The sequence below is a fragment of the uncultured Duncaniella sp. genome (assembly GCF_910577345.1).
Lineage (GTDB): Bacteria > Bacteroidota > Bacteroidia > Bacteroidales > Muribaculaceae > Duncaniella.
In genome coordinates, this window is record NZ_CAJTMT010000009.1 from 1 (window position 1) to 109911 (window position 109911).

At 49.8% G+C, this 109911-nt stretch carries 100 protein-coding genes and 2 tRNA genes; 68 read left to right on the forward strand and 34 right to left on the reverse strand.

Translation table 11 applies throughout. From position 1 onward, the window contains the following. Positions 1–263: 263 nt before the first annotated feature. Both QZ310_RS05530 and QZ310_RS05535 read right to left on the reverse strand, forming a co-directional pair. Positions 264–494, reverse strand: coding sequence for a hypothetical protein (locus QZ310_RS05530; RefSeq protein ID WP_297071240.1), 231 nt, complete (start codon positions 492–494; stop codon positions 264–266). Positions 495–639: 145 nt separating this feature from the next. Then, positions 640–1968 (reverse strand): glycoside hydrolase family 88 protein, encoded by a 1329-nt coding sequence (locus QZ310_RS05535; RefSeq protein WP_297071242.1) that lies wholly within the window; start codon positions 1966–1968, stop codon positions 640–642. A gap of 198 nt (positions 1969–2166) precedes the next feature. Between QZ310_RS05535 and xyl3A the strand changes: the two genes are divergently transcribed. Beyond that, complete coding sequence (gene xyl3A / locus QZ310_RS05540) at positions 2167–4734, forward strand: xylan 1,4-beta-xylosidase (RefSeq protein WP_297071244.1); 2568 nt, start codon at positions 2167–2169, stop codon at positions 4732–4734. Between the two features lie 147 nt (positions 4735–4881). Here xyl3A and QZ310_RS05545 read toward each other — a convergent pair whose 3' ends face one another. Beyond that, positions 4882–5634: an exodeoxyribonuclease III gene (locus QZ310_RS05545; RefSeq protein ID WP_297071247.1), complete on the reverse strand. Its 753-nt coding sequence runs from the start codon at positions 5632–5634 to the stop codon at positions 4882–4884. 236 nt (positions 5635–5870) lie between these two features. Between QZ310_RS05545 and QZ310_RS05550 the strand changes: the two genes are divergently transcribed. The 5 genes from QZ310_RS05550 (at position 5871) to QZ310_RS05570 (ending at position 11866) form a co-directional block, all read left to right on the forward strand. Then, the gene (locus QZ310_RS05550) at positions 5871–6527 is read left to right on the forward strand and encodes an ABC transporter ATP-binding protein (RefSeq protein ID WP_297071436.1); all 657 of its coding nucleotides are present in this window, start codon (positions 5871–5873) and stop codon (positions 6525–6527) included. Positions 6528–6659: 132 nt separating this feature from the next. Then, complete coding sequence (locus QZ310_RS05555) at positions 6660–7886, forward strand: ABC transporter permease (RefSeq protein ID WP_297071248.1); 1227 nt, start codon at positions 6660–6662, stop codon at positions 7884–7886. 40 nt (positions 7887–7926) lie between these two features. Beyond that, positions 7927–9171: an ABC transporter permease gene (locus QZ310_RS05560; protein WP_297071250.1), complete on the forward strand. Its 1245-nt coding sequence runs from the start codon at positions 7927–7929 to the stop codon at positions 9169–9171. Positions 9172–9427: 256 nt separating this feature from the next. Further along, positions 9428–10528: an efflux RND transporter periplasmic adaptor subunit gene (locus tag QZ310_RS05565; RefSeq protein ID WP_297071252.1), complete on the forward strand. Its 1101-nt coding sequence runs from the start codon at positions 9428–9430 to the stop codon at positions 10526–10528. Positions 10529–10570: 42 nt separating this feature from the next. After that, positions 10571–11866, forward strand: a complete 1296-nt coding sequence (locus QZ310_RS05570) for a TolC family protein (protein WP_297071254.1) — start codon at positions 10571–10573, stop codon at positions 11864–11866. A 178-nt stretch (positions 11867–12044) separates the two neighbouring features. Here the strand turns inward: QZ310_RS05570 and QZ310_RS05575 are convergent, their stop codons facing one another. Next, positions 12045–12737 (reverse strand): SIMPL domain-containing protein, encoded by a 693-nt coding sequence (locus tag QZ310_RS05575; RefSeq protein ID WP_297071256.1) that lies wholly within the window; start codon positions 12735–12737, stop codon positions 12045–12047. Between the two features lie 223 nt (positions 12738–12960). On the opposite strand from QZ310_RS05575, the gene mutS reads away from it, so the two are divergent. Continuing rightward, entirely contained in the window at positions 12961–15579 is a 2619-nt protein-coding gene (gene mutS / locus QZ310_RS05580) for a DNA mismatch repair protein MutS (RefSeq protein WP_297071258.1), read from the forward strand. Positions 15580–16094: 515 nt separating this feature from the next. Here the strand turns inward: mutS and QZ310_RS05585 are convergent. Next, complete coding sequence (locus QZ310_RS05585) at positions 16095–16535, reverse strand: hypothetical protein (RefSeq protein WP_297071260.1); 441 nt, start codon at positions 16533–16535, stop codon at positions 16095–16097. A gap of 316 nt (positions 16536–16851) precedes the next feature. On the opposite strand from QZ310_RS05585, the gene QZ310_RS05590 reads away from it, so the two are divergent. From QZ310_RS05590 to QZ310_RS05830, 49 genes are all read left to right on the forward strand, one after another. After that, positions 16852–17400, forward strand: a complete 549-nt coding sequence (locus QZ310_RS05590; RefSeq protein ID WP_297071262.1) for a helix-turn-helix transcriptional regulator — start codon at positions 16852–16854, stop codon at positions 17398–17400. 1 nt (position 17401) lies between these two features. Beyond that, a complete protein-coding gene (locus QZ310_RS05595; RefSeq protein ID WP_297071264.1) occupies positions 17402–17629 on the forward strand; it encodes a hypothetical protein in 228 nt (75 codons plus the stop codon). Next, positions 17622–20810, forward strand: a complete 3189-nt coding sequence (gene dnaG / locus QZ310_RS05600) for a DNA primase (protein ID WP_297071267.1) — start codon at positions 17622–17624, stop codon at positions 20808–20810. The genes QZ310_RS05595 and dnaG overlap by 8 nt, the downstream gene beginning before the upstream one ends. A 32-nt stretch (positions 20811–20842) precedes the next feature. Continuing rightward, entirely contained in the window at positions 20843–21364 is a 522-nt protein-coding gene (locus QZ310_RS05605) for a phage antirepressor N-terminal domain-containing protein (RefSeq protein ID WP_297071268.1), read from the forward strand. A gap of 13 nt (positions 21365–21377) precedes the next feature. Continuing rightward, positions 21378–21845 (forward strand): YopX family protein, encoded by a 468-nt coding sequence (locus tag QZ310_RS05610; RefSeq protein ID WP_297071270.1) that lies wholly within the window; start codon positions 21378–21380, stop codon positions 21843–21845. Between the two features lie 124 nt (positions 21846–21969). Next, a complete protein-coding gene (locus QZ310_RS05615; RefSeq protein WP_297071272.1) occupies positions 21970–22200 on the forward strand; it encodes a hypothetical protein in 231 nt (76 codons plus the stop codon). After that, on the forward strand, positions 22197–22370 hold the full coding sequence (locus tag QZ310_RS05620; RefSeq protein ID WP_297071274.1) for a hypothetical protein: 174 nt from the start codon (positions 22197–22199) through the stop codon (positions 22368–22370). The genes QZ310_RS05615 and QZ310_RS05620 overlap by 4 nt, the downstream gene beginning before the upstream one ends. A 312-nt stretch (positions 22371–22682) precedes the next feature. After that, the gene (locus tag QZ310_RS05625; RefSeq protein ID WP_297071276.1) at positions 22683–23270 is read left to right on the forward strand and encodes a phage antirepressor N-terminal domain-containing protein; all 588 of its coding nucleotides are present in this window, start codon (positions 22683–22685) and stop codon (positions 23268–23270) included. A 106-nt stretch (positions 23271–23376) separates the two neighbouring features. Next, complete coding sequence (locus QZ310_RS05630; RefSeq protein ID WP_297071278.1) at positions 23377–23529, forward strand: hypothetical protein; 153 nt, start codon at positions 23377–23379, stop codon at positions 23527–23529. Between the two features lie 54 nt (positions 23530–23583). Continuing rightward, entirely contained in the window at positions 23584–23838 is a 255-nt protein-coding gene (locus QZ310_RS05635; RefSeq protein ID WP_297071280.1) for a DUF5053 domain-containing protein, read from the forward strand. 155 nt (positions 23839–23993) lie between these two features. Beyond that, entirely contained in the window at positions 23994–24905 is a 912-nt protein-coding gene (locus tag QZ310_RS05640) for a BRCT domain-containing protein (RefSeq protein WP_297071282.1), read from the forward strand. Between the two features lie 3 nt (positions 24906–24908). Continuing rightward, the gene (locus QZ310_RS05645) at positions 24909–25397 is read left to right on the forward strand and encodes a hypothetical protein (RefSeq protein WP_297071285.1); all 489 of its coding nucleotides are present in this window, start codon (positions 24909–24911) and stop codon (positions 25395–25397) included. A 262-nt stretch (positions 25398–25659) separates the two neighbouring features. Next, positions 25660–25848, forward strand: coding sequence for a hypothetical protein (locus tag QZ310_RS05650; RefSeq protein ID WP_297071287.1), 189 nt, complete (start codon positions 25660–25662; stop codon positions 25846–25848). Then, the gene (locus QZ310_RS05655) at positions 25845–26087 is read left to right on the forward strand and encodes a hypothetical protein (RefSeq protein WP_297071288.1); all 243 of its coding nucleotides are present in this window, start codon (positions 25845–25847) and stop codon (positions 26085–26087) included. Before QZ310_RS05650 ends, QZ310_RS05655 begins: the two co-directional genes overlap by 4 nt. Continuing rightward, positions 26084–26410, forward strand: a complete 327-nt coding sequence (locus tag QZ310_RS05660; protein ID WP_297071290.1) for a hypothetical protein — start codon at positions 26084–26086, stop codon at positions 26408–26410. The genes QZ310_RS05655 and QZ310_RS05660 overlap by 4 nt, the downstream gene beginning before the upstream one ends. Before the next feature lie 449 nt (positions 26411–26859). After that, positions 26860–27333 carry a hypothetical protein gene (locus tag QZ310_RS05665; protein WP_297071292.1) on the forward strand — a complete coding sequence of 158 codons (474 nt, stop codon included), beginning with the start codon at positions 26860–26862 and terminating at the stop codon, positions 27331–27333. Positions 27334–27433: 100 nt separating this feature from the next. Next, on the forward strand, positions 27434–27850 hold the full coding sequence (locus tag QZ310_RS05670) for a hypothetical protein (RefSeq protein ID WP_297071293.1): 417 nt from the start codon (positions 27434–27436) through the stop codon (positions 27848–27850). A gap of 222 nt (positions 27851–28072) precedes the next feature. Beyond that, on the forward strand, positions 28073–29131 hold the full coding sequence (locus QZ310_RS05675; protein WP_297071295.1) for a Clp protease ClpP: 1059 nt from the start codon (positions 28073–28075) through the stop codon (positions 29129–29131). Then, on the forward strand, positions 29131–30138 hold the full coding sequence (locus QZ310_RS05680) for a hypothetical protein (protein ID WP_297071297.1): 1008 nt from the start codon (positions 29131–29133) through the stop codon (positions 30136–30138). The genes QZ310_RS05675 and QZ310_RS05680 overlap by 1 nt, the downstream gene beginning before the upstream one ends. 26 nt (positions 30139–30164) lie before the next feature. Beyond that, positions 30165–30776 carry a hypothetical protein gene (locus tag QZ310_RS05685; RefSeq protein WP_297071299.1) on the forward strand — a complete coding sequence of 204 codons (612 nt, stop codon included), beginning with the start codon at positions 30165–30167 and terminating at the stop codon, positions 30774–30776. 80 nt (positions 30777–30856) lie between these two features. Beyond that, positions 30857–31750, forward strand: coding sequence for a hypothetical protein (locus QZ310_RS05690; protein ID WP_297071302.1), 894 nt, complete (start codon positions 30857–30859; stop codon positions 31748–31750). A gap of 1 nt (position 31751) precedes the next feature. Beyond that, entirely contained in the window at positions 31752–32255 is a 504-nt protein-coding gene (locus tag QZ310_RS05695; RefSeq protein ID WP_297071303.1) for a C4-dicarboxylate ABC transporter, read from the forward strand. Continuing rightward, complete coding sequence (locus tag QZ310_RS05700) at positions 32248–32511, forward strand: hypothetical protein (protein ID WP_297071305.1); 264 nt, start codon at positions 32248–32250, stop codon at positions 32509–32511. The genes QZ310_RS05695 and QZ310_RS05700 overlap by 8 nt, the downstream gene beginning before the upstream one ends. 5 nt (positions 32512–32516) lie before the next feature. Continuing rightward, entirely contained in the window at positions 32517–33137 is a 621-nt protein-coding gene (locus tag QZ310_RS05705; RefSeq protein ID WP_297071308.1) for a hypothetical protein, read from the forward strand. Then, entirely contained in the window at positions 33094–34746 is a 1653-nt protein-coding gene (locus tag QZ310_RS05710) for a hypothetical protein (protein WP_297071310.1), read from the forward strand. Before QZ310_RS05705 ends, QZ310_RS05710 begins: the two co-directional genes overlap by 44 nt. A 347-nt stretch (positions 34747–35093) precedes the next feature. After that, entirely contained in the window at positions 35094–35600 is a 507-nt protein-coding gene (locus QZ310_RS05715; protein WP_297071312.1) for a hypothetical protein, read from the forward strand. A gap of 17 nt (positions 35601–35617) precedes the next feature. Then, a complete protein-coding gene (locus QZ310_RS05720) occupies positions 35618–36067 on the forward strand; it encodes a JAB domain-containing protein (protein ID WP_297071314.1) in 450 nt (149 codons plus the stop codon). Positions 36068–36512: 445 nt separating this feature from the next. Then, positions 36513–37553 carry a hypothetical protein gene (locus QZ310_RS05725; RefSeq protein ID WP_297071316.1) on the forward strand — a complete coding sequence of 347 codons (1041 nt, stop codon included), beginning with the start codon at positions 36513–36515 and terminating at the stop codon, positions 37551–37553. After that, positions 37546–37791, forward strand: coding sequence for a maintenance system killer protein (locus QZ310_RS05730; protein ID WP_297071318.1), 246 nt, complete (start codon positions 37546–37548; stop codon positions 37789–37791). Before QZ310_RS05725 ends, QZ310_RS05730 begins: the two co-directional genes overlap by 8 nt. Further along, the gene (locus QZ310_RS05735) at positions 37775–39181 is read left to right on the forward strand and encodes a hypothetical protein (RefSeq protein WP_297071319.1); all 1407 of its coding nucleotides are present in this window, start codon (positions 37775–37777) and stop codon (positions 39179–39181) included. The genes QZ310_RS05730 and QZ310_RS05735 overlap by 17 nt, the downstream gene beginning before the upstream one ends. 7 nt (positions 39182–39188) lie before the next feature. After that, entirely contained in the window at positions 39189–40031 is an 843-nt protein-coding gene (locus tag QZ310_RS05740) for a DUF6712 family protein (protein ID WP_297071321.1), read from the forward strand. Beyond that, positions 39991–40764, forward strand: a complete 774-nt coding sequence (locus QZ310_RS05745; RefSeq protein ID WP_297071324.1) for a hypothetical protein — start codon at positions 39991–39993, stop codon at positions 40762–40764. The genes QZ310_RS05740 and QZ310_RS05745 overlap by 41 nt, the downstream gene beginning before the upstream one ends. A gap of 1 nt (position 40765) precedes the next feature. After that, complete coding sequence (locus tag QZ310_RS05750; protein WP_297071326.1) at positions 40766–41269, forward strand: hypothetical protein; 504 nt, start codon at positions 40766–40768, stop codon at positions 41267–41269. After that, a complete protein-coding gene (locus tag QZ310_RS05755; RefSeq protein ID WP_297071328.1) occupies positions 41257–41745 on the forward strand; it encodes a hypothetical protein in 489 nt (162 codons plus the stop codon). The genes QZ310_RS05750 and QZ310_RS05755 overlap by 13 nt, the downstream gene beginning before the upstream one ends. Before the next feature lie 57 nt (positions 41746–41802). After that, on the forward strand, positions 41803–44385 hold the full coding sequence (locus tag QZ310_RS05760) for a hypothetical protein (RefSeq protein WP_297071331.1): 2583 nt from the start codon (positions 41803–41805) through the stop codon (positions 44383–44385). A gap of 12 nt (positions 44386–44397) precedes the next feature. Continuing rightward, positions 44398–44928, forward strand: coding sequence for a hypothetical protein (locus QZ310_RS05765; protein WP_297071332.1), 531 nt, complete (start codon positions 44398–44400; stop codon positions 44926–44928). Between the two features lie 4 nt (positions 44929–44932). Beyond that, positions 44933–45133 (forward strand): hypothetical protein, encoded by a 201-nt coding sequence (locus tag QZ310_RS05770; RefSeq protein ID WP_297071334.1) that lies wholly within the window; start codon positions 44933–44935, stop codon positions 45131–45133. Between the two features lie 17 nt (positions 45134–45150). Beyond that, positions 45151–45429, forward strand: coding sequence for a hypothetical protein (locus QZ310_RS05775; RefSeq protein WP_297071336.1), 279 nt, complete (start codon positions 45151–45153; stop codon positions 45427–45429). Positions 45430–45443: 14 nt separating this feature from the next. After that, the gene (locus QZ310_RS05780; protein WP_297071338.1) at positions 45444–48560 is read left to right on the forward strand and encodes a hypothetical protein; all 3117 of its coding nucleotides are present in this window, start codon (positions 45444–45446) and stop codon (positions 48558–48560) included. Between the two features lie 142 nt (positions 48561–48702). Beyond that, on the forward strand, positions 48703–51324 hold the full coding sequence (locus QZ310_RS05785) for an Ig-like domain-containing protein (RefSeq protein ID WP_297071340.1): 2622 nt from the start codon (positions 48703–48705) through the stop codon (positions 51322–51324). 337 nt (positions 51325–51661) lie between these two features. Next, entirely contained in the window at positions 51662–52228 is a 567-nt protein-coding gene (locus QZ310_RS05790; protein ID WP_297071342.1) for a DUF4376 domain-containing protein, read from the forward strand. Further along, entirely contained in the window at positions 52225–52506 is a 282-nt protein-coding gene (locus tag QZ310_RS05795) for a hypothetical protein (RefSeq protein ID WP_297071344.1), read from the forward strand. Before QZ310_RS05790 ends, QZ310_RS05795 begins: the two co-directional genes overlap by 4 nt. 105 nt (positions 52507–52611) lie before the next feature. Then, entirely contained in the window at positions 52612–52899 is a 288-nt protein-coding gene (locus tag QZ310_RS05800; RefSeq protein WP_297071346.1) for a hypothetical protein, read from the forward strand. After that, positions 52896–53351, forward strand: a complete 456-nt coding sequence (locus QZ310_RS05805; protein ID WP_297071348.1) for a D-Ala-D-Ala carboxypeptidase family metallohydrolase — start codon at positions 52896–52898, stop codon at positions 53349–53351. Before QZ310_RS05800 ends, QZ310_RS05805 begins: the two co-directional genes overlap by 4 nt. After that, a complete protein-coding gene (locus QZ310_RS05810; RefSeq protein WP_297071350.1) occupies positions 53348–53872 on the forward strand; it encodes a hypothetical protein in 525 nt (174 codons plus the stop codon). Before QZ310_RS05805 ends, QZ310_RS05810 begins: the two co-directional genes overlap by 4 nt. A 112-nt stretch (positions 53873–53984) precedes the next feature. Continuing rightward, positions 53985–58163 carry a phage tail tape measure protein gene (locus QZ310_RS05815; RefSeq protein ID WP_297071352.1) on the forward strand — a complete coding sequence of 1393 codons (4179 nt, stop codon included), beginning with the start codon at positions 53985–53987 and terminating at the stop codon, positions 58161–58163. 70 nt (positions 58164–58233) lie between these two features. After that, complete coding sequence (locus QZ310_RS05820) at positions 58234–60339, forward strand: hypothetical protein (protein WP_297071354.1); 2106 nt, start codon at positions 58234–58236, stop codon at positions 60337–60339. A 297-nt stretch (positions 60340–60636) separates the two neighbouring features. Continuing rightward, on the forward strand, positions 60637–60825 hold the full coding sequence (locus QZ310_RS05825; protein WP_297071356.1) for a hypothetical protein: 189 nt from the start codon (positions 60637–60639) through the stop codon (positions 60823–60825). A 59-nt stretch (positions 60826–60884) separates the two neighbouring features. Next, on the forward strand, positions 60885–61100 hold the full coding sequence (locus tag QZ310_RS05830; protein ID WP_297071358.1) for a hypothetical protein: 216 nt from the start codon (positions 60885–60887) through the stop codon (positions 61098–61100). Between the two features lie 80 nt (positions 61101–61180). On the opposite strand, the gene QZ310_RS05835 is transcribed toward QZ310_RS05830, so the two are convergent. The 4 genes from QZ310_RS05835 to QZ310_RS05850 form a co-directional block, all read right to left on the reverse strand. Continuing rightward, positions 61181–61804 carry a tyrosine-type recombinase/integrase gene (locus QZ310_RS05835; RefSeq protein WP_297071360.1) on the reverse strand — a complete coding sequence of 208 codons (624 nt, stop codon included), beginning with the start codon at positions 61802–61804 and terminating at the stop codon, positions 61181–61183. A gap of 675 nt (positions 61805–62479) precedes the next feature. Beyond that, positions 62480–62566 (reverse strand) — tRNA-Ser (locus QZ310_RS05840). Between the two features lie 144 nt (positions 62567–62710). Further along, complete coding sequence (locus QZ310_RS05845) at positions 62711–63571, reverse strand: hypothetical protein (RefSeq protein WP_297071362.1); 861 nt, start codon at positions 63569–63571, stop codon at positions 62711–62713. A 278-nt stretch (positions 63572–63849) separates the two neighbouring features. Continuing rightward, a complete protein-coding gene (locus QZ310_RS05850; protein ID WP_297071364.1) occupies positions 63850–64800 on the reverse strand; it encodes a glutaminase in 951 nt (316 codons plus the stop codon). A gap of 268 nt (positions 64801–65068) precedes the next feature. On the opposite strand from QZ310_RS05850, the gene QZ310_RS05855 reads away from it, so the two are divergent. Then, positions 65069–65518: a PepSY-like domain-containing protein gene (locus QZ310_RS05855; RefSeq protein ID WP_297071366.1), complete on the forward strand. Its 450-nt coding sequence runs from the start codon at positions 65069–65071 to the stop codon at positions 65516–65518. Positions 65519–65672: 154 nt separating this feature from the next. On the opposite strand, the gene QZ310_RS05860 is transcribed toward QZ310_RS05855, so the two are convergent. Together QZ310_RS05860 and QZ310_RS05865 are read right to left on the reverse strand one after the other, a co-directional pair. Next, positions 65673–67052: a sodium-dependent transporter gene (locus QZ310_RS05860; RefSeq protein WP_297071368.1), complete on the reverse strand. Its 1380-nt coding sequence runs from the start codon at positions 67050–67052 to the stop codon at positions 65673–65675. Positions 67053–67304: 252 nt separating this feature from the next. After that, positions 67305–68006, reverse strand: coding sequence for a Crp/Fnr family transcriptional regulator (locus QZ310_RS05865; RefSeq protein WP_297071370.1), 702 nt, complete (start codon positions 68004–68006; stop codon positions 67305–67307). Positions 68007–68375: 369 nt separating this feature from the next. Here QZ310_RS05865 and QZ310_RS05870 point away from each other — a divergent pair, with 369 nt between their 5' ends. Then, positions 68376–69452: an IS110 family transposase gene (locus tag QZ310_RS05870; RefSeq protein ID WP_297071372.1), complete on the forward strand. Its 1077-nt coding sequence runs from the start codon at positions 68376–68378 to the stop codon at positions 69450–69452. 564 nt (positions 69453–70016) lie between these two features. Here the strand turns inward: QZ310_RS05870 and QZ310_RS05875 are convergent. The 3 genes from QZ310_RS05875 to QZ310_RS05885 form a co-directional block, all read right to left on the reverse strand. Then, on the reverse strand, positions 70017–70382 hold the full coding sequence (locus tag QZ310_RS05875; RefSeq protein WP_297071374.1) for a PAS domain-containing protein: 366 nt from the start codon (positions 70380–70382) through the stop codon (positions 70017–70019). Positions 70383–70485: 103 nt separating this feature from the next. Next, positions 70486–71961: a retropepsin-like aspartic protease gene (locus QZ310_RS05880; protein ID WP_297071376.1), complete on the reverse strand. Its 1476-nt coding sequence runs from the start codon at positions 71959–71961 to the stop codon at positions 70486–70488. Further along, the gene (locus QZ310_RS05885) at positions 71958–72650 is read right to left on the reverse strand and encodes an Abi family protein (RefSeq protein ID WP_297071378.1); all 693 of its coding nucleotides are present in this window, start codon (positions 72648–72650) and stop codon (positions 71958–71960) included. The genes QZ310_RS05880 and QZ310_RS05885 overlap by 4 nt, the downstream gene beginning before the upstream one ends. A 469-nt stretch (positions 72651–73119) precedes the next feature. On the opposite strand from QZ310_RS05885, the gene alaS reads away from it, so the two are divergent. Next, a complete protein-coding gene (gene alaS / locus QZ310_RS05890) occupies positions 73120–75741 on the forward strand; it encodes an alanine--tRNA ligase (protein WP_297071381.1) in 2622 nt (873 codons plus the stop codon). A 604-nt stretch (positions 75742–76345) separates the two neighbouring features. On the opposite strand, the gene QZ310_RS05895 is transcribed toward alaS, so the two are convergent. The 20 genes from QZ310_RS05895 to QZ310_RS05990 all read right to left on the reverse strand — a co-directional run bounded on the left by QZ310_RS05895 (position 76346) and on the right by QZ310_RS05990 (position 100490). Further along, positions 76346–77194: a hypothetical protein gene (locus QZ310_RS05895; RefSeq protein WP_297071383.1), complete on the reverse strand. Its 849-nt coding sequence runs from the start codon at positions 77192–77194 to the stop codon at positions 76346–76348. Between the two features lie 14 nt (positions 77195–77208). Continuing rightward, a complete protein-coding gene (locus QZ310_RS05900) occupies positions 77209–77907 on the reverse strand; it encodes a hypothetical protein (protein WP_297071385.1) in 699 nt (232 codons plus the stop codon). A gap of 550 nt (positions 77908–78457) precedes the next feature. Further along, a complete protein-coding gene (locus QZ310_RS05905) occupies positions 78458–79678 on the reverse strand; it encodes an ABC transporter permease (RefSeq protein ID WP_297071387.1) in 1221 nt (406 codons plus the stop codon). Between the two features lie 2 nt (positions 79679–79680). Further along, positions 79681–80427: an ABC transporter ATP-binding protein gene (locus QZ310_RS05910; protein WP_297071389.1), complete on the reverse strand. Its 747-nt coding sequence runs from the start codon at positions 80425–80427 to the stop codon at positions 79681–79683. A gap of 6 nt (positions 80428–80433) precedes the next feature. Next, positions 80434–81612 (reverse strand): efflux RND transporter periplasmic adaptor subunit, encoded by a 1179-nt coding sequence (locus tag QZ310_RS05915; RefSeq protein WP_297071391.1) that lies wholly within the window; start codon positions 81610–81612, stop codon positions 80434–80436. Positions 81613–81745: 133 nt separating this feature from the next. Further along, positions 81746–83062 (reverse strand): TolC family protein, encoded by a 1317-nt coding sequence (locus QZ310_RS05920; RefSeq protein ID WP_297071393.1) that lies wholly within the window; start codon positions 83060–83062, stop codon positions 81746–81748. A 306-nt stretch (positions 83063–83368) separates the two neighbouring features. After that, complete coding sequence (locus QZ310_RS05925) at positions 83369–86200, reverse strand: TonB-dependent receptor (protein ID WP_297071395.1); 2832 nt, start codon at positions 86198–86200, stop codon at positions 83369–83371. A gap of 232 nt (positions 86201–86432) precedes the next feature. Beyond that, positions 86433–86873 (reverse strand): 50S ribosomal protein L9, encoded by a 441-nt coding sequence (gene rplI / locus QZ310_RS05930; protein WP_297071397.1) that lies wholly within the window; start codon positions 86871–86873, stop codon positions 86433–86435. A gap of 21 nt (positions 86874–86894) precedes the next feature. Further along, the gene (gene rpsR / locus QZ310_RS05935) at positions 86895–87164 is read right to left on the reverse strand and encodes a 30S ribosomal protein S18 (protein ID WP_172480316.1); all 270 of its coding nucleotides are present in this window, start codon (positions 87162–87164) and stop codon (positions 86895–86897) included. Further along, positions 87165–87533: a 30S ribosomal protein S6 gene (gene rpsF / locus QZ310_RS05940; RefSeq protein ID WP_297071399.1), complete on the reverse strand. Its 369-nt coding sequence runs from the start codon at positions 87531–87533 to the stop codon at positions 87165–87167. A 650-nt stretch (positions 87534–88183) separates the two neighbouring features. Further along, the gene (locus QZ310_RS05945) at positions 88184–88822 is read right to left on the reverse strand and encodes a response regulator transcription factor (protein ID WP_297071401.1); all 639 of its coding nucleotides are present in this window, start codon (positions 88820–88822) and stop codon (positions 88184–88186) included. 86 nt (positions 88823–88908) lie between these two features. Continuing rightward, positions 88909–90705: a tetratricopeptide repeat-containing sensor histidine kinase gene (locus QZ310_RS05950; protein ID WP_297071403.1), complete on the reverse strand. Its 1797-nt coding sequence runs from the start codon at positions 90703–90705 to the stop codon at positions 88909–88911. Positions 90706–90837: 132 nt separating this feature from the next. Then, positions 90838–93249, reverse strand: a complete 2412-nt coding sequence (locus QZ310_RS05955) for a TonB-dependent receptor (RefSeq protein ID WP_297071405.1) — start codon at positions 93247–93249, stop codon at positions 90838–90840. A gap of 78 nt (positions 93250–93327) precedes the next feature. Beyond that, on the reverse strand, positions 93328–93636 hold the full coding sequence (locus QZ310_RS05960) for a hypothetical protein (RefSeq protein WP_297071407.1): 309 nt from the start codon (positions 93634–93636) through the stop codon (positions 93328–93330). Positions 93637–93744: 108 nt separating this feature from the next. Further along, positions 93745–94530, reverse strand: coding sequence for a DUF4296 domain-containing protein (locus QZ310_RS05965; protein ID WP_297071408.1), 786 nt, complete (start codon positions 94528–94530; stop codon positions 93745–93747). A 64-nt stretch (positions 94531–94594) separates the two neighbouring features. After that, the gene (locus QZ310_RS05970) at positions 94595–95224 is read right to left on the reverse strand and encodes a lipoprotein signal peptidase (RefSeq protein ID WP_297071410.1); all 630 of its coding nucleotides are present in this window, start codon (positions 95222–95224) and stop codon (positions 94595–94597) included. Between the two features lie 66 nt (positions 95225–95290). Next, on the reverse strand, positions 95291–95674 hold the full coding sequence (locus QZ310_RS05975) for a TraR/DksA family transcriptional regulator (RefSeq protein WP_297071412.1): 384 nt from the start codon (positions 95672–95674) through the stop codon (positions 95291–95293). 44 nt (positions 95675–95718) lie between these two features. Then, positions 95719–99162 (reverse strand): isoleucine--tRNA ligase, encoded by a 3444-nt coding sequence (gene ileS, locus QZ310_RS05980; protein WP_297071414.1) that lies wholly within the window; start codon positions 99160–99162, stop codon positions 95719–95721. 224 nt (positions 99163–99386) lie between these two features. Beyond that, the gene (locus QZ310_RS05985) at positions 99387–100007 is read right to left on the reverse strand and encodes a nitroreductase family protein (RefSeq protein ID WP_297071416.1); all 621 of its coding nucleotides are present in this window, start codon (positions 100005–100007) and stop codon (positions 99387–99389) included. A 60-nt stretch (positions 100008–100067) separates the two neighbouring features. Further along, entirely contained in the window at positions 100068–100490 is a 423-nt protein-coding gene (locus QZ310_RS05990; RefSeq protein ID WP_297071418.1) for a TIGR04076 family protein, read from the reverse strand. A gap of 125 nt (positions 100491–100615) precedes the next feature. On the opposite strand from QZ310_RS05990, the gene QZ310_RS05995 reads away from it, so the two are divergent. The 9 genes from QZ310_RS05995 to QZ310_RS06035 all read left to right on the forward strand — a co-directional run bounded on the left by QZ310_RS05995 (position 100616) and on the right by QZ310_RS06035 (position 109860). After that, positions 100616–100688, forward strand: a tRNA-Gly gene (locus tag QZ310_RS05995). A gap of 557 nt (positions 100689–101245) precedes the next feature. Further along, positions 101246–101638, forward strand: a complete 393-nt coding sequence (locus tag QZ310_RS06000; protein WP_297071420.1) for a hypothetical protein — start codon at positions 101246–101248, stop codon at positions 101636–101638. 17 nt (positions 101639–101655) lie between these two features. Continuing rightward, entirely contained in the window at positions 101656–102873 is a 1218-nt protein-coding gene (locus QZ310_RS06005; protein WP_297071422.1) for a hypothetical protein, read from the forward strand. Between the two features lie 14 nt (positions 102874–102887). Next, positions 102888–103748, forward strand: a complete 861-nt coding sequence (locus QZ310_RS06010; protein WP_297071424.1) for a hypothetical protein — start codon at positions 102888–102890, stop codon at positions 103746–103748. Positions 103749–103994: 246 nt separating this feature from the next. Next, positions 103995–105254, forward strand: a complete 1260-nt coding sequence (locus QZ310_RS06015) for a hypothetical protein (RefSeq protein WP_297071426.1) — start codon at positions 103995–103997, stop codon at positions 105252–105254. A gap of 110 nt (positions 105255–105364) precedes the next feature. Next, on the forward strand, positions 105365–105670 hold the full coding sequence (locus tag QZ310_RS06020) for a nucleotidyltransferase domain-containing protein (protein ID WP_297071428.1): 306 nt from the start codon (positions 105365–105367) through the stop codon (positions 105668–105670). Continuing rightward, complete coding sequence (locus QZ310_RS06025; protein ID WP_297071430.1) at positions 105663–106019, forward strand: HepT-like ribonuclease domain-containing protein; 357 nt, start codon at positions 105663–105665, stop codon at positions 106017–106019. The genes QZ310_RS06020 and QZ310_RS06025 overlap by 8 nt, the downstream gene beginning before the upstream one ends. A gap of 260 nt (positions 106020–106279) precedes the next feature. Continuing rightward, positions 106280–107629, forward strand: a complete 1350-nt coding sequence (locus QZ310_RS06030) for a sodium-dependent transporter (protein ID WP_297071432.1) — start codon at positions 106280–106282, stop codon at positions 107627–107629. A 170-nt stretch (positions 107630–107799) separates the two neighbouring features. Further along, positions 107800–109860 (forward strand): alpha amylase C-terminal domain-containing protein, encoded by a 2061-nt coding sequence (locus QZ310_RS06035; RefSeq protein ID WP_297071434.1) that lies wholly within the window; start codon positions 107800–107802, stop codon positions 109858–109860. The last annotated feature ends 51 nt before the right edge of the window (positions 109861–109911 follow it).

Sequence of the window (109911 nt, forward strand, 5' to 3'; positions counted from 1 at the left end):
CCCTGCACATCTCCGCTACGCTCCGATGTACAGGGTTACGCAGAAATCGGTGTCCTGCGGACACCCGTATCTGCCCTCCGGACTCCATATCCGAAACAAGCTACATGCATGAAGTTCACCCCACCAGTTCCCGAAACTCAACCATACTACCGAAACTCTGTGTCATCCTGCAGTTGGAAGTCAAGTATGGGATATAAAAAACCGTTGCCCGCGGTCGGGGACCGGGGCAACGGGGGTTTAGGTTTGTAAGATGATTGAAAGTATCAGGCGTAGTTCTTATTCGCGGGAAACCGACCGGGAGGATGGCTTTGGCTTGAAAGCCGACCAGGGTGGGCTTGGAAATCATTATGCAGGCCGACCGGGAGGATGACTCCGATTTGAAAGCTGACCGGAGATGGCCTGACAATTATGACAAGCTCACCGGAAATACCTCCGATTTGGAAGCTGCTCGTGATGGCTTTGATTTTAAAGCCTACATCCGATTTGGAAGCCATTTTGGTAGTGGCGGGTTTCCGTTTGAAAGTTGTCCCTTATGTTAGGCAGGGGGTCACTAAGACAGTACTTTCAACGCTTACTATTAATGAACTGATTTTAACTTTCCATAGAAAGTCAAATCAGTTCGGTTAGCAGAGTTTGGGATTATTTCTTTTTAGAGAATTTCTTCGCAGCGTTCTTTCTTGCCTTCTTGAAAGAATCGACATTGTAGCCGAGGTCTTCCATTTCGAGCGAAGCCCAGATGAACGGACCGACACCCTTGGCGTCATTGTCGCGGATGGGTTCGCTGAGATAGTAGGCGTATGAGCCGTCGCGACGCTTGTTTTCCTTCACCTTGGGAGCAGCTTTGAGCACTGCATCGCTGATGCCCGGGCCGAGGCCTGCGACAACGCAGCAGTCGGTGAGCGAGATGGTGCCGTCGGAATCCTCGCGGATGAAGTTCTCGATGATACCCTCGTAGGCTTTCTTGCCGGCCTCAAGATATTTGGGGTCCTTCACCCAACCCTTGCGGGCAGCCTTGAGGAGTGAGTAGGCGAACATTGACGAGCAAGTCGATTCGAGATAGTTGCCTTCACCTTCGGGGGAGTCCATCACCTGATACCATACACCTGTCTTGGGATCCTGCCACTTGATGATGTTGTCGAAAGTGCGGGTTAGAAGGTCGATGACCTCACCGCGACGCTCATAGTCCTCGGGGAGGACGTCGAGAAGCTCGACGAGAGCCATTGTGTACCAACCCTCGGCGCGGCCCCAGCAGTGCTGAGAAAGACCGGTCTCGTTGTCGCTCCAGAACATCTCGCGGCTCTCATCCCATGCGTGGCGGTTAAGGCCGGTCTTGGGATCGTAGGTGCGGTCGTAGGTGCTCTTCACCTGGTCTACGGCATCGTCGTAGATGGGTTTGGCAAGTTCGGGAGTGTAGATGGTCGAAGCGGTGAGCACACGGTAGGGGAGACCCATGAAGATACCGTCGAGCCACACCTGATAGGCGTAGATGGCCTTGTGCCAGTAGACACCTTCCTTTGTGCGGGGCTGCTCTTCGAGCTGACGCATGAGGGTGTTCATGGCCTTGAGGTTCTTGTTTTCGGGGAAGTGCTGATACATGCGGGTCACGAAGTGGCCTGTGCGCACGTTGTCGAGATTATAGTCGAGGAGCTTATAGCCACGGATGACACCGTCGGGCGAAATCATGGTGTCGGTGTACTGGATGCAATAGTCCTTGATGTCGTCACCGCCGTAGCGCAGATAGGTGTCGAGCATTGATTCAAGCTCGATGCCCATCACATAGCTCCATTTAGGACGGTTGGAGAAGTCGAGCATGTAACTCTGGGGGACGCGCTGCATTTCGGAGCGTGTCAGCCACTCGGAGTAATGCTTGGGAGTTTCGTTGGCTTTTTTTGCGGGGGCTGCTGAGGCGAAGACCGAGCCGAAAGTGGCCAACAGTACGCCTGCGAGCATTAGCTTTAATTTTTTCATTTTCCGGTTTAAGGTATGAGATGTTTGATTGATTTAGATTCGGATGAAATGATATTGTATCTAAGATAGCACAAAAGTACTAATAAAACTCGTAACTGCCAAATTTGCTTTTGTCTAAGGATTTGGTTTTTCGATTTTTTAAAGTTATCTTTGCATATAAGTAACGTAGTCAAACATCATTATCACTCTATAAAATCCATGAAACTTAAGCATTTTTTTGCGGCTGCGCTCCTTGCGGGATTGCCCGTGACAATGTCTGCGCAACTGCTTCCCTATCAGAACCCTTCACTGTCGGCCGAGGAACGCGCCGAGGACCTCTGCAAGCGCCTCACGCTTGAAGAGAAAACCAAGCTGATGATGAACTCATCGCCGGCCATCGAGCGTCTGGGCATTCCGGCATTCGACTGGTGGAGCGAGGCTCTTCACGGAGTGGGCCGCAACGGTCTCGCGACAGTGTTCCCTTCTTGTATTGGCATGGCCGCATCCTTTGACGACGACCTTATAGAAGAGGTGTTCACAGCCGTCAGCGACGAAGCCCGTGCGAAGAATACCCTCGCCCGTAAGGAAGGCAAAGTCGGAAAATACAAATGCCTGTCATTCTGGACTCCTAACATCAACGTATTCCGTGACCCCCGCTGGGGACGCGGTCAGGAGACCTACGGCGAGGATCCCTATATGAACGGACGCATGGGTCTGCGCGTGGTGAAGGGTCTGCAGGGCGACGGAACCGACAAATATTACAAACTCCACGCATGTGCCAAGCACTATGCAGTCCACAGCGGTCCGGAGAAGACCCGTCACCGTTTCGACATCGAGAATCTTCCCGCTCGTGAGCTTTGGGAAACCTATCTTCCCGCGTTCAAGATGCTGGTGCAGGATGGCAACGTTCAGCAGGTCATGTGTGCCTATCAGCGCTTTGAAGGCTCCCCCTGCTGCGGCTCCGACAAACTTCTCAACTCCATCCTCCGCTACAAGTGGGGCTTCGACGGCCTCGTCGTCAGCGACTGCGGTGCTATCGGTGACTTCTATCGTCCCGGCCGTCACGAAGTGTCGAAGGATGCAGAGGCAGCTTCGGCATTGGGTGTGCTCAGCGGAACTGATGTCGAGTGTGGTAGCGTCTACAAGAATCTTCCGGCAGCCGTGAAGCGCGGCGACATCAAGGAGTCGGATCTCGACGTGAGCGTGAAGCGCCTCCTCAAAGGCCGTTTCGAGCTCGGCGATTTCGACCCTGACTCGCTCGTCTCGTGGACCTCTATCCCGATGAGCGTTGTCAGTTCTAAGGAGCATCGCGACCTTGCCCGCAAGATGGGACGCGAACAGATGGTGCTTCTGAAAAACAACGGTATCCTTCCCCTCTCGTCCGATGCGAAGAATATCATGGTTATGGGCCCCAACGCTGCTGACTCCACAATGATGTGGGGTATCTACTACGGTCAGCCCGGCCACACTGTCACTGCCCTCGAAGGTCTCAATGCCCGCACCGGTCGCAAGCTCCCTTATAGCCGCGCCTGTGCCGTCACTCAGATGACCGACAGAGAGAGCGTGTTTGGCAGCCTCACTGATTCCAAAGGCCGTCAGGGCATGGAAGCCGCCTACTGGAACAATACAACTATGGAGGGCAAACCCGTCGTGGAGACCATCTACACCGCCCCCATTCAGCTTGACAACGGTGGCAACACCGTCTTCGCCCCCGGTGTGAACCTCACCAACTTCACCACAAGCATCAAGGGTAGCTATGTTGCCGACCGTGACGAGACACTCAATATGGTCTACAATAACGACGACGGTCTGCGCATCATCATCAACGGCGACACCGTCCACAACCGTTGGAAGACCGATCCGCTTGGTTTCCGCGAACGCGAATTCAAGGTGAAGAAGGGTCAGAAGTATGACATTCAGGTGGACTACATGCAGCTTGAGGACGATGCGACCCTCAACTTCGACATCCTCCGCACCCGCGAGGTAACTCCCGCCGATGCTGTCGCACAGGCCAAGGATGCTGAGGTGGTGATTTTTGTCGGCGGTATCTCGCCTGCCTACGAACGCGAGGAGGCCAAGGTCCGCGAACCGGGATTTGACGACGGTGACCGCACCTCTATCGAGCTTCCCGCTCCTCAGCGCGAAATCATCCGCGCGCTCCACGAAGCCGGAAAGAAGATTGTGTTGGTGAACTGCAGCGGTAGCGCCGTGGCTCTCACTCCCGAAAATGAAATCTGCGATGCCATTCTTCAGGCATGGTATCCCGGTGAGCAGGGCGGTCATGCCATAGCCGACGTGCTTTTCGGCGATTACAACCCCTCGGGCAAGCTCCCCGTCACCTTCTACAAGGATGACTCGCAGCTCCCCGGTTTTGACGATTACCTGATGGCAGGACGCACATACCGCTACATGAAGCAGGAGCCCCTCTATCAGTTCGGCCACGGTCTGAGCTACACCACTTTCGACATCTCCAAGCCGACCTACAAGAACGACAAGGTGAAGGTCCGTGTGAAGAACACCGGCAAGCGTGAAGGAACTGAAATCGTGCAGGTCTACATGCGTCGTCCCGCCGATACAGCCGGTCCCAACAAGACCCTGCGCGGCTATGCCCGCGTCGATCTTGCTCCCGGCGAAAGCAAGGATGTGGAGATTGATTTCCCCCGCAATCTCTTCGAGAACTGGGATGAGGCCGCTCAGGAAATGCGTGTCGTTCCCGGTGAATATGAACTCATGGTAGGCTCATCGAGCGCCGCCAAAGACCTCAAGACCATCAAGGTTAAAATCTGAAAAAATTTTTTCAGCTTAGGTACATAAATTCATAAATAACAAAAATAACAGACTTTTCCATCTGATTAATGATGATAGGAAAGTCTGTTATTTTTGTTATTTATGAATTTATGTACCTACTATCTTTTGATTAGCAAAAAAAGTGGGTTATTTCAGGTAGAGTTCGACCGGGCAGTGGTCGGAGCCGAGGATGTCGGCACGGATATTGGCATCCGCAAGGCGCGGAGCGAGGCGCGAGCTGATGAGGAAGTAGTCGATACGCCACCCGACGTTCTTCTCCCTTGCTCTCGCACGGTAGCTCCACCATGTGTAAGCCTCCTCCAGATCGGGATGGATGGCACGGAAAGTATCGATGAAGCCCTGTTCGAGGAGCTTCGAGAACTCACCGCGCTCCTCGTCGGTGAAACCGGCGTTGCGCGTGTTGGTCTTTGGATTCTTCAGGTCTATTTCCTTGTGGGCCACATTCATGTCGCCGCAGATGATGACAGGTTTCACGGCATCGAGCTTCGCGATGTAGTCGCGGAAAGCCTCCTCCCACACCATGCGGTAGGGGAGACGGGCAAGCTCACCCTGCGAGTTGGGAGTGTAGACGGTCACGAGGAAATAGTCGTCCATCTCGAGGGTGATGACGCGCCCCTCGTGGTCATGTTCATCGACCCCGATGCCGTAGGTCACATTGAGGGGTTCATGGCGGGTATAGATGGCGGTGCCGGAATAACCTTTGCGGTCAGCGAGGTTCCAGTAGGACTTATAGCCCTCGAATTCGAGTTCAAGCGCTCCGGGGCTGAGTTTGGTTTCCTGCAGGCAGAAGAAATCTGCGTCGAGCGACGCGAATATGTCGTTGAAGCCTTTGCCGCATACCGCGCGCAGGCCATTGACATTCCAGGATATAAATTTCATGATGGTTGGATCAAATTTAACATTAGTTATGATATGAGCCGTTAAGTCATTGTCCGACAAAGTGTTCATGCCGACAATCAGGCTGATTTTCGTTACAAAGATAAGGATTTATAAGATTTTTTCCTGCAAATGTGTAACTATTTTAGACGGCTTGCGTCTAATTGAGTGTAAACCGTTTCCACCAATCCCCTTGACAAGGTATTGAAAATCAATCACGACATCAAGATTCAACTATGATAATAAGCCTGAAAGATATTAACAAATCCTACCCCGGCGCAGTGCCTCTGCATGTACTTAAGGACGTCAACCTCTCCATCGACAAAGGTGAGCTTGTCTCCATCATGGGAGCTTCCGGCTCCGGCAAATCCACCCTGCTCAACATCCTCGGCATCCTTGACAATTATGATTCGGGAGAATACTATCTCGACGGTGTACTCATCAAGGATCTCAGCGAGAACAAGGCTGCCGACCTGCGCAACTATATGATAGGTTTCGTGTTCCAGTCGTTCAATCTCATTAACTACAAGAACGCGCTTGAAAACGTCGCCCTGCCGCTGTTCTATCGCGGAGTGTCGCGCCGACAGCGCAACAAGCTTGCAATGGAGCAACTCGAACGCATGGGCATGGCTGACCGTGCCACCCATCTTCCGAGCGAACTTTCAGGCGGACAGAAGCAGCGTGTGGCCATTGCCCGCGCTCTTATCACCAACCCCTCGATTATCCTCGCCGACGAACCGACAGGTGCGCTCGACTCGAAGACGTCGAAGGAGGTTATGCAGGTGTTCCGCGACCTGAATGCGGATGGAATGACCATTGTTATTGTCACACACGATCCTGGTGTTGGCGAGCAGACCAACCGCATCATCCGCATCGTTGACGGAAGAATAGTGTAGTAAAAATGGCTTGAGGCCATTTTTACAAGGATTAAGTAGTAAGGATAAAGTATTAAGTGTGCTTAAGTATTAAGTTTAAGTATTAAGTACTAAGTAATAAGGATAAAGTATTAAGTAAAGTGGCAAGGAGATATGTTTGATCTTGCAAGTGAAATAATGGCTACTCTGCGCAACAATAAGTTGCGCACGGCGCTGACGGGCTTTGCTGTGTCGTGGGGAATATTCCTGCTCATAGTGCTCCTGAGCGTTTCGCGCGGGCTTGTCAACGGCATGGAATCCATGTTCGGACAGCGCGACACTGAAACGGTGTCGATCCGCGGTGGCTACGCGCAGAAAGCCTATAAGGGATTAAAGGAAAACCGCCGCGTGCAGCTTAGGGATGGCGACCTCGCGGTGCTTGAATCGCAGAATGCGAACGTCCTGTCGGAGGTAATCGCCCAGATTTCCAATGATACAGCCAAAGTGACAAGTTCCAAGGACTATCTGACCGACGGCTACCGTGGTGTCTATCCATCGGAGGTGAGAAACAGTGGCCTTGACATGACGAAGGGCCGTTTCATCAACCAGAACGACATCAATCAGCGCCGCCGCGTCGTGGTGGTCAACGAGGAATCAGCAAAGACGCTTTTCGGCGACAAAGAGCCGGTCGGGCAGTTGGTGAAGATAAGTGACCTGTCGTTTACAGTCGTGGGCACCTACAAGCAGGAGTGGCGCAGGGATGTATATATTCCATACTCCACCGCCCGCGCTATGAGCGGTGGGTCGGACAAGGTCAACAATATCACCGTCAAACTCAGCGGTGTCAAGACTCTTGAAGAGAGCGAGAACGCGGAAAAAGGATTCCGCTCGACACTCGGCCGCCAGCACACTTTCGCCGAGGACGACAACGGTTCGCTCTGGATATGGAACCGATTCTCGGACTATCTGACCACCTCGACGGCGATGGGAGCGATAGGAATGGCCGTGTGGATAATCGGTCTGCTGACCATGCTCTCGGGTATTGTCGGTGTGAGCAACATCATGTTTGTCTCTGTCCGCGAACGCACCCATGAAATCGGTGTCCGTCGCGCCATCGGAGCAAAACCACGCAGCATCCTGCGTCAGATTATACTTGAAAGCGTTGCCATCACCACTCTGTTCGGCTATGTCGGCATTGTCCTCGGTATGCTCGTTTCGGAAGGTATCGGAATGCTTGTTGCAGCCGGAGGTGAGCGCTCACCGCTGAAGGACCCGACGGTAGACATCGCAATAGCCATCCAGGTGACAGTCGTGCTCATAATCGCAGGAGCTTTCGCCGGACTCTTCCCTGCGATGAAATCACTGAAAATCAAACCTGTCGAAGCCCTCCGAGATGAATAACAGGCGAGGTTCCTCTCCACTCAATCACGTTTTATGAACAATGAAAAATCCTATATTTGACATAGAAAACTGGCGCGAGATAGGCACCACGCTTGCCCAGAACAAGACACGCACGTTCATGACGGCGTTCGGCATCTTCTGGGGTACGGCCATCCTCGCCATGCTCATGGGTGGTTCGAAAGGACTGAAAAGCTTCATGAGCCGAAACTTCGAGGGCTTCGCGACAAATGTGGCGATTGTCTTTCCCGGACGCACCACAAAGCCATACGCAGGTTTCAACAAGGGAATGTCGCTCGAACTCAACCTTCAGGACATCATCAATATCCGCCGTGCCGTGCCGGAAATAGAATCATCATCGGCTGTCAACAATCTCTGGGCCAATGCGCTCTACGGACAGAACAGCACCAATGCGATGCTGACGGGCGTCGAGAGCGACTATGACAAGATTTTCGTCCCCAAAATCTATGAGGGACGATTCATAAACGAGGCTGACAACACACGTTCGCGAAAAGTATGCGTCGTTGGCAAGAAGGCGGCGGATGAACTTTTCGGCAAGGAGTCGGGAATAGGTAAGGAAATATCGCTCAACGGCATATATTATAAAGTTGTCGGCATTGCCGGACAGACTTCGGAAATCCGTATGGGTGCGGAGCTCGACGAGTCGATTATCATCCCCTACAATTCCATGCGCGCCAACTACAACCTTGGCACGAAGGTCGGGATGTTCATGATGACGTTCAAGAGCGGTTATGCACCGGGTGATTATGAAAAGACCGTCCGACGGCTCATTGCGCGCAATCATCCCGTCGCGCCGGACGATGAAGGGGCGATGTATTACTTCGACGTGTCGGAACAGTTCAAGATGGTCGACAATGTGTTTCTCGGCATAACGCTGCTTGCCCTCGTGGTCGGTGCCGGAACGCTTCTGTCAGGTATCATCGGCGTTGGCAATATCATGTGGATCATAGTGCGTGAGCGCACACATGAGATTGGTATCCGCCGTGCGATCGGAGCGAAACCGCGCGACATCATCATTCAGATTCTCTCGGAGAGTATGGTGCTGACGACCATAGCCGGTGTTGCGGGAATCTGTTTCGCCATCATCCTGCTTGCGGGTGCCGAACATATCTTCGCGGACGACCGCGGAGTGATTGCCTTCCAGCTTTCGTTCATGCAAGCAGTCTATATACTCGTGACTTTCCTCGTACTCGGAACTGCGGCGGGACTTATCCCTGCCATAAAGGCTATGAGAATCAAGCCTATTGAGGCGTTAAGCCAGAAATAAAGTATAGAGGTTAAAGTATAGAGTATAGAGGTTATTAAAGTATAGAGGTTGAAGTATAGAGTATAGAGAGCTATTGCTTTGACGACTTTAATGACTCCGATGTCTCTGATGACTTTAATGACTTTGATGATTTTAATGACTGTTTAAGAGCTGATTAAAGGCTTTGGTTTTTGAAGGAAGAGAGTCAATTATATAAAAAGAACTATTAACAAGAACTATTCATAAAAAATAATAATCATAATCATATCAGAAAGCAATGAAGAAGTTTTTGCGGATTTTTATGTGGTGTTTGATCGCCGCAATATTTATCGGTACTTTCGTGTATCTTTTCGTGAAGTCGCAGCCTGACAAGGAGATGTTTGAATTTGTCAGTCCGACCACGGGGACTATTGAGCGCAATACCGTGCTGACAGGTAAAATCGAGCCGCGCGACGAGATTGAGATCAAGCCGCAGGTGTCGGGTATCATCTCCGAAATCAATGTAGAGGAGGGCGATATGGTGCAGACCGGCGACATCATTGCCAAAATCAAGGTTGTTCCCGATGAGGGTCAGCTTTCATCGGCTCTCTCGCGCGTCAATACCGCAAAAATCAGCCTTGAAGACGCACGGGTGAAGCATGAACGCAATCAACTGCTCTATGACAAGAAGGTGATAAGCCGCGAGGATTTTGAGAATACAGCCACCGCACTCGCTCAGGCCAAGGCAGAGCTGAACGCTGCCGAGGATGCCTATTCAATCGTGAAGGAAGGTGTATCGAAGACAAATGCCAAGGAGAGTAACACTCTCGTGCGCGCAACAATCACAGGTCTTGTGCTCGACGTGCCCGTGAAGGTCGGTAGCTCCGTAATCCAGGCCAATACGATGAACGACGGAACCACCATCGCCACCGTAGCCGACATGAACAACCTCATCTTCGAGGGTAAGGTTGACGAGACCGAAGTGGGTCTGCTCTCAGTCGGTCAGCCGATGGAAATTTCAATCGGAGCGCTTCCCGACCTAAAACTCGATGCTGTCATCGAGCTTATCGCACCGAAGGGTGTGGAGACCAACGGCGCCAACACCTTTGAAATCAAAGCTGCAATCAATGTGCCGGAAGGTCAGCATCTGCGCGCGGGCTACAGCGCGAACGCATCAGTGAGCCTCAGCAGGGCAGAGGATGTGTTGACCATCCCCGAAAGCGTCATCGAATGGGTGGGCGACAGCACCTTCGTCTATGTCATGACCGACAGTCTGCCCGAACAGAAATTCGAGCGCACAGTGATTACGACAGGTACATCAGACGGTATCAACATTCAGGTCAACAGCGGTATCGACAAGGAGGTCAAACTCCGTGGCGCAGCCGTCAAGAACAAATAGGCCGACTGACAGCCGACACCATTCACAAAACGACTACAGAAGATGAAACGCATCATATTTTCAATCATTGTCATGGCCGGAATGAGCCATGCAGCCGGTGCAGAGGCGTGGAGCCTCGACAGTTGCGTGAACTATGCTCTCGACCACAATCTCAACATCAAGGCTGCGGAAGTCAACCAATTGCAGAGCGAACTGTCGGTGACGGAGGCCAAGGATGCATTCCTCCCCAATCTCTCGGCAGGAGCCGGGCAGAACTGGGATTTCGGACGCGGTCTGACCTCGGCCAACACATACGCCAACCGCAACACTTCAATGTTCTCATGGAACGCGCAGATGTCGCTTCCGATTTTCCAGGGGCTGCGCAACATCCGTCAGCTCAAATACTCGAAATCCAATCTGAGCATGACCGAACTGCAGACGGAAGCCTCGCGCGATGAGGTGAGACTGAGCGTCATCACCTCCTATCTCCAGGTGCTTTTCAACAAGGAGATGCTTGAGGTGAGCCGCGAACAACTGCGCCTGTCCAATGTGCAGCTCGACCGTCAGCGCATCCTCCTCGAAGGTGGCAAGGTGCCGGAAGTGGATGTCATTCAAGCCGAATCGCAGGTTGCACAGAACGAGGTGCAGGTCGTAAACTCGGAAAACGACCTCCAGACTTCGCTCATCGAATTGGCCAAGGCGCTCGAACTCGATGACATCGATGGATTCGACGTGCAGCCCATCGACGACGAAGCAATGGCCCTGCTCAACGCCGAGGAGGTCTATAATAATGCACTTGCCAACTATCCCGCCATCCGTGCCGCCCGTCAGGGCGTCAAGGTTGCCGACGATGCCATGACCCTTGCGAAAAGCGGCTATCTTCCCCGACTCAGTTTCAGCGCAGGTCTCGGCAGCAGCTACTATACTGTTTCAGGGGATGAGGGAAAATCGTTCGGTTCCCAGATGCGCGACAACTTCTCGAAAAGTCTCGGGTTCTCGCTGCAAGTTCCAATCTTCGATGCGTTCTCAACGCGCAATCAGGTCCGTCAGGCCAAGGCAAGGAAGCTTTCCGCACAGATTCAGGTTGCCCAGCAGGAAAGCGAGCTTCACCGCTCCATCCGTCTGGCCTATCAGCAGGCTCTCGGGGCAGAGAAGAAGTATGAGGCAGGAAAGATTGCCGTTAATGCTTCGAAAGCTGCGCTCGATGCAATGACCGAGAAGTACACCTACGGCAAGGCCAACGCGACCGAATGGGAACAGACACGCTCGGACTATATCACCACTCTCGCCCAGCAGGTACAGGCCAAGTATGAACTCATCCTGCGCAACAGAGTCCTCCGCTTCTACAATCGAAAATAGCCTTTGCCGGAAAGTTTTTTCGGGAAGGGTACAAAAGGACATAAGGCCAGAAGGGACATAAGTTTTATTTAAGAGAGAAATTAAATCAAATATAATTCACTCTCCAAAAATAAAACTTATGTCCCTTCTGGCCTTATGTCCTTTTGTGCCTTTCTCTGCTATAGTTTATTCAGGAAAATTAGTCTTCGAGATAGTAGACGATTGTGGAGACGACACGGACTTTCTTGATGAAGGGGGTTGAGGAGTCGCTGTCCTCAATCGAGAACTGACCCTGTGATGCTGTCTTGATTTTTCCGACACGGCTCTCGCTGTCGGCGGCAAACTGGTCGGCTGCGGCACGGGCATTCTTTGTAGCCTCCGCTATCATCTCAGGTTTGATGGAGTTCAGACCTGTGAACTGATAGTTGATGTAGGAATTCGAGAATGCGATACCCTCTTTCAGCAGTTCGGACTGACGGTTGAGAAGCTCGCGCACCTTCTGAACTTTCTTGGTGGTCACTGTGACGGTGCAGTTGATTGAATAGTTATAGGCAAAGGAATCCGAGCGGTAGCGGTTCGATGTGGCATCGTAGGTGTCCGGCGGATTCACTGAGATTTCATCTGAGCTTATGCCGTTGGATGTCAGGAATTTTACAATGATGTCGTTGTTGGCGCTGACCTTATTGTAGATTGTCTGGAGGTCGTTGCCCGCAAGAGAGTAGGTGATGGGCCATGTGACGAGATCGGCGGGAACCTCACGTTCGGCCAGACCGCGTACGGTCACTTCACGGTCACGGAAAGCGATGTTGTCGATACCGGCCTTGAGTAGAAAGCCGAGAATCACAATGCCGACGGCTATCAGCCCGGCAGAAATGACGGTTGAAGATTTCATAATGGATGGTTTTGTAGGTTAGTTAACGGTGAAACGGTGGATGTATTTCTTATTCACTCCCGTCCGTCTGATGCAAAGAACAGGCAATGAATGGAGCGGCATATCATCATTGATAGAAAACAAAATTAGGTATAATTGTTTAATTATGTCTACGAACGGGTTATCTTTTTTCGATGAAAGTTTATAAATTTGTACTCCCAAAACAAAAATCACAGACACTCGCATGGCAAAAAAGATAGTTGAGACACCGCTGATGAAGCAGTATATGGCAATGAAGGAGAAACATCCCGACGCAGTTCTCCTTTTCCGGGTGGGCGACTTCTACGAAACTTTCTCTGAGGATGCGATCGCGGCATCCGAGATTCTCGGAATCACGCTGACACGCCGTGCCAACGGTTCGGCTCAGTTTGTCGAACTCGCAGGCTTCCCCCATCACGCCCTCGACACCTATCTGCCAAAGCTCGTGAGGGCCGGAAAACGTGTGGCCATCTGCGAACAACTCGAGGACCCAAAGACAACCAAAAAGCTCGTCAAGCGCGGAATCACCGAACTGGTGACTCCCGGTGTATCCATCAATGATACCCTCCTCAACAATCGCGAAAACAACTTCCTTGCCGCGCTGAATTTTACCAAACACAATGTCGGAGTGGCATTCCTCGACATCTCCACCGGCGAATTTCTCGCCGCCGAAGGTTCCACCGACTATATCGAGAAGCTCCTCGCAAACTTCGCCCCGAAGGAGGTGCTCGTCGAGCGCGGAAAAAAGAAACTCATAGAGGAGAGTTTTGCCGAGCACTATCTTGCTTTCGAACTTGACGACTGGGTGTTTACCGACGACGCAGCAATGGACCGTCTGCTCAAACAGTTCGAGACCAACTCGCTGAAAGGTTTCGGAATCCACGCCATGCCCGCTGCGGTTGTGGCTGCAGGTGCCATCCTCCACTATCTCGACATCACCCAGCACACACAGATTTCACATATCACCTCCATTGCCCGCGTCGAGGAGGAAAAGGCTGTCAGGCTCGACCGCTTCACTGTCCGCAACCTCGAACTGGTGAACACTATGAGCGAGGATGGCAAGAGCCTGCTCGATGTCATCGACCGCACGGTCAGCCCGATGGGTGCGCGTCTGCTGCGCCGGTGGGTGCTGTTCCCGCTCAAGGATGCGAGGGAAATCAACCGCCGCCTCGACATCGTTGAATATTTCTTCCGTCAACCCGAAGAGCGCGAGGCGCTTAAGGATGCGTTGAGCCAGATAGGTGACCTCGAACGCCTCATTGCCAAGGTGTCGGCCGGACGCGTCAATCCTCGCGAACTCGTCCAGCTCCGCCATGCGCTCTCGATGATTGAGCCCATTCGTAAAATCTGCGTCGACTCGGCCCAACCGGCCCTCGCAGCCATTGGCGAACAGCTCAACCCTTGCACCGGTATAGCCGAGCGCATCGGGCGTGAAATCCTCCCCGACCCTCCGACGGCGCTCAACCGTGGGCCGGTCATCAACGACGGTGTGGATGCCGAACTTGACGAACTGCGGGAGATTGCATATAAAGGAAAGGATTATCTGCTGAAACTTCAGCAGCGTGAGAGCGCACTGACGGGCATACCGTCGCTCAAAGTGGCCTATAACAATGTGTTTGGCTACTACATAGAGGTGACCAATACCCATCGCGACAAGGTCCCGGCGGAGTGGATACGCAAGCAGACCCTTGTCAACGCCGAGCGCTATATAACTCAGGAGCTTAAGGAATATGAGGAAAAAATCCTCGGCGCGCAGGACAGGATTGCCATCATAGAGCAGCGCATCTACTCGGCACTCGTCCATGACCTATGCGCCTATATCCCCGCCATACTCCTTGATGCCCAGATGATAGCACGGCTCGACGTGTTCAGTTCCTTCACCCGCGTGGCGCTTGAGAACCGCTACAACCGCCCTGTCGTGGACGATTCGCTCGAACTCTCCATCGTCGAGGGTCGCCATCCGGTCATAGAAAAGGAACTCCCTGCAGGCGAGCCATATATCACCAACACTGTGAATCTTGCCAACAACGGTACACAAATCATGATGATAACCGGTCCGAACATGTCGGGTAAGTCGGCACTCTTGCGCCAGACGGCTCTCAATGTGCTGCTTGCACAGATTGGCTCGTTTGTCGCCGCTGAGAGCGCACACATCGGTGTTGTCGACAAGATTTTCACCCGCGTAGGCGCAAGCGACAATATCTCGCTCGGCGAATCCACATTCATGGTTGAGATGAACGAAGCGGCTTCAATCCTCAACAATATGAGCGAACGTTCGCTCATCCTCTTCGACGAGCTTGGCCGTGGCACATCGACCTACGACGGTATCTCTATCGCATGGGCCATCGTCGAGCATATCCACGAGCATGGTTCAGCCCATCCGAAGACATTGTTTGCCACTCATTACCACGAGCTTAACGAGATGGAGAAGAGTTTCAGCCGCGTGGTGAATTTCAATGTATCCGTGCGTGAAATCGACGGTAAGGTTGTATTTCTCCGCAAACTCGCGCGCGGTGGAAGCGAACACAGTTTCGGTATCCATGTTGCGAAGCTCGCCGGTATGCCGCAGTCGATTGTGAAACGTGCCGATGAGGTTCTCGCACATCTTGAAAAAGTGAACCGCGACAGTGACGACAAGGTGGCCAAGAACCTCGCGGGAGTCGCCGACGGTGCAGAGGGGGTACAGCTCTCTTTCTTCCAGCTCGATGACCCTGTTCTCGCTCAGCTCCGCGATGAGATCCTCGACATCGACATCAACAACCTCACCCCCATGGCCGCCCTCAACAAACTCCACGATATCAAAACCATCCTGACGGGAAGGTAGGGGAAGCCAGCCGGAATCATAATTACTGTGCATTAAAGTATCAGAGAAAGGTACAAAAAGACAGAAGATCAGAAGCTACAAAAGATTAATTTCAAGTAAATTATGGCACAAGCTGTAATTACTGTGCATTAAATATCAGAGAAAGGTACAAAAAGACAGAAGGTCAGAAGATACAAAAGATTAATATCAAAAACATCATCATTAATCCATTCAAATCTTTAAGACAAGGAAGGCTGCCATTATGGCAGCCTTTTTTTATAACCGATTTTTACTGTAAATTTTTCCAAAAGCTTGTCGTCAGTTTGCAGTGCCAAAATTAACTTTTGTCTCTCCTTACCGATGTCTTACTTTTGTCTGATACTAAAAATTAAAAGCCTCATAATTGTCTGATTATGAGGCTTTTAATTTGGATTTTGCGGAAAGACAGGGAGATTTTTTCTAAATTTACGCTCTCCAAATCGTTATCCTGCAACCTCTTTCATTTGTTATTTTTATTGGGTTTGTCTGAAATTTGTCTAAATTTCTGGAGATCTATCAAAGTCCTGTTTTTGATTGGATATTTGATTTTTTAACATAATTATCAGATCATTTTGAAGTGCTATCCGCTCATCTTTTTCTTTTAACAGGGCTTCTAAATTTCTAATCTGCTTCTCTTTTTCTTTTATAAGCGCATCTTGATTATTGCCATCTTTTGACGGCTGACCAATATTCAGATGGCTCACCTTATTTCCGGATCCACCAACTATGACTCCATGATTTGACACCTCTCTTTCAAAGAATGTATCAATAGAAACGCCAAAAAAATCAGCTATCTTTTCAAGTTTTGATACTCTGATGTCGGCTTCAAGAACAGGTGCAAGTGCTCCGTTATGACTCTTTGTTATCTCATCAAGGAAATCTTTTTTCTTCGTTCCGGAAGCTTCTAATAACTCTATGACTTTCTGTGGATTAAACATAATATAACATTATTTAACTAAGGAATATCTTAGATATTTCCTAATTTTTATCTTAGATTTCTAAGTTATTCCTTACATTTGTAGTCTAAAATTAATCTATTTTTAGGTTTAGACCAAATTTATTAATGAGATTTTAGGCTTATGATTACTATTGACTATTACAATTCCCTCTCTAACGACGAGAGACGATATTTGAGAGATGAGATTTTGAAAGAAACTGGGATTTCGTACTCTGGTTTTTATGTAAAATGAAAAGCCAACAGGTTTAAAATTCTGGAACGAAGGAAAATTCAAGAAATCATCTCACGTTTTGAACATGCTCGAAAAGACGGAATTCTATAATTGTCCGGACGGGAGCATCAATGTGAAGCCATACGACAAACCAATGTTTGTCTATGATCAAAGCTGCCGTAAGGTCACGGAGGAGATGCTAATACTAATCCGTGACCTTTACCCGGGAGCTTTCACAGCTCTGTCCGAACTTTACTCCAGGAGTGAAAGGAATCGGGAGTTTTTCGAGTTCCGGATTGTGCATAGGTTCATCAGATGTAATTTCGGTGAATATGATGCATTGTCATACGACATCAATGGTGTCGGGGAATTCAACTTCGAGGATGTCAGATGTCCAATGCGTGGTGAATGCCTTTTTGAAGGGGAGATATGTAAACCGGTCCTTCAGACTCGTCTTTCGGCGAGGGAGCAGGAGGTGGCCGAGCTTCTATCCGAAGGCTTGTGTCCGGCTGAGATAGGGGAGGAGCTTCAGATCTCTATCATGACGGTCCGGAATCATATACAGCACATCAAGGCAAGACTGCATCTGAAGAACACTTCCCAGATTGTAGCACGGTTTAAAAAACAAGTATGACATGAGAAAAAGACATACCATTCGGGAATGGGAAGAGGCAATCGCCGGCCGTTCCGATATTAAGTTTGAAAATATACGTCTTGTCGAGGGCTTTGTATGGGATGTGAGTGGAACTATCATATTGCCGGATGGCCGTGAGAAAATTGCTTACTGGCTTGAATCCGGGAAATGCTTTTCGTCTCTTAGGGGATGTGTTGGTTTCGACATAAAATTCAAAGCCGATGATTAGCGAACGCGACAAGGAAAGGCTTCTTGATGCATGTAGCATCGAGGAAGTAGTCGGAAAATTCGTGGAGCTTCGCAAGGATGGTTCGCGCCTTAAGGGTTGTTGTCCTTTCCACAATGAAAGGACTCCATCCTTTGTCGTGACTCCTTCCCGGAACATGTTCTATTGCTTCGGCTGTCATGAGGGTGGGGATGCCATCACCTTTGTCCGCAAGCAACTCAACATGTCATATTCAGAGGCAGTCAGATGGCTTGCCAAGGAATATCACATCGAGATTGAGGACACCGACCGTAAGGAGAGTCCGGAGGAGCAGAAACTTGCAATGGAGAAAGAATCCATGTATGCTGCAAATCATGCTGCCATGGAGTTCTTCGCTTCGCGCATCATGGCCGATGACGACCGTGCGCGCTTCGCTCTCGACTATGCCCGTAAGCGGTGGGGTGCGCGTTTTGTAGAAATGGAACGTATCGGGTTTGCTCCCGGTAGCCGTGAGCTCGCCAAGTATCTTGATGAAAGAGGTTATTCCAAGGAGATACTTGTCAAAACCGGACTTCTGCGTGAAAAGGATGGCCGGTGCTATGATGGTTTCTATAACCGCGTCACCATTCCTATTCGGGACAGGTCCGGCAATGTCATCGGCTTTACTGCCCGTGTCCTTGATGACTCCAAACCTAAGTACATCAATTCATGCGAAAGCCCTGTATATGTCAAGAACAGTTCCATTTTTGGAATCCATAACGCTGCCCGGCAGGGTGCAAAGGAAGAATTGTTCTATCTTGTGGAGGGTGCACCGGATGTCATGCGCTTGCAGTCTCTTGAGGTCAACAATACTGTTGCTCCTCTCGGATCTGCTTGGACTGATAACCAGTTCAAGATACTGCACAGATACAATCCACGCCTGTGCTTCATTCCGGACATGGATCCGCCAAAAGGCGAACCATACGGAAGCGGTATCGCATCCGTCATCAAGAATGGACTTGCTGCCATCGAAGCCGGATTTGCTGTCACGGTGAAGGAGATTCCGGTTTCGGATCCTGATGAGAAATCTGACCCTGACAGTTATTTCCGCTCTCGCTCCATGCTCGATGAGATAACGGAGGAAGACTTCATTCTCTGGTATGCTTCAAAGCTTTCAATTGGTAAGGCTACTACAGCTGAGCGGGCGGAGGTCGTGAAAACTATTTCAGTCCTTCTTGCCCGCATCGACGATAAGCTGAGGATTGAGATGTATGTCAAGCAACTGAGCAAGACCCTGAATATTCCTGCCAACATTCTTAAGAATGTCATCAATGAAAAGGTGGCGGAGAATGTTACTGGTAAATCCAGGCAGCCGGGCTCAAAGATGCTTGACCGTGAGTTCTATCAACGTTACGGCTTTGAGGTCAGAGGCAATCAGTATTGGGCCATGTCAAAGGATGGTGATGACCGCGAATGGTCGAACTTCGTCATGGAACCGCTTTTCCATATTCAGGATCAGATGAACCCGAAGCGTCTCTATAAGCTGACAAATATCCGTGGCTATGAAAAGATCATGGAGTTCCGTATCGATGAGCTTGTGTCGATTCAGAGCTTCAGATGCAAGACGGAGGGTGCCGGCAACTTTATTTGGAAAGTTGGAGCTGCGGAGCTGAACCGTCTGAAGGAGTTCCTTTATGAGAATACGGAGACCGCCACGGAGATTACTCAGCTCGGATGGCAGAAAAAAGGCTTCTTCGCTTTTGGCAATGGTGTCCAGTTCGAGGGTCAGTGGTATCCCGTGGACGAATACGGAATCGTACGTCTTGGCGATGTCGGCAATTTCTACCTTCCGGCTGCTTCAAGAATCTTTCAGGATCAGAGAGACCTGTTTCAGTTCGAAAGACGTTTTGTCCACACCAACTTTTCAAGTGTCACTCTGCGAAAGTATTCTGATAAGCTCATCGAGGTGTTCGGTGACAACGGTAAGATTGGTATATGTTTCTTTTTGGCCACTCTCTTCAAGGATGTAGTGACTTCTATAACCAAGAATTTTCCTCTGCTGAATCTGTTCGGGCCTAAAGGATCCGGTAAATCGGAGCTTGGCCACTCGCTCATGTCGTTCTTCATCATCAAGAATGAGCCACCCAATATATCCACTTCGACGGAGGCTGCCTTGGGCGATGTTATAGCCCAGTGCTCGAATGCCCTTGTCCACCTTGATGAGTACAAGAACTCCATCGAGCTTCAGCGACGCGAGATCCTTAAGGGTCTCTATGACGGGGTTGGCCGTACTCGCATGAATATGGACCGCGACAAGAAGCGTCAGACCACGGCGGTTGACTGCGGAATCATTCTGTCGGGTCAGGAGATGCCGACAATCGACATCGCAATCTTCTCCCGTCTGCTGTTCTGTACGTTCAATAAATCGGAATTCTCTCCTGAGGCTAAACGCCGTTTCGACGAACTTAAGCAGATGCGTGATGCCGGTTGCTCCCATCTTGTATTGCAGTTGCTCAAACATCGCAAGAGGTTTGAGGCGGAGTTCCCATCCTACTATAAGATGGCACTGACAGATGTCCTCGACGGTCTTGCCGGAGCTCCCGTTGAAGACCGTATCCTTCGCAATTGGGTGATACCTTTGTCAGCTTTCAGGACTCTTCAGCCGGTCATAGATGTCAGCTTCGATTATGCCGACATGCTTTCAATCTGTATAGCTGCAATCAAGCGTCAGGATTCGGAATGCAAGTCGACGAACGAGATTTCGGCCTTCTGGCAGGCGGTCGACTTCCTCCATCAGAACGGGGAGATATTTTTCGGGTCCGACTACCGTATCAAGTATGAGAAATCTTTCTCCGGACGCGGTTTGGCCGACAAGATCGTGTGGCCTGTGGCGCGACCTGTGCTTTATCTGTCGACAAAGCGCGTGATGATGCTCTATAAGAAAAATGGTAAGGCGGTCGGCGACACCACCCTCCCGGTCGAATCTCTCAGATTCTATCTGGAGAACTCCAAGGAATACCTTGGGTTTAAAAATGCAGTCCGCTTTCAGAACTATTCAAACCCTCGAGAGGCTACCGTTCCTGTGCCATCAGGTCCGGGTGTTACCGGTGTCCGGCAGACATCGCGCGTCGACTGGGCGCTTGCCTTCGACTATCTTGCCTTGAAGGAGGCTTACAATATTAACCTCGAAGTCGATGTCACAGCCGAAGACGAGGCGGAAGAATAAGATACTAACTTACTAATTACAATAATTGGATCATGAACAAGGAATTATTTATCTCGACAGTGAACGGCATTGATATTTATGCCGTGAAAGATGACAAATCAAATTTTTATGTGCCTGTCAAACCGATTTGCACTGCTATTGGAGTGGATGCTGAAGGACAGCGTCAACGAATCGAACGCCATTACATTTTAAGTTCAACTGCCTTTACCTTAAAGGTAGTTGCTGCCGATGGAAAAGTCCGGGAAATGCTTTGCCTTCCTTTGGAATATATCTATGGATGGCTGTTCACGATAGATGCAAATATGGTGACTGAATCCAAAAGAGAACAGGTTGCCGATTTTCAACGTGAGTGTTATGATGCCCTCTATCAGCATTTCACCGGTTCCCTACGCGAACAGATTGAATCCAATGAGGAGGAGATTGTTGCTCTAAGAGCGGTTAACGAGGCTATCGTAAATGAGAAGGAGGCTAAAGCACGTCGACGCAGTGCCGAGGAGCATCTTGCACGGATAAGAGCGCAGAGGCTTGACAGTCACCCAAAATTGAAATTATAATATATGCTGAAAGATGAATAGACCATTTAAATTTAGAGGCAAAGACATCCATACCGGTGAGTGGCTATATGGTGATTTGGTACACTCTTCGGATGGCAGACGTACTGCCATATTGGTGAATGACCGTGACAGTTATGATGAATGTGAGGTGCAGCCCCGATCCGTTGGGCAGTTCACCGGCCATAAAGACTGCAATGGACATGAGATCTATGAGGATGATATTGTCTTCATCCTTGTCCGTTCGCACTTGGCTTGCATTCATTGGGACCATGTGTTTTCAAACTTCATTATTGATTGGGGCAGTGCTTGCACCTCACTCTCCATCGCTATGGCTGGTAATCTCACAATAGTGGGGAATGAACATGATATGCAGGAGGAGAAACCACGCGCTCGCTTATCGTTATCAGACTGGATTGAGTCATTATCGAGTATGGAGACGGCAAACCGGCTTGCAATTCTTAAAAATAGCAACCAATCCTGAATATCTCAAAGAAAAGATTCTCTCATTATTATATTCCCGAATGGATTGACTACGCATCCGCGCTCTCAGCCGGAATCGAGGCTGCATTAAAGCTAATTGAAACTAACAAAACAAAAGATAAGCAATGAAAAAGAAAATAACAATACGAGTTACATGCACCTATGATGTATGGCTTGAACGTGAAGTGCCTGAGGAAGTCTACAAACAACTTGACGACCTCTGCGAAAACCATAGTGGCGAAATCAGCGATGGCGAGTTGCATCATCCCGAGGCGTTGGATTGGCTCGGCAGCAACATCTCTGAAAGAGATGCCTTGAATTGCCAATACACAATAGACGAAATGGAAGAAATATGAACCCTATCATCAATCCCGCGACACTGAGCGAGGAGCAGAGAGAAGCTATCAGAACGAAATATGCCGAAGTCAAGGAAATATCCCTTGTGCTTGGCAATAGTGAAATATTTGCCGGAGATGAAGCCGTTTTTGAATGGCTTTTCGGCGAAGAGTTTTTCAAGAATATATGAAACAAGTCAACGAAATATTTGACAAACTTTTCGAAATCACAAGTAAATTATCTTTTTAAATTAGTATATATGATGAAATTTATCCAATGCGGTCCGACCGGTTCTGATGCGACCGCTCCTTACGATGTTATTCTCGATAGTCCCTATACTGTCAAAGACCTCGTCTGTGAAATTTTGGCTAAGCATGAATGGGGAGAAATACGCTTCCCTGGTTACACGTTTAAATACCGAGGTAGCTCCTGCGATGCCATGCCTCCGGATCTATTACAGCTGCAAATCCGTGAAGTAAAGGCCTCCGGAGGATATGGAAATATGAATTACTATATTAAGACAAGTGTAAAGGCCACTGTCCTTCCTATAATCGACCCCTCGACATTGAGCAACGAACAGAAGGAAAAAAGAACAGCTTTGAATCACATTACAACAATCAATGGCGTTGAAATTTTCGCCGAAGTCACATCTGACGGTAATATTTTCGTACCGATTAAACCTATTTGCTCTGCGCTCGGAATAGACTACAAGCGCCAACGAGACAAAATATATGAGGATGATATCCTATCTTCAGTTGGGGGCTTGAGGTCCGACGGCAAGCAGTATGAAATGTATTGCCTTCCCCTTGAATATATCTTTGTATGGTTGTCTACCGTCAATCTAAAAAACGTTGCCGAGAGTGCCAGAGAAATAGTGAAAAACTATCGTAGGGAATGTGACGAGGCCCTTTACAATTACTTCTCCCGTTCTCTCAACCGGCAAATCAAGGAGAATGAGGCTGAGCTTGAACTGCTGCAGAAAATCAACTCCGCCATCGCTGACGAGAAGGATGCCAGGATCCGGCGCAAGAAGGCCGAGGAGGCCCTTGACAAATTGCGGTCCGAACGCCTCAACCCGCAGCAACCCTAATTTAAAACTATTAAAATACGAATTTTCGTAATCTTTTTATCCTGTAAATTTGTTTAATACGAAAATTCGTAGTACATTTGTGATGTCAAATTAAACAAGCAACACAATGAGAAAACGAAAAGAAAAAATCAAACTTTCAGAGAAAGAGGAGGAGCTGATCAGAGCCATCCGCAACTATCGGAAGAGCTTCCCAAACGGTTATCCGCAGTTGCTCTACTACATTCAGCAAATCGTCGACGAACTCACCGACCTACCTTGAACCCCATTAACCTCCCTCTCCATGAGGGGGAGGGCTTCAAATAAAAACAACGATATGGAAACAGTCATTCAGCAGAAAACAATCATCTCGGACGTGAAACAGAAAATGTCCGACATACTCATTGCCATCTCATGGCGTGAGATCGCAAGAACCTATTTCGGCAAGTCGAGTTCGTGGCTGTATCACAAGCTCGACGGTATCGACGGCAACGGTGGCGCCGGAGGCTTTACTCCGGAAGAGGCCAAGCAGCTCAAAGGCGCGCTCTGTGATCTGTCTGACCGCATACGTCGCGCAGCCGATTCAATCTGACATTAGCCTTGTTTAATTTGACACTGTCCGTCAAGGCCGGACAACCCGCCCACGGCTCTCAGCTGTGGGCTTTTTTCATTCATTAGTGTTGCGAATGTGGAAGTTTGAAGGTATATTTGCAGTATTAATTTTAGTCTAAATTTTAAACTGGATATATGAAACCAACCTTTCTTCTTTTCCATGCTGAGAGTGTGAATGAAAATCGTGACTCAGTTTGTCATCTTATTTTAGTGCCGGTGGTTGAAGGCAATCGTCAGGAACCAATCGAATTTTTCTTTGATCCTAAAGCACCTTTCTTATTTGTAATGTCGGGCATTTCGGAAAATAAAGTCCTTTCTTTCCCGACATTTGATACTGAATGGCCGAAAGTTCAGGATATATTGAATAAGTACGATACTATCCTTTCATCGGCCGATGGTAATAGCGCACGAACGCTATGGAATACACTTAATAGACTCGACATTAAGTTTGATAAATTTGAATATTGTAATGCAAAATCAATCTTGAGACGTGCATGGGACGAAGTGTCTTACAGTTTTGATTTCCTTAATTTCAAACATTATAAAGACACTATCCTTGATTCAGAACCTGTCGAAATCGCAATACGATGGAGTGATTTGGTGGTAAAAGCCCTCTCAGAAAGTGACCAATCGGATATTAAGACCTATGCTGCGGAAAATAGGATTAAATTCGGTTCTCTTTCAAATGAAGAGTTCGTTGTATCAAAATGTATGAAAACACGGTATGACAAAACTTTTGACGCATCAAGTATTAATGTCATCGAGGATGTCAACAATCCTTTCTGTGGAAAGACCGTGGTATTTACCGGGAAGCTGCAACGTATGCCTCGCAATACTGCAAGGGGCATGGTTGTAGAGGTCGGTGGACTTGCTCCGGACAGATTGACTCAGGAAACGAATTATCTTGTAGTCGGTGATCAGGATCTGAGAGTCGTGGGTGAATCCGGATTGAGTGGCAAGATGAAGAAAGCTGCTCAGTACAAGGAAAAAGGATGCGATATTGAAATTATAAATGAACGTGATTTCTTTGAAATGTTTAATGACTAAATTATGATAAATTTTCTAATGAAAAAGTATTTTCTTCCTATCGTCATTTCATTTGTAGTTTTGCTGACAGGCTGTCGACCCATACAAATTGTCTCACTCCCTGAATACCAAGAAGACATCTTTTACATCGATCTGCATCAGATAGCACAAGAATCTGGATTAGAGTTATACACTAATGAGGTTGTAGCATTTGATTACATACTTTTGGGTGAGATTTATTCATCTGCTCGAAGTGGTTATTCTGTGATTTCCGACAAACAAACTGATGTGAAGCCTACTGGTGGTATTGATACAGATGACATATATTATTATCCCGGGGTTAAAATTAAATACGCCAAAACTTACGGAGAATATCATTCAACTTCTGCATACCAGACCGCAATAGCATTAACAAAAAAAGCTAAGGAAGTGGGAGCTAATTGTATTATCGGATTTTCTGTACAAGAGAAAAATGGGACTTATGTTGCCAGTGGTACAGCTGTGAAAAAATAAAAATTAGACTTCTTGCAAAAATTATTTGGTAATATCACCGCTTTGTATTAGTTTTGCAGTGCTAAACCACATGGTCGTTTGCCGACTCCTATGAGCCAAGGTTAGAGGCTCGAAGATATTCGGGCATTTTTTATGTCCATACTATAGCCATACGGCTGCCATATCCAAACATTTACTTAGCTCATTGGAGCAACGTTCATGTGGTTTAGCGACGGGATATGACAGCCGTTTTCTCTGTCTATAAGCTAAACCACATGAACGTATGAAAAAGAACAAACAAACTGGCCGAGTGGCCTCTGAAAAAGTACGCGGTATCCTCACGGAACTCGCCGACGCAATCTGCAATGCACAGGACAAGGTCATCCTCGGCCTTTCCGGCAACACCTTTGAAATCCACCTCGAGGGCGGAACAATCAATATCTCCGTCGACATGAAAGGAGGTCAGGCATGAACGAAACTATTAAAGCTTTTTGGGAGCAACATACAAACCATTTGTCCAAGACTCTCAAAATTGCAAGAAGGTCTCACAAATCTCCATACGTTTACCGTGTTTGGCTCAATTCAAAGCTGGAAATTATAGGTCAAGAGCCTGTATGGGGATATGGAACACAAATCTCAACCATCAAATCTGCAGACGCCATTATTGCAGAGAGGCTTGCCACTCAAAACCGGAAAGGAGGTGAGAAATGAAACCTTCAACCGCTGATGAGAACAAAGCCATGACCTACGAAGAGAAGATTCAGGCGGTCATCAATGACCCGGTAAATTGCGGTCTATCTCCGATGGCCCCGGTGCTGGCTATGTTCCTCATGGACTACCGTCCGATTATACCACCTGTGGATGTCGATACGAATATGACGTCTCAGGAGATCGCCATGGAACTTGAGGCAAACGTAATACTTGAACGGAACGAAATCACCAAGGTAATGCTCTTCCTTGGTTACAGACTGCATTTCAGTACTGTCCAGGTAAACGATTGGTCGATGCGCAGGATCCCTTATACTGAGTCATAGCGACAATCCACATATCTATTCCAAAAGAAGGAGGCAGCCATGTTTTTTCATCGGTTGTCTTCTTTTTTTTAAAAACAAAAAGCGAAAAAAGTCAAGCTATATTTCATTCTACATTGTCTACATTTTCTACATTGCAATATATCAGTATTTTAGCTTGTAGAACGCTGTTTACATCATTCTACATTTGTATACATTTGTGGATTTTCCCGGAATGCATTCTACAAATTATACATTTTCAGGGGTAAAAATAGGATTCTTTCTACATTTGTAGATTTTATATTTTATTGGTTAATAAATAGTTATCTTCTTTGTTGGATTTGTAGACAATGTAGAACGGAAAATATACATTCCTACTTTTTAAATATCTAATTTTTAAATTAGGTAAATCGAGGTAATTTCTTGGCTATTTTGCGGATTCTTTGTAATTTTACAGCCTCAATCAATTAACTATGAGCCGTTTTGTTATTTATATCAATCTACCGAAATATCTGTCGCAGTTCATCCGGCATCATCTCGGCTGTCCTGTGGCCTTTCCGCAGTCATCCAATGAAAATGCCATCATCCGTGCTTTCCTTCAGAAACTGCCGACCGGAGCTGTGCCTGATGTCATGGCCGATGGTGCTACGCCCATAGTTATTCCTGACTCTGTCTCGAAGCCTCCGGAACAGTTCAATTATATAGGTTCCCGTGGCAAGCGGGCAGTGCAGGAGGCAGTGAAGGATCTGTTTCTCCGTTCGCTTTGGTCCGACATCTCACCGCTCCGTGATTCTCCCGTCGGCCTCAACTCTCTCATCGCTGCCTGGTGTGAGGGGCACGGCATAGAGATCGACCAGATTGAAACGGTCCGGCAATGTTACTACCGTATGCGAAAGAATTACCGGGCAAAGGGGATAAATCTCAAAAAAAGTTCACGGAAAAGTTAGCTACAATCGCGTCACTTTTCAGGAAATGCGCACAACCTCGCACAACTCCGCACAACTTCACACAACTCTGCACAAACTCGCACAACTCCACACAAGATAGATGAAACAGCTCTTACGCAATATAGTCAAGGTGTCATACATTGATGCCAGGATTCTTCAGGACATTACCGTCATTCCCGGTATGGGCATTTTCCTTGGGGATGATTTCAATTTTATTCCCTTGAAGCTCGTAGGTCTTGGGGGGTGCGAGATCTCATCGGTCACCGAAGACCGTGTCCCGGTGTTCACTTCGGTACTCACATGCCTCCTGTCGGAGGACTTTGACCCTGCGAACCGTCCTCTTGCTTTCCTCATGACTACTTTGCAGGGTGAGCGCTTCCTGCTCGGCACATCCGAACCTCCCTTTCCGATCGTGACCTCCGTCAGCTCACTTCCGGCTAAGATGTCGGAGCCTTCCGGCTACCGTCTGACTGCCCAATGGTCATCAACCCTCGGACTGCTCAGGATCCTTGATTAGTTTCTGCCATAATTTTGTAATCCGTAGATTTTTCATGTTATCAAACCTATAATCGGTATAAGTTAAGGTTTAAAAATACCAGTTTGATTAGAGGAGGCCACTGTCCGGGAGGATGGTGGCTTTTTTTGCCTTTTATGCCCGGTTCTGATGTCCGGAGGTCATTTCCCGCGTCTTTTTATCCTCGGTAATGCCTCGGTAATTTCGCGGTAAATTATTGATTTTATGAATTATCAGCTTACCATTGATGACTATATAGGGCGCTGGTGTTACTCGAAACAGTATGTCCGCAACATCCTTTCCTCTTATAAGGGAAAGCATGTCGATGTAAAGATTACATCCCTTGGGGGAGACCTCGACCATGGACTGGACATCCGTCAGCAGTTTATCGACCATGGAGATGTCACCGTCTATCTTTCCGGTTTCGTCGCTTCGTCCGCAACAGTGGTCGCTATGGGAGCCAAGCGTGTGGTAATGAGCAAATATGCCATGTTCCTTGTGCATAAATGCTCGAATTTCATTGACGCATGGGGCTCTTACAATGCTGACCAGATGCAGAAGCTCATTGATGACCTTACGGCCAACAAGAAGGAAAACGACAAGATCGATGTGGTGCTTGCCAACATGTATGCAAACCGCTGTGGCAAGAAGGTTTCGGAAATCCTTGACATTCTGAAGGCCGGACGCTGGCTCTCTGCTCAGGAGGCCAAGGAACTCGGCTTCATTGATGAGATTTCTGAAACGGACGGGGGAACAAAGATCAATTTCACTCCGGAGCTGAAGACGAAGTTCAATGCCATCGGGCTTCCCACCCTTGGCCTCGAACCCGAAGCTGTGGATGACCACCATGCTCCTGAACCAGAAAAGGAGTCATCAGGACTTTTGTCCCGTATAGTCAATTCGATTTTCGGTGATACGGAAAAGTCACCGGCTGAAGACAACCAATCAGATTCCAAACAAATGAAGAAAACAAACCACTCTTTCAAAGCGCTCTGCTCTTTTCTTGCACTGGAGACAATCACTCCGGACAATGACGGGGATGTCACCCTTACCGCAGAGCAGATGGAGCGTGTCAGCAACCGCATCGCAGAGCTTGAATCCTCTGTTGGCGAGAAAGATGACACCATCAAGAAGCGTGACGAAAAGATCTCGGATCTTACAGCCCAGGTGGAAGCCCTCAAGAAGGCTCCCGGCGACGAGACAAATGACATCGAGGATGAGACCGGCGACAAAACCGACTTCTCTGCCTCGGCAGTGTTCAACGATTTAAAAGCTATTCTCTGATGCCTCAGGAAAACATCACCCCCGGAGCCAAGACAATTGTCACTCCCCAGGAGCTTGCCACCTCGGCTGCTAAGTTCCGCACGGAACTTCTCAAGATGCCCATGCTTGCCCTCGGTCCGGCATTGCGCTTCTTCTCCATCCGTACGGGTATTCGCTACGGTGAGACTGTCGGACAGCTTTCAGGAGATATGGAAATCGGCCCCCATGATCCTTACCGTGTCGACAATGAAGACATCGGCATCGCAGGCCGTACGCTTTACACCCATTTCGGTAGTGCCGTGAAGCGTTTTGACCCGAACACAGTCTATCAGACCATCTATGGATCCTCAATCACAAAGGGAGAGGGCCTGAAAAATGTCCCCATCGTATTGCAGATCCTTTCCTTTCTTGCTGCGAAGATTGGCAAATCCTTTGCCAAACACCTTTTCGATGCAAAGGTTAACGATAAGGGTAAAAGGACAGTCGACCTTTTCGACGGTATCGACACTATCACCGCCAAGGAGATCACTGATGGAAACATCTCCGTTGCAAATGGCAACCTCTTTGAGTTTACCGATGCCATCGATTCGACAAATGCCGTCGATCTGCTCGTGGCGTTCTGCCGTGCAGCTTCAGATGAACTCCTCGAATGTGAGGATGGCGGTGACTCTAAGGGTTCCGGTCTCAATCTCTTTGTTCCCCGCAGCATCGTCTATGCTTATCGCGATGACTACAAGGCTACAACAGGTCATTCACCCATCTATGACAAGTTCAATCAGACTGTCATCGAGGGCTTCGACAACATCCGCCTCGTTCCCTTTGCCGGTAAGGCGAAGTCGCCGTTCATCCAGCTCTCAACCAAACAGAACATGCTTATCGGTACCGACCAGATGGGCGGTGTCGAGAACATCACAGTCGAGAAGCATCATGAGTTCCTCCTTTCCTTCATTGCTACAATGTTCTTCGGTACCAACTATGAGAGCATCAGTCCCGAACGTCTCCTTGTCGGTAAGCTCGCCACCGCATAATGTCCAATCTCTTAAAATGATTAATCATGTTACCTAATTCAGATTGTACCGCTGCGGATCTCTATGAGAGCCTCAAGCATTGCAAAGGACAGAACTCCCTTCCGGGCATCCGCCCTAAGGTGCTGGGCATTCCCAAAACGCATATTGTGTCATTCCCGAAACTCCCTGATCTTGATGCGAAGGACGCGACGATGTCCTCTATAGCCACCTACGACGGTGACTTCGTGCTCGCGGCGGATAAGAAATTCCTTTTCATGGACATTCTTTCTTCATCCTCCAACGTCAAGTCGGATCCGCAGGGTGAGGGGGCTTCAAAGTCGTACCTTATCACGGCTGTCCTCTTCCATCCATCCACTGGTCCCGAAGTGACCGGCTTCTCCCGTATGGTCATCAATGACGACTTCATCTGGCTTGTGCAGCAGCGCGATGGCCGATGGCGTGTAGTGGGCAATGAGATGATGGAGACTGACACTCAGCCCGCACAGGATTCAGGTCAGGCCGTGACAGATTCATCTGGAACCACATTCACCGCGACTGTGTCGGATGTCTGTCCCGCTCCGTTCTATACCGGCAAGGTGCTGACAGAGAAAGGTGTCTACAACTGTGCCACAAATACTCTTGAAGCTGCTGAACCTTGATCTTTTCTGCTTTCATGATTTAATTCCCGGCGCAACCGCAATGCAGACTGCTTGCGCGTTGCGCCTTTTTTACTCGCATTATGAATAAATTAGACCCTGCTTTAACCCGAAAAATCCAGGAGTGGCTGAACACTCCCGCTCCGGAGCGTGACATCATGGCCGGTGCGACATTATATCTTCAGCTCTCACGGAACCGCGCCCTCTACAACTCTGTGATAAGCAAGCCTCAGAAGTACATGCCTAAACTGGAGTATGAGCTGCGTAAATTCCTCCGTATCCGTCTCGACAAGATGGCCGTTGCGGACATCGTGCGTCTTGAGTCCGAGGTCATGCCGAAGGCTGCAGAGACAGTCGAACAGTTGCATCCCATTTCAACAGACGATGAACTGCCTGAAGCGACAGTGGCCCGTGGTCGTCGTTTCGACCATGACTCCCTTCCGGATGGAATCAAGGAGCTGTGGGACTCCAATGCTGAACGTTATCGCCGTATTGTCCTCCTGTTCAATGAGCTTAAGGGCATGTCGGAAATGGCTCCCTGTGACCGTTATGAGAAATTACGTATTTTGGAGGAACTTGACCGGACCTATCGCTCCAATCTTGCCCGTTACGATGCTTATGTCGTTGCGCCGGCATCTGAACCGGAATCGTTGGAGCCGGCTTCCGTCCCTGATTCCGCTCTCCCGGTAGAAGACGTGGCCGACGATGTTCCTGCCGAAGAAGCTGACACCGATGCTCCCACTGGTGAAGCGACTGAATCCGCTCCGGCTGTCGACATCGCCCGGAAGATCGGAGCTGCACGGAAAACGGTATCAGCCACAAAAAAGACTCTTGTGGCCTTGGATCCGGCTGATGAGAAGTCTGCAGTGTTACGCTCCAAGATTCAGGATGCAGTTGATACGGTCCGTGCCCTCGGAGGTGGCTTCTCTCCGGCACAGGAGGCGGAGCTGTCGCAACTCGGTATCGTCATGAACTGATATGGCAAAATCCAATGCAACGGCCGGTCTGGTGGGTTTGGAAAAATGTCCGGTGCAGCCGTATTTCTCTAACAGCATTCAGCTTGCCGGAATCATTGAATGGATTCTCGGTCAGACCGGCCCCGCTGACGTGATGATCTCGACCTTTTCTACTTCTGAAGAGTTCCTCCGGCATCTGGTCCGGCTCCGGAAATCGGGGAAGGTCAGAAGCTGCTCACTTTTCTGCGATCTCCGCGCTGCGCGCAAGACTGCCTCACTGTATCATTTCATCAGGGGAGTATTCGACAGCGTGGCGCTCTGCCAGAATCATTCCAAGATCGTGCTTGTCTTCAACGACACCTTCAATGTCGCTGTCGTGACTTCTCAGAATCAGACCCGTGGCGACCGTTATGAGGCCGGAATCATCACGACAGATTCTTTTACGTTTTATAACCTCCGGCTCGGCTTTGACAGTCTCGCCGAAAACTCTTTGCCTGTAGATGTGCTTCTCAAAGGAAATGATTGATAAGATTGCCGAATATGCTGCGGATCTTACTCCGGTTTCGGAGATGGCTGCTCTCCTTGACATCGGGGAGGATGAGTTAAGGCTGGCTCTTTCGGACTCTTCTTCCGATGTCCGGCGCGCATATCTCAAGGCAAAGGCTCAGACGGCCCACATGCTGCGCCGTCAGGAGATAGAGTTTGCCCGGGTCGGTTCACCTTTGGCCGTTCAGCTCACTGGGACTTATCTCCGTGAAATGACTGCCGACGAAGATTTTTGACATTTATGCCATTACCTGCCATAATCGATATAGCTGAGACTCATCTTTTTTCAGATCGTAACAAGATGGAGGCTGCCGGACTTCCGGAAGCTTCCATCTCGCATCTTCTGAGGCTTAGGGACGTTTATAATTACTGGATCTCTTTCCCGAACAAGAAGGACAGGGACATCGTAGCCTTACTGCGTTCACGCTACAGTCTGGGTGATTCACAGGCACGCAATGACCTTAAGCTCGTCAAGGTTCTCCTTGGTAATCTTGAACGTACCACGAAAGATTACCACCGACACCGGTTCCTGACCGTCATCAACCGTGCCATTGAGCTTGCAGAGCTTCAGAATAATCCTGAAGCTATGATCAAGGCTGCTGACAAATATGCGAAATATATGCAGCTCGACAAGGAGGATGAACGTATCAATGTTCTTGATAAGCTTGTTCCGCTTAAGCTTGTGTTTACCGATAATCCTGAGGTCATCGGTATCAAGCGTGTTCCCAATGCCCGTGAGAAGGTAAGGGCGATGAAGGATAAGTATTGGACCGAAGAGACTGTCGATGTCGAATTCGAGGACATCGATGCAAATATGGATGAACTGTTCAGACCTTTGCCACACCATGGAGATGCAGGATAAGGAAGTCTATCTTAACGACGTGCAGTGGGACCTGATGACCGTGGTCCAGGCGCGTCTGACTATTCTCGTTGCCGGACGTGCCTTCGGCAAGGGTATGGTCCACGCACTCTGGAACCGGCGCAATTTTGAGCGTATGCCCGGATCTATCACGGGTATTGTTTCCGCGAATGGTAAGCGCGCCCTTACGAACACTCTGCCGTCAATGCTTGTCCACTGGGAGAACTGGGGACTTAAGCGCAATATCCATTGGAGTATCGGTATCAAACCTCCGAAGGCATGGGGATGGAAAGAACCCATCTTCCCGGTGCAGAACTATGAGAATGTCCTCGCTTTCTGCAATGGTTCCGTCGGATATATAATCTCTCAGGACCGTTCAGGTACATCGAACTCGCAATCCTACGATGCTCTCGATGTCGACGAGGCTAAATTTATCGACTTCGAGCAGTTCAAGGATGAGACCCTTCCTGCCCTCCGTGGCAATCGTCAGCATTTCGGTAAGCATTTCTTTCATCATTCCATGCTCATATCGTCCGATATGCCTGTCACAAAAAAAGGCTCCTGGTTCCTTGACTATGATAAGAAATGCGACCCTGAGGTCATCGAGCTTATACGCGGACTGGTCTATGAGATCAATGCAATCAATAAAAAGGTCAGGGAACTTCGAGCCAAAGGTATCAATCCTCCGCCATATCTGCGTGACCATTACAAGAGTCTTAACCGCGACCTGTGCCGTCTCCGTCATGTGGCCGTAGATTACCGTGAGGTATCCACGATTGACAATCTTGTCGTGCTCGGTGAGGCTTTCATCCGGCAGCTAAAGCGCGATCTTCCCCCTCTGACCTTTCAGACCTCGGTACTGTGCAAGCGCATAGGCATCGCCCGCGACGGTTTCTATTCCTCGATGACGGAGGCTCACAAGTATTCGGCTACAAACTTCTCTCACCTCGATAATTGTGAGTACGATTTCGATAAGCTGAAGGATCAGTCGTCGCTCATGGATGCTGACGTTGACCCGAAGAAGCCTATCTGTGTGGCCTTTGACTACAATGCAAATATCAACTGGCTTGTGGCCGGTCAGCCAAGAGGTCGGAAACTGTTTGTCCTTAAATCCTTCTTTGTGAAGTATGAGCGTAAGCTGAAGGAGCTCGTGGGTGATTTCTGCAAGTATTACCGTTATCATGCCAACAAACGTGTGGTGTTCTATTTCGACAATACCGCCAAACAGGGCGCGTATGCCGTAGACGATACAACATTCATGAATGTCATCCACAATGCTTTCCGCGCTAACGGTTGGATGGTGACTTTGGTTGACATCGGTCCTGCGATGAACCAGATGGTGAAGCATCTCCTTATCAACCGTATGTTCGCCGGTCAGGCAAAGCTCATGCCAATGATAAACCGTGAGAACAACGAGGATCTTCTGATTTCAATTCAGACCGCCGGGGTCTACAATGGTAAGAAGGACAAGCGAGGCGAGAAGCTTGGCGAGACTGAGGAGAACCTGCTTGAGAACAGAACTGACGGTTCCGATGCTTTTGATACACTCTGTATCGGCTGTGAGAATCATCCACGCTCGACATCTATTGTTTCGGTAACATCGTCATTCTGATGTTATGCCCCTGATTCGGCAGGGAGAGGTGTATGTTATTTAGTCTTATCTGAATTGCTGCTTTCGGTTGGGAGAACTGAGGAAAATGGATGTTGTCATCGTATGCCGTTGTCCGGCTTTTGAATCTTGTTCCCGCCTTCGTCCTTTTACGCCGCAAAGTTAATGCCATTCCCCCTTGCGCCAAGGATATACGCAGTCCGCCGCCAAAAACTCCAGCCCTTACGGGTAGTTTTTTGGCGGCGGATCCTTGTCTCCGGACGTGTGAATGGCACTTTCCGGGCAGTGTAAAAGGTAACTCAAACGCGAAAACAAGATTGAAAAGTCAAACAACTTTAACTTATACGATTATGACAACTTCTATTTTTTCATCCTCAGTTCTCCCAACCGAAAGCAGCAATTCAGAATTTGTAAAAGGTTCTCACCGCTCTTCCAATCTTGATAAGTCTTATATGTCGGATTTTGACGATGATTGCTCTCTGGTGAATGAAATTGACCATCGTTATTCTGTCGAGGGCTATGATATGCCTGATTATGACAATGACCGTGAGATTGAGGAGTATTTACACGAACTGGCCATCACCGATGAACTTAATGAATATTACGCTTACATTGACGCGATGGCTGCGCTTGAACCTAAGAAATGTGCTGAAGTGGATAAGGCCGAGGAAGTAATATTTCCTCGCATCCGCAAAAGAGATGCGCGTTTCTACACTAAGCCGATACAGAGCGGGAACGCATCTCATTGGCTCGTGATTGATTCCAAGGACTATTCTTTTGAGGCTCTTGAACTGACCGAACGCGATGCGCTGAACCTCGCGACATCTCTTAACAACCGTATGACATCCGTTTATTAATCTTAGTGTATCTCTTTATGAAATCTTATAATATTCCTATCGTTAAAATGATTTATGTTTCCGATAACTATGACATGCCACAACTTAAATGTTCCAAGGATGCTTTTAAGGCTTTCCGCAATAGTTATGATGATGGAGAAATAGGAATGCAGGAATTTTTTAAAGTCGCCTATCTCAATAGGGCTAATAAACTGATTGGCATTCATACGGTTTCAATAGGTGGCACGGCTTCGACCGTGGTCGACATTAAAATATTGTTAAGTGGCGCTCTGACCGCCAAGGCAGAATCCATCATGCTTTGCCACAACCATCCATCGGGTAATAGGAGACCAAGTTGCATGGATGATAATTTGACTAAGAAGATTGTCAGTGCAGCCGCTCTGTTTGAAATGAAAGTGTTGGACCACATAATAATTACTCCTGACCCAAAAGCCTATTATAGCTATGCGGATGAAGGTAAAATTTAATTGATACATGGTAATCTGACCGTGGGAGGTGGTAATTACTGCCTCCTTTTTGTGTTGGGAATTTTGGATATTTTGACCAAAAAAGTTTGTTTATTGGTCAAAATGTCCACTACATATTCCGCTGGTAATTACTTGCATCCGAGCGGTTTTGCGTAGGGCAGTGGGGGCTGAGCTTCGTCAGACCCGCTTGAAAAGCGGGATTTCGCGCGCCTAAAACCCTATTTGTTAAGGGTTTTAGGCGCGGATGAGTGGGATTTCTTTGGAAATCCCTGTCGGCACCTCAATCCCGGCCATGCGATGTGCCTGGCCGTGAGCCTTTTCGGTGCCGACAGGACAGGGGCTTTCGCCCACAGCGGTAATGTTTTTTTCTTGGACATGGCCTTTGGCCTTGTCTTTTTATTCAATGTCTGTTGACTCTACCTTTGCTGCATAATCACAACGTGCAATGGCAGTCACAGTACTCACTTCGATACACCCTCAAATGTTCACTTCGGAACTGTGCGAGTTTGCTTTCAGGGCAGACCGTACGGAAACCGGATTCCGTCTATTGGATTCCGCCGGAACTGTGCTGCTCGATACGCTGTATTATCCTGCTCTCGATGGCACTGTTACGGTCTATGGTCTGAACCGAATCCTTGACGATGTGATAGGAGATGACGGCCCGGTTGATTTCAGCATCGAGATAGATTCAGAACCGGTGGCCGGATTCAAGGCTTTCAGGTGCCGTGTCGCTGTGGAGTTTTCCGCTGATTCATTTCTTGCAAACCGGTTCATGACATCCGTGACTGGTGAACGTGATACTGCTGTCGGCCGTCATGAGTGCCTGTCTGTCTATAATCCTGAAGCCTTACCGTTGACAGTGACGGCTTCATATCTGTCTTACGACGGGGCGGTTGTCTCCAAGGAGTTTGATGGCCTGATTCCTGCCGATGGTTCCAAGGAAATTCATTATTACAATGTTTCTCCAATCAGGTTCAATGACTTCGCGGTGGGAGAGCTTATCGGGTTCGTCGTTCACTGCGGATCCCGATGTCAACGTTACCGTGTACTGATGGACCCTCCGCAGCATGACCCTGCTATAATATTCCGCAATGCTTTCAACTGCTGGGAGACAATCTTCCTTTGTGGTGAGAAGGAAACGGATGTAGCTTTCACTCGTTCGTCCGCCATGGTCAACGGCCGTTTCCTTAATTATGACCTTGACGAAGTAATCACCTACAAGGCTTCCACAGGCCCGATGCGCCATGGAAGTGACCGTCTCGCCCGCGACCTTGCCCGTTCATCGGCCGTGTTCCTGCTTCGTTCTGACGGTACTCCGGGGGAACGACTGACCATAACCGATTGTGATGTGAAAACTGATAATGCGGATGACACCATCCCGTCATTCTCTTTCACATACCGTAAGGCTTCACTTGTCTCGACAGATTTTGTATCGCCTGAGCCTTATAGAATTTTTGACAATACATTCGACCTGACCTATGAATAGACCTGCAAAATGTATCCATTGGCGTGATGCCATAGCCCTCCTTGAATCCGGAATACCGGTTGACCTTAAGGTCTGGAAACTCAGCACCGGTGACATCATCGTTTACAAAGGAGTCATCTGCACCGGCGGACACTGGCGTAAAGGAACCCACCGAATCTTCATTCCATCAAGCAGACTGCCGAGGGAATTTAGGGATATAACACTTTTTGAGATAAACGGACATGAAATCATCAGATGACAACCGGGGGGCACAGACCCCTTTCTATGCCGGCGGTGAAATCTTCACCGTCTCTGTTCCTGAGGCTAATGCTCTTGCGGAGGTCTCTGATTCATCCATCGTTTTTGACGAGGATGGATCGGCTATTGACTCAAAACCGGTTCCGGGTTACGAGGGATTGAAGTACATTCCGTTCGGTTCCTCTGATACACTCCCTTTCGATTTGATAAGGAACATCGGATCCGACGAGGTACTTTCTCAGAACCTCTTTTTCAATATCCTTACGGCGTATGGTTCCGGCTTACGTTATGTTGATCCGGCGACAAAGGAACCCTCCTCGGACCGTGACATCAGGAGCTTCATGCTGCATAATTCCATGAATGAGTTTTTCTTGGAGCAATGCACGGATATGAAGTTTTATTTCTTTGCCGTGGCAGTAATTATCCTCGATCGTGCCGGTAAAAAGATTGTACAGGTCCGTCATAAGGACGCATGTTACTGCCGTTTTGAAAAGGCAGACCGCAAGGGACGCATCAACCATGTTTTCTATGCCAACTGGCGAAAGGCCGGGTCGCTGTCCCGTAAGGAGGTAGAGGTTATCACGCTCCTTAATGAAAAGGATCCGCTCGGACATCTGGAGGTCCTGTTGGGTAAGGCACCCGGAGTCGACGGGGTGACACGAGAGCGTACCACTGACCGTAAGTTCGCCATAGTCATGCGCTTTCCTACCCCTGGGCAACGTTATTATCCAACCCCTTACTATACCTCACTGTTCCGTGGTGATTGGTTTGATATAAAGCGTCTCATCGGCAAAGGCAAAAAGGCCAAGATACGCAATCATGCTTCTGTCCGCTATCAGGTTGAGATTCATCGTGACTACTGGTCATCACTCGTTGAGGAGCGTGGGCTGGTGGATCCTGAGGACATCAAGGCTATGCAGGTCGAAGAAAAACGCAAGATACGTGATTTTGTAACCGGTGTCGAGAACAGCGGTAAGGTATGGATCACCGGCTATTATATCGACAGCTACGGAAAGGAGCAGCGCATGGTCCGTATCAATGTGGTTGATTCCGGAAAGGAGGGAGGTGATTGGTCTGAGGATATTCAGGAAGCTGCCAACACTGTCTGCTATGGTACCAACATCCATCCTAATCTTGTGGGGGCTACGCCGGGCAAGTCGCAGTCAAATAACAGCGGTTCCGACAAACGTGAGCTCTTCACTCTCAAGCAGAGCCTCGAGACCGCATTCCATGACATGCTGCTCAAAGTGCATGAGGTGATAATCCATTTTAACGGATGGCAGGACAAGGTTGTTCCTCAGGTGCCGATTGTCCTGCTAACAACTCTTGATAAGAACACTGACGCGAAGAAGGTTCTTCCCGATGGCTCTTCGTCTGATCCAAACTCCTGATTCAATTATGACAATTACTCAAGAAATTTTTGAACATTTCTGTCCGGTGGCCCTCAATCCGGGAAATGGAATATTTACTGCGGTCGCCAATGCCTTATCATTGCGCATGGAGTTTGTCAGAACTGTGCTTGGTCCGGAACTCCTTGACCGGGTCAATGAGTCCGGCTTCTCCCCTCTGCTCACCCCTCTTGATGATTTCGAAGAGCTTTGCCGTGCTGTCGCCCGCTATGTCTGTGTCTCGGCCTTCAATGATTCTGTTCCGCAGCTTGACCTCGTGCTTACCGATACCGGCTTCGGTATCGTGAGCAATGGTAATGTAGCTCCGGCAAGTTTTGACCGTGTTCAGCGTCTTCTTTCCTCCTTGAAACGTGAGATGGATGATGTTTTCGATGATATTCTTTCATCTGCCCGTACTGCCGGAGGATGGTCAGACTCCGAGTATGCACGGCCGTGGTTCAAGTCTATTTTCTGGCGTGGGCGTGATGCAAGGCTATTCGGTGATCCGATGGCCACAAGAAGCGCCCTCGATTCTCTGGCTCCTGTCATTTCTTCCGCAGAGGTACGGCTGAAGGAGCTTGTGTCTCCGGAATTCTTTCAGGAACTGTGTGCATATTGCCGTAATGGAGTCTTTTCACCGGTCATGCAACAGGTGCTTTCATTTGCCAGAAATTATGTCGTCTCTTTGGTCAAGGATGATGGCTCCGTCTCTGTCCACAAACGGATGTTGCTTGGTTTCCTTGAAAAATATCCGGAGGAATTCAACACTTATATAAGTTCATCCGCTTTCCGCGCCAATCATTTCAAACCGTATGAAAACAGAAAAGAAGACCCGTGTTTCTTTTTCGGATAAAATCCTTTCAATTGAGCTCCCGAAGTCTTGGCCGGAGCTTACACAGGAGGAACTGCGAGGAATATATGATCTGAAAGCGGAAGTCGAGCCGGATCATTTCATTTTCCGCTCGTTCTGCCTGTTGTCCGGCTGCCGGGTTATCCGTCATACCAGAGACGGATTCCTGTGTGCTTTTCCTGTCGATGGTTCCGGTGACGTGCCCTGTATGGTGAGGCCTATGGAGCTTGTCGAGCTTCTTGACCCCCTGAATTTTCTCTTGTCTCCGGGAGATGTGGCTGTCAGGCTCGATTCAATGCGTGGCTGTAGTGCCGTTGATGCTCAGCTCCATGGAGTGAGTTTCGGTGACTACATAACATTGGAGAACTTATATCAGGGGTTCATCGCGTCCCGGTCTGATGCTTCTCTCGTGGCTATGGCACGGAAGCTTTATCCCGGAATTCAGGTGGATGTCCTCTCTGTGGCCGAGCAGTTGAACATTCTCAACTGGTTTGTTCAGTTGAAGACTGTTTTCTCCTCTGCTTTCCCTCATTTCTTCCGTCCTGTCAAGGATGGTGACGGCAATGGTCCGATGTCGCCACTTGAAGTGATGAATAATGAAATCCGGATTTTGACCGGTGGGGATGTGACAAAGGAAAAGGTAGTTCTTGCCATAGACTGTTGGCGCGCTCTTACGGAACTTGATTTCAAGGCCAAGGAGGCAACCGAAATGAAGAAACGCATGAATAAGAAGTGACATGGATGCTAAGAATTATTTTGACTCGGAAGCCTATTTCTCCACTCTGTGCAATTCCAATAAATTTTCGGTGAAGCACGGTTTCCGTTTCTGTACATGCAGTGGTATCGAGCAGCTTCAGGGACCCTTGCAGAGTTTCAGGACCACAAACGCTTTCTTTTGTCTTGATGACACCAATGACGGTTCACTGTTTCAGGGAAAGAGCGGGGGATGGTTCAAGAAAAGGACTTTCACGGTTTTTCTCCTCCATCGTTACGACATGAAAAGGGAGCAGGACAGGATCATGGTCCTTCATCGGTGTCGTGAACTTTTCAGACAGCTCTGCACACGTCTGCTTATTGATTCAGATGACCTCGAAAATGAGATGGTCTATCTTCATACTGAAAACATTCTTTCCCGTGAGCTCGGACGGTATTTTCTCAACGGATGCACCGGACTTTACTTCATGATTGATGTGAGCGAACCGGTGGATCTTACTTATAATGAATCGGAATGGCAGAGCTGAGAGATGTCGACAGGTATGTCGATGAATGGACACGCACACAGTTGCTTATATGGAAAGAAAAGATTGAACGCCTGAAGGTGGTCCGTTCCGGACGTCTCCATCAGTCGTTCTCCGATAGCATTTCCGATTCAGCAGCCGGAAAGACCATCACTATGAAGTTTGCCAGATACGGCATATATCAGGCCCTCGGTGTAGGTCGCGGTTACTCTCATGACAATGGCGGGGATCTCCGGATTCTTGACAAGTCATATCGTGAGGCCCATGGCCTCGATAAGCCGAGATGGGCCGGTCCCATACCTCCTTTGTATGATTCCTACATGACTTCCGGTAAACCCCGTAAGAAACGCGATTGGTATTCCAAGAAACTTTATATGTCCACGATGGCCATGGTAGAGGATCTTGCGCGCATAACAGGTGATGAAGGCGTGAGGATTATCTGTGAAGCCCTGTCCGATACCCGCAATGCCCTGCGCTGATTGTCTTTTTTCACTGTCTCCGGCGATTCTATTTTTGCATTGCTTTAATTTCTTTCCATGCCAGATATTAAGAATCTATTACAACAGGCCACCGTTATCCGTGACGAGAAGAAGATAATGGCCAACACGGCTAACCGTGTGGGTTCTCTTCTTGTCGACATCGTGAAGGCCCTTGACCTTCCCGGTGAGTACCTCTCCCGCCTGAAAGACGACACCGCCGAGGGGTTGATTACCTTCCTTAAGGGCTTGGTTGCCGAGGGGCTTGCGAAGCTCGACGGGGGCGCGACTTTCGGTGAATTTATCAAGGGCTTTTCGGGGTCTTCCATCGATAGCGGAGGGAACGCCGAGGTTGAGAGCATGGTGTCGAGGTCGTACCTTAAGGTGATGGAGGTGATATATAACCGCCTCAATACCATCGAGGGGCGGACGGCATTCGCCGATTCTGGGACGATAGAGGTTGTGGAGCCCCTGTCGGAGACCCGCGCAGTGCTTTACATGAGGAAGCGTTGGGATGGTGATATGACTCCTTTCCAGCCCGGAGACATAGTATATGGTTATGTAAATAACCTTGATGCCACGGATGGACCTTCGGCATACGAGGTGTGGGCATGGATCGAACGCGTCGACCATGCGGCCAATACGCTCATCATCTCATATTATCCCGACAACGAGGTCCCTTCAGGTATCAATCACAGGATGGGTTCCGGTATGGTCATCGCACGTCGTGGCAACAATGTAGAGGCCTCCCGGGAGACGTATATCAATCCGGACTACAGTGCGGTGGTGATACGGGATGCCGACGGTTTCCGTAATGTGAGGCAGGATTCGTTCTACATATCCTGTGAGGATGGCAATATTGTCGGCCTTACAGGAGTCAACAGGCCTATCCTTGATCGCGGCAACTACGGTACAGTGCTGGGGCGCTTGCCGGACGGTCTTCTGGATCCGGTGACCTCGGAGCTTGTGAACCGTTACCAGCCGTATCTCTTTGCGCGGGGCATAGTGGTGCAGGACCTCATACGGATTGACTACCATGGTACCGTCAGGCGTGAGGCCAACTACAGGGGCGCATGGGTCAGGGAGGTCGCCATGAATCCTGATACCTGCTACCGCAGTACCAAGACTTCTTATGACACCGTGACATGGGACGGATCCTTGTGGCAGTGCCTGTATGACGGTACGTCCGACGAACCGGGAACAACAGGTGCATGGTTGAGGATGACCGGCGATGCGGGTACAGAGATATGGACGCTCATGCCTTCCGCCTCTACTGTGACGCTGCATGAGGACGGGACGGCCACTCCGGAAAGCCTCATGTGTGTTGCCGTCCGTCACGATGCGGGAGGGGATGCCGTCTTCACTGACAGCTACGGGCTTTGGGAAGAGGGGATGAAACTCTACTACTCTCCGGACGGGAAGGATTTCACGGACGGCAGCGGTCAGGGTGGAGACAGTACCGGAGGAAATTACGGGAGTCTTCCGGACTACGGAAACCTGCGTGAGTTCGTGACCGGGAGCGCGGAGCCAATCGAGACAGAGGATGGTGAGCCAATCGAGACGGAGGACGGAACCGTGGATACCGTGCTTACTGTGGGTGGGGATAATATCGACACCTCGACGCTCGGCAATAAGGTTGTGTTCTATCTGGTGCGCGACAGTGACAGGACGGTAGTCGCCCATGCTGTTGTCGGTGTGGTAAGGGACGGTCCGCGCGGTGAGGCCGGAATTGCAGGGCAGATGGTCTATCCAGCGGGGGTGTATGACAGGGAGTCGCTGTATATCTCGACTGACGGGACGACCCCTGTGGTGGAGTACGGCGGCAGCTACTATGTACTGCGCCGGGGGTGGACCTACCGTGGGACTGACATGCCTAAAGATCGCCAGACTCCGGCGGGGGACGTGGCCTATGCGACTGAGGATTATCCGCAGCGCTGGGAGCGGTTCGACAGCTTCAAGGCGGTCTTTGCTGATGTCCTCATGGCTAATTTCGGAAAGCTCGGGAGTGCCGTTTTCTTCGGGGACTGGATGTTCTCTCAGCAGGGTACCCTCATACTTGAGGACGGCAGCAGACAGGGTGGCAGTACTGAGTACAGGCATTTCGCGGACGGGAGCTTCGAACCGAACTTCTCTGTGAATCTCCGCACAGGAGAGATAAGGGCCATGTCGGGTATCTTCTCCGGCTATCTCAAGACCGAGTTCAAGCGTCTGGATCTTTCCGATGTTGAGACTGTAGAGCCGAAAGTGGCAGGCAGTAACCGCGCCTACAGGATCCGCAAGGATGTCACACTCATGTCCTACGGCTATGCCGGGACTACAGAAATAGTGCTGCCGAAGGATATATCCTATGCCGGAACGAGGGTCACGATATGTGACTATTCGAACTACTCGCGCAATTCCGGCAGTACCCTTGTACTGTCGGAGGGCCGTGGGATACAGGGTGTGGGCCGCGAGCTGCTGCCGGACCAGGATGTCCTGTACAGAGGGGCGCAGGGAATATCTTTTACAAACGGGGTTGCTGAATTTGTCGGCGTGAGCGAGGATTTCAGCGGTGACTGGTCCGGAGAAGGGGAGCCGGAGTGTGTATGGTTCCTTGTCAATGTGTCCGGTTCCTCAAAAAACGCCCATAATCCTATCAGTTAAAATTTTTCAAACATGAAAATATCAGAACTTGACCCGATTTCCCGGCTGCACAGCGCAATGCTCATTCCCGTGTCAATTGCCGGAAAGACCGTAAATATAAGCTTAGGTCAGGTAGAGGCTTATCTGCCACCTCCACTTGTAAGATTCCTCGGTATACGCGGGGCTACGGCAAATGTGACATACGCATCCGGAGCTTCGCCTCTTGCCACAGAGGCCATCTATGATAGTGTGACCGACCGGTTTTATGCCCTTGCCGAGACTTCTCCGGAAGGAGCATCAGTCTACTATGAAGACTGGGAAGGATATGCGGATTTCTATACTGAGGAAGGTGCAATCCGGGATGACCGTCTGTATCTTTGCGATGACGGGCTTTATGAGTGGAAGGACGGGGAGCTTTCAGCTGTTGGCCCCGGTATCTCTGTGCTCAGGCATCTTTCGCTCCTTACCCCGGTCCGCTGCGAGGACGAGGATGACCTGAAAGCGAAGGTCGCCTCGGGTGATTATGCCGTCGGGCAGCAGTTCTACATACCTGAGGAGGACTGATGCTATGGCCATATATTCCGGCAATACAAAACATTCGGTCCGGGCGGTGCTCGCTGCCTCCGGACTCATCCGCGTGGCCTCGCTCTGGATCATGACAGCTTCCGGCAAGGCTGTGCAGCTCTATTCGGCTGTCCGGGCCTGTTACGCGGCCATACGCTGGCGGTATGAGAAGCCGTGGACATATAAGGATAAATGGAAATATTAACCTCAAAAACATAATTCATGAATATTGGAACTGACAAATTCGCGCACACAGGCATCTCAGCGATGCTGGTGGCCATGTTATCGGTCATCCTCGTAATCCAGGATGCGGCCCCTTCGTGGGACTATCTCCTGTTCTCGTTCATCGTGGCGGTCGTGGTGTTCATCTTCGGGCTGTTCAAGGAGTACGTCATCGATGACAAGCCTGACAGGGGCGACATCATAGCCGATGCCATCGGTTGCCTCGCCATCCCGCTTGCCGTGCTCGCAGGCACCCTCTTCTCAATATTGTCACACTGAACACACGTTGACAGATGGCAGAGTTCGACAATTTCATACAGAGCGAAATCAAAGACTTCGGCGAAGACTGGCGCGAGCATAACGGCGCGGAGGTGCAGAAGTTCATAGAGCGGTTGCTCTCGGACTTCAAGGCGAAGATCGAGGCTCACGGGGGCAATAAGGTGGGGTGCATAGAGCAGTATCCGGGCGAGGACGGGCAGATATACATCCGCGTGTTCGCCGACGATGAATCCAAGGAAAAGTGGGAGGCGGACCCTACGGCCAACGCCAAGCTCCTGTTAGGACAGATCAGCTTCAAGGTGAGCGATGCCGGAGGCGACGAGTACACGCTTGCCACGCGCATAACCCGCCTTCCGGTATCTCCGGCGGTGAAGGGTTCGGCCAATGAGCTAACCTTCTCCTACAACTCCTACTATGGCGGAGACCCTACCAATCTCGATACCGAGAACGGCATGGCCACCGTTAGCGTCAACGGAACGGAGATCGCGGCTCTGGGCCTCACGCTCCGTCCCGGCAACGACTATACCCTTGACCTCGGCCCCTACCTCAATGCCGAGCAGAACAGCGTCACGCTTACCGTGGCCAACGCCCACGGCAAGCGAAGGACCTTCAGTATGACGGTACAGACTGTGGAACTGAGCATCGGTTTTGGCGGAAGCTTCGACGAGACAGTTCTAAGGGCTTCCGATTGGGAACTCCCTGTGCTCTGCAACGGCGTGGAGGCGCAGGTGCATCTGGCCATCGACGGCACGGAGCGGGCGACTGCATCGGTCCATAACTCCTCGGTGACGTTCCGCGTCGACAGCGACGGGGCGCTCAACGCCGGGGCGCACACCCTTGAGGTGTATGCTGAGAACGCGGCCTTCGGTCTGCGCACCCCCACTATCACCGCAGCCTTCATCAAAGGCGGTCTCTACGTTCCTACAATCTGCATAGGCAAGGACGCTGATACCGAGGCGAAGCTATACGCCACGGCTTCCGTCCCTTACTTCTTCCATTACCCCACGGCCACGACAGGCACGGAGGTTAGGATAACAGCCCGTATACTCGGTGCAGATGGAGGGGTGCTACGCAGCGGCATAAGCCAGACAGTGTTCATGCCGAAGGATGGCGAGAGCGGATTGCAGACGCTGCATATCGCACTCAGCGAGGCTTCCTATCTCCAAAGCGGCAACATACGCGTGGAGCTGACATGCGGCACCGCCACGGCCACGCACCCCATACGCATCACTGACCCCGGTGTCAACCTCTCTCCGGCTGCTGAATGTAAGATTCATCTTGCGGCTGCCGGACGCAGCAATGCGGATTCCGACGCTCAGAACTGGAGCAGCGAATACCAGGGACAGACGACTTGCACTGTGGAGCGGTCGGCGAACTTCCGTCTGTCCGGAGGCGCGGGCTTCACGGGAAGTTCCTTCCTGATACCCGCGGGACGTAAAATAACCCTACTTGGTTCACTGCCATTCTCACGTGACTTCGGGGCCAACGCCGCTGATGTTGGCAACCGCACAGGCAAGACAATCGAATTTGAATTTGCCACGCGCAACTGCACGGACTCCTCAGCCAAGGTTATCGAATGCCTCAACGGCGCGACAGGCTTCACCATCAACGCCGACGGCATGGAGCTGCACACCACTGCGGGAAGCGTCCGCACGATATGGGACGACGAGACCCGTCTGCGCGTGGGCATAGTGATCGAGGGTACTACCCGCCACTGCGTCAACAAGACAGTGAGCGGGCAGACCGAGCTGGACGCCAATATAGCGTACATATACGTCAACGGTGTGCCGGTGCGCATCATGGACTATCAGCGTGCCTCCTGGAAGCAGGGCGCACCGCAGGATATAGTGATAGGCTCGGACGAGTGCGATGTGGAGCTGTACTCGGTGCGCGTCTACGACAAGGCCCTCTCCACGGCGCAGATGATAGGCAACTACGCCTATGACACCCCGGACGCCGACGAGAAGATAGCCATCGCCCGGCGCAACGACATACTCAACTCCTATGGTGAGGTCGACTTCGCTAAGGTGCGTGAGGCCCTGCCGGACACTCCCTACAAGATTTGGGAAATTGCCACCATGCCCACCGGAAAGAAGGACTGGCAGAAGGCGTCGACGGAGTTCGTTAACCCGGGGTGGAACCCCTCGGAGGACAATCTGGCCAACGCATCGTTCGTATGCACGGACCATGACATAGCCCTCGACGGTACATCGTCCCTGAGTTATCCGGATCCATACAAGAACTGGGCTAACAAATACGGAAAGGGACGGTGGAGCGTCACCGTAGGCGACAAGCTTATTACCATAACCGGATATTCCATCACGGACGGCATCGACGGGGAGGAGACGGAGTTTGTCGACAAAGTTAACTTCGCATCCTCGGAAGGCATCTTCAACATCCTCGCGGCCAATGCCTATCAGCACATACTATTAGGCGTGGCCAATTCCTACCCTTCTATACTCACGCCCATGCAGGCCTCCCAACAGTCGGTAGGCGACATTACCTACCGCCAGAGCCTGTCGGGTTATCCGGAAGTAGGATGGCTACGCGAGTACACCAACGGCGTGCCGACGGTGCGCTTCCTCTCGGTCTACAACTTCGTCAACAACAAGTACAGCGGAAGCCCCTACGGGGCCACCGTGGCCAACGGCACGGAAATGTGGGAGGTGGAGGACAACATCAACTTCTTTATGGAGAACTGCCTCGAAGGTGAATGGAAGGACGGGGCGTGGTCGGACCTGCTATCCACGCTCTACTATGCCCGCTACCCGAAGGAAACGGATGGAGCAGACACCGGCAAAGCCTCCAATGCCGAGGGTGTGGCCGCCGCCAACTCACAGAGCCGCCACCTGCGCGCCTTCCATAACTTCATACAGGGGTGTAACCCCGCCGTGGCTGACCGCTACAGGGCGAAGAACGGCGAGTACCGTCCCCTTGACACCCCGGTAACATACGGCTCGGTGCGCTACACGCATGACACCCCGGACTACCGCGTGGCCCGCTTCCGCGCCGAGGGTGAACAGTGGCTCGACAAGGCAAGCGCGATGTTTTACTTCCTTTTCTTCGACGCCTTCATAGGCAAGGATTCATTTGACAAGAATATGACCATAACTCTGACTAAAGAAGTATGATTGAGTATAGAGGTTAAAGTATAGAGTATAGATAATGGTTTTGAGTTGTAAGTTTTCAGTTTTTAGAGGCTGACAACTATCAACTCAAAACTGACAACTTACAACTCAAAACTCACAACAGACAACTAAAAAACTGACCAATATGGCTTACAACAATACACTGCCGAATGACGGCTTTATAGCGAGGTTCTTTCAGCGCGACTCCGATACGCTTGCCGGATGGGACAATGTGGGCGTGCTGATGTACAAGATATTCCATGAATGGGGCGACTCCTACGATCCCGCCTCCGGACAGACCGGGCGCATACTCGGCGAGAAGTACGATGCGGCCACTGACTCCTTTGTTCCTGACTGCACCGTGGGTGAGCCTGTGTACAACGGGCGCCTCTCGGGCCTGTGGGAGTGCGTGAGCCGTGCCTGGGGCAGCGACCTCGGGGCCATGTGGCGCGCCATGCGTGCCGCCGGTCTCAACTTCGATTATGTGTGGGGGCTGTATCAGAAGTTCCGCACGCAGTGGTGCGAGGCCCTGTATGCGGCGGACGCGATGGGCTACGCCAACACCGGGCGCTTCGACATGGCCTACGGCGACAAGAGCGAGGCCATGCGCCACATACTCAAAGCTCGCTTCCGCTACCTCGATTCCAAGTACGGGGCCGACACGTCGACACCGTTTGTGATGTCGCTCTCCGGTGCTGGAAAGGGTGTGGCACTGCGCTACTACTGCCCGCTGTACGGTTCGCTCAACTGGGGATCGGCGGCGGCATCGGAGCCACAGCGAGCCATTACCCCGGGCGAGGCTGTATACTTCCCGAGTCCGGGCGTGACGTTCAACGACACCACATTCACCCTCTACAACGCCGACCTGATCACGGAGATAAGCACCTATGCCGAGCAGCCCGACGGCTCGAAGGTGGAGGGTGGATTGCAGGACGTGGCCACCACACTCTATATCCGTACAGGCGAGAACAATCTGCGCCGTCTCAAATCGCTCGTGTTGGACTATTCGGACCGTGCGGCAAACACGTCGCTCGGAAGCAATGTGCTGACTATAGCGAAGAACTCTGTAGCCATGCGCCGTTTCACGGTGCGCAACTGTCCCAACGTCACGGGCGATGCGGAATTCATATCGCAGGTGATTGCAGAGATTGATCTGCGCGGTACGGGGGTCGGCAAGGTTACGGTGCCGGATACGGACACACTCACGGCCATACGCATCAGCAAGCCCCGCGAGCTGCGTTACGAGAACCTCGGAGGACTTGCCGAGCTGACCGTGGAGGACACTTCGGTGTTAACAGCTATGGTGCTGAAAGGCTGCCCCAAGCTGAACTACCGCGGACTGCTGAAGACCGCTCTTGTCGGTGATACCCTTCAGTTGGTGGAACTCGACAATGTGAACTTCACTGACTTCACCGCACGGCAGGTGGAGAAGCTTGCCGACATGGGCGCGAAGCTCACGGGAGCGATAGCCCTTCCGGCATCGGAAAGGATGACGTTCGCCCTCAAGCAGAAATGCCTCAAAGCATGGGGCAACATCGACTCGCCCGATAACCCTCTGCATATAAGCTACAGCAAGGTCACGGTGGACTACGTGCGCATAGCCGGAGCCGGGTACTTGTCCGAGCCGGGCAAGACTTATCGGCTGACGGTTATCTCCGACAACCCCAACGCCAATGACTTCACCTCGATAGAATGGGAGATGGAGGCCAACCCCTACGCCACTATCGACACGGCCACGGGAGTGGTGACGCTCACGTCGGTAGGCACGGAGGAGGCCTCACCTACGGCACAGGTGACAGTGAGGGTGCATCGCACGGACGGCTCTGTACTCGAGAGAAGCACCACGGTAGGATTCTACGCCCGCACGCCGAGGATAGGTGACTACGTCTATGCCGACGGCACAATCAGCAATATCCGCGACGAGAGCAGGACTGTAGTGGCTATATTCTGGCGCGAGCAAACATACAATGGCCGCAAGTACCGCTTCGGTTTCGCCCCTAAAGCGATAAGCGGGAATGTGGCATGGGGCGCGGAAAGACAGTTGAGCGCTATTCCAACATCTGACGTGGACATGACCGACATTCAGGGCATTCCAAACTGTGCGTTTAATGCAGCAGCTCCCGCAGCTGACAAGCTCGTGGACGAGAATCAGTCTGACGGATGGATGGTGTATGCCGAGACTGCATTGCTGCGCAATGGCATGTGTGTGGCCGACACCGATGCGCAAAGCTACAACGAGGGTGACATCATCCCTCTTGGTATGCGCGAGACGTGGAAGATCATCAAGACCCGCAACGAGGTCCTGCGACACGACACCGTGCAGCTCCCACAACCGGTGTCCCACGACGGCACCAGCGAACTCGATGACCTCAAGGCCCTGATAACTGCTGCCGATACGACACCGGGCAATGCTTACCGCTACTACTATCCCGCAGCCTCATACGCATACGCCTACGAGCCTACGGGACTGAAGGAAGGTGAAGTGCTCGCCGACTGCTTCAAGGCGCACAGATGGTTCCTGCCTACTCCGGGAGATATGCAGATGATGCTCTATTCGTTGCTCGAGAAGGACGCTGACGCATACGTCTCGGCGGTGGCTAACGGTGACATCGCTTTGTCAGGATACGCACACACTACCGGAGAACATAGTGGCGCAGGCGCTTGCTATAAAGTCAACACAACTAATAGAAAAATCTATGATGCTCAGTACAATAATTATTTCAAATCAAATGTTAACACATCGTCTTATGTAATGGTGGTATTCTAAAATTCCACCATTACATACACATGGGTACTTCCTTGGCTTGTTACATTTTTGGTATGTTTGAATGTTTCATAAGAATAAGAGATATATCTCCCGGAAGTGGAGACTCGATAGCAAACGGACGCATTACTATGCTCTCCGGATATGGGTTAGAATACGACTAATGGCAAAACACTGATTACAGTTCCAAATCGGCTATAGAAAGCCTTCGTGTTTGCCTCATAAGAATTTGAAACAACGGCTCGATCTACCAAACCGACCTTATAACAGATAGCACCATATTCTCCGGACATACTCAAATTTAAGCCAATTATTAACTACCATAATCTGTTTAAAATCAATGAAAACAACAGCAAAGCAAACAGGCGTATACTACGGAATGTATGTCTACGCCATCGAGGCCGATAACGGTCAGCGTGTAGAGCTGCCCCCTTCGGTTGAACCGACCATCGAGGGACTTGCCGGACTGCTCGACAGCGACAAGGAATGGGGAACGGATGCTGACCGCGCAATCGTGGAAACCCACCTCACGGCACTCATGCGCGAGGCGAAGCTGAAGGAAATTGAAGCATACGACTCCAGTCTGGCTGTCAACTCGTTCAGCCTCGACGGCATGGACGTATGGCTCGACTTCGAGCTGAGGAGCAAGCTACGCTCCCGTTTGCCGGTGGAAGAGGCTGCTGGGCGCGACACCACTACGCTATGGCTCGGTACTCATTCCTTCACTCTGCCCGTGAAGCTCGCCTCTGCATTGCTCGCAAGGATTGAACTTTATGCGGCGGACTGCTTCGACGTTACCTCCGCCCATAAAGCCGCGGTGGAGGCTCTTGACACCCGCGAGGCCATCGAGGCATACGATCACACTACCGGTTATCCCGAACGGCTCACCGTAAGCACGCAGCAATGAGCCGGGGTTGCGGATGTGAGCGCGGTGTGCTGAGATACATAAAGCCTCCATACGCGCGATTGTTCTATCCGGCATGTTGCATCCACGATGATGATTATGACCGTGGAGGCGACAATGAAACAAGGAAAACTGCTGACCGCCGTCTATTCCGCAACTGCATGAAGATAGCCACCGGCTTGCAGTTCTCACCATGGAAATCCACATGGCTGACGCTCATCGCACTGCTATACTACGTCTCGGTAAGGATCTTTGGCCGGTTCTATTTCCATGCCGTCTGACGGACAACATGGAAAGCCCCCGCGCATCGCTGCACGAGGGTCCTGAATCTAAGCTTTGAATTTGCAACGCAAAATTAGTAATAACCAATCAGAACAGCAAAAGAAATGAAACATTTGAAAGAGGAATTCGACAAGCTGACCATTAAGGATGTGCTTGTCTATTCGCTGGCCATCGTCAGCATCGTGGCGGCGTTCGTGCTTCTGTTCCTCGGACTGTTCATCCCTCCCGAAGGTGAAATCCATGATTCAGTCCTCACGGCCTACGGACTCACATTGCTGTTTGTCGGGTCGTTGCTCGGCATATCAATGCGCATCGAGAGCGAACTCAACAAATTCAAATCATCCATCACAGAGCGTGTCGACGCTCTCACAAGAAAGGAGGCAACCGCATGAAGTATTTCACCATCACTGAGCTTTGCAAGAGCGCAAGGGCTCAGGAACTGAAGATTGACAACACCCCGACACCGGGCATCCGGCAGAACCTTGAACGTCTCGTGGCCAACATCCTCGACCCTCTGAGGGAGGCGTGGGGCGGACCGATTGACACGTCGTCGGGCTACCGCTGTCCCAAGCTCAATGCTGTCACCCCGAACGCCTCGAAGACATCGCAGCATGTCACCGGTCAGGCAGCGGACATCCGTATCTTCAAACGTGACGCCAACGGACATTATATCCTCGACAAGAAAGGCAACGGCATCGTCGACGTGGCAGCCAACCGCAGACTCTTCCAGAAGATTCAGGAAATGGGCCTTCCCTTCGACCAGCTCATCGACGAAAGTAACTTCTCGTGGGTGCATGTGAGCTATGACCCGAACCGCATGAGACGGCAGATTCTGAAATTATGACGACACGGAACAACACTCCAATCATCGGCGCAGTCGGGTGGCTGCTCAGCTGCGCCCTCCTGATGCTCATGGCGCTTGTGGCGGTTTCCTGCTCCGCGCAGAAGGACCTCCACGAGACGGCCACCTCGCAGACGCAGGAGGTCGACACCTCGCTCATCGACGAGCGCTCCGACAGGCAGATGGACCGTTGGTGGTGGATGACAGCCACTGGCGACTCACTGCGTGTGAGCTTCCGTGCCGACAGCATCGTGAAGCCCGACGGCACTGTCATCCACAATCCGTCAGCCGGAACCACTGTCTCATCCCCGCAGCTCACCGCCTCCGGAGGCGAACAGTCCACCGCGACCGACAGTCTCCACGCCGAGACATCCCGCTTCATGCAGGCCTCCGACTCCACAGCCATGACCGACAAGCGCGAGTCCGTAGCCGTCACCAAACCACCCGATTATTGGGGATGGCTGACAGTCGGTCTTGTCCTCGCATCAGCAATACTCCTTTGGCTGAAATACCGGAAGGGATAAGCATAGTTAATTATATTAGTTAGAAAAGAAGCAGCCCGATCCGCGACGGACCGGGCTGTCTTTTTTGGGGTGGTGCCGGAGGGGTAATTTCGCAACTTAAAGAGTTTTACCTATGACAAAGGAAGAAGCAGAAGTTACCCTAAAGGTCAATTCGGAACAAGCAAGAAAGGAATTTGAGGCGCTTGAAAATAAAGCGACTCAATTGCGTGCAAAATTTGCTGATGCCTACCGTAAAGGAGACACCAGAGGTATCAAGGAGATTAACGATGAACTCAACAAGGTCAATCGTGAGATGAACCGTATGCGCCTGAATGCTGCAAACATCCGGGCAGCCATGAAACGGCTTGATGAAGCTACTCCAAAAGAGATTCAGAGTACCATTAAGCTCATTAATCAGGAGTTGGGTTCCGGACGCATCAAACGAGGGAGTAAGGAGTGGCAGTACTACACCAATCAGCTTAAATTGGCTCATGCGGAGTTGAAGAAGGTTCAAGCGGAAATGCGTGAGACGGAAGGATTTTTCTCTCGAGCTAACCGCAGGGTCAACGACTGGGCCACTTCTATCGCTGCCGGAGCTGCAGCCTTCGCCGGAGTGACGTTGGCCGGAAAGGCTGCTGTCCAGACTTATGCCGACATGGAGGCCGAAGAGGCCAACGTCAGGAAATACACCGGCATGACTCAGGAAGAGGTCGCAAGTCTGAATGAGGAATTCAAGAAGATGGATACCCGAACCGCCCGAGCGGAACTAAACCGGTTGGCGCAGGAAGCTGGCCGTCTCGGCAAGACTTCAAAGGAAGATGTCCTCGGTTTTGTCAAGGCTTCCAATCAGATAAACGTTGCCCTTGATGAACTCGGTGATGGTGCGACCCTCGAACTCTCAAAGCTTACAAGTATTTTTGGCGATGAGAAGCGATTGGGAACGGAAAAGGCTCTCCTTTCGGTTGGTTCTGTAATCAATGAGCTTTCACAGAACTGCACTGCCGGAGCTTCATATCTCGTGGATTACTCGCAGCGCATGGCCGGTGTAGGCGCTCAGGCCCATCTGACCATACCGCAGATCATGAGCTATGCTGCCGTCCTCGATTCGCAGGGTCAGAATGTGGAGGCTGCAGCAACCGCCATGTCGCAGCTTATAATGAAAATGTATCAGGATCCGGCTAAGATTGCCAAAGCTGCCGGAATGGATGTTAAAGAGTTCTCGGAAATTCTGAAAAAGGATGCCAACGAGGCCCTTCTCACATTACTCAAGACTCTCGGATCGTATGGTGGTATTGAGAAACTCGCTTCAATTTTTGATGAGATGGGAACAGATGGGGCGCGGGCTTCCGCTGCCATCGCTGCGCTTGCCGGTAATGTAGACATGCTCGTGTGGGAACAGGGCGAGGCAAACAAAGCATTCCGGGAAGCTACTTCCGTCACCAAGGAATATGAAGTCCAGAATACTACCGTACAGGCAAAGCTCGATAAGTCTCGTAAGAAGTTTACAGAAATGGCCGTGACTCTCGGTGAAAAGCTGTTGCCGGCAATGACCTACAGCATCTCCGGAACATCAATGCTCATGCAGGTGATGAATGTGCTGGTCAGCTTCTTTGCTTCACATGCCAAGACCATCGGTATTCTCACCGTTGCAATGGGATCATATTGGGTTGCTCTCAAAGCTGCTGCCGCATGGCAGACCATATATAATACCGCTGTGGCTGCAGGTCTTTCAGTTGAAAAAGGATTTTATGCCTCACAATGTCTGTTGAGTGCCGGAATGGCGCTTCTGACCGGAAATACCACTAAAGCGGCCACCGCATGGAAATTGTTCAATACCGCAATAAAGGCAAGTCCCATAGGGCTTGCTGTCAGCGCTATTGCGACAGGCATTACAGTTCTGTCCTCCTGGATCTATAAGAATAGGGAAGCTGCTGAAGAGGAACGCCGCATTGCCTCCGAACGTAAGAAGCGGATGGAGGATTTCAAAAAGGGGCTTACTTCTGTCGGTGCTGCAGCTGCTGAAAATGCCACCAAACAGACTCAGAAGTTAAAGGCCCTCTATGATGCAGCCACCAATGAATATAAGGCCACGAAGAAACGAGAGGAGGCTGCCAAAGCCCTACAGGCCACATTCCCTAACACATTCAGTAATCTCTCCTTGGAGAAAATCATGACCGGAGAGGCTGCCGATGAATACCTCCGTCTTGCCAAAAATATCAAGGAAGTGGCCAAGGCGGAAGCTGCCCGTGACAAGATCCAGTCTAATTATAAGACACAGCTTGATCTGGAGATGGAAAATGAGGACCTCGCTGACTCCCTGCAGGAAAAAGAACGGCAGATGGACGTTCTTGAAAAAAGGATTTCCGGACTCAGATCTGCGGCTAAGGGAAGCTATGGAAAATCTGCTGAACTTAAAGCAGCTAAGGCGACCCATGCTGAATTACTTTCTGAAATATCGGAAATTGATGAGCGTATGGCCGAGAATAAGGATAAGATGAAACTGGTCGACAAGGCTAATGACAAACTTCAGAAGATAGTCGACAAGGCCGTCAAGCCTATCGAAGCCCCCGAAAAGCCTCAGGAATTCGCTGACTTTAAAGGTGAATCCGAACGTGAGCGCAAAGCCCGCGAGAAGGCTGAACGTGAACGGAAGAAGCGTGAACGTGAGGAGACTGCCGAGGAAAAGCGTCTGCTTAAGGAGCATCTGGAGACCGTGAGTACTGCCAGGCATAAGGAAGATGCTCTCAATCTCGCATCCTATACCTCAGGACAAAAGAATTATCTTGAATATACCGAGGCAAAGGCTGTCATCGAGGAGAAATACATTGCCGATTCCCTGAAGGTCCTTGAAGAGCATGGCAAGAAGGATTCTGAAAAGTATGCCAAATTGCTCGAGCAACGCGAGAAGCTTCAGAAGGAGTCATCTGACCGTGTGCGCAAGGCTTCGCTTTTCGATGTCGAGCAGGATCATAAGGGTAATGAGGATAAGATTGTCTCCGATTTCTATGACCCGAACGGCACACTGTTTCAGAATCAGAAGGCCCTCAATCAGCGCCTTCTCGATGAAGATGTCCGTTATCTGACAGCCAAACGCGACCTCTATTCCGAGGGTTCCGACGAATGGATAAAGCTCAATGCCCATATCGAGGATCGCGTTGCCCGGGACAAGCTCGATAAGCAGCGCGAGATGGCGGAAGGTCTTCTCCGATATTCGAAAGAATATCAGGAAATGGATAGGAAATCTCGTGAGGAGGCTGAAATAAAACTTCTGGATAAACTGAAAGAAATGGGGCTAATTTCGGAAATGGCCTATCAGATTGCATTAAGATCTATACGCGAAAAATTCCGTAGTGAAGAAATAGATGCTCGACAGAAGGAGATTGATGATCGTCATGATGTTATCGAGAATGAATTCAATGAGGTCAGAGAAATCATGGCCGGAAGTATGGATCCGTTTGGTAATGCATTGGTCGAGATGGCCATCAGTTGGGCGAAACTTATGGACGATATGAAAAATGAAGGTGAGGGAATGTGGAATTCATTTGGGGATTTTGCAGCTCATACGCTTTCCCTTACCGGAGCCTTGATTTCACAGTACTCGAGCTATGTCGATGCTGAAAGAGATGTTGAGCTTGCTAAGATAGAAAAACGCTATGACAAAGAGATTGAGGCTGCTGGAAACAATACCAAAAAGAAGGAACAACTTGAGAAAGAGAAGGAGCAGAAGATTGCCAAAACAAAAAAGCAATACGCATCCAGGGCTATGAAGTTGGAAATTTCTCAAGCCTTGGCTCAGACTGCAGTCAATGCAATCCTCGGTTATCAAGCTGGCTTAGAGTTCCCATTTCCGGCCAATACTGTTATGCCTCATGTTCTTGCCGGACTCGCTGTGGCGCAGGGTATGATTCAGGTAGCCACCATCCGAAAGCAGCATCAGGCCGAAGCTGCGGGTTATTATTCCGGCGGTTTTACCAAACGTGACCCCGACAACCGTAAGGAGGTGGGTGTGGTCCATGCCAATGAGTTTGTGGCCAACCATAAGGCCGTGGCCAATCCTGCTCTCTCTCCAATCCTCGGTCTCATCGATCATGCGCAGCGCACCAACACCGTCGGTTCCATCACGGCCGACGATGTCAGCAATGCCCTCGGCAAAACCACGGGGGTGAGCGCGAGGGGGGGGAACCGGCCCCGGCTGTCCGCGACAAGGCCATTGCCGAATCCATCGCGGCTCTCTCGGTCGTGTCGGCCGAAAACCGTGCTGTCATCGAGAAGCTTTCCCGTCAGATCGAGGATGGAATCTATACCTCTATGATAATGGACGGTGAGCAAGGCTTCCACCGCAAGTATGTCAAATATCAGAAACTCCTTAACAACCCCAAACGATGATTCAGATTTTTCTCGACGGCCTTCAGGCTGCGGTTCCGGATAAGACCTCAATCAAGTTCACCACGGAGAATCCGTATTTCACCAAGACTTCGTCCTATACCTACGAGATTGAACTGCCGTTGTCAATCAGTGCCAACCGGATGATTTTCGGATGGATCGACCGTCTCGATGTCGACATCTCCACACGCACCATGAGCGCCCGGCTTGTCGTCGACAACCGCACCATCCTTGTCGGTACGGCTCACGTCACTTCGGTTTCGAATACCTCCGTCAAGGTTCAGTTGCTCGGTAGTGAGGCGTCCTACAATTACGGCAACAAAATGGCCGAGACATACATCGACGAGCTTGATCTCGGCGACTGGTTGACCACGACCTTCCCGGATCTGTATCCTGAAGGGACTCGGTTTTCCGGTACGACCGCGCCTATCCTTGCCATCGAGCGGTTCGGACTCGGGAACCGTCCCGGTATTTCCGGAACCGGCTCTTCTTCACCGGATCTTTCGTTGTCTTATCCAATGGGTGCGCAGCCTTGGGTTGCTTTCCCGGTTGTGAATTCCACTGCCGACATCAAGTGTAACGACTTCGCTTTCTATGAGCAGACCGAAGGACGGAGGGATTTCATTATGAAGCTCCGTTCATATTCCGGCACCCGTGAGGCCTCAGGCCGACCCAATGATGACAGTCCTGTAGATTCCTTCGCCGTACAGCCTTATATATGGTTCATGGCCGAGAAGATTGCAGAGGCCACAGGTTTTACTCTCAGCCATGATGACAATTATCTTTTCAAGAACCCTTTTTTCAAAAGAATTTTCATTGCCAATGCCAACAATTGCATCGAGTGCAACAAGTGTCTGCCTCACTGGTCTGTCAATGAATGGTGGACGGAGATAGAGAACACTTTCGGTGTTGTCATGACCGTGGACTATGCCGACATGTCGATGAAGCTGATGAGCCGTAAGGAATATTATATCGACATGGACAGGGAGCGCCGTTTCACATTTGTCAACCGTGTCCTCGATGAATATTCCGTGGAGGTTGACGATGATACGCAAAGCGACATATCAGTTTCCAATGTCGGGTTCTCTGATTTTGAGTATGGTCGGGAGGATCTTTTGTCGGAATTTATCATTAATAATGCCAAATTTTCGGACGGTCATCCTGATGTTTCTTCTTTGCTTGATGCCATAAATGTTGAGTCAAGTGACAGGAAAGAACGCTACCGGGCCACAGTGTTCAGGTGTGATGACGGGAGACAGTTCATTTACTCTCTCGATTGTGGGGCCGATTCGGCCGATCGTCTGGAGAAAGCAGACTCCGGCAGCGGGCTTCCTGATACCAATGGCGGGCGTTTTGAATTCTCGACCGCTTCCGGAAAGGGTGAGGGACTGGCCGAAGTCAACATGTTCCGGCCACGCATTGCTCGTGATGAAAGCGAGGATCTTGATGTGCAGCTCCGTTTTGTCCCGGCGCGCACGGTGTTTGTCGATGCAGACCTTTATCTCAAGTATTCCCGTCATCCCGGAGCTGTAGAGAAGGACACCCCGGTAGCATCCTTTCAGGTCACGGCTATAGAGAGGCCTGATCGTGGAGATATGGAATGGTATAAGGACAAGGCCGGAGATGAAATTGACATCGAGGCTGTCATTGCCGGAAACGAGGACGAACAGTCGGACAGCGAGTCATCAACGGATCTGATCTATATTGCCATTGACAATCCTGAGTTTGATTCGCATGATGTAAATGTCAAGATAGGTGAATCTGAGACCCTGCAACAGAAATTCACCTATCCGCGCGCTATCATCCGTGAAAGGACAATGGGGCTGATAGGTGATGGTGTCAAGGTGACCGACCCCGGTGTCAGCCTCTCGCTTATTCCCATCGAGGGGCAGACGAATCTCGCAAGTGAGACATTGACCGGATCCGTGAGCATCGACACTCTCAACCGCTACTGCATAAAGTTCATAGCCGATGCAATCCCGGATGTCGGCTCGGTGTTCAATATCCGCAACCGTCTCTTCGTCTGCGAAAAAATCGAGGCCGACATCACTGTTGCCGGCCTCGGTAGAATGTTGACAGGGTATTTCTATAAAATCACGTTGTAAAAGCGGATGTGATGATGTATCTTTGCATGAAACTATAACATCTATGTATTATTTTTTTGCACAATCCAAAAACTTGTCGTAAGTTTGCAGTGCTAAAATCTACGAACGACTTAAGTTCCCGTGAGCCTCGGATAAGGCTCGGACATTCTATTCGGGCATTTTTTATGCCCATACATACACACAGCCATACGGCTGTCATATCCAGTACATACTTGGCTCATCGGAGCGTTGTTTGTAGGTTTTAGCGAACGGGATATGACAGCCGTTTTTCTGTCTAAACGCTAAAACCTACAAACGATGAAAAAGAACAGACAGACAGGCCGAGTGGCCTCTGAGAAAGTACGCGGTATCCTCGCGGAACTCGCCGATGCAATCTGCAATGCACAGGACAAGGTCGTCCTCGGCCTTTCCGGCAACACCTTCGAAATCCATCTCGAGGGCGGAACAATCAATATCTCCATCGACATGAAAGGAGGTGCAGCATGACTTACGAAGAAAAGCTCCAAGCCGTGATCGAAGACCCCGTAAAATGTGGCCTTTCACCAATGGCCCCTGTACTGGCCATGTTCCTCATGGACTACCGTCCGATTGTGCCACCTGTCGATGTCGATACGAATATGACATCTCAGGAGATCGCCATGGAACTTGAGGCAAACGTAATACTTGAACGTAACGAAATCACCAAAGTAATGCTCTTCCTTGGTTACAAACTGCATTTCAGTACTGTTCAGGTAAACGATTGGTCGATGCGCCGAATCTAAAGATAACTACCAAAATAGATCACATTTTTTTTACATTTTTATATTGGCAGCTCCGTCGTGATGACGGAGCTGCTTCCGTTTTATAGCTCTCCCTTGAAGTGCTTTGTCTCATCATGGACCGGGAGGTCTCGTCCCTGAAGATATTTGTTGGTAGTGGAAATGTCGGTGTGTCGGGCCTGGTCTCTCGCGATGACAATGCCCATTGCGTTCGCGAGGTCACGGATTCCGGAATCCTTCAGGGAGTAGAACTGGTATTCATCTCCCCAACGGAGCGCCTTGCGCACCTTCAGCCATTGCCTTCGGAATATCTCTCCGCTTGCCTTTGTCCGGCAAGTCCTCATTTTGTCTCCGAAAATGTAACAGTCGCCGTCATGGCTGAAAAGGTCGAGGTCGATCATCATGCGCGCGAGCTCGTCGTTAAGTCCTACCTTGCCGTCGCGCTTGTTCTTGCTGACGGCTGCCGGGATGAAGACACTCTGTTCCTTCAGGTTCACATCGCGGATGCGCACGTTGCTCAGTTCCTCCGGACGTATCATAGTGTAATACTCCATCATGCAGGCGAGGAAGAACAGTGGATTCTTCTCACGCAGATAGCGGGACAACTGGCGGAGCATCTGAGGGGTGAGGGGCTGACGCTTCTTGGCATCCTCCGGAACTTTTTTAATTTTTTCTATTGGATTAGTAGACAGGTAGTCCCTCTCCATAAAAAAAGCGACTAATGCTGAACACCATCCGCGGTAGTTGTTTCTGGTACGACCACCGACTTCTCGGTCTAAATACAACCAATCGAGAAAATCCGAAAAGAAAGAACTGTTAAACTGATACACATAACGTGGTGGTAATATCTGCAAGGCAATATACTCCCGCAGGACATTCAATTTTGAACGATAGTTTTGTCGAGTTTTTAACTTAGGGAATTTATCGATTGATACTTCATATTTATTTAAAGCTTCTTCAACTGAAGTATATCCTCTGTTGTCATCGACATTGACCCATGGCGACCATCCACAACGGAGCTGCTTTGTCAGAGCTTCGATGAGTTCTGCAGCCCGTTTGCGCCGGTCTGTAACCTTTTTGATTGAATCGAGATGATATTTCTTCCGTCTCATTGTCCCCGTCGCGGGGTCAAAGGATGTGAAATCTACATACCATGTTTTTGTGGTGTGGAGTTTTGGATAGGTGAAGCTCAATACTTCACTCTTTGGTGAAAAGTTTTTTCGTGCCGGGCACATTTTTTTTAACATTCTTTGGCAGTTGAAAGAATGTTGCGGTGAATAAATTAACTTTTGTCTCTCCTTACCGATGTCTTACTTTTGTCTGACACCAAAAATTAAAAACCTCCTAATCATTTGATTATGAGGTTTTTAATTTGGATTTTGCGGAAAGACAGGGATTCGAACCCTGGGTTCCCGTAAGGGAACAACGGTTTTCGAGACCGCCCCGATCGACCACTCCGGCATCTTTCCTTTTAGTCGTTATTTTGTTGATTTTTGTTTTCAACGGTGCAAAGGTAGGAAAAATTTTTGAATCATGGCCTACAATCTTCCAAAAAATCTTTACCTCCCGCGCTGAAAACGACTGAAAACCGAAAGCTATAAATGATTCAATCCTCAAAACGGCAATTTTTTTCTTGGAAAAGCATCTATGAAGGACCCCGGTGTGGCATTGTAGATGCTGCATCCACGCGCCTTGGCGTATGCCGCAAGCTGATGGTAGGATTTGAATGCAAGATGGAAACTGAGAAGAATGTCGTGGAGGCGCACGTCGCGATACACCGAGGCAACCCTCTTCTTCTCCTCGGCATTGTCCTTGTAGAAATGTGGCTGGATGCTCACCACCTCATTGTCCTCTGTGACGCTGAGTGTCGTCAGCCAGCCGTGGTCCGCTCCTGTGAGATAGATTTCCTTGAATCCGGCCCTCATGGCGGTCATGATTGCAGGGACAAGCACATTGCGGGGGCGGGGCATTGCAAGTCCGTGGTCATAGAGCATTTTTTCAAGTCCCTCGAAGCCCTCGGCCCCGACGAAATTAAATGTCTCGACCTTGATGTCAGGATTGCTTATGCCAAGACTCGCCGCGCTGTGGCCAACGGGGACATAGAGCGTCATCGGCCACGCGGTTTCCGAGTTCAGGCGTGAGAACAAGCGCTCCACATTTGGGTCGGATTTCCTCCCCTCGAAAAAATGCGGATCGGCCATGAGATAGAAATCCGGCCGAAGTCGGGTGAATTCCTCGGCATTGGCTGCGAAATTCAGAGCCATGGTGACGCTTCCGGCCAATTCATGCAGGTCGGACTTTATCACCTCGCCAAGCGAAGGACCATTGCCCATGATGATCAGCGGTTTCCCTTCAGCGGCAGCCTTTGCTTTACCGATGGAGCAGGGGCGCGATTGGAGGGCGACTTTTATGAGGCTTTTGGCCGATGCTCCGAGCCGCGAGCCGAAATCCGATAGACGGTCTGATGCTTTCATGTCGCAAATTTACGCTTTTCCCACCCATTGCGCAAATTTCCTGCCTGATGATGCTTCCGCTTAAAACAAACGACGACAAAAAAACGAGACCCTCGGCTTCCCGCAGATGGGGATGCCGACGGCCTCGTCGCTAAATGTGTGTCGAGGATTCCTTGCCATGTCCTCACGAGGACTGTATAAAGGAGACTTCCTCAATGTGTGTGATTCAATGCATTAGCGGATAATGTATCGTTGAGCCGGTTGGAAAAGACCGGACGTAGTGTCAAAATTCCTTTCTGTTATTTTTCAAGTTCGATTCTTGCGCTACCGAAAGCATTCAGGTCGAGCTTGTCAGCGATTTCCTTGATGGCACGCGCGGCCTTCATAGGAACACCGGCTTCGTTAAGCTCGGGAGAGAATGCGGCGATTGAGCCGAATCCCGGAATGACGGTGATGAAGCCACCTCCGAAGCCCGACATGGCAGGCACACCGGTGATGATCATCCATGCCTTACCGACATGTTTCGGGCCCTTGGCAGCCATCATGGCACAGATGGTTGCCGAAAGTGAACCGTCAAACGCTACGGCGTTTGTTGCAGGGTTAACACCGTCGGCTGCGATTGTCGCACCCATCTCGGCAAGCTGTTCTGTGGTCACGAGCATCGAGCGCAAACGGTTGTAAAGATTGATTGACAAGGCTGCATCGTCGTAAAGTTCATAGCCTGTCTCGGCAAATGAATTCACAAGATTCTTCTCCTCAACCTTCTTCTGGGTTGCTTCATAGAGGCTGTCGTCAAGCACGGGCGACGAACCCATAAGTTCTATCATGAGGTTGGAGAGGATTTCCATCTTGCCGTCGAAGTCACCGACAGGTTCAACAAGACTTGCTGCGCGGACACCCTTGGCGTGCATACCTTTGACGCGCTGCTGGGGCTCTTCGGGTTTTGTGCCGCAACCGCAGCCACAACCCTTGTGGCCGAGACCCATCTTGCTGACGAGATCCTGGGCCTTCATCTGGGTAAGCAACTGTATGGCTATAGGCAGACGGGAGATTGCACCCATCGCAAACTGAGCCTGGGTATGGCCGACGTCAAACTTCGTTCCGTCTGTCAGGCGGACCGATATGCCGAACATACCTTGGTTCATATCAGCGACTTTCTTGCTGGGTGCGCCTCCGGTATCATTCTTGTGGTTATCGTAAGCTTCTTGAACGGTTGATTTTAAATCTGTAAGTTTGATTTTTCTATCCATAATACTTATTATTTTTTATGGAGCCTGTGTCATTCAATCTTGACATAAACCCATGTTGTTTATTATTAGATTCAGTGTTATAACCCATTTCCGTTCGTTCATGTTGGCTGATTTATGAAAGCTTAGCCTTATTTATCACTTATTAGTGGCGCATATCTCCGGGACGGTCAGAAATGTTATTCCGGCTGCAAATCAACTTTTTCGGGCTAAAAAATGTTTTTAATTCTAAACGAACACAAATTCCAAACCTTTTTCACTTTCTATTTTTATGAAGCGTCACGAAAAACTCATCCTGATTCCTCTCCTGTTCTTTCTAATGATTGTCGGAGCGTGTTCCAACAGCGTATGGGACGAAGTCCCCTCGGCGATTACTTCGTTTATCGAGCAGTATTATCCCGGCAGTGGTGTGAAGTCATATTCACAGAATTCCGACGGCTATAAAGTGAAAATAACCAATGGCGCTTCCCTCGCATTTGACACCGAATATTCATGGACATTCATTGACGGTAACGGTGTCCGCCTCCCGGAAGTCCTTGTCTACAATCAGCTTCCTCCTGCGCTCTACAACTATCTTCAAGGCATCGAGCAGCAGGCCGATGTCTATGCGATGAACCGCGACGCCACATACTATAAACTCACCATGCACGATACCATCATCGTCTACGAAATCGCCACCGGCAAAATCTCTTATCCCGATGGCAAAACCGTCTCTGAGTGACCCAGCCAGCACAGCTATTCCTTAAAATAAATTCCCCTCCAAGAATTGATAAATAAAGTCAGAGTCCCATTTTGCTGTTGTTTGCAAAATGGGACTCTGACTTTATTAGATTAGATTTATTAGCCCTATTGGGCCTATTTGTCTTATCAGCCCTTTAAATAAACTGCCCGACCAGCACCAATGCTATCAGCCCGGGAGCAACCCACTTCACAATAAAGGCAATCACCCCGAAAGTATGCGAGGTCAGCGTTCCGTGATTGGTCAGCTCATTGCGGAAAAATTTCCTCGGAGCCACCCAGCCCATATAGATACAGAGCAGGATACCACCGACCGGCAGCATGATGTTGGTAGCCACAGTGTCGAGGAAATCGAAAATCGTCAAACCGAATATCTTGAAATCGCTCCATGCCCCGACTGAAAGCGAACAGATGGAACTCAGGATGAAAAGCGGAGCTACGACAGTGCAGACAGCCCGCTTTCTCGACATCTTGAAATGGCACTCCATGAATGCCACTGAAACCTCAGCAAGCGAGATGGTCGAAGTGAATGCCGCGACTGAAAGCAGCAGGAAGAAGAGCGACGACCAGAAAAGCGTTCCGCCCATCTGCGCGAAAATCTCGGGCAGGGTGATGAACACGAGCGCCGAACCGGCCAGATTGTGGTCGGCAAGTCCGAAGGTCATCACGGCGGGGAAGATGATAAGGCCCATCAATATCGCTGTCCCAAGGTCGAGGAGGGAGACGGTGACCGCCGTGCGTGTGAGCTTTGTGTCGGCGGGATAGTAACTTGAATATGTCACAAGGATACCCATCGCGAGGCTGAGCGAGAAAAATGCCTGTCCGAGAGCGTTGACGACAGTCTTGGGTGTGAGCGCCGAGAAATCCGGATTGAGGAAGAAAGCCACACCCTCGGCTGCCTTCGGTAGAGTCAGCGACACTCCGCAGAATATCAGCAGAAGCACGAAAAGTATGGGCATCATTATGTTTGACATCTTCTCGATTCCTTTCTGCACGCCCTTCAACAATACGAACAGGTTGGCGGCTATCATGATGAAAGTCATGATGAGAGGGCGGTAGGTTCCTGCGACGTAGGAATTCATCTTTGCGCTGAACAGTTGCTCCTCTCCCTCTATAGTCCCGAGGGTCGCACCACCCTCCGGTGCGTAAAGGTTTCCGGTGATTGACTGCACGAGGTATTCGAGAGTCCAACCGGAGACGACCATATAGAACGACAGAATCAGATATGAGGCAAGTATGGCAAGAGCGCCGACCATCCACCATCCTTTTTTGTCGGGGGTGACATTGCGGAAGGCTCCTGTGGCATCCGAATTGCCTCCGCGTCCAAGCGAGAACTCAGCCGTCATTACGGGAATGCCGAGGAGAAACACGCAGGCTATGTAGATAAGGAGGAAGACAGCGCCGCCGTTGGCCTGCGTCTCCGCAGGAAAGCGCCAGATATTGCCAAGTCCGACAGCCGACCCTACAGTGGCTGCGATAAGACCGATTTTAGAACCGAATTTTACTTTTTGTGACATTTATAATCTCGTTTTTATCTATTGCAATTGTTTGTATTTTATCTTTCTATAATCTCTTGTTGCAGGGCTCTAATCAACGAAACCGCAGCAGCCCGAAAGCCCTGCAGTTTCATCGTATTTAATTAACATTACCAACATTTTTCCTTGTAGGGACGCGCTGTAGCGCGTATGCCGGATGAACCTTGATTGAAATGTCATTATGACATGGCTATACAAAATCTCATTGCAGACATGCCAAATGACCCCATACTATCAGCCGAACTTTGAAATCTTCCTCAACATCGGTTCGTTGAGAATCTTGATCTTTCGTCCGTCGACAACCAGTATCTTCTCGCTGCCGAAATTCGAAAGTGTGCGGATGGCGTTGGAGGTAGTCATGTTGGACAGATTGGCAAGATCCTCGCGCGCCATGTAGATTTTGAGTGTCATGTTGTCGTCCTCCTCATATCCATAGTTGTCGCGGAGCACCAAGAGCGCCTCTGCCAGACGGGCGCGGATATGCTTCTGAGTGAGGTTGACAATCTTAGTGTCGGAGTTGCCGAGGTTATGCGAAAGCTCGTGGATGAAGAACATTGCAAGGCGGTTGTTCTTGCTTATCATCTCTTCAACAAGGCTCATAGGAAGAGTTCCGAGTACGGATTCTTCAAGAGTAGCCGCGCTCGAAACATAACGTTCGCCTGCAAAATATGCTCTATAGCCGAAATACTGTCCAGGATTGACAAGACGGAGAATCTGGACGCGACCGCCCACACCGTCCTTATACTTTTTTACCTTGCCGTCGATGAGCGCCCAGAGATACTCAGGCTCGTCACCTTCAGCGTAGATTATCTTGTTTTTCTTATAGTGGTGTATGGTAAAATTATCAATCAACTGGCGCTTCTCCTCGTTGGTGAGAAGCTTCCAGATTTCCGTGAGTTCTTCGGTAAGGATTTTATCTATTGTACTTTTTATCATAACCTGTGCCGTGCAACTATGTTATATAGCACGCAAATTTACCAACTTAAATTGACAACAGCCTCATAATCGGGTTAAAAAATCTTAATGTCTGTTTTTTGTTTCTTTTTTATGGCAAACTGCTTAATCCAACCTCCAAAAACTGGCAATTTGCTTCACGCTTGATTGAAGGGTACAGGAGGTCATATTGCGGGGAAGGGCACAGGGTACAGGAGGTCATATTGCGGGGAAGGGCACAGTTCCTATGTTTGCAATGAAAACGCAAACGTAGGAACTTTTTTAATGATCCATATGGATAAAAGAAAAAGCATAAGCCTATAGTTTGTATATTTGAAAACATGTAAGTAAAAACTATAAGAACTTATGCCGATGCAAAGTAACAAAATTTCTTTTAAAGGCGAAAATGTCTATGTTGGTATTGACGTGCACCTGAAGCAATGGCACGTCTGCGTACGCAGTAGTTTCCTTAGCCCGAAGCCATTTTCACAGCCACCGTCCGCACGTTTACTTCATGCGTATCTGACCCGTATGTTCCCTGATGCCGTCTACCACTCTGCCTACGAGGTTGGATTCAGCGGTTTCTCGGCCCATTTCGAATTGCTCGACTGCGGAATCAATAACATTGTGTTCAATCCAGCAGACATCTGTGACAGCCAGAAGGAACGGGCCCGCAAGAGTGACGCTGTCGACTGCACGAAAATCTGTCGTAATCTCCAGCAGGGAACGTTGCGTGCAATCCATATCCCTGCGCGGGATGCGCTTGATGACCGCGCACTCTTACGTGGACGTAAGATGCTCGTAAAGGAACGGGCCAGGACGAAACAACGCATCAAGTCCCTGCTCTATCTGCAAGGTGTGGCCTATCCCGAGGATTTCGCGGACAACCGCTCGCATTGGAGCCGCAGGTTCATCATGTGGCTCGAGGGTGTATTTGAAGAGCCGGACAGCGGTTGCGCCACCCAAATGGCAATTTTACTCCGCAATCTACGTTTCATAAATGTAGAGCTGCTCAGTCTTGACCGTCAGATTGCCGGATTGATAAGACGGAAGCATTCAAGGACTGACACCCTTCTCCGCTCCATCCCTGGCATCGGGGCACTCACCTCGGCCAAACTCGCGTTGATAATAGGAGACATCAACAGATTTGACACCACCGATTCCCTTGCCGGATATGTCGGACTTGTCCCCGACATACGCTCATCGGCAGACAAGGAGACTGTCCTTGGCATCACTTTCAGGGGACACCGCGTCCTCCGGTCGGCTCTTATTGAGTCATCATGGCGCGCCATCGCACTGGATCCGGCACTTGGAAAGGCCTTTTCCGATTACCGCCAACGCGGAATGCACCCCAACAAGGCCATTGTCCGAATCGCGCGCAAGCTCGTCAACAGAATATATCACGTCCTTAAAAAAGGAGTCCAATATGAACCCGGAGTGGTCAGATAAAACCACTTGTCCGACATACTTGAAAATTTTCACCGCCTTGTCCTTATTGCAGCCATAGGTCTGCTTCCTCACAGAATGCGGTAAACAACTCTGTCTGCTGAACCAGCAATTTGCGGCACGACCGCTTATAGAAGTATGTCGGACAAGTTTTTTCTTCCTGATCGCTGCCTGTCTGAAGGCAGACAAGTCAGGATAACGGACGCGGAAACACCGCGTCTGTATGGTCTTGTGCGCAAAAAAAGTTACCGATGGCTGAAAACTTGGGAGCTGCGCGCCCCCAAACCCCGCGATGTGTTTTTCATATTTCTTCTATCCAGCATGATACGCTGGAAAGCATCTGCTTGTCTGCAAGTGTTAAATTTGTTAATTCTCTTGCATTGCAACATAGAAGAAGGACATAGGGTCAGAAGAAACAAAAGGTTTTTATAAGTGTGATTTTTTATATCGAACTCACGTTAAATATTAACTATCATGTCTACGGCACTAAGATAGAAAAATCTTTTGTTTCTTCTGACCCTATGTCCTTCTGAGCCCTTCCATCAATGCTCTTTCCGGAATTATAATTCAGTTTGACTCTTTGTCGCGGTCGTAGTGGGGCATGTCGGCGGGGATGACCATCGAGATTTCCACCAGACCGGCTATCTCGCCATCGCTGTTGCGCCACGGGGTCTGATAAATCATCTTTCGCTGACCGTTTTTTGTTATTGTGTAGACATTCGGTTCGCCTGTCGCAAGCATCCGGTGCATGATTGACTGTGACCGCTCGTTGTGACACGGAAACAGGTTGCGACCGCGCATGTCGCCGTGTTTGGCAAAGGTTGCGAGAGCCTTTTCGTTCATATAAAGCACCGTGCCCTCCTTGTCGCAGACGGTCACCGCGCAATTCATTCCAAAAGCCCAGTCGGGCACTGCATTCATGATATTTTCCATCGTAATAAAACTTTATTGGCAAAATTACATCAAAATGGCCATCCCTGCAAAAAAGCATGTTAAAGCAAATATCCTAATTTTATCAGTCAGAATAGAGGCTAATTTACAGATCAGGGTTCATTGGTGCATTTGGATTTATCATCCCTCTTGCGACTCCGACACCTATAATGCCAATAGCTTGCCATAAATTAAGACTTTTCTCTTTTGAAAACTTAAAATCAGGGATATTGTATTTAGTCGGGAACACTAATGATGAATTAATGGCAGATTTCGTAGTTAAAACAAAGTCTACAAGGTTAAATCTTACTTTTTGATAAAGCATTAACGTCTTGATGCCTATATTGCATTCATAGTCCCCAATCATCACATCTGTGCCTAATTTTACGGTTAGTTCGGGAGGAAAAACCATGTGTCCACCGATGCAAACAGGCATACCCGGCACTTTATAACACTCTGTGACAATCACCCCGGCAATGCCGGCTTCTCTAATAGAATCCAAGGTCGCATGTGATTTGATATAGTCTGCATTTGCGCTATAAAAGTCATTATTTAGTGAGCCATAGGAAGCATCCCCACTATCAATGCACATTAGTAAGTCCGTATTCAACACTGTACCTTTTGTAAGTAAATTCATGGTGGGAGAGAAGCACAGATTTGATGGACGGTCAGTTCGTTTTGGCGCGGCAGTAGGAACGGTGATATGGCGCTTGAAAAAATCTATAGTAAGGTCTTTTAAATGAAGCATCAGTTCGCTGCCGACAACGATATTGAAGCATTCAATGTATTGATCTGCCTCTTTATTGTCGGACGAAAGCGAAATAACAGTGAACGGGACATCCCTGACGATGATATTTCCGATTTTCAGTTCTTTTGCTATTGCGATATATCCCTCACGTCTGTCCACACCTATGACAGTTATGGTCGCACTATCCAATGGAATAAGATTTAATCTTTTGGCCATTTCAATTGAAATCATATTTGATCCGGCTCCTGTGTCAAAAGTTATATCCGCTTCCTCTCCATTGATATAACTTTGTGTCAAATGCATTAATACAGAGCCTTTCTCTGTAGGGCCGACCGGAACGATCGTGAATGGAATTATAGCTTCCTTGCCATCCGGGAATTCGATTTGATATGGTTTATAGGCTGACAAGGCGGAATAACGATTTGCGGTTGTTGTCAGTCTGTTAATTGTCACAGAATCTAAATATTGTCTGGTCTGAGAAACTATGTCATTAATCATGGATGCTGCTTCGGCATTGCGTCCTTCTCTGCTTAAATCCATTCCATACATGTAAATTGAGGAAGCCAAATTGCTTATATCAAGAGAATATGTACTAAGCAATTCCTGAAATGCAGGAATTGAAATATCAGTGCGATTTAGGCGGTTTCCAAGTAAACATCTGGAAAAAACTTCAAGGAAAGGATCTATGGAGTCTTTGGGTGTAGTCCTATACATTGAATCAAGAGCGAACCAATCAGATTCGTTCATTGCTTTGCCAATCTTTTCATCAATTGTTTGGGCCGAAAATTTTAATCCTGCCACAAACATGATACATATTATAACGTATTTTTTCATTTCAAACGCTCTATTTTATCTTTTGCATGGTTAAATTGTACAAGGTTGAATAAGCAGTCTGTTGCATCAATACCCATCCATATTAAAAGCATTTCTATTTTAGAGTAAATCCATTGGATATAATCAGTTGTAATTTCAGATTTACCTGTTGGGAAACAGACTGGTTCATGATGCGCTATCCGGTTTCTGAGAGAATTGATATGGTCCAATTCGTTGAAAATTGTGGTGTTGTTATATTGGATTAGCCTTGTTGAAGTTGGTTTGTTTGGAAAAACACGCAGGAGTATACGACCGGATGCGCGGTACTGTGGACTTGAAAACATGTATTTCCAGATTCCAAATTCCATTTTGGCAAGGAGATGTCCGTGGGTATAGATGCGTTTGTTTATCAATTTATTATAGGCATAACGGATGATTTGGGCGTGGTCACGACATTGTGGAACATCAAAGAACCCGTTGGGTGATACTGCATCCCTTAACCAATCAGAACCATAGGATGAAATCATTATTTTGTCGATAGCATTACGGAGGGCAATCTCAAAAGCTCCCACAATAGCGAACATTTCCACTGACACGCGGATGTTGGCACGATAGAGATTAAGAGCCTTTACTTGATCTCCATCACACGCATCGAGGTAACGTTGTAGCCTCTCGGGTGATACTATATTTTGAAAATTAATGAAATTCAAGATTTTAAATAACTTTGTTATCCTAAGATTTGTTTTATTATGAAAATAGCACTACCTTTGTAGTGTTGATCCCCGGTAGCCCCTGTATATCAAGCTATCGGGTTTTGTTTTTATATGGCAAAAATAATGTATTTTTCTGATATATTGACTCATAGTGTTCGGATTTTTACGGGATATTAATGCTGATTTCTGAAAAATGGCCATATAGGTTTGATGCCGGGTAATTATGTTGTCGGATAGCTTGGTGTGTTGGATGATATGGGAATATGTCATTGGCGGATTAATATTTTTTCAAAATTTGATTATTGCCTCACTGTCGTGTGATTTCGGGTGATTTTGGAAACGTTTTGTCCGTAAAAATGACTATCTTTGCAAATTATTTTACGAAACGTCAAATCAGTAACTGATCAATCGTCAAATCAACAACTGACCAATCATCAAGTCAACAATTAAAAGTACTACATAAATTATGCTGACAGCCAAGGAAATACGCGAATCTTTCAAAGAGTTTTTCCGCACCAAGGGACACCATATCGTCCCCTCAGCCCCCATGGTAATCAAGGATGACCCCACACTGATGTTTACCAACGCGGGCATGAACCAGTTTAAAGACATCATCTTAGGTAACAAAGCCGCGAAGTATCAGCGCGTGGCCGACTCGCAGAAGTGTCTGCGCGTGTCGGGCAAGCACAACGACCTTGAGGAAGTGGGTATGGACACATACCACCACACCATGTTCGAGATGCTCGGCAACTGGTCGTTTGGCGACTATTTCAAGCAGGAAGCCATCGACTGGGCATGGGAATATCTCGTGGATGTGCTCAAACTCGATCCCAAGCGCCTCTATGCCACAGTGTTTGAGGGCGCTCCCGACGAAGGTCTGAGCCGCGACGACGAGGCTGCATCATACTGGGAAAAGCATCTTCCCGCCTCACATATCATCAACGGCAACAAGCACGACAATTTCTGGGAAATGGGCGATACAGGTCCCTGCGGTCCCTGCTCGGAAATCCACATCGACCTCCGCAGCGATGAGGAGCGTGAGAAGATCGACGGCGCAAGCCTCGTCAACAAGGACAATCCCCTTGTGATTGAAATCTGGAACCTTGTGTTCATGCAGTTCAACCGCAAGGCCGACGGTTCACTCGAACCCCTGCCCGCAAAGGTTATTGACACCGGCATGGGCTTCGAACGTCTCTGCATGGCTCTTCAGGGCAAGAAGTCGAACTATGACACAGACGTGTTCACTCCGCTTATCGGCCGCATTTCCGAACTTTCCGGTAAGGAATACGGCAAGGATGGCAAGGTTGACATTGCAATGCGAGTTATCGCCGACCATGTCCGCACAATCTCGTTCTCGATTGCCGACAGCCAGCTTCCCGGCAATGCCAAGGCCGGCTACGTCATCCGCCGAATCCTCCGTCGTGCCGTCCGCTACGCCTACACCTTCCTCGACCAGAAGCAGGCGTTCATGTATAAGCTCGTCAACACTCTCATAGACTCGATGGGTGAGGCCTATCCCGAAATCGCAGCTCAGCGCGAGCTGATTATGAAGGTTATCAAGGAAGAGGAAGATTCATTCCTCCGTACTCTCGACAAGGGTATCGCTATTCTCGACGAGGCCATCAAGAATGCGCGCAAGCAGGGCAAGAATGAGATTTCGGGTAAGGAAGCATTCGTGCTTTACGACACCTACGGTTTCCCCCTCGACCTCACCGAGCTTATCCTCAAGGAAAACGGCATGACTCTCGACAAGAAGGAATTTGATGTCGAGATGGAAGCCCAGAAGACCCGTGCGCGCAATGCTGCCGCTGTTGAGGCTACCGACTGGGTGACTGTTGGCGAGGGTGAGACAGAGTTTGTCGGCTACGACAAGACCTCTTGCCCCACACGCATCCTCCGCTACCGCAAGGTGACACAGAAAAACAAGGAATTCTATCAGATTGTACTCTCCGCTACTCCTTTCTATGCAGAGATGGGTGGTCAGGTCGGCGACAGCGGCTGGCTGATTGACGGCGAGGAGAAAATCGAAATCTATGATACCAAGCGTGAGAACGGTCAGGCCGTCCATCTGAGCAAGAAGCTCCCCTCGAATGTAGAGGCAGAGTTCATCGCCGGCATCAATGAGGCCAACCGTCGTGCGACAGAGTGTAACCACACCGCAACCCACCTTCTCCATGCCGCGCTCCGCGAAGTGCTCGGCACACACGTTGAGCAGAAGGGTTCGTATGTTTCTCCCGGAATGCTCCGTTTCGACTTCTCTCACTTCCAGAAGGTGACGCCCGAGGAGCTTCGCAAGGTTGAGCATATCGCCAACGCAAATGTCCGCAAGGCTATTCCTCTCGACGAGCATCGTGCAATGCCCATAGCCGAGGCTATGGAGATGGGTGCTATGGCACTCTTCGGCGAGAAGTATGGCGAGGAAGTGCGTGTTGTGAAATACGGTGATTCTGTCGAGCTTTGCGGTGGTACGCATGTTCCCAACACAGGTAATATCGGAACCATCCGCATCATCTCCGAGTCGAGCATCGCTGCAGGTATCCGCCGTATTGAGGCTGTGACAGCCGGTGTGGCCGAAAATATGGTCGATCAGCTCACGGACGACATGCGCAGTGTTGCCGAACTTCTTCACAATGCTCCCGATGTGCTCCAGGCCCTCCGCAAATCAGTCGAGGAGAATGCCGAGCTTCGCAAGCAGGCCGAGGAATATATGCAGGAACGCATCCGCAACATCGCCAAGGAGTGTGTCGAGAAGGGTGACACCACCAACGGCATCAAGTTCACATCGCTAACCGGTGTGCGTGTTCCCGATGTTGTGAAGGGTGTGGCTTTCGCCATCCGTCAGCTCTCGCCTGAGAAGACTGCATTTGTCGCTGCAACAGTCGACATGTCGGGCAAGCCCCTCCTCACTGTCGCATTGACTGACGACCTTGTCAAAGAAGGTTTCAACGCTTCCACAATCGTCCGCGAGGCAGCCAAGGCCATCAAGGGTGGCGGTGGTGGTCAGCCCGGTTTCGCCCAGGCAGGCGGTAAGGACAAGGACGGCATAGCAACCGCATTCCAGTCACTCCGCGACGCAATCAGAAAGTAAAAATACCTTCCATCTTTTCTAAATAGGATTATACCGTTGAATATCAGTGGTATAATCCTATTTTTTGTGCTAAACTTGTACTTAATGGGTAAATCGGCACAAACGAAAAGAGGTGATTTAGCGATATTTCACATCAGTTTGTAATATTTATTTCGATTCGTTTTCTCCTAAATGCAGCCATATTCAATGGCTGAAATTAAAGAAAAATTTGGCAATGCCGGATGATACCATCATGTAGTTCTTGCATTTCTGCACTTTTTATTCTTTGACAGAATTAGAATTATCCATTTCCATTATTGGTACTTTGGCACAATCAACGCCAACCATCTGCCTAGGTCGCTCTTTGTTTAACATCAAGCCGTAATGATGACAATATTAACGGCAACAATGATTGTCGTCATTGTTGCCGTTAATATTGTTTTTCTTGTTGGATGAAGTTGATAGTAGTGCAGTTTCATCCGTGCGGTGGCAGAACATAAATTACGCCATTCGGAAATTACTTAGTTTAGCTCAGTAGGGAATTTCTGAGTTGCATTGACAAGTCCTGAAAATATCTTGAATGAGCCAAATGCTAACTTTTGGAAATACGATTATCAATTCACGATTATTCAACTGATTCAGAATCTTCAATTATGGCATTTCTATGATAGCCGTGGCGAATATAGGGATCAACAAAGATTAATTCTTTGTACCATTCACCTTCAGTGTTTTTCTTGTTCTGCATTCGAAAGAACCCTCTCACAGGAATGTCATTGTCGTTGATTATTTTCTTAAACCATTTCGAATCCATTACTATGACTTCTTGCCCAGTTTGATTTACAACTTTCTTCTTCTCAACATATTCAAGAGGCGTTCCGTCAATAGCGGTGGATGTTCCTTGCGGAATAATCATGGTTTCAACCTTCACATATTTCTTAACCGCTAAATAAACGGCAATGAAACGAAGACGAACACCAATCTCGTCTATACGATTTTGAATTGTGCCAGCTAATAAATTGTCATCATAGAGAACCGAGTCAGTCATCAATAGTTTTGGCTGACCATCCACAAATTCATATCCGGCTGAGAAATGAAACATACTATGCCCATTTTGCTCATTGAAGAACCAAATGTTTAGCTGATTATCTCCAAATCCATATACTAAGGTTTCGTTATTGTTAATTATTAGAATCCCGCATTCATCAGTTTCACTGAACTCCTTAAACAGACTTGGCATAATTTTTTCGAAAGCAGGCGCACTTTTCTCCATCACTCTTTTGAATGATGGCATTACCAACTCAGGCAATCCCCAATTCTGTCTTAATGTCCGTATATCTTTCAGATGTTTCAGTTCATCATTTAAGATTTCGTAATTCATTGGATTTCGAGGAGCCGCAAATGTTAACCCATCTTGAAACCCAGGCGTATCAGGATTTAGCAACCAAGTAATTATTGGACGCTTTTTGATTATCATGATTTTAGTGAGTCTTAATAGATTTCATCTTGAACTTTCTCAATCATATCTGAAATATCATTAGATGATGATATGGCTGTCATAACCTTTTTTATTGCCTCATAGTCATCTTTTGAAAATGCAGACCTCTCATTAAAGTCAGTATCACAAAAGAAAACATATTCGCCAAAAAGGTTAACTGTCCCCGCTCCATTAAGGCTTTTGAATTTGTGATAAACTTTCCATCCATCAAAATCACCTATCCTTAATAAAGCCTCGGCCTCCAGATAAGACTGCCTACTCTTTATCTTTGAAAATTGATTTTGGATTCGTTCTTTAGTCTTATCCAAAAGCCGTTGATTGTTATCTCGTTCTTCCTTAGCCCTGCGATATTCGCCTTTGCTATACGCTGACGAGTACCCACTTGGAGACCATATCTCCATTGAACTTTCTGCTCTATCAATCTTATCCGCATACTCCTGAGCCGATTGAAAGAGTTTAAGCATATCCAATGTGAGGTCAATGGCTTCCTTGTCTGATGCCAATGAAACAAATGAGCTATCTACTTTCGTCTGTAATGGTTCATAGCTATCAAAATGATACAGTACGCCTTTCAGATAATTTGCAGCCATTTCTTGAGCTTTTTCTTCTTTAGTAGGACTACATGCTGACAGCGTTAGCAACGATAGTGCAACGGTAATTAGTGATCTAAGATTTGTTTTTGATATTAGCATGGCGTTGGTTATTCTGTATGCAATTCCAAGTTACAGATACTTATAAACCACGAAGCGTGGAACTGCAATGCCACGTCTAAGAATGGAGGCCCTGAGAAAGCCTGTGAGCAGATGTAACAATAGCAGCCCACGCCGTAGCGTGAGAACCACTATGCCACTCTTGCTCTATGAAAGTTTCTCAGGTTTCCATTCTCAAGAGATAAGCATAACGCTTCTTATTTTCAAAATTGTCATGGACAGAGTTGCCTCTATCCGATCGCAAAGTTAGATAAAATCCTTGATACCAACAAATAGAAATCGCACTACTGGTTGCTGGATTGGATATAGTCGGGCAAAAAAAGAAAGTCCATGCCAAGCGACATGGACTTTTCTCTTTTCCTAAGCGTTTTATTACATTGTGAAGCTAATAGAGCTGAGGCTGTCAACCGCTACTTCCTTTTGGCGGTCAAGCACATGGAAAATGCTGATATCTCTATGTCCCTTCTGGGCTTATGTCCTTATGTACCCTTCTCAGGACTGGGCTATGGCTTTCCCTGAAAAGAGGTAGGGTTTATTCGTAGCGGATTGCTTCGATGGGGTCGAGGTTGGATGCTTTCATCGCGGGTACCCATCCGAAGAAGATGCCGGTGACGGTGCAGACAGCAAAACTGAGGATGATGGAGGTTGCGAGGATGGATGTTGGCCAACCGGCAAGGACGGTGACAAGCCATGTGGCTCCGCAGCCTACAATCACTCCAATCAATCCTCCGGTCACTGAAATAATGATGGCCTCGATGAGGAACTGGAGGAGGATGTCGATGCCGCGTGCGCCGATACTCATGCGCAGACCGATTTCACGGGTGCGTTCGGTGACGGAGACATACATCATGTTCATGATGCCGATACCACCGACAAGAAGCGAGATGAAGGCGATGCAGGTGAGGAGGACTGTCATCATGTCGGATGTAGAGTTCATCATCTCGCTCAGTTCCTGCTGCGAACGGATGCTGAAATTGTCTTCCTCGTCTCCGGTCAGGCGGTGGTTGGAGCGGAGCAGGTCGGTGATTTCCTCCGTGGCTTCAGGTGTCAGTTCCTCGGAGAGAGCCGAGGCGTAGATCTGACCGAGGTAGTCAACCGCGAGGATGCGTTTCATCACAGTTGTGTAGGGAGCTATGACGACATCGTCCTGGTCCATGCCCATAGAGTTGGTGCCTTTGCTTTTCAGAACACCTATTATTGTAAAGGGTATCTTGCCGAAACGGACCACCTTGCCTATCGGGTTCTCACCGTTTGGAAAGAGGTTGTCGACAACAGTCTTGCCAACAACGCAGACTTTCGCGGCCGATTTGATGTCGGCTTCGGTGAACATCTCGCCATCCTCGACGGAGAGTTTGCGTATGTCGAGATATTCGGGCGTCACACCGTAGATGCTCGACGGCCAGTTGTTGTTGCCGACCACGAGCTGTCCGGAACTTGAAACGACCGGGCTGACAGCCGAGAGATAGGCGGTGCGGTCGCGCAGGGCTTCATAGTCGGCCACTTTGAGGGTCTGCATGTCGTCGGAACTCTGGCGGACACCTCCACGCTGCATGTTGCCGGGATGAATCATTATCATGTTGGAACCCATCTCTGAAATCTGGGCCTTGATGCTGTCTTTGGAGCCTTGGCCGATGGCGAGCATACAGATGACGGCAGCGATACCGATGATGATACCGAGCATTGTCAGCACGGCCCTCAGTTTGTTGCGGTTGAGGGCGCGAAGGGCTATTTTGAGCAGGTTGAAGAAATTCATTGTCAATCGTCGTTTACTGGGAGTGAGTCGAGCATCTCCTGGGCGGAAGCGGGCGCTTCATTGTAGGTGTCGGAGATGATTTTGCCGTCGCGGAGCACGATGTTGCGCGACGAGTAGGCCGACAGTTCGGGGTTGTGGGTTACGAATATGATTGTGCGTCCGCGTGCGTAGAGTTCCTGAAAGAGGACAAGCACGCTGAATGATGTGCGCGTGTCGAGGTTACCTGTTGCTTCGTCGGCAAGGATGATGACGGGATCGTTGACGAGCGCGCGGGCTATTGCCACACGTTGCTGCTGTCCGCCGCTCATCTGGTTGCTCTTATGGTTGAGGCGGTCGCCGAGGCCGACGGCAATGAGAGCCTTGACCGCACGTTCGTGGCGCTCCTTGGCCGAGACGCTTGAATTGTAGAGCAGTGGAAGTTCAACGTTCTCGATGGCCGAGGTCTTGGGCAGAAGATTGTAGTTCTGGAACACGAATCCAATCTTGCGGTTGCGCAGACGCGCACGGTCGTTCTTGCTCATGTCGCGGACACTCACTCCGTCGAGGATATAGTCGCCGGAAGTCGGGGTGTCGAGACAGCCGAGTGTGTTGAGGAGGGTGGATTTGCCGGAACCGGATGTGCCCATGATGGTGACGAATTCCCCTTCACGGATTGTGAAGGAGACACCGCGCAGAGCATGGACGACCTCACCGCCGACCTTGAAGTTGCGCCGGAGGTCGCGAACCTGAATGATTTCACGTTTTTCCATGGCGCTTTACTTTTTACCCGGACGTTTGGGTTGGAATGGACTTTGTCCGGCCTGTGAAGAATTGTCCTCTTCCGGAGTTTCTACAGAATATTCGACTGCCACTTTCGTTCCGGCATTGATTCCGGAGACAACGCTGTAGTTCACGCCGTCTGATGCGCCGACAGTGATGAAGACCGGGGTAAGGGTATTGTCCTTGACAACCCACACGCGCTTCTTGTCGGGGTCGGAGGGGTCGTTGTAAGCCTGAGTGGACGCTCCTCCCTGAATGGCCGGGAGATTTTTGGCGTCGGGATAGTCGTGGGGGATGAAGCGTGTAGCCTTGGCGGGGACAAGTGTCACGTCGGTCTCGTTGAGCATGTAGATGGTGAGGTTGGCTGTCAGACCGGGTATGAGTTTGTGTTCCTCGTTGTCGGCTGAGACAAGAACCTCGTAAGTGACGACGTTGCTCTCGGTAGTCGGGCTGATGCGCTTCTGGGTGACGGTTCCGTGGAAGACTTCATCTGGATAGGCATCAACTGTGAAGGTGACATTCTGACCCTCTTTCACACGGCCTATGTCTGCTTCGTCAACGTTGGCTACCACGCGCATGTGGTCAAGGTCGGCAATGGTGAAGAGATTGGCTACCGTCATGTTGGAAACGACTGTCTGACCGACTTCTATATCGCGCGATACGACTACGCCGTCAATCGGCGAGTAGATTTCGGCATAGTTGAGGTTTTTGGCTGCTTTCACGCGGTCGGCCACAGATTTTTCGTAGGTAGTTTTCGCGACTTCGTAGTCACGGCGTGTAGTGTCAAACTCATAGTCGGAGATGAGTTTCTTTTCATGAAGGGCTTTGTCGCGCTCGTAGTTTGTGCGGGCGTAGTCGTAGCTCGCCTTTGCGCTGTTGACGTTTGCTTCGGCTGAGGTGAGTTCGCTCTGGAGGAGAACCTTGTCGATTTCAGCAATCAGTTCGCCTTTCTTGACTTCGGAATTGAAGTCTACGAGGATTTTGTCGATGATACCGGTGACCTGTGTACCGACATCAACGGATGTTACGGATTCGAGAGTGCCGGTTGCGGTCACTGTCTCACTGATTGAGCCTTTTGTGACTTCTTCTGTCACGAGGTGGATGGAGTCCGGTTTGCTGCATGAGGCGGCTGCGAGAAGCATGACCGCTGCCGGAAGAAGGAAGAATTTATGCATTTGGGTTGGGGATTTTTTTATCAGAGTTATCAGAGGGAATCAGAGTAATCAAAGTTATCAGAGTAATCAGAATGAATCAGGGCAATCAGAGTTGTCGCAATTTTTGCATTTGCAATAGCTATTGCTGTCGCTGTCAGAGTGTGACTGTGCCGGTGCGTAGGAATTCGACCATTTTGCGGGCGAGGACAGCCATGTATTTGGCTTGGATGAGTTCGCGCTGGGCTTCGACGAGGGCAGAGTGGCTCTGGAGAAGTTCGGTGGGTTCGACATAGCCGACTTTGAACTTTTCATTTGCAAGCTCGTCGCTGAGCTGTGCGGATTTGAGGCTCTGGAGTCCTGCTGTGTAGCGCATACGGGATGACTCCATGTCGATATACCAGCTTTCGAGTGTCTGTGCCACTTCGATGCGCCTCGATTCAAGGTCGAGCTGGCTTGAAAGCTTGTTGACTTTCGCCTGGGCCACGGCGGTCTTTGTTGTCTTGCGGTCAAAAATAGGGACAGAGACGGTGAGGCCTATGTTTTCGTTGAATCCCTGTTTCATCTGGGTTCCCCAATTGCCGGAGGAGTTGGTGTAGTAGCCTGTCCCGACTCCTGCACCGAGACTGAGCTGCGGATAGCCTGATGAACGGGCTGCCTTGATGTCTTCGTCGGCCATTTGGGTTGAAAGCTCGTTGTAGCGCATGAGTGCGTCGGTATTGAGTGCAAGCTGATAGCTCTCGTCTTTCGGCGGAAGATCGGCGAGGACATCATTTTCTGTAAAATTGTATGGCAGGATGTCGATGTCGCTGTCGATACCGAGTTCGAGAAGGTTTTTGAGCTGCAGACGGGCTGAGTTGAGCTGCGCGGTTGCCGAGACCACATTGTAGCGGTCCTGTTCGGCCTGGGTTTCGAGCTGCTGGTAGTCTACAAGCGAGATTTTGCCGGATTCCATCATCTGCTTTGCGCGTTCGGCCTGAGCACGGCTCACCTCGGCAAGTTGCGAGTTGATTGAGATGGTTTCCTTGCAGTAGAGGATGTTGATGTAGGTTGAGAGAAGCTCGGTGCGGATGTTGCGCATGACATTGTCGGTAGCGTAGCGCGAACGCTCCACGTCAGTCTTGTTGCGGCGGATGTCACTCTCGCGTTTGCCTCCGTCCCAGACGGTCCATGAGGCGTTGAGATTGTAGGAACTTGTGTAGGCATTGCTGCTTCCGTTTGACCACGGAGCGTTTGAATATCCCTGGTTTGTTCCGAAATCAAGTGATGGTTGCCATTGGCCTTTGGCTTTTTCAAGGGAGATGGCGGCAGTCTCCTCTGAGAGGAGCGACTGACGGAGGGTGATGTTGTTGGCGCGGGCATATTCCACGCAGTCCGAATAGCTCCAGAGACGGTCGGTCTCTTCAGCTTGGGCTGTTAGCCCTAACAGCGGAATGGCGATGAGGGTAGCCCTGAGGCCGGAAGTGATGGACATAGAAAAAACGTATGTAGGATTATATTTAAATTTAATGTATGTAGGATTATATTTAAATTATTGTGGCGTGTTTCCGCTTCGTAATGGTGTAAGGAGGGCCGGGATGTCCGGTTCGGACACCCTTTTGGGTGGTGCAATATGTGTAATCGGGAGTCTCTTGCCGGTGGGCGGAGAGGGGGGGCGGTTCAGATAGTGGTGCTGGTCAGAAAAGGAGCGTAAGCATGTGACGGAGAGTGGAAGATAGGGGAGAGAAAGGGAGAGAATGGAGGAGAGAGGAGAAAAAAGGGAGAGAGGAATCAGGGATGTTTATCTCGGGCCACGGCCTCCGCCGGGACCGCCGGGGCCATGACCGGGACCGCCGGGGCGTCCGCCTCTCATGAAGTCGCCGCCACCGTTAGGCTCGTTGCCTTTGCCGAAGGAGTTGAAGCGATAGCTGAGGGTGACCATGAAGTAGCGGTTGAGAGAGTTGTACTCCACGTCGTCGATATAGTTTGCGGTGACATTACGGCGGATGTTGTTGCGCTGGTTGAGGAGGTCGTAGACCTTGACTGCAAGCGTGAGAGCCTTGCTGCGGAGGAACTGCTGGGAGATGGTGGCGTTCCACATCCAAGTGCGGGTGTCATATCCGGCAGCGTAGCCTGAGGTTGCCGAGTAGTTGATGTCGGTCTGGATGGTCAGACCCCAGGGAGTGTAATATGACCCGTCGAAACGGCCGCCGTAGGTATGTACGGTCTGGTTGCCGTTCTTCTGCACACTGTTGTGGGTGGTCTGCAGTGAGTAGAGAGGGCGAAGTTCAATCTCGAAGTGATCGGGACGGTAGGTGATGCCCGGGCTTTCGCGGACGGTGAAAGATAGCGAACTGTTGCGGGTACCGTTGTTGAAGCCGACGTTGTGCTGGGCGTTGGCGAAGATGTGGTTCGAAATGCTCCAGAGTTTGTTGCGGAGGGGCATTGAGAACATATTCATGAGTCGACCGTTCCAGACACCGTTGACGTTGAGGTATTCGGTGAGGCGTGAACCGTATTGGTCGTATGTTGTCTTGGAGATGATTGAATTCTGGACCACCTGTGCATTGAACATGAACATGATGGAACGCTGCGACTCCATGTTGAAATCCTGAAAACGGATGTTGATGTTGTGGGTGAACGAGGGGTCAAGGTTCGGGTTACCCTGGACTTTATTTGTCGGGTTGGAGATGTCGAGGACAGGTTGCAACTGAGCCATTGAAGGCTGTGAGGATTGTCCACGGTAGTTTGCCTGAATTGATGAGCGCTTGGAGAACTTGTAGCGGTAGCGGAGGAAGGGAGCGTAGTTCCAGACCCAACGGCTGATGTTTTTGTCGGCGTTGTCAAGATAGATTGACTTTGACATCTGGGGGACGAGGGCGAGACCTACCTCAAAATTTGATTTCTCACCGACTTTCTTATAGCCAAGACGGATGTTCTGGTTGAAGTAGTTGTTGCGGTAGCGGTTGGAGTAGTCGGGATCAGGCTCTTCACCGACCGGGGGGAAGATGTCGAGGTCGTAGTCCTCGGGGATGTTATAGACGAGCTTGTCGGCATTGTTCCAGCGGTAGTTCGCGCGGTATGCGAAGGTCAGGAAGTGGCCGTTGGCGACATTGCCGAGGGGTTCGGTCCATGTGAACTGGCCCATGACCTGATTGCTCCAAGTGTGGTTGTCGGTGTACTGGTTGAGGAGTTCGGAGTCATCTCCGGTGTTGTCGGGGTCCTCCTCCATGATGTAGCGGATGAAGTCGTTGATGGATGTCTCTTTTTCCTTGACATTTGAGAAGCGGTACTGGCCGGAGATTGAGAATGAACGTCCGCGGTGCTGTTTGAAGCTGTGGGAGTAGATCAGTCGCGCACCTGCCTCGTAGGAATCACCTTTGCTGTGAGAGACGGCGGTGTTGTCGCTGACCTTTTCCATGGCGGAGTTGTAGTATGAGGTTAGCTCGCTGTTATTCGACTTGTTGAAGTTCATCGAGAAGTTCGGACGGAATTCGAGGGTGTTGAACGAGTCGGGTTTCCAGAGGACGCGGAAGTCGCCACGAAAGTTGTTGCCACGGTCGCGTGTGGCCTGACGGATTTTAGAGTAAGTCGAGTTGTCCTCGAAGAGATATTGGCGGTCCTGACGTGTGGTAGAGTTGGCATCCGTGTTGCTCCACATGATGTCGCCGCCGACGCGGATTATGTCCTCTTTGCCAACGTTGAAGTTGAGGCCGAGAGCGCGGGATTCGGTGATGCCACGGTTGCCGCCGAAACGACGGAAGCGGTTGCCGTTGCTGTCGGTGAAGCCGAGCTGGTTGGTGTTGTTGAAATTTCCGAGGAGTGTGACCTGGTTGCCGTCCCAGAAGCGGTTGACGTTGAACGAGCCCATGTAGCGGTCATCTGTACCATAACCGGCTTCGGCTGTGCCGAACCATCCCTGGTTCATGCCTTTCTTGAAGGTGAGGTTGATGACGGTTTCGTCTTCGCCGTCGTCCACGCCTGTCAGACGTGCCATGTCGCTCTTGCGGTCAACAACCTGCAGTTTGTCGACCATGTTGGCGGGAAGATTTTTGGAGGCCACCTGAGGGTCATCGCTGAAGAATTCCTTACCGTCGATGAGGATTTTGGAGACAGTCTTGCCGTTGGCGGTGATGGCGCCGTCGGTTCCGACTTCAACACCGGGGAGGCGTTTTAGAAGGTCCTCGACCACGGCGTTTGGCTGAGTGTGGTAGGAGTCGGCATTGTATTCAACGGTGTCCTCCATGACCTTGATGGGGGTCTTGACAGCGACTACGCTTACTTCACCGAGGACGTGGGAGGCTTCTTTGAGGCGGAGCTCACCGAGGCGCACGTTGGAGTTGGCGACGGTGACCGGCTTTTCGAGGTCGGCATAGCCGATGTAGCTTACGGTCAGCACATACTTTCCTGCCTTGATGTTGGAGAGGGTGAATTTGCCGTCGATGTCGGTTGTCACACCGGCGACGAAGGTACTGTCCTTGGCGGTGACGAGCTTGACGGCTGCCTCCATCAGAGGTTCGCCTGAATCCATGTCCTTGACAATGCCGGTGATGTTGGCGGCACTGAGGGCAGCGGAGCAGAATGTGAGAATTAGAAGTGTGAAAATGGAAACGGAACGGATGAAACGTGTCATGCTTTTTTCAATCTTGAGCGTGAGTGTTATTAACAGATTACTCGTTTGTGACCGTAAAGGTAGGCAAAAGTTTAATGGGGTCAGGGCAGATTTCTACTTATGGGTAGCTTTCGCCGATAAACGGGAGCAAAAAGCTCATTTGTTAAAATGTGTTTGCCGAAAGGTCGATAAAAACAAACAGACGACCCGAAAATACAGGTCGTCTGCCGAATATTGTGAATCGGATATAAAATTATTCCGAAACGACTTCGAAGGGGATTTCCACCTTGACGTCGCGGTGGAGGTTGATGGTTGCAGTGTAGTTGCCCACTTCCTTGACGGGGTCGAGGGTGATGAGCTTGCGGTCCACGTTGTGGCCGAGCTTTTCGAGGGCTTCTGCAATCTGGATTGCGTTAACAGAACCGAAGATAGTGCCGGTAGAGGAAGTCTTTGCTCCGATAGTGAGCTTAACATCCTTGAGTGCTTCAGCAGCAGCTTCGGCATCAGCCTTGATGCGGGCGAGCTTGTGGGCACGCTGACGCTGGTTTTCAGCGAGAACTTTAAGAGCTGACTCGGTGGCAATCACTGCTTTGCCAGTGGGGATAAGGTAGTTGCGACCATATCCGTTCTTCACTTCGACTACATCGTCTTTGTAGCCGAGTTTGGCGATGTCTTCTTTGAGAATGATCTTCATAATTGCGGATAGCTTTTAAAGTTATTTCATCAAGTCGGTAACGTAGGGGAGGAGTGCGAGGTGACGGGCACGCTTAACGGCCTGAGCGACACGACGCTGGAACTTGAGAGAAGTTCCGGTGATGCGACGGGGAAGGATCTTGCCCTGTTCGTTGAGGAACTTCTTGAGGAATTCGGGATCCTTGTAGTCGATGTATTTGATACCGCTTCTCTTGAAACGGCAATATTTTTTCTTCTTAACGTCTACCGACAGGGGAGTGAGGTAGCGGATTTCAGATGCTTGTGCCATGATTTAGTTCTCCTTTACTTCTTCAGTGACTGTGGTTGTTACTTTAGCGCGGTTGCTGCGACGCTTTTCTGCATATTCTGCAGCATACTTGTCGAGACGGAATACGAGGAAGCGGAGTACGCGTTCGTCGCGGCGGAATGCAGTCTCGAGTTTCTTCACGATGGTGGGGTCACCATCAAACTCCACGAGTGAGTAGAAGCCGGTAGATTTCTTCTGAATGGGATAAGCGAGCTTGCGAAGGCCCCAGACCTCTTCGTTTACGATTGATGCGCCGTTGTCGGTGAGCACCTTCTCGAATTTTTCTACCGCTTCCTTCATCTGCTGGTCAGACAAAACGGGAGTTAAAATGAAAACGGTTTCGTAGTGATTCATTTTACTTTAAATGATTATTTGATTGGTGTTTGATTAGTCCCGGATGAATCCGGGCACACTTTTTCGGCTGCAAAGGTAGTGATTTTATTTTAGATAGCAAAGATTTTTTGGTTTTTTGAGGTGGGAGTTGTGAGTTTTTTAGTTTTTAGTTTTGAGTTGTGGGTTTTGAGTTTTTGGTTGTGGGTTTTGAGTTGTGAGTGAAAAAAAGATTTTCTTCCGGTTTGATAGGTGTTGTATCTTTGCGGAAGAAAATCTTGAATTAAAGTCAACTGTAAGCTATGAGGAGTTAAAGTCAACTGTAAGAGGTGGGGAAGTTGGAGAGAGGTGTTGTGGAGTGTGTCAAGAGTGATTAAGATAAGATGGTTGTAAAAAGGAAGGAGTCAGGAAGTGTGGAGAGTATATATTTAATGTCAGATTAATTATATATTTAAGATTAATTATATATTATATTATTAATTATATATTATATTAAGGTATAGGTGTATCTTACTTAATAAGTAGGGGGCTTAATAAGGGGTGTTTTTTAAGACGGGGGTATACTTATAAGGATATATGAAGATTAGAGTATATCGAGGTATATCCTATATTAAAGTATATCTTAATTAAAGGGGCAGTTCGTGGTGGTGTGGTGGTAGGGATGGGTGGAGCGGTCAGAAGCGGGAGGTGGGAAGGAGGCCGTAGTTAACGGCGTTGAGGACCAGTTCGGCTGAGTTGCGGGCGTGGAGTTTGCTGAGGAGGTGACGGCGGTGGGTCTCGATGGTGTTGGTAGTGAGTCCCATGAGGGCTGCGATGTCGTCGGTCCGTTTGCCGGATGCTATGAGTCGGAGGACTTCGAGCTCTTTGGGTGTCGGCATCTCGCAGGTTTCGAGCACACGGCGCAACTGTTCGGCACGTTTGCAGAAGTATGTCTCACCGTCGGCCACACGCGTGATTGCAGTGGCTATCTCGGAAGAGAGCACATCTTTAAAGAGGATTCCCTCAACGGCTGCGTCGAAGAAATCTTTCATGATCCACAGTTCTTCGTGGATTGTATTGACGATGATTTTAATACCGGGGGATTTCTGCCTTATTTTGTGGAGGAGGGTTATGCCACGGGTGTCGGGGAGTTCCACATCGAGAAGGCAGAGGTCGTATTGGCGTGTGGTGACGAGCGTCATGGCATCTTTTGCGGTCATGGCCGTGTCAACACGACAGTCAGATCCAAAAACATCCTCGATGAGATGGCGCATTCCACGAAGCACAATCTCATGGTCATCAATAAGGAGTATTTTAAGATCAGGTATAGCCATCGTTAGCTGTGAAAATATTTTGTCTGACAAAGTTAGGTAAATGCAATGATATATAAATCACGGAAATCCGTGAGGAGGGGCGTTTTTTAGTCAAAAATTTTCACACGCATTACGTTGAAATTGGCTTCGCGCTGACAGGTCCATGAGCCTCGGAGGGCTTTCACGCGGCGGTTGAGATTGTCGAGACCGAGGCCTTGGCTTTCGGTTGCGGAGGGGTCGAAGGGGGAGCCGTTGTCGGTTATTTCAAGGGTTGTTTCTCCACGAGAGGCGGTCAGGGAGATGGTGATGGCGGTTGCATCGCTGTGGCGGCGGAGGTTGCCTGTCCATTCCTGGACGATGCGGTAGAGGTGGATCGAGTCTGACGGGGAGAGGTCAATGGGAGTTGATGGAGGGAGGAATGTGACGGTGCCGTCGCTTTTCTGGGCGTAGGCTGTAAGGAGCTGGACGATAGTGAGTCCGTTGAATTTCGGCGGGAGGAGCTCGTGGGAAATAGCGCGGACTTCATCGCGGACATTGTGGAGCATTGAGGTGAGTTCGTCACGGTCGGTGCGCGGGGAGGCGAAGAGGAGTTCGATACCAAGGAGGTCGTTGCACACGCCGTCGTGCAGCTCATGGGCAAGGCGTCCGCGTTCCTGCTCAATGCCGTCGAGCTGCGCACGGATGTTGGCGAGTTCGATCTTGCGTCGGCGTGAGCGGAGCCAGAGTGCTAAAAGAAGACCGGCAATGACAATAAGAGCCGCAATGACTGCAATGATGGTCTGCTGACGGGCTTTTTCGGTCTGGAGCCGTGAGATTTCGAGCTCTTTTTCAGCCGTGTGGTAGCGGACGTTGAATTCTGATAGCTGGCTGTCGATGTCGGAACCGTGGATACTGTCGGCGATAGCTATGGCTCGGTTGTAGGCATCGTCCATCTTTTCGATGTCGCCGAGACCTTTGTAGTTCAACGCAATGCGCTGCCACAGGAGGTCTTCTGGCATGAACGGGCGCGAATCCTTCATGCCTAATATGCGGAATTGCATGTCGAGGCTTTCGCGGTAGCGGCCCATGTCGGTGAGGATTACGGAGCTTTGCTCCATGAATCCGACAGATTCGACGGAGGCTTCGGGGACTTTCGGCAGGAGGGCTTCGCCACGATGGATGTAGAAACGGACGGAGTCGGGGTTTTCAAGGCGGTTGTGCATCGCTATGAGGGAGGCGTATGTTTTGAGTATGTAGCGAGGGATGCCTCTCTTCTCTGCCACATCCATTATGGCCCGCTGCGTGGCGAGACCTTCGGAATGGTTTCCGTTCAGAAAGAGGATGGAACCGAGGGTTGAAGCGGCATAGATTTGCGTCTCGATGTCGTCGGTCAGCATGGCCTTCTCGACGGCTTTGCGGCCGAAGGGGATGGCGTCGTCGAGACGTCGGGTGTTGCCGAAGAGTATGGCGATGGATGTGAGGATGCTTGCCTCAAGGTCGGGAGAATCGTGGCCTTCGAGCAGGGCGAGTGCATTGTTGTAGCAGACGATGGCTGAATCGGGTTGCTGGTTGAGGCGATAGGCCACACCGAGGTCGGAGAGGGAGTTGACTATTGCAATTGTGTCGGCGGTTTCACGGGCCTGGCTGACGGCAGCGGAGAAGTCGGTTATGGCGGTTGAGTAGTTGCCGAGGGTGAAGTAAGCGTTGCCACGGATGGTCAGCAGGGCGGTGCGGATTGATTTGTCGTCGGCGCGCGGTGTGGCGAGGGCTTCGTTGCAGAGGATGATGGCGCTGTCGGGGTTGGAGTTGACGTAGGAATCGATGTGTTCGATCCATGCCTCGGTTTCGTCAGTTGAGGCGAAAAGGTTAGTGTTGAGAAGGAGGATGGTTGTGATGGCTATGAGCAGGCGGGGTAGTGAGGTCATGGAGGGGGCTTTGGGGGGAGATAAGGCAAATAGGACAAATAGGCCAAATAGGCCAAATAAGCCAAATAAGGCAAATAGGGCGAATAAGGCTAATAGGCCTAATAGGGGGACAGGGGATGAGGATGGCTGTTTTTAGAAGTCGATGGTCAGGCGGAGGTTGAGTTGGCGGCGGGTGAGGTAGTTGGGGACGGCGTATTGGATGTCGTTGACATCGGTGACCCAATAGTAGGAGGCTACGTTGGCAATGTCGAGGAGGTTGAACACGTCGACACCGAGCCATACGCTCTTGAAGTGACGGGCAAAGCCGTAGCGGCTCTCACTCTCTTTGAGCGGGGAGAGGAGGGCGTAGGAGAGACCTATGTCCACACGCTTGTAGGGGGGCATACGGAAGTAGCTTTTGTCGCGCGACGAGCGTGGGGCAGTCGAGGGGAGACCGTCCATGAAGATGCCGCGGAGGGCGAATTTGAGTTTCGGGAATTTCGGGAAGTAGTCGGTGAAGAAGAGGCCGAGGCTATAGCTGCGGTCGGTGGGGCGCGGGACCTTAACTCCGTGGAGGGTCTCGCTGGTCTTCATCAGTGAGAAGCTTATCCATGAATCGCTTCCGGGGACGAATTGACCGAAGAGTTTAAGGTCGAGACCGGTTGCGTAGCCGGAGCTTTCGTTGAGACCGGAGTAGACGATTTTAAGGTTGTCGATTTCGTAGGGGACAAGGTCAGAGAGGGCTTTGTAGTACAGCTCGCCGGATAGTTTGAATGGGCGGTTGAGGGCGCGGAAGGTGTAGTCGGTTCCGGCGATGATGTGGAAACTGCGCTGCGATTTGATATCGGTGTTCAGCTCGATGGTCTGATTGCCTTTGTCGTCGCTCACCGGCACACGGTATTCTTTATAGAATGGGCTTTGATAGTAGAGGCCGGTGGCGAAGCGGAAGGCCCACGAGGGTGATTTCTCGGGGATGAAGCCGACTGTGACGCGCGGACTGAGGAGGAGCTCCTTGTTGAAGCTCCAGTAGCTCAGACGAAGACCCGCGTTGAGGGTTAGGAATCCCGCAGCGGTGTTGATTTTCCATGCGTCCTGCGCGAAAGCCGAGAAGCGGGTCGAAGAGAGGTCGTGGTGCGAGGCGAGATTGTAGACCATGCGCAGGTTTACGCCGTCGGAGGGGAGGGAGAAGCCTGCGGAGTCACGCAGTTCCCATTCGCGGCTGCGGTCCATGATGTTTTCGCCTTGGATATTGAGCCCGTAGGTCAGAGTATGGCGTGGATTGATTGCGGTCTCCCCTTTGAGTGCAAGGGAAAGTACCGAAGCTTTGAGGCGGTTGCGCGCATGTTCGTGGTAGCGGCCTACGCCGAGCTCGCCTCCGATGTTGGAAGTGCCGGCCTGGTCGAGCCAGTATTCACCTGAGATGTCGTAGGCCACCAGCTCGTCGGTCAGATATGCGGAGCCGAGGAACTGAAGATTGGTGGAACGGCTGAGGCGGTAGTCGAGAGAGATGGCTCCGAAATAGGTCTCGAAGCGGTCTTTCTCATGACCGTCGAAGTAGACGGTGAATTGCTTGGCATCGGCTGTTGTGCCGAAGGTTGTCGTGCGGTTCTGTGGTGTGAATTTGTAGTGGTTGACGGAGATGTTGCCGAGGAGTGAGAGCTTGAATTTAGGTGTCAGTTGCCAGTTGATGTTGGTCTGGTAGTCAAAAAATGTCGGGTCATACTCGCCCTTGGTATCCATCGAGCTGAGGAGTGAGGAATTGCGCTTGTAGCGAATTCCGTGGAGTTGGGAGAACTTTTTCGAGCCTTGTCCGATGGACAGGGAGGCGCCCATGAGGCTCGCGGAGAGTGAGCCTTCGAATGATTCGGGTTGGCGGTAGGTGATGTCGAGGACCGACGACATCTTGTCGCCATACTCTGCGGGGAAACCTCCTGTCGAGAAGCCTATGGCTCCGACGAGGTCGGGATTGATGACGCTAAGTCCCTCCTGCTGTCCGGAGGTGATGAGAAGAGGACGGTAGACCTCGATACCGTTGATGTAGACTGAATTTTCATCGTAGGAACCACCGCGCACGGAGTATTGCGACGACATTTCGTTGGAACCGGTCACACCGGCCATTGTCGTGATGAGTGATTCGACACTGCCTCCCGATGCGTCGGGATTCTTGCGGAGTTCGGATGCGTCGATGGTGGCGATGGAGCCTGTCTGTTTCTTGAGTTCGGTCACTTCGACCTGCTGGAGCATCTCGGTGGTGAGTTGCAGACGCATGTTGAGGGTCACATCGCCTGATGCATCGATCAGACGGCGTGTCTCCTCGCGGTAGCCTATACATGAAAAGTGGACGGTGATTGTGTCAGCGGCAGGACATGAGAGGGTGTAGTCGCCTTCAAGTCCGGATGTGGTGCCGATGGCTGTCCCGCCGATGCGGACGGTTGCAAACTCGACCGGTTCGCCGTTGGCGTCGGTGATTTTGCCGTGGATTTTTACCTGCGCGTATCCGAGTAGCGCAAGCAGTGGTGAAAGAAAGAGCAGGATGAGGGTATGACGGTGGCTTAAGCCTTGCATGGTTATTATCTATATAATTCTGTGTGGTCTATATAGTAGTAATAACGCCGTCACGGGGTGAAAAATTGTGCGTAAGGTTCAGAGTGGAAGGAGAATGATTGAATGACGGCCCGAACCGCAGGGTGGAGTGGCGATGGCAAGCTTGTTGAGGAAGTCTGTGAAGCCTCCGGGTGCGGCTGTCGCGTGGGGCATGTCGAGCTCGGGGGGAAGTGTGAATCCGGCAGGAGCGAAGATTATTATGCCGTTGTAGGAGGTGGTTGAGTGGAGTTCGGTGGAGAAAGGGACGATTCGGGGTGGAACCGAGGCGTCGTCAGGTGAGTAGCTGACGATGCAGTTGCGGTGTACCTGCCCGTCGAAGATGGCGGCGTGTGTGCGAACAGAGAGCATTCTTTAGATAAGTATAGAGGGGATAGTATAGAGTATAGAGGGGATAGTATAGAGTATAGAGGGGAAAGTATAGAGTAGAGAGATTAGCGTGATGTTTTTTTGGGAGGGTTAGCGGGTTCTGACTGTTTGCTGGCCTTTGCGGGCGGCTACGTTGTCGTTGCGTCCACGGGTGCGGACAACTGAGATGGAGTCGAGATAGGAGATTTCGTTTTTGGAGGGGGAATAGTAGATAGAGCCGTAGACAGAGGTTGCGACCTTTGCGGAGTCGAGTACGAGCGTGAGGGATTTTTTGCCTTCTGAGCCCTCGGTGAGTGTGACGTATTCAGCAGTGCCGTCGTTATAGGCGACAGCGATGGTCATGAACAGGGCTGAACGTGGATTGATGGGGCGCGCTGAGATGGTGTAGCGGTCGCCACGTTCCCAGTGCCTGTCGGTGTTGAACGTGAAGGTCAGGAAGTCTGAAGGATTGTTGGCGGTGTTGCGTATGGTTGCAGGACCTTGCCAGAGATTGACAGAGTCGCCGTCGAGGCTGATTGATTGAATGCGTTCGGTGCTCTTTCCTCCGGCTTTCTCGGCTTCGGCAATGCGGCCTTCGAGGATGGAGACAGTCTTGTCGTAGACCTTGATGTATTCCTGCAGATTGTTGCCGTACCAGTAGAGCGATGTGTCGAGCTCCTGTGTGGTCACTCCGTGACGCAAACAGATTGACTGGATGAAGGCCTGTTTGGTGGAATCGTTGCGGAACGACGAGCTGTTGGCTTCGACCACCGCCTCGCCGGTGTGGATGTCAGCCATAATCTCTGCCATTTTTCCTTCGGAAATGACATAGCCTGGAGTCTTGCTGCAAGCGGCAAGGATGAGAAGAATGGCGAGAATCGGCAACAGACGGCGCATAGGGAGTGGGGTCAGGATGTGGGGATGGTGAAAACGTGTTGGTGAAGAGCGGGAGGACGCTGAATCAGCGTTCAGGCAGCTCTGCGAGGGCCTTGGGAGTGAGGATGTAGCGGTGATAGAAGAGTATCAAGACGATTATGCCACAGGAGATGGCAGCATCGGCAAGATTGAATATCGGCTGGAAGAAGAGGAACTGCTGTCCGCCGACAAAGGGCATCCATGATGGCCAGATGAAGCTGAAAAGGGGAAAGTAGAGCATGTCGACCACGCGTCCGAGGAACACGGGGGCATAACCGCCATCGGGAGGGAAGAGGGTTGCGACCTGCGGCGGGATGGGGTTGTTGAACATCAGCCCGTAGAACACACAGTCGAAGATATTGCCCGCGGCGCCGGCCGTGACGAACGCGAGACAGACGAGATAGCCGCGCGGGACGGTGCGGAGGGCGTAGATCTTGGCCATGTACCATATCAGGAAGCCGACGGCAACGATACGGAAGAGTGTCAGGACGAGTTTGCTGCCAAGTTCCATACCAAAGGCCATGCCGTTGTTCTCTATGAAGTAGAGATGGAACCAGGAGAAGATTCTGAGATCTTCGCCAAGATAGAAGTGAGTCTTGATCCAGATTTTGAAAGCCTGGTCAAGAATCACAACTATTAGGGCGATAAACAGGATGAGTGTAGCTCTGCTACGCATTTTCAGTCAGTGGGATTGATGTAGGATTTGGGTGGGTGAGGCAGATCCTTGAATGTGGAAGGATGACTACTTCTTGTTCTGGGAATTTTTGGCTTCGACGCTGCGGGTTGCATGGGGGACGGCGCGCAGGCGCTCCTTCGGAATCAGTTCACCGGTCTCGCAGCAGATGCCGTAGGTCTTGTTCTCGATACGGATGAGAGCATTCTGCAGATGCTGGATGAACTTCTTCTGGCGCTGTGCGAGCTGGCCGGCCTCCTCTTTCGAGAGGGTGCTCGCCCCCTCTTCAAGAATCTTGAAGGTGGGCGATGTGTCGGCAGTGTCGTTGCCATCAGTATTGTTGATGAGTGAGCGGAGGGAGTCATACTCCTTCTGCGCCTTGTCGAGTTTCTGGAGGATAAGCTCCTTGAATTCCTGGAGTTCCTCGTCGGAATAACGGGTCTTGTCGCTCATGGCAATTGTAGATGAAATATGTGTTTGAATATAGGTTGTCCGGTTCAGGCAAGGGTTATTTTGACTTTCGCGTTGATGTCGTCCATGCTGAGTTCCTCGACACCCTCCTCGCCGTCGGCAAGGGGCGCGATCTCAAGTGAGGTCGCGAGAACCTGACGGGAGATATAGTCGGCGAAGTCACGGATAGCGTCGTCGGTTGCTTCGCCGGGAGCGAAGGTGAGGGCGATGCGGTCGGTGATGTCGTAGTCGCGCGATTTGCGGATGTTCTGGATGCGGTTGACGATGTCACGGGCGATACCCTCGCGGCGGAGTTCGGGAGTGACGGTGACGTCGAGGGCGATGGTGAGATTGCCTTCGTTGGCCACGAGCCAGCCGGGGATGTCCTCGGAGATGATTTCCACGTCGGTCAATTCGACCTCGGCGGGAGTGCCGTTGAGATCAAAGGTGAGTTTGCCGTCGCGCTCGAGGGTGGCGATTGATTTCGCGTCGAGGTTCTTGATGATTTCGGCGGCTGCCTTCATCTGCTTTCCGAATTTCGGACCGAGTTTCTTGAAGTCGGGCTTGACGCTCTTGACGAGTATGCCTTCATCGTTGCCGACAATCTTAAGGTCTTTGACGTTGATTTCGTTCTTCACCAGTTCCTGAATTGCTTCGAGGGCTGCACGACGGGCATCATCGGCCACGGGCACCATGATGGTCTGGAGCGGCTGACGCACCTTGAGGTTGACTTTGCGACGGAGAGCGAGAGTCATGGAGGTGATGTCCTGCGCGAGTTTCTGACGTTCTTCGAGTTCGGGGTCGATGAGGGCCGGGTCGCTCTCGGGGAAGCGGTCGAGGTGGACTGACTCTGTCGAACCGGTGAGGTCGCGGTAGAGACGGTCGGCATAGAAGGGCGCGAAGGGAGCCATGAGACGGCTGACGGTCTCAAGGCAGGTATAGAGTGTCTGATAGGCGGCGAGTTTGTCGGTTGTCATTTCGCCACCCCAGAAACGTTTACGGTTGAGGCGTACATACCAGTTCGAGAGGTTGTCGCCGACGAAGTCACCGATTGCACGGGCTGCGCGGGTGGGCTCGTAGTCGTCGAGGGCTGCGGTCACCTCTTTGATGAGGGTGTTGAGGAGCGAGAGAATCCAGCGGTCGATCTCGGGACGCTCGCTGACGGGCACCTGCGGAGCTGTCGGGTCGAAATTGTCGACGTTGGCGTAGAGAGCGAAGAAGCTGTATGTATTATATAAGGTGGAGAAGAGCTTGCGCGATGTTTCGAGCACGCCTTTCTCGTCGTATTTCAGATTGTCCCAGGGTGCGGAGTTGGAAATCATGTACCAACGCACGGGGTCGGCGCCATACTGGCTTATCTGACCGAATGGATCGACGGCGTTGCCGAGGCGCTTGGACATCTTGTTGCCATACTTGTCGAGCACAAGTCCGTTGGAGATGACAGTCTTGTAGGAGATGGAGTCGAAGACCATGCCGGCGATTGCGTGGAGGGTGAAGAACCATCCGCGGGTCTGGTCGACACCTTCGGCGATGAAGTCGGCGGGATATACCTCGCGGTTGTCAAATGCCTCCTTGTTCTCGAAGGGATAGTGAATCTGGGCGTATGGCATGGAGCCGGAATCGAACCAAACGTCGATGAGGTCTTTCTCGCGGCGCATGGGTTTGCCGGAGGGTGAGACGAGGACGATGTCGTCGACGTAGGGACGGTGGAGGTCAATCTTCTCATAGTTGGCCTTGTCGAAGTTGCCCGGTTCGAAACCTGCCTTGCGGTAGGGGTTCTCGGTCATGAATCCTGCTTCGACGGCGCGTTCGATTTCATTGAAAAGCTGCTCTACGGATGAGATGCAGAGTTCTTCCTTGGCATCCTCTGTGCGCCAGATGGGGAGGGGGGTACCCCAGTAGCGGCTGCGTGAGAGATTCCAGTCCTGAAGGTTTTCAAGCCACTTGCCGAAACGGCCGCTGCCGGTCGATGCGGGTTTCCACTTGATGCCTTCGTTGAGCTGCATGAGGCGTTCGCGCACGGCTGTGGTCTTGATGAACCATGAGTCGAGCGGGTAGTAGAGGACGGGTTTGTCCGTACGCCAGCAGTGGGGATAGTTGTGGGTGTGCTTCTCGATTTTGAACACCTTGTCGGTAGCCTTGAGTTCCATGCAGATTTTCACGTCGAGAGTCTCGGTCTGCTCGGTTGCTTCGGGGTCGTAGGCGTTCTTGACATACTGACCTTCCCAGGGTTTGTAGGCTTCGACATCGACCATCTCCTCGACGAATTTTGGGTCGAGGTCGGAGAGGAGGTAGAAGCGGCCTGTGAGGTCGACCATCGGACGGATGTTGCCGTCGCGGTCAGTAAGGTGAAGCGGAGGAATGCCGTTCTGACGCGACACACGGAGGTCGTCAGCGCCGAAGGTTCCGGCGATGTGGACGATACCTGTACCGTCCTCGGTTGTGACATAGTCGCCGGGGATTACGCGGAATGCACCTTCGCCGGGATTGACCCAGGGGAGAAGCTGCTCGTAGTCGATGCCGACGAGGTCAAGACCCTTGACCTGAGCGACGACTTCGTAGGGGATGAGCTTGTCGCCCTTCGAGTAGCTGTCGAGGGGGAGTTCCTTGGCTTTGGCATTGAAGAGCGAACCCATGAGAGCGTCGGCTGCGACAACTGTGATGGGTTTGCCGGAATATGGATTGTAGGTGCGGACGATGTTGTAGGTGATGTCCGGGCCTACGGCAAGTGCGGTGTTGGAGGGAAGGGTCCACGGAGTAGTGGTCCATGCGAGGAAGTAGGGAGTTCCCCACTTGAAGAGGAGTTCGCGGTAGGGAGCGAGCGAGGGATTCTCATTGTCGAGGATGCGGAACTGGGCGACGCAAGTGGTGTCCTTCACGTCGCGGTAACATCCGGGCTGGTTTAGCTCGTGGGAGCTGAGGCCTGTTCCGGCTGCGGGGGAGTAGGGCTGGATGGTGTAGCCCTTGTAGAGATAGCCTTTCTCGTAGAGCTGACCGAGGAGCCACCATACGGTCTCGATGTAGCGGTTGTCGTATGTGATATAGGCGTTGGGCATGTCGACCCAGTAGCCCATGCGGCGGGTGAGGTCTTCCCATTCGCCGGTATACTTCATCACCTCGCGGCGGCAGGCGGCGTTGTAGTCATCGACAGAGATTTTCTTGCCGATGTCCTCCTTGGTGATGCCGAGATTCTTTTCAACGCCAAGTTCGACGGGGAGACCGTGGGTGTCCCAACCGGCCTTGCGTTTCACCTGATAGCCCTGCATGGTCTTGTAGCGGCAGAAAATGTCCTTGATGGTGCGGGCCAGGACGTGGTGAATGCCGGGTTTGCCATTGGCGGAGGGAGGACCTTCGAAAAATACGAACGAGGGGCAACCTTCGCGTTCAGACATTGTGCGGGCAAACACATCTTCATTTCCCCACTTTTCAAGGATGGAATCATTGATTTCCGGCAGCTTAAGGCCGTTGTATTCAGGGAATCTCTTTGACATTTCGAGACGGTATTTTATAAGTTGTAGGTATGTTGGCTAAAATTTTTGCAAAAGTAGTAAATATTTCCCGAAAAACCTAAGGGGTTGTGCCATATTTGCTTAATTGATACAGAAGTGTATATGGTCTTGCGGGCCATTCTACGTTTGTATCAAAGAGCTTTAACGACACACCCCTTCAGGGCTTTTTCGTATGTGTTATGGTCAGGCTGACGGGTGGGGAAGCCTTACCACTTGTTGATGTGGATGTTGTCTGCCTTATACTTGTCCTTCGGTTGCTGCGGGCCGTTGGGGTAACCGAGCATGACGATGCTCATCGGGACGATGGAATCGGGGATTTCGAAGAGGTTCTTGACGAGGTCGACGCGTTCGCTGATGGGGTAGCATCCACACCATACGGCTCCGAGCCCTACGGCATGGGCGGCGAGAAGGATGTTTTCGGTCGCTGCCGAGCAATCCTGCACCCAATAGTCCTTGCCTTCACCGGGGAAGGTGTTGGTCGTGTCGCCGCAGACCACGATGGCTGCCTGGGCCTTTGCGGCCGGACGCCAGTTGCCTTGCGCGAGGCTGTCAAGGAGGTTGCGCTGGTTGATGACAATGAATTTCCACGGTTGCTTGTTGCCGGCGGTCGGTGCGGCCATGCCTGCGCGCAGTAGGGTGTCGATAGTGGCTTCCGATACGGGTGCGTCGGTGTAGTCGCGGACACTTGAGCGGGTCATGATATTTTCGATTACGGCATCGGTGTTGGATGCGCTTGCGGCAGCGTTGCCGCACTCTGAGTTTGAGCAGGAGGCCGAAAGGAGCATTGTGGCTGCGGCGGCTGCGGAGAGAATGAATGATTTTTTCATATTGGGTTTTGAAGTTGAAAGTTTGCGTATGTAAGAGTGGGGGGGTGAAAAGTTGCCGGGTCAGAGCAGGTCGATGCGGACAATCACCGGGCGTGTTCCGTCGGGGCAGGAGATGATTGAGGTGGTCTCGGAGAGGGCTTTCGCGCATGAAGATTGGGATGCGGTGGCGACAATGAGGTCCCACAGGCGCGGACAGAACCCGTCGGGACGTCCGGCATCGGCGGCGAAGGTGAACACGTCGCCTGATTTGAACGCCGTGCATGGTCCGGTGTCGGGATCGTCAAGATAGAGCGACTGGAGGTCGAGGTGACACTCGCGCCTTAGGACACTGACGCGGCAAGGCCGGGATATGCGCCCCGGGGCCGTGGCGGACGGCGAGGATGTCGCGGCACGTTGTGTGCTCAAAGCTGCGGCAGGAAAAGCGTTAAGCCCGATTGCCCCTGCGGCGAGGGATGCTATTTTGCAGAAATGTCTTCGGTTCATTATAGGAGCAAAGGTAGCCATTTCGCGGAAATCGCGGATTAAAGTTGGTGAAAAAAGTGTGAAATAATTTTCAAGTGACAGAAAAAACATCTAAATTTGCATCCACAAAAGTTATTGGGATTTATGCGGCAGTAGCTCAGTTGGTAGAGCATCAGCTTCCCAAGCTGAGGGTCGCGAGTTCGAGCCTCGTTTGCCGCTCAAAGCCGGCCTCATCATCAACCCCCCCGCGGTTGATGGCGAGGCCGGCTTTTGTGTGAACGGATGAACTGAATTTTGCATTAGAGGGCGGACAATGGAAATTCTTATTCATCGCATATCAACCGGATTTTCAGATTTAGTTGAAATTCGTTGGAATAAAATTTGCAAAGCTTGAAATTTTGTCATGTTATTAGCCCCACTAATAACAAATATTTTTATTACCTTTGCGATGAATCAGTCAACCGCAGCGTAGAGACGCACAGACGGTTGCGTTCATCACATTTTAATAAAAAGGTGTTATTGAAATTTTATCTTCAAATCTCGAACTTGGCGGTTTGAATTGTAGCGAAGATAAGATTGGCAGTAGCACCTGCACTGATTGCATATACTCTATCGTGACTGGTAGGCTATATCGTCATATCGGTGTGGGGCTATTGCTTTATCTGCTACAAAGGTTTCGCCAAGACCTGAGATTTGGATAAAGCAAGATACATTCCTCACACCTTTTTTATGTCTATTCGTAAAGTCTCAAAGGAGGATGAGAGTTTTATTCAATAATGGATGCAATTTTAAAATCTCAGTTTTTGAGTTTGTATTGTATGGTGCTTGCCGATGGCGTTATTGATGCGCGGGAATTGGAGACACTGTATAAAATTGGTATTGAACAATATGGTTTAACTCAATCTGAAATCATTGATACCATTAAAAATGCGGGTTCTTCGTTTTTGGTTCCATCAACACTTGAGGGGAAAATAAGATTCCTTTTCAATATGGTGCAGATTGCTTATGCGGATGGTGAGGTTGATGCTTCGGAGGAGGCTCTATTAAAGAAGTATATTGCTAAAATGGAATTTGCAGATGAAAACATAGATGGAATTGCAGACTTTTTACTTGATGCAGTTAAAAATGGAATTACTGAGAAAGATATAATCAGTCGTGTAATACAATAACAAAAACAATAGTCATTATGGCAATTTACGATAGTGTGGCGAGTCTGTTTCAGACAAAGACAGATCGTTCGGATACAACAGTATATATAAATGAAGATGCTAAAATGCAGGATGAGACCTACGTTTACTATGGTACACGTATCTGTGGAAAAGTGACCGCAAGTTTGCCTGCCTTAAGTGCGTTTTTACCACGCGTGTATAATACAGAGAAACAGAGACAGATTGATGATGAGGAACTGCAAAGGAAGCATAAACAGGAATTATCGCATCAGATAGATGATACTACGTCTCAAATAACACAGTTGAATGCCGAACGTGAAAAATCCGAACATAAGATATCGGATTTAGCTGAGGCTGTCTCTCAGTTGAAAGAAAAATTGATTGAGGCTAAAAGTGTACATGGAGAGGTAAATAAGATGGCAAAGGTAAAACTGATTTTAGGTCTGGTTATCTTGTCGGTGCTTACATTGTATCTTGTCGTTTTCTATAGTTCGACATTCTATTCCGCATTCTTTAAACAATTTGATGGAGATATATCAATTGGAGCTGCCATGTTTGACCCACAGGCGATTCCTCATGCGTTAGCGGATGGTTTTGGAGAGGTAATCTTTATACTGTGTGCTCCAATTATCTTTATGGGATTAGGTTATGGCCTGCATTTTTTTATGCAGCAGGAGTCATGGACAAAGTATTTAAAAACTTTCAGTGTATTGTTGATAACATTTATCTTTGATTGCATATTGGCTTATCTGATTGCTAAGAAAATATATGATATTGAGGTAATGACGAAATTAGGTGAATTCCCTGATTTCAATATCGGAATGGCTGTTGAAGATGTAAATGTATGGGCTGTAATTTTCTGTGGGTTCATCGTTTATATAATATGGGGCATAGTTTTTGACATGTCTATGACAGCTTATGAGGACTTAAGGTCGAATCGAAAAGAAATTTTAAAGATAGAAGAGAGTCTGCGTGGTAAACAGGATGCAATTTCTCAAGAAAAGCAAGCGATAGTAAATGTTAAAGCTGAGTTGGAGCAACTGGAAAACAAAAAGAAATCATTAATGGGTTCTCTATCGGATAATGTTCATTATGATCCTCATATTATAAAGACTGCACTCGGTGAATTCTTTTCCGGTTGGATGACCATGATGAACGCGCTTAGTCGTAGTAATTCTGAGCAACAGCAGGCAAATCAGATTTATAATACAACCATACAGCAATTATTCAATTAAAAAATATAAATGCAATGAAAAAGATAACTTATTTACTGTTTGTCTCAGTATGTGCGATATTTCTATTCTCCAATTGCACGACTTCGCATGAGCAGAAAGAAGGCATGGCCTCTAATGTTGATAGCAAGGGCAATAAAGCTGATTGGCCTTTGAATATTTCTGTTTACCTTGATTTATCAGATAGGTTAACAAGAGAGCTTTCACCATCACAGATGGAAAGAGATACAGCGATAATAAATCATCTTGTGGATTTGTTTATCAAGGATTGTATTACACGCGGGAAAATTATTAATAGTAAGAATCATTTTCAGATATTCTTTTATCCAACACCTAATATCAGTGAAGTCGCGCAATTGGCTAAAGGTTTGAATGTGGATTTAGCCAAGACTGAATTAAAGCAAAAGAAAGTGGAGCTAATGGAAATGAAAACAAATTTCCAGAAAAATCTGACGCAAATATACGATGAAACTATTGCCCAAAAGCGTTGGGTAGGTAGCGATATTTGGGGATTTTTCAGCAATGGTATTGTGGACAAACTTTGCATCCGTAAAGGTTACCGTAATATATTGGTTATACTGACCGATGGGTATTTGTATCATGAGGATAATAAGGTCGTTGATGGCAAAGCTTATTCCTATGTCCTTCCACAAACTTTATCGATTGAAGGCTCTTCTTTGATTTTGAAACATAAAGGTCTTACTGACTTGGAAGTGTTGATGCTTGAGGTCAATCCTTATACACCGAAACAGCATGATGCTTTAATCTCAGTATTGGAAAACTGGTTTAAAGGAATGGAAATAGAAAAATTCGTTGTTTCTGAAACCGCATTACCTGTAAATACTGAAGTATACATTGATAGTTTTATTAATGACTAAAAAACATAAGGTTGACGTTAATTAAGAATGTATTGGAGTGGAGATGGAATAAATACCCTCTCCACTCCATTTTAATGGCTTATGTTATTTTCGTAATTTTGTCATACAATTTGTATAAACTTAATTTTATTGCAGATGGATAGCTGTAACCTGAACAGATTCATTGAAGTGTCCAGATATAATAAAATGATATAATCAAAAAATAAGATGTCAAAACCATATTATTTATGATCCCTGAATAAAAACATGATGAAAGAACTTAGGTCCATTCATTGGATACTGAAAAACAAGCTTATTACTTTTTATAAAAAGAGATTTTGGCTTGTGTTAATCAGTGGAATTGTATTGTCACTAATGATAGTGAAATTTATATGGGTTACATGTGCATGTTGGTCGAACGGCAGTTTTGATAGGGAAAGGGATAACTTGTTGGAAAGACGAAAATATTTGGTTGATCGAATTATAACTTCACCACGTCAACTATTGAGAGAAATGCCCGGTGGGATGGATTTCCAATTTGTTGGCGAGTGGGCACTATATTCCTGTTCGATGCTTTCGCAAGCGTTGGTCAATATGGCTTATCTATATCCTGAAACAAGAGAGGAATCTGTCGTGCGGATTGATGATCTAATTAAAATAGTTATGTCAGAAGATCTGCGGTTATATGATAAGTTTCGGTGGGGTGAGGATCCGTTGGAAACTCTCGCAGGAAATCACAGCCACATATCTTATTTAAGTCATTTGGCATGGATGATAGGAAATTATAAGGAGATAGGAGGTTCATCAAAATATGATGACATCTATGGCGAATTATGCGAGACAATGAACCGGCGAATAAAAGAAAGTGGTATTATGAATCTTCCGACATATCCGGAGGAGAATATATACATACCTGATATGTTGGTTGCTATAGTAGCTTTGTCTCGGTATTCAGTTAACAGTAATGATTATTTGTATTCTTCAACAGTAACAGAATGGATTGATAAAGCAAAAAAAGATTGGCTTGACAATGAGACCGGGTTACTCGTCTCTTTTCTTTCAAATATTACCGGCCAAAAGATAGATAGTCCGGTAAAAGGCTCCTATTCGGCCTTAAGCTGTTATTATCTTAGTTTAATAGATAGTGCATTCGCTTATGAACAATATGGTAAATTAAAGAAGTTCTTTATGCAGGACGGATGGTTGTGTGGAGTGAAAGAGTACTGGAATGAATCCTGCATATTTGGATTTGATATTGACGCGGGCCCCGTATTGTTCAATCTTAGTCCGTCAGGGACAGCTTTTGCCGTAGGGAGTGCTACATATTTTGAAGATAGCGAGTTTCGGCAGCAGCTATTGTCCACTGCTGAAATTGCGGGTTCGACGATTTCAGTAGGTGGGAAATCGCATTATCTGCTGGCAGAAGTTGCATTGGTAGGAGAAGCGATAATGCTTGCCATGAGAACTAATATAAATGCAAAACAATCAATTGATACTCGTTCTTATGATATTGCTTTAAAATCGTAAGAATATGAGGTTTCTATTATTCTAAGTTTTTGTCGACCGGATCCGGCGGTGATGCGATTTTCTGCAGATAAGCGTTTAATTGTTAAATGGAATGCTTAACTTTGCGCTATATGAAACTGATTGAATTGAATCTGGCACGAATTTTTGAGCTTTGCCGTCTGCATCGGGTGAAGTCGCTGGCTGTCTTTGGGTCTATTCTTACGGATAGATTCAATGAGGATAGCGATGTGGATTTGCTTGTTGACTTTGAGCCCATCAATCCCGATACGTTTGATTATGTAAGCAATTATTTTAATTTGCGCGATGCCCTGGAGCTATTGTTTAATAGACAGGTGGATCTGATAGAGTATGGAGACAATCTTAATCCTCTATTCAAGGCATCTGTCGACCGAAAAAAAAGGATGATTTATGGATGAATACATCGCAGTTTACCTATATGATGTCAAAAAGGCAATAATGGAGGTGGAAAGCTTTTTTGAGGGCTATCCAATGCGTTATGATGTCTTTGAAAAGGACTATCTTCGTAGAAGTGCGGTTGAACGCAAAGCAGAGATAATGGGTGAGGCTATAAATAGAATTTTAAAGATTCAACGTGATTTCCCTCTTCCAAATGCTAAAGCTGTGATTGATACGCGTAATCGTATAATACATGGTTATGATTCGGTTAAGCCTGAATTCCTTTGGGGATTGGTGGTGCGCCATATCCCGGAGCTGAAGAAAGATGTCGAGAGGCTTTTGGCTCAATATGACATTTCTGTTGACTGAATCCTGTCGGCTTTTTAAGTAACGTCAGAAAAAATATGAACAATGCTTGACCTTTAGAAGCCTGTGTCAGTTTCGGTCGGTAGATTGATCAGTGGATTTAACAATTCCGTGTTGACTGATGTTATGAAGAGTGATGACAAATGAATGCTGAATGTCTGCCAACACATGGACTGCAGCATGTCACCCTCACGTTTTCTGTCAGCAAACCATCAAATTCAATCGGTAAAAATTTAAAGGAAAATACATAGCACAACATAACTATGACTGAAAAACGCGCTCAGTTCACCACTCGTCTTGGAGTGATTGCGACGACTGTCGGTTCGGCGGTCGGGCTTGGTAATATCTGGAGATTCCCTTTTGAGGCCGGTGTCCACGGAGGTGGAGCTTTCTTGCTCATCGACCTCTTCTTCATATTTATAATAGGTGTGCCTGTTGTGTGTGCCGAGTTCATCATCGGGCGTCACACCGGATTGAATGTCCGTGGAGCCTTCCGCGCGCTTGCTCCCGGCAAGCCGTGGGGAATCGTGGGCTATCTCGGCCTTTTGGCTTCCATATTGATTCTCAGTTTCTATTCCGTTGTGGCAGGATGGACGCTGGAATATATCTACCAGTCGCTCACAGGTTTCGGCGGCATCAGCTCGGTCGATGGTCTCCACGACCGTTTCGACGGCTTCGCCACCTCCGACTGGCGGCCGCTGATGTGGACACTGATATTTCTTGCCCTGAACTATATCGTGCTTTCGAGAGGTGTGCAGAAAGGTATCGAAAAGATGTCAAATATCATGATGCCCTTGCTTTTCGTAATCCTCGTGGTCTTCTGCATCAACTCATTGCGTATGCCTGCCGCCGGGGAGGGACTGACATTCCTTTTCAAACCTGATTTCTCGAAAGTGACACCGTCAGTCATGCTCGGTGCCATGGGACAGGCATTCTTCTCGCTCAGTCTCGGACTCGGTTGCCTCATCACATATTCGAGCTATTTCAAGAAGGATACGCCTCTGCTGAAGACTGCCGGGATAATGGCCTCGCTCGACACCTTGGTGGCCATTCTTGCCGGAGTCATCATTTTTCCGGCAGTATTCACCTTCGGGATGGAACCTGCAGCCGGACCGAAACTTGTGTTTGAAATCTTGCCCTCGATATTCATGCATCTGCCCGGCTCGATGCTGTGGTCGACACTGTTTTTCATCCTTCTCTTCCTTGCCTCGCTGTCATCGACAATATCCATGAGCGAGATCACCATAGCCTACATGACTGACGAGTTCGGCTACTCGCGCAGGAAGGCTACGATTTGCAACACCGCCGTCGCCATGGTGCTCGGTGCGGTGTGTGCCCTCTCGTTCGGAGCGTTGTCGGGATGGACGGTTTGCGGACTGACGGTGTTCAACCTTTTCGACTATCTATCGTCCAACATTCTTCTCCCCGTAGGCGGCATGATTATCTCCATCTTCGTCGGGTGGGTGCTCGACAAGAGTATCGTTCGTCGTGAACTTATCGGCAAGGACAGCGGAGTGCGTCCGTGGATGGTCACGGTCGTGGTTGCCTGTCTGCGCTACGTCGCTCCTGCCTGTATAGGGCTTGTGTTTATCTATGGGCTCGGAATCTTCTGAACTCCCTCCGGTTGCAAGGTCAGATAGAAACTTAAATAGACATAAAAAATATTTGATTATAGCTGATTATTGGAAAATTATTGTTAAGTTTGTGGAAACAAAGCCCGCTTCCGGCGGGTTGATATATTCGAATTTACAATACTTCTCCGGACTAATCATCGATTCTCCCCATGAAAAAGAAGACTCTCAACATTATTAAGAATGATCCCTGGCTTGAACCTTATACCGACGCGATTGTCGGCCGTCACAACGACGCACTTGCCAAGGAAGCCGAACTCTGCGGCTCTGAAGGCACACTCGATACCTTTGCAAACGCACACAACTTTTTCGGTCTTCACCGCACTGCCGACGGAGGCTGGGTGTTCCGCGAATGGGCACCAAACGCTACTGCCATCAATCTCATAGGCGACTTCTCGAAGTGGAAGCTTATGAAAAAATATGCCCTCAAACCGAAGAAAAACGGTGTGTGGGAAATCAAACTCAAACCTACCGATCTCCATCACGGCGACCTCTACAAGATGAAGGTCACTTGGGACGGCGGCGAGGGTGAACGCATCCCAGCCTACGCCACCCGCGTCGTGCAGGACGAGAACACCAAAGTATTCTCCGCCCAGGTCTGGGCACCCGAACCTTACAAGTGGAAGGTGCGCCGTTTCCGCCCCGACACCCGTCCGCTACTCATTTATGAGTGCCATATCGGCATGGCTCAGGAAAGAGAGGGTATCGGCACCTACGCTGAATTCCGCGACCTTATCCTCCCGCGTATAGCAGCCGACGGCTACAATGCCATACAGATTATGGCCATTCAGGAACATCCGTATTATGGTTCGTTCGGCTACCATGTGTCGAGCTTCTACGCTCCCTCGAGCCGCTTCGGCACTCCCGAAGAACTTAAGAGTCTTATTGACCGCGCACATGAGCTCGGCATCGCCGTCATCATGGACATTGTCCATTCCCACGCCGTAAAGAATGAGGTCGAGGGTCTTGGACGTCTCGACGGCAGCTATGACCAGTATTTCTACGGTGACGGTCGCCGCGAGCACCCGGCATGGGATTCGCTCTGCTTCGACTATGGCAAGAACGACGTCCTCAACTTCCTCCTCTCAAACTGCAAATACTGGCTTCAGGAATTCCGTTTCGACGGCTTCCGTTTCGATGGTGTGACCTCGATGCTCTACTACAGCCACGGTCTCGGTCAGGCATTCGGAGGATATGATGATTACTACAACGGCGGTCAGGACACGAACGCCATCACATATCTCACCCTCGCCAACAAACTTATCCATCAGATCAATCCCAACGCTATCACCATCGCCGAGGAGATGAGCGGTATGCCCGGTCTTGCCGTTCCTGTCAAGGATGGTGGCATCGGCTTCGACTACCGTATGGCAATGGGTATCCCCGACTATTGGATTAAGGTTCTCAAGGAGAAGAAAGACGAGGATTGGCACCCGACCTCTATTTTCTGGGAGTTGACCAACCGTCGCGCCGACGAAAAGACAATCTCCTATGTCGAGAGCCATGACCAGGCGCTCGTTGGCGACAAGACTGTCATCTTCCGCCTTATCGACAAAGAAATGTATTGGCACATGATGAAGGACGACGACAATATGGTCGTTGCCCGTGGCATGGCGCTCCATAAGATGATACGTCTGGTGACTGCATCGACCATCAACGGCGGTTATCTCAACTTCATGGGCAATGAGTTCGGCCACCCGGAATGGATCGACTTCCCCCGCGAAGGCAATGGCTGGAGCTATAAGTATGCCCGTCGCCAGTGGGATCTCGTCGACCGCAAGGATTTGAAATATGAATTGCTAAATGCGTTTGACAACGCTATGGTCCACCTCATTTCGGGTGTCTATAATTTCCAGTCACTTCCCGTCGTGAAGCTTTGGGAGAAGGACGACGACCAGGTGCTTGCCTACATGCGCGGCGACCTCGTGTTTGTCTTCAACTTCAATCCCTCCAAGGCGTTCACCGGCTATGGAGTCCTTGCCCCGGCGGGTGAGTATGATGTCGTGCTATCGACCGACAATCCCGAATTCGGCGGCTATGGCAACATCGACGAGACTGTCAGCCATCTCACTCAGAACGATCCTCTCTTCGCTCCCTCCGGACGTGAATGGCTCCGCCTCTACCTTCCCCCGCGTTCCGCACAGGTGCTCCGCCTCCGCCGTGCCCAGCCCGAGAAGAAAACAAGAGCGACCAAGACGAAGAAAGCTGAATGATTTTTAAGATTAATTTAAGCCTAAAAAGGTCTGACCACTAGTGGTCAGACC

Excerpts from the sequence above, each read along its gene's own strand:
- QZ310_RS05585 (WP_297071260.1), bottom strand. The coding sequence starts at position 16,535 with ATGTTTAATCCACAGAAAGTCATAGAGTTATTAGAAGCTTCCGGAACG.
- QZ310_RS05715 (WP_297071312.1), top strand. The coding sequence starts at position 35,094 with ATGACAACTTCTATTTTTTCATCCTCAGTTCTCCCAACCGAAAGCAGC.
- QZ310_RS05900 (WP_297071385.1), bottom strand. The coding sequence starts at position 77,907 with ATGCTAATATCAAAAACAAATCTTAGATCACTAATTACCGTTGCACTA.
- QZ310_RS05640 (WP_297071282.1), top strand. The coding sequence starts at position 23,994 with ATGAAACCAACCTTTCTTCTTTTCCATGCTGAGAGTGTGAATGAAAAT.
- QZ310_RS05710 (WP_297071310.1), top strand. The coding sequence starts at position 33,094 with ATGAACTGTTCAGACCTTTGCCACACCATGGAGATGCAGGATAAGGAA.
- QZ310_RS05950 (WP_297071403.1), bottom strand. The coding sequence starts at position 90,705 with ATGACCTCACTACCCCGCCTGCTCATAGCCATCACAACCATCCTCCTT.
- QZ310_RS05795 (WP_297071344.1), top strand. The coding sequence starts at position 52,225 with ATGAGCCGGGGTTGCGGATGTGAGCGCGGTGTGCTGAGATACATAAAG.
- QZ310_RS05920 (WP_297071393.1), bottom strand. The coding sequence starts at position 83,062 with ATGTCCATCACTTCCGGCCTCAGGGCTACCCTCATCGCCATTCCGCTG.
- QZ310_RS05880 (WP_297071376.1), bottom strand. The coding sequence starts at position 71,961 with ATGAAAAAATACGTTATAATATGTATCATGTTTGTGGCAGGATTAAAA.
- ileS (WP_297071414.1), bottom strand. The coding sequence starts at position 99,162 with ATGTCAAAGAGATTCCCTGAATACAACGGCCTTAAGCTGCCGGAAATC.
- QZ310_RS06000 (WP_297071420.1), top strand. The coding sequence starts at position 101,246 with ATGGATGCAATTTTAAAATCTCAGTTTTTGAGTTTGTATTGTATGGTG.
- QZ310_RS05705 (WP_297071308.1), top strand. The coding sequence starts at position 32,517 with ATGCCATTACCTGCCATAATCGATATAGCTGAGACTCATCTTTTTTCA.
- QZ310_RS05690 (WP_297071302.1), top strand. The coding sequence starts at position 30,857 with ATGAATAAATTAGACCCTGCTTTAACCCGAAAAATCCAGGAGTGGCTG.
- QZ310_RS05870 (WP_297071372.1), top strand. The coding sequence starts at position 68,376 with ATGCAAAGTAACAAAATTTCTTTTAAAGGCGAAAATGTCTATGTTGGT.
- QZ310_RS05530 (WP_297071240.1), bottom strand. The coding sequence starts at position 494 with ATGGCTTCCAAATCGGATGTAGGCTTTAAAATCAAAGCCATCACGAGC.
- rplI (WP_297071397.1), bottom strand. The coding sequence starts at position 86,873 with ATGAAGATCATTCTCAAAGAAGACATCGCCAAACTCGGCTACAAAGAC.
- QZ310_RS05815 (WP_297071352.1), top strand. The coding sequence starts at position 53,985 with ATGACAAAGGAAGAAGCAGAAGTTACCCTAAAGGTCAATTCGGAACAA.
- QZ310_RS05685 (WP_297071299.1), top strand. The coding sequence starts at position 30,165 with ATGTTACCTAATTCAGATTGTACCGCTGCGGATCTCTATGAGAGCCTC.
- QZ310_RS05625 (WP_297071276.1), top strand. The coding sequence starts at position 22,683 with ATGAATTACTATATTAAGACAAGTGTAAAGGCCACTGTCCTTCCTATA.
- QZ310_RS05820 (WP_297071354.1), top strand. The coding sequence starts at position 58,234 with ATGATTCAGATTTTTCTCGACGGCCTTCAGGCTGCGGTTCCGGATAAG.
- QZ310_RS05865 (WP_297071370.1), bottom strand. The coding sequence starts at position 68,006 with ATGATAAAAAGTACAATAGATAAAATCCTTACCGAAGAACTCACGGAA.
- dnaG (WP_297071267.1), top strand. The coding sequence starts at position 17,622 with ATGATTAGCGAACGCGACAAGGAAAGGCTTCTTGATGCATGTAGCATC.
- QZ310_RS05985 (WP_297071416.1), bottom strand. The coding sequence starts at position 100,007 with ATGAAAAAATCATTCATTCTCTCCGCAGCCGCCGCAGCCACAATGCTC.
- QZ310_RS05945 (WP_297071401.1), bottom strand. The coding sequence starts at position 88,822 with ATGGCTATACCTGATCTTAAAATACTCCTTATTGATGACCATGAGATT.
- QZ310_RS05650 (WP_297071287.1), top strand. The coding sequence starts at position 25,660 with ATGAAAAAGAACAAACAAACTGGCCGAGTGGCCTCTGAAAAAGTACGC.
- QZ310_RS05760 (WP_297071331.1), top strand. The coding sequence starts at position 41,803 with ATGCCAGATATTAAGAATCTATTACAACAGGCCACCGTTATCCGTGAC.
- QZ310_RS05635 (WP_297071280.1), top strand. The coding sequence starts at position 23,584 with ATGGAAACAGTCATTCAGCAGAAAACAATCATCTCGGACGTGAAACAG.
- QZ310_RS05750 (WP_297071326.1), top strand. The coding sequence starts at position 40,766 with ATGGATGCTAAGAATTATTTTGACTCGGAAGCCTATTTCTCCACTCTG.
- QZ310_RS05965 (WP_297071408.1), bottom strand. The coding sequence starts at position 94,530 with ATGCGCCGTCTGTTGCCGATTCTCGCCATTCTTCTCATCCTTGCCGCT.
- xyl3A (WP_297071244.1), top strand. The coding sequence starts at position 2,167 with ATGAAACTTAAGCATTTTTTTGCGGCTGCGCTCCTTGCGGGATTGCCC.
- QZ310_RS05975 (WP_297071412.1), bottom strand. The coding sequence starts at position 95,674 with ATGAGCGACAAGACCCGTTATTCCGACGAGGAACTCCAGGAATTCAAG.
- QZ310_RS05740 (WP_297071321.1), top strand. The coding sequence starts at position 39,189 with ATGACAATTACTCAAGAAATTTTTGAACATTTCTGTCCGGTGGCCCTC.
- QZ310_RS05805 (WP_297071348.1), top strand. The coding sequence starts at position 52,896 with ATGAAGTATTTCACCATCACTGAGCTTTGCAAGAGCGCAAGGGCTCAG.
- QZ310_RS05570 (WP_297071254.1), top strand. The coding sequence starts at position 10,571 with ATGAAACGCATCATATTTTCAATCATTGTCATGGCCGGAATGAGCCAT.
- QZ310_RS06035 (WP_297071434.1), top strand. The coding sequence starts at position 107,800 with ATGAAAAAGAAGACTCTCAACATTATTAAGAATGATCCCTGGCTTGAA.
- QZ310_RS05875 (WP_297071374.1), bottom strand. The coding sequence starts at position 70,382 with ATGGAAAATATCATGAATGCAGTGCCCGACTGGGCTTTTGGAATGAAT.
- QZ310_RS05745 (WP_297071324.1), top strand. The coding sequence starts at position 39,991 with ATGAAAACAGAAAAGAAGACCCGTGTTTCTTTTTCGGATAAAATCCTT.
- QZ310_RS05765 (WP_297071332.1), top strand. The coding sequence starts at position 44,398 with ATGAAAATATCAGAACTTGACCCGATTTCCCGGCTGCACAGCGCAATG.
- QZ310_RS05850 (WP_297071364.1), bottom strand. The coding sequence starts at position 64,800 with ATGGATAGAAAAATCAAACTTACAGATTTAAAATCAACCGTTCAAGAA.
- QZ310_RS05825 (WP_297071356.1), top strand. The coding sequence starts at position 60,637 with ATGAAAAAGAACAGACAGACAGGCCGAGTGGCCTCTGAGAAAGTACGC.
- QZ310_RS05560 (WP_297071250.1), top strand. The coding sequence starts at position 7,927 with ATGAAAAATCCTATATTTGACATAGAAAACTGGCGCGAGATAGGCACC.
- QZ310_RS05785 (WP_297071340.1), top strand. The coding sequence starts at position 48,703 with ATGGCTTACAACAATACACTGCCGAATGACGGCTTTATAGCGAGGTTC.
- QZ310_RS05595 (WP_297071264.1), top strand. The coding sequence starts at position 17,402 with ATGAGAAAAAGACATACCATTCGGGAATGGGAAGAGGCAATCGCCGGC.
- QZ310_RS05665 (WP_297071292.1), top strand. The coding sequence starts at position 26,860 with ATGAGCCGTTTTGTTATTTATATCAATCTACCGAAATATCTGTCGCAG.
- QZ310_RS05770 (WP_297071334.1), top strand. The coding sequence starts at position 44,933 with ATGGCCATATATTCCGGCAATACAAAACATTCGGTCCGGGCGGTGCTC.
- QZ310_RS05670 (WP_297071293.1), top strand. The coding sequence starts at position 27,434 with ATGAAACAGCTCTTACGCAATATAGTCAAGGTGTCATACATTGATGCC.
- QZ310_RS05615 (WP_297071272.1), top strand. The coding sequence starts at position 21,970 with ATGAAAAAGAAAATAACAATACGAGTTACATGCACCTATGATGTATGG.
- QZ310_RS05860 (WP_297071368.1), bottom strand. The coding sequence starts at position 67,052 with ATGTCACAAAAAGTAAAATTCGGTTCTAAAATCGGTCTTATCGCAGCC.
- QZ310_RS05855 (WP_297071366.1), top strand. The coding sequence starts at position 65,069 with ATGAAGCGTCACGAAAAACTCATCCTGATTCCTCTCCTGTTCTTTCTA.
- QZ310_RS05790 (WP_297071342.1), top strand. The coding sequence starts at position 51,662 with ATGAAAACAACAGCAAAGCAAACAGGCGTATACTACGGAATGTATGTC.
- QZ310_RS05555 (WP_297071248.1), top strand. The coding sequence starts at position 6,660 with ATGTTTGATCTTGCAAGTGAAATAATGGCTACTCTGCGCAACAATAAG.
- QZ310_RS05800 (WP_297071346.1), top strand. The coding sequence starts at position 52,612 with ATGAAACATTTGAAAGAGGAATTCGACAAGCTGACCATTAAGGATGTG.
- QZ310_RS05835 (WP_297071360.1), bottom strand. The coding sequence starts at position 61,804 with ATGGAGAGGGACTACCTGTCTACTAATCCAATAGAAAAAATTAAAAAA.
- QZ310_RS05735 (WP_297071319.1), top strand. The coding sequence starts at position 37,775 with ATGAAATCATCAGATGACAACCGGGGGGCACAGACCCCTTTCTATGCC.
- QZ310_RS05700 (WP_297071305.1), top strand. The coding sequence starts at position 32,248 with ATGATTGATAAGATTGCCGAATATGCTGCGGATCTTACTCCGGTTTCG.
- QZ310_RS05830 (WP_297071358.1), top strand. The coding sequence starts at position 60,885 with ATGGCCCCTGTACTGGCCATGTTCCTCATGGACTACCGTCCGATTGTG.
- QZ310_RS05680 (WP_297071297.1), top strand. The coding sequence starts at position 29,131 with ATGCCTCAGGAAAACATCACCCCCGGAGCCAAGACAATTGTCACTCCC.
- QZ310_RS05925 (WP_297071395.1), bottom strand. The coding sequence starts at position 86,200 with ATGACACGTTTCATCCGTTCCGTTTCCATTTTCACACTTCTAATTCTC.
- QZ310_RS06015 (WP_297071426.1), top strand. The coding sequence starts at position 103,995 with ATGATGAAAGAACTTAGGTCCATTCATTGGATACTGAAAAACAAGCTT.
- QZ310_RS05645 (WP_297071285.1), top strand. The coding sequence starts at position 24,909 with ATGATAAATTTTCTAATGAAAAAGTATTTTCTTCCTATCGTCATTTCA.
- QZ310_RS05605 (WP_297071268.1), top strand. The coding sequence starts at position 20,843 with ATGAACAAGGAATTATTTATCTCGACAGTGAACGGCATTGATATTTAT.
- QZ310_RS06025 (WP_297071430.1), top strand. The coding sequence starts at position 105,663 with ATGGATGAATACATCGCAGTTTACCTATATGATGTCAAAAAGGCAATA.
- QZ310_RS05565 (WP_297071252.1), top strand. The coding sequence starts at position 9,428 with ATGAAGAAGTTTTTGCGGATTTTTATGTGGTGTTTGATCGCCGCAATA.
- QZ310_RS05955 (WP_297071405.1), bottom strand. The coding sequence starts at position 93,249 with ATGCAAGGCTTAAGCCACCGTCATACCCTCATCCTGCTCTTTCTTTCA.
- QZ310_RS05620 (WP_297071274.1), top strand. The coding sequence starts at position 22,197 with ATGAACCCTATCATCAATCCCGCGACACTGAGCGAGGAGCAGAGAGAA.
- QZ310_RS05695 (WP_297071303.1), top strand. The coding sequence starts at position 31,752 with ATGGCAAAATCCAATGCAACGGCCGGTCTGGTGGGTTTGGAAAAATGT.
- QZ310_RS05660 (WP_297071290.1), top strand. The coding sequence starts at position 26,084 with ATGAAACCTTCAACCGCTGATGAGAACAAAGCCATGACCTACGAAGAG.
- QZ310_RS05575 (WP_297071256.1), bottom strand. The coding sequence starts at position 12,737 with ATGAAATCTTCAACCGTCATTTCTGCCGGGCTGATAGCCGTCGGCATT.
- QZ310_RS05960 (WP_297071407.1), bottom strand. The coding sequence starts at position 93,636 with ATGCTCTCTGTTCGCACACACGCCGCCATCTTCGACGGGCAGGTACAC.
- QZ310_RS05905 (WP_297071387.1), bottom strand. The coding sequence starts at position 79,678 with ATGAATTTCTTCAACCTGCTCAAAATAGCCCTTCGCGCCCTCAACCGC.
- QZ310_RS05775 (WP_297071336.1), top strand. The coding sequence starts at position 45,151 with ATGAATATTGGAACTGACAAATTCGCGCACACAGGCATCTCAGCGATG.
- mutS (WP_297071258.1), top strand. The coding sequence starts at position 12,961 with ATGGCAAAAAAGATAGTTGAGACACCGCTGATGAAGCAGTATATGGCA.
- QZ310_RS06010 (WP_297071424.1), top strand. The coding sequence starts at position 102,888 with ATGAAAAAGATAACTTATTTACTGTTTGTCTCAGTATGTGCGATATTT.
- QZ310_RS05730 (WP_297071318.1), top strand. The coding sequence starts at position 37,546 with ATGAATAGACCTGCAAAATGTATCCATTGGCGTGATGCCATAGCCCTC.
- QZ310_RS05810 (WP_297071350.1), top strand. The coding sequence starts at position 53,348 with ATGACGACACGGAACAACACTCCAATCATCGGCGCAGTCGGGTGGCTG.
- alaS (WP_297071381.1), top strand. The coding sequence starts at position 73,120 with ATGCTGACAGCCAAGGAAATACGCGAATCTTTCAAAGAGTTTTTCCGC.
- QZ310_RS05545 (WP_297071247.1), bottom strand. The coding sequence starts at position 5,634 with ATGAAATTTATATCCTGGAATGTCAATGGCCTGCGCGCGGTATGCGGC.
- QZ310_RS05895 (WP_297071383.1), bottom strand. The coding sequence starts at position 77,194 with ATGATAATCAAAAAGCGTCCAATAATTACTTGGTTGCTAAATCCTGAT.
- QZ310_RS05915 (WP_297071391.1), bottom strand. The coding sequence starts at position 81,612 with ATGCATAAATTCTTCCTTCTTCCGGCAGCGGTCATGCTTCTCGCAGCC.
- QZ310_RS05990 (WP_297071418.1), bottom strand. The coding sequence starts at position 100,490 with ATGAACCGAAGACATTTCTGCAAAATAGCATCCCTCGCCGCAGGGGCA.
- QZ310_RS05970 (WP_297071410.1), bottom strand. The coding sequence starts at position 95,224 with ATGCGTAGCAGAGCTACACTCATCCTGTTTATCGCCCTAATAGTTGTG.
- QZ310_RS06030 (WP_297071432.1), top strand. The coding sequence starts at position 106,280 with ATGACTGAAAAACGCGCTCAGTTCACCACTCGTCTTGGAGTGATTGCG.
- QZ310_RS05630 (WP_297071278.1), top strand. The coding sequence starts at position 23,377 with ATGAGAAAACGAAAAGAAAAAATCAAACTTTCAGAGAAAGAGGAGGAG.
- QZ310_RS06020 (WP_297071428.1), top strand. The coding sequence starts at position 105,365 with ATGAAACTGATTGAATTGAATCTGGCACGAATTTTTGAGCTTTGCCGT.
- QZ310_RS05675 (WP_297071295.1), top strand. The coding sequence starts at position 28,073 with ATGAATTATCAGCTTACCATTGATGACTATATAGGGCGCTGGTGTTAC.
- QZ310_RS05755 (WP_297071328.1), top strand. The coding sequence starts at position 41,257 with ATGGCAGAGCTGAGAGATGTCGACAGGTATGTCGATGAATGGACACGC.
- QZ310_RS05610 (WP_297071270.1), top strand. The coding sequence starts at position 21,378 with ATGAATAGACCATTTAAATTTAGAGGCAAAGACATCCATACCGGTGAG.
- QZ310_RS05845 (WP_297071362.1), bottom strand. The coding sequence starts at position 63,571 with ATGAAAGCATCAGACCGTCTATCGGATTTCGGCTCGCGGCTCGGAGCA.
- QZ310_RS05720 (WP_297071314.1), top strand. The coding sequence starts at position 35,618 with ATGAAATCTTATAATATTCCTATCGTTAAAATGATTTATGTTTCCGAT.
- QZ310_RS05725 (WP_297071316.1), top strand. The coding sequence starts at position 36,513 with ATGGCAGTCACAGTACTCACTTCGATACACCCTCAAATGTTCACTTCG.
- rpsF (WP_297071399.1), bottom strand. The coding sequence starts at position 87,533 with ATGAATCACTACGAAACCGTTTTCATTTTAACTCCCGTTTTGTCTGAC.
- QZ310_RS06005 (WP_297071422.1), top strand. The coding sequence starts at position 101,656 with ATGGCAATTTACGATAGTGTGGCGAGTCTGTTTCAGACAAAGACAGAT.
- QZ310_RS05780 (WP_297071338.1), top strand. The coding sequence starts at position 45,444 with ATGGCAGAGTTCGACAATTTCATACAGAGCGAAATCAAAGACTTCGGC.
- QZ310_RS05590 (WP_297071262.1), top strand. The coding sequence starts at position 16,852 with ATGCTCGAAAAGACGGAATTCTATAATTGTCCGGACGGGAGCATCAAT.
- QZ310_RS05535 (WP_297071242.1), bottom strand. The coding sequence starts at position 1,968 with ATGAAAAAATTAAAGCTAATGCTCGCAGGCGTACTGTTGGCCACTTTC.
- QZ310_RS05655 (WP_297071288.1), top strand. The coding sequence starts at position 25,845 with ATGAACGAAACTATTAAAGCTTTTTGGGAGCAACATACAAACCATTTG.
- QZ310_RS05910 (WP_297071389.1), bottom strand. The coding sequence starts at position 80,427 with ATGGAAAAACGTGAAATCATTCAGGTTCGCGACCTCCGGCGCAACTTC.